The organism is Streptomyces sp. 8N114, assembly GCF_052245835.1.
Lineage (GTDB): Bacteria > Actinomycetota > Actinomycetes > Streptomycetales > Streptomycetaceae > Streptomyces.
Genome location: NZ_JBQQBT010000018.1, coordinates 1 through 115,343 on the forward strand (window position 1 = coordinate 1; position 115,343 = coordinate 115,343).

Here is a 115,343-nt window from a genome sequence, read left to right on the forward strand (position 1 = left end):
GTTGTATCTGGCTGGTGTGCAGTTGGCGCGGGGTTATCTGGGGCGGCATGGTCTGACGGCTGAGCGGTTCGTGGCTGATCCGTTCGGGCCGCCCGGGGCGCGGATGTATCGCAGTGGTGACCTGGTCACCTGGCGGGCGGACGGAGCGATCGACTACATCGGGCGCGCCGATTTCCAGGTCAAGGTGCGTGGTTTCCGTATCGAGCCCGGCGAGATCGAGGCCGCACTGCTGGCGCACCCCGACATCGCACAGGCCACCGTCGTCGCCCGCCAGGCCCGAGGTGAGGGAGGCGGGAAACAACTCGTCGCCTACCTCGTTCCCGGCGGCAACGGCAACGGCAACGGCAACGGCAACGGCAACGGCAGCACCGCCGCACCGTCGGCTCCCGCCCAGGTCTCCGTGGCCGAGGTGCGCGCCTTCCTCTCCGGACGGCTGCCGGAGTACATGGTGCCGGCGGCATTCGTCGTCATGGACGAGCTGCCCGTCAACGCCAGCGGCAAGGTCGACCGCAAGGCGCTGCCCGAGCCCGAGTTCGGGGGTGGCGAGTACCGGGCGCCGCGCAATGCCACGGAGGAGACCCTGGCCGGGATCTTCGCCGAGGTGCTGGGGCTGGAGCGGATCGGCATCGACGACAACTTCTTCGACGTGGGCGGCCACTCCCTGCGCGCCACGCGGCTGATCGGTCTCGTCCGTACCGCGTTCGGTGCGGAGATCCCCATCCGGCTCGTCTTCGAGTCGCCGACCGTGGCAGAACTGGCCGTCCATCTCTCGGGACTGGCCGTCCATCTCTCGAGCGGATCGCCGACGCGGGCGCCGCTGCGGCGCGCCATCGAGCGGCCCGAACGGGTGCCGCTCTCCTACGCACAGCGCCGCCTATGGTTCATCCACCGGTTCGAGGGCCCCTCGGCGACGTACAACATCCCGCTCGCCCTACGGCTGACCGGCCGGCTGGACATCGAGGCGCTGCGGGCCGCGTTCCGTGACGTCGTCCACCGGCACGAGACCTTGCGCACCCTGATCGAGGAGGACGCCGACGGGACGCCGTTCCAGCGTGTCGTCCCCGTCGATGAGCTGTCCTTGGACGTTCCGCTGACGGTCGTCACCCCGGATGAGGAGCCCGCAGCTGTCGAGGCGGCACTCACCCATCCGTTCGACCTCTCCTCGGAGCTGCCCGTGCGGGCCTCTGTCCTGCGACGTGCCGGCACGGACCAGTACGTCCTCGTGCTGTTGCTGCACCACTTCGCGGGCGACGGCGAGTCCACAGCACCGCTGGCCAGGGACCTCTCCACGGCCTATACGGCACGCCTCGCGGGACGCGCCCCCGACTGGCCCGAACTCCCCGTGCAGTACGTGGACTACACGCTGTGGCAGCAGGAGCTGCTGGGCGAGGAGGACGATCCCGAAAGCCTGCTCGCGCAGCAGCTGGCGTACTGGCGGGACGAGCTGGCCGACGTACCGCAGCCGATGCCGCTGCCCACCGACCGGCCCCGTCCGCCCGTCGCGAGCCGCCGCGGCGGCGCCCTGGACCTGCGGCTCGACGCACGGCTGCTGACAGCCGAGGAGCTGGCCCGGGAGCGCGGGGTGACCGTGCCCATGGTGTTGCAGTCGGCGCTCGCAGTGCTGCTCGGCCGAATGGGCAGTGGCGACGACATCACCCTCGGCTCGCCCATCGCGGGCCGCACGGACGAGGGCCTCGCCGACCTCATCGGCTTCTTCGTCAACACCTGGGTGCTGCGGGTCGACCTGTCCGGCAACCCTACGTTCGAGGACGTACTGGACCAGGTACGCGACCGCGCACTGGCCGCGTACGACCATCAGGACGCACCCTTCGAACGCCTGGTGGAGCTGCTCAACCCGGACCGCTCCACCGCCTACCACCCGCTCTTCCAGGTGATGTTCGCCTGGCAGAACTTCAACCGCAGTGACGTCCGACTGCCCGGCCTGGACGTGGCCTTCCAGCCGCACACCACCCGGACCGCGAAGTTCGACCTGTTCTTCAACCTCGCCGACCTGCCCGGTCCCGAGGGGCGGGAAGTGCACGGCATCGTCGAGTACGCCACCGACCTGTTCGACCACAGCACTGTCGAAACCCTCGTCGCGCGCTTCGTACAGGCGCTGGAGGCGTTGACCGCGGATCCGTTGTTGCGGGTGGGTGTGGTGGATGTGTTGTCGGTGGAGGAGCGTGCGTGGCTGGCTGAGCGTCATGCGCTGTCGGCTGGTGTGGGTGGGTCGGCTGACGGTGAGTGTGGTGTGTCGTTGGTGGGGTTGTTCGAGGAGTGGGTTGGGCGGTCGCCGGGTGCGGTGGCTGTGGTGTGTGGGGGTTCGCGGTTGTCGTTCGGGGAGGTGAATGCGCGGGCGAACCGTTTTGCGCGGGTGCTGGCCGGTCGTGGTGTGGGGGCTGGTGATGTGGTGGCGTTGGCAGTGTCGCGGACCGCTGATCTGCCGGTGGCGTTGTTGGGGGTGTTGAAGTCGGGGGCGGCGTATGTGCCGATCGATCCGGCGTATCCCAGCAGTCGGCTTGCGCAGATTCTCCGGGATGCGGCTCCGGCACTGATCGTCACCGACAGCGAGGCCGCCGGTGTGCTGCCGGAGTCGGGTGTGGAGCGGTTGTACGTGGACCGGGGTGCGGTGTTCGAGGAGGGGGATGGCTCCGATCTGAGTGATGCGGAGCGTAGGGGTCCGGTGTCGGCGGGGGGTCTGGCGTATGTGATGTTCACGTCGGGGTCGACGGGTGTGCCCAAGGGTGTGGGTATCTCGCAGGGGAATGTGGCGGTGTGTCTGCCGGGGTTGGTGGAGGCTGTGGGTGGGGGTGGGCGGTGGCGGATGCTGGCGGGTACGTCGGTGAATTTCGATGTGTCGGTGTTCGAGTTGTTCGCCACGTGGTCGACCGGGGGTTCGGTCGAGGTGGTGCGGGATGTGCTGGCGTTGGCCGAGCGGGAGCGCTGGGATGTGGACGTCATCAGCACGGTGCCCTCAGCCTTCGCCGAACTCCTCGACCAGGTCGCTGAGAAGACCCAGGTCAGGGCGGTGGTGTTCGCAGGCGAACCACTTCCCGCCGCTCTCGTCGAACGCACTCGTGCCGCTCTTCCCGGCGTTCGCATAGTCAACGCCTACGGGCAGAGCGAGTCGTACTACGCCAGTGCCTATGCCCTGTCTCCCGAACGGGAACTGCCGTCCTCCGGCAGCGCACCCATCGGGACACCGCTGGGTGGGGTGCGGATCTATGTTCTTGGTCCGGGGTTGGTGCCGGTTCCGCCGGGTGTGGCGGGGGAGTTGTATGTGGCGGGTGCGGGGATCGGCCGGGGCTACCATGGCCGGCCCGCGCTGACGGCTGAGCGGTTTGTCGCGGATCCGTTGGGTCCGGCTGGTGCGCGGATGTACCGCACGGGGGATCTGGCTCGCTGGAACCGTGAGGGTGAGCTGGAGTACGTGGGGCGGGCCGATACGCAGGTCAAGATCCGTGGTTTCCGTATCGAGCCTGCCGAGACCGAGGCGGCGCTGCTCGCCCACCCGGGTGTCGCGCAGGCAGCGGTCATCGCCCGGGACCTGCCCGGCAGCACCAACGGCGGCAAACAACTCGTCGCCTACGTGGTGCCTGTGACAGCCGAAGCTGCTGACCGGGACGACAGCAGCGCCGAGAACGGTGGTGGCAGCAGGGGCAGCGACACTCCGGCCGACATCGACATCAACGCAGGACTGTCCCCGTCCCAGCTGCGGTCGTTCCTCTCCACGCGCCTGCCCGAGTACATGGTGCCCGGAGCCCTCATGGTCCTGGACCGGCTGCCACTGACACCCAACGGAAAGCTGGACCGCAAGGCGCTGCCCGAGCCGGAGTTCTCGGCTGGCGAGTACCGGGCGCCGGGTGATCCGGTGGAGGCGGCTTTGGCGGGTGTGTTTGCCGAGGTGCTGGGGTTGGAGCGGGTCGGTGTCGACGACGATTTCTTCGCGGTCGGCGGCGACAGCATCCGCTCCATCCAGGTGGTCTCACGTGCCCGCACAGCCGGCGTGGAGGTCACCCCACGGCAGGTCTTCGAGGCCCGCACCGTCGCAGCACTCGCCGAGGTCGCCCAGGCCGCCGACGGCACCGGGAAACCGGTGCTCGCCGAGCTCGACGGAGGTGGCGTCGGCGGCGCGCCCCTGCTGCCCATCGCCGACTTCGTACGGGAGTCGTCCACCGGCTCCGCCTTCGACCACTTCGCACAGTGGATGGCGTTCACGCTGCCCGCCGGGATCGACCGCGAGGGCCTTGTGGCGACGGTGCGGGCTGTGGTCGACCATCACGATGTGCTGCGGTCCCGCCTGGTGAACGGCGTGGACGGCGCAGACGGCGTGGACGGTGTAGACGGCGCGGACGAGGGTCCTGTGCTGGAGGTGGCTCCGCCGGGCAGCGTGGATGTGGACGGGCTGCTCCGTCGGATCCCGTGTGCCGGCGGGCAGGACGCGGCGTCGTGGGCGCGGATGCTCTCGGCCGAACTGGACACGGCTCTGATGCGCCTCGACCCGGCTGCGGGTGTGATGCTCCGGCTGGTGTGGTTCGAGCCGGATGATGCGGCTGCGGCGGGGCGGTTGTTGGTGGTGGCTCATCACCTGGTGGTGGACGGTGTCTCGTGGCGGGTGCTGGGTCCGGATCTCGCCGCCGCCTGGGAGCGGGTACGCGAAGGCCGGAGCCCTGATCTCGCGCCCGTCACCACTTCGGCACGGCGCTGGGCTCACGCCCTGGTGGAGGAAGCGCACCGTCCCGATCGTGTTGCCGAACTGCCCTTCTGGCAGGAGGTGCTGGAGGGCCCCGATCCGCTGCTGGGTTCCCGTGAGCTGGACCGGGCCGTCGATGTGACCTCCACTGTGGCGACCGTGCGGGTGCGGGTGCCGGTGGAGGTGACGGCGTCGGTGCTGGGCGCTGTGCCTGCGGCGTTTCGTGGTGGTGTGAACGATGTGCTGCTGACGGGGTTGTCGTTGGCGGTGGCGCGGTGGCGGGAGCGGCGTGGTGTTGAGGCGTCGTCTTCGTTGTTGTTGCGGCTGGAGGGGCATGGCCGTGAGGAAGGGGTTGTGCCTGGGGCGGATCTGTCGCGGACGGTGGGCTGGTTCACCAGCATGTATCCGGTGCGGCTGGATCTTGCCGGGGTGGATGTCGGTGAGGCGTTCGCCGGGGGAGTGGCTGCTGGGCGTGCGGTGAAGGCGGTCAAGGAGCAGCTGCTGGCGGTCCCGGACAAGGGCATCGGCTTCGGATTGCTGCGCCACCTCAACGCTGAGACACGTACGCGACTGGCGGATCGCCACACTGGACAGATCGGCTTCAATTACCTGGGCCGTTTCTCCGGCACCGACATGCCCGAGCATCTGCGCGGCCTCGGCTTCGGCCCGGCCCCGGAGACCGGCGAGCTCGCCCCGTCTCCCGACACAGAACTGCCCGTCCTGTCCACTCTGGACGTGAGCGCCGTCGTCATGGACGGCGCCGAGGGCCCGCAGCTGGGTACGGCGTTCTCCTTCCCGTCCGGGCTGTTGGCTGCGGGTGAGGTGGAGGAGTTGGCGGGGTTGTGGGTGGAGGCGTTGACGGGTCTTGCCCGGCACGTCGCCGAGGTTCCGGGGGCGGGTGGTCTGACGCCTTCGGATGTGCCGTTGGTGGGTGTGTCGCAGGGTGAGATCGAGGCGTGGGAGTCCCGGTATCAGGGGCTGGTGGATGTCTGGCCGCAGTCGACGTTGCAGGCCGGGTTGTTGTTCCACAGCAAGCTGGTGGACTCCGGTAGCGGCGGCGGGGGTTTCGATGCGTATCAGATGCAGTTGGTCTTCCATCTGGCCGGTTGTGTGGATGCGGAGCGGATGCGGGTTGCGGGTCAGGCGCTGCTGGAGCGGTATGCGAATCTGCGCACGGCCTTTGTGGAGGACGCGCGGGGCAATCCCGTGCAGCTGGTCCTCGAGGGTGTTGAGCTGCCGTGGCAGTTCGTGGACCTCACGATGGTTCCGGACCAGGAACGTAGTGAGCAGTTCGAGCGGTTCCTGATAGCGGATCATGGTCGGCATTTTGATCCGGGGTGTCCGCCGATGGTGCGGATGTCGTTGGTGGCGTTGGAGGCGGAGCGTTTCGAGCTGGTGCTGACGGCGCATCATGCGCTGTTCGACGGCTGGTCGCTTCCGGTGCTGTTCAAGGACCTGCTGCGGCTGTACGCCGCGCACGGTGACTCGTCTGGTCTGCCGCGGGTGCGGGGTTATCGGGACTTTCTGGCCTGGCTGGAGCGGCAGGACCGGGAGGAGACCCTCCAGGCGTGGGCTGCCGAACTCGACGGCATCGAAGAACCCACCCTTCTCGCACCGGAGAACGCGGGGAGTGAGAGTGAGAGTGCGGGTGAGGCGGTGGGCATCGGGCAGGCCGATGTTCCGCTGTCGCCGCAGGAGGCGCGGGCGCTGACGCGTCGTGCTGCGGAGTTGGGTGTCACGGTCAACACGCTGGTGCAGGGCACCTGGGCGGTGCTGCTGGGTCAGCTGACGGGGCGGGAGGATGTGGTGTTCGGTGCCACGGTCTCCGGGCGTCCGCCCTCGCTGCCGGACGTGGACTCGATGGTGGGCCTGTTCATCAACACCCTGCCGGTCCGGGTGCGGTATGACGCGGGCGACACCCTCGCCGACGTACTCCAGCGCACCCAGGAACACCAAGCCGGACTCCTCGACCACCACTACTGTCCGCTGACCGACATCCAGCAGAGCACGGGACTGGGCAGCCTCTTCGACACGCTGATCGTCTTCGAGTCCTACCCCGTCGACCGGGTGGGGCTCGACGACGCCAACGCGGCGGCAGGGGTGCGCCTCACCGGACTGCGTCCGTTCTCGGGCACCCACTACCCGGTGATGCTGATGGCCGGCGCGGACCCGCATCCCACCCTCTCCCTCCAGTACCAGCGGCACCTCTTCGACCCGGACACGATCGAAACGGTGGCCGCCCGCTTCGGCCGCGTACTGACGCGGTTGGCGCAGGACCCGCACACCCGGGTCGGCGCCGTCGACATCCTGGAGCCGGGCGAGCGGGAGAAGGTCCTGCACGGCCTCAACGACACCGCGGAGCAGGTCCCGGACCGCACCGTCGCGGAGCTGTTCGAAGAGCAGGCGCGGCGCGTCCCGGACGCACCCGCCGTGGTCCGCGACGGCGTGACGTTGACGTACGGCGAGGTCAACGCACGGGCCAACCGGCTCGCGCGGCACCTGGTGCGGCAGGGAGTGGGGCCCGACTCGGTGGTGGCGGTCGTGCTGCCGCGGGTGCCGGACCTTCCGGTCGCGCTCCTGGGCGTCCTCAAGACGGGGGCTGCCTATGTGCCGATCGACCCGGCCTACCCCAGCAGCCGGCTCACGCACATCCTCCGCGACGCGGACCCGGCACTGATCCTCACGGACAGCGAGGCGGCCACTGTGCTGCCGGACACGCCGGAGGCGCCGGAGACCGGGACGGCGGTGCCCCGCCTGCTGCTTGACCGCAGCGCGGTCCTCGATGAGGGGAACGCCACCGGCCCGGCCGACGGCGACCTCACGGACAGCGACCGCATCCGCCCGCTGACGTCCGGCCATCCGGCGTACCTCGTCTACACGTCGGGCTCCACCGGACTCCCCAAGGGCGTGGGTATCACGCACCGGAACCTGGTCAACGGGCTTGCGGCGTTGGTGCGTTCGGTGGGGCTGCCCACCGGCTGGCGCATGCTGGCCAGTACGTCCATCGGGTTCGACGTGGCGGCCTTCGAGCTGTTCGCGCCGCTCACCACGGGTGGGAGCGTCGAACTGATCCGGGATGTACTGGCGTTGAGCGAGCGGGAGCACTGGGACGTGGACGTCATCAGCTCCGTACCGTCCGCGTTCGCCGAACTCCTCGACCAGATCGCCGGCCGGGTGTCGGTCAAGAGCCTGGTCTTCGCGGGCGAGGCGCTCACCACGCCGTTGGTGGAGCGGCTGCGGGAGGCATGGCCCGATGTGCGGATCGTCAACGGGTACGGCCCCAGCGAGACGTTCTACGTCACCACGCACGAGATGCCGGCGGGCACCCCGCTGGGCCCGGTCGTCCCGATCGGCAGGCCGATGCACAACCTCCGTGCCTATGTGCTGGGCCCCGGTCTCGCTCCGGTGCCGCAGGGGGTGGTCGGCGAGCTGTACATGGCGGGCACCGGGGTGGGCTGCGGCTACCGCAACCGTCCTGGTCCGACCGCCGAGCGCTTCCTCGCCGACCCGTTCGGCCCGCCAGGTACGCGTATGTACCGTACGGGCGACCTGGCCCGGTGGAACGCCGACGGTGAGCTGGAGTACATCGGGCGTGCCGACACCCAGGTCAAGATCCGCGGCTTCCGTATCGAACCGGGAGAGGTGGAAGCGGCCGTGGCGGCCCACGCGGGCGTCGCGCAGGCCGCCGTCGTCGCCCGTGACACGCCTGGCGGCGGCCCACAGCTCGTCGCCTATGTCGTACCGGCTGTTCCCGAGTTGTCCGTCGCCGAACTGCGGGGCTTCGTCGCGCAGCGGCTGCCCGAGTACATGGTGCCTGCCGCGTTCGTCGTGCTGGACAGCTTCCCGCTGTCCCCGAACGGCAAGCTGGACCGCAGGGCGCTGCCCGCCCCCGAGTTCGGCGGCGTCGGCTACCGTGCACCCCGCACCCCGCAGGAGGCGGCGCTGGCCGCGCTGTTCGGTGAGGTGCTGGGTGTGGAGAAGGTCGGCATCGACGACAGCTTCTTCGAACTGGGCGGACACTCCCTGCGCGCCACCCGGCTGCTCAGCCGGATCCGCACCGAGCTCGGCGTGAGTCTCCCGATCCGCTCGATCTTCAAGAACCCCACGGTCGCCCGGCTCGCCACCGTGTTCGCCACCGCGGAGACGGCGGAGACCGCGACGGCGCACACCGACCCGTTCGGGGTGGTGCTGACCCTCAGGGGCGAGGGCAGCGAGAAGCCCTTGTGGTGGATCCACCCGGGCGGCGGACTCGCCTGGTGCTACCTGGAGTTCACCGACCATCTGCCCCAGGACCGGCCGGTGCACGGGATCCAGGCCCGCGGCTTCGACGGCTCCGCGGTCCCGGCCTCGGCCGAGGAGATGGTCGGCGACTATGTCGAACAGATCCGCGCCGTCCAGCCGGAGGGGCCCTACCACCTGCTGGGCTGGTCGCTCGGCGGCACCCTCGCCCAGGCCATGGCCGCCGAACTGCGCAGGCAGGGGCACGAGGTGGGCCTGCTCGCCCTGCTGGACTGTGTGACGAGCGACTACTTCGCCCGCAACGGGGCGGCCGACGAGGCGTACATCCGGGACTTCCTCGCCGAGCGGGTCAGCCATGTCACCGGAGAGGACGACGACTCCTTCCTCGACGTGGCCGCCCGGCTGCTGGTCGACCATGTGGCGCTGATGGGGGAGTACGACTCGCCTCCCTTCGACGGCGACGCGCTGTTCTTCAACGCGACACACAACCCGGACGACTCGTACGCCCCCCAGTGGCGGCGGCTGATCAGCGGCACCGTCCACGAGTACGACATCGACTGCGCTCACCAGGACATGTACCACCCGGGCCCGGCGGCCGAGATCGGCCGGATCGTCAGCTCCGCGCTCGGCCGGGACAGCTCCGTCACCGACCGCTGACATCCGACCGCTGAAATCCGGCCACTGGGCCGGACCGGCGCCCGGCCGAACACTCGGCCGGGCGCTGCGGCCCCCTTCGTCAATCTGTCGAGCCCGCCCACCACGCGGCGGCGGCTGACGACACTCCAACCAGTACCGAACAACAAGTACCGAACAACCGGCACCGGGCAACCAGCGCGGGGCAGCCGGCACCGGGCAACACATACCGACCGGACAGTACCGACGAGCAGACCTGCCCACCACAAGCACCGAGGAGCAGCCGTGAGCACCAATCCGTTCGACAACGAGGAAGGCACCTTCTACGTCCTCGTCAACGACGAGGAACAGCACTCGCTGTGGCCCACGTTCGCGGAGGTGCCCGCCGGCTGGCGGGTGGTCTTCGGGGAGGACGAGCGCGCCAAGTGCCTGGAGTACATCGAGGAGCACTGGAGCGATCTGCGTCCCAAGAGCCTCCGGGAAGCGATGGCCCGCTGATGAGCCTCAAGATCGTCGCGGACCGGGGGGCCTGCATCGGGTCGGGCCTGTGCGCGCTCAACGCACCCGAGATCTTCGACCAGCACGACGAAGACGGCACCGTGCACGTCCTCGTCGAGCATCCGCCCGCCGACCAGCACGACCTCGTCGACCAGGCGATACAGAGCTGTCCCGCGCACGCGCTCGGCACCGCCGAGCAGCCCGTCACGTGAAGGAGCCCGCCATGACCGGCACATGCCCGGCGTCGATCTCGTACCCCATCACGGCGCCCCGACCCAACGCGGCCGATCCGCCCGAGATCCTGCGCGAGCTGCGGGACGAGGATCCGCTGCGGCCGATGACCTTCGCGGAGGGCCGCCAGGGCTGGCTCGCCACGGGCTACTCCGCCGTACGCACCGTCCTGGCCGATCCCCGGTTCAGCGCCAAACAGGAACTGATGGTCCTGCCGGTCGACGCGCCGGGCGCCACCAAGGGCGTGCCGGCGGAGCCCGGCGCCTTCATCCGGATGGACCCGCCCGAGCACACCCGCTACCGCAGCAAGCTCATCGCCGAGTTCACCGTCCGCCGGATGAACCAGCTGGAGCCGCGGATCGCCAAGGTCACCCACGAGGCGCTGGACGCGATGGAGGTGGCGGGCCCGCCCGTCGACCTCATCCAGGCGTTCGCACTGCCCATCCCCTCCCTGGTGATGTGCGACCTGTTCGGCATCCCCGCGGAGAACCGGGCCGACTTCGAGCGGGCGATGGCGATCACCGACAGCTTCGAGTCGACCCGCGAGGAGGTGCAGAACGCCTTCGCCACGATGCTCGGCTACTTCCCGCCGCTCATCGAGAGCAAGCGCAAGAACCCCACGGACGATCTCTTCAGCGGCATCGCCAACGACAGCGACTTCACCGTCGAGGAGCTGACCAACATCGGCCTGACGCTGTTCGCGGGCGGCTTCGAGAGCACGACCCACATGATCGGGCTGGGCGTGTACTCGCTGCTGACCAACCCCCCGCAGGCCGACGCGCTGCGCAAGGACCCGAAGCTGGTGGACGGCGCGGTGGAGGAGCTGCTGCGCTATCTGAGCATCGTGCACCGCGGGCCGATCCGGGTGGCCCTGGAGGACGTGGAGGTCGAGGGCCGGCTCATCGAGAAGGGCCAGCCGGTCATGATGTCCTTCCCCGCGGCCAACCGCGACCCCGACAAGTACGAGGACCCCGAGAGCCTCGATGTGACGCGGTCCGCGCGCGGTCACCTCGCCTTCGGGCACGGTGTGCACCAGTGCATCGGCCAGCAGCTCGCCCGGGTGGAGATGCGCATCGCGTTCGCCGCGCTCTTCGAGCGCTTCCCCACGCTGCGCCTCGACATCGCGCCCGAGGACGTGGCAATGAAGGACCAGCTGTTCTCCACCATCCACGGCCTCCAGAAGCTGCCCGTGGCCTGGTGAAGACGCTTCTCGCGAGAAGCGAGAGGGGGTGGCGGAGGCTCGGCCTCCGCCACCCCCTTCGGGTGTGCTCGACGGTTCACCGGCGGGTCACAGCCGGACCGGCAGACTCAGCAACTGGTAGGCGCCCGGCATCTGCTGCCTGCGCAGCGTCTCCCGCGGCACCGCCAGTGCCAGGCCCTGCTCCTTGACGATCAGCCGGTCGAAGACGACCTCGCCGGTCATCTTGGCCAGTGCCGCGCCCAGGCAGTAGTGCGGCCCGTGACCGAAGGCCACATGGCCGTCGCCAGGACCCGTCTCCCGCCTCAGATCGATCCGCTGCGGCTCCGGGAACCTGCGCGGGTCCCCGTTGGCAGCCGCCAGCGCCGCCATCACGGCCTCGCCCTGCCGAACCCGTACGCCGGCGATCTCCACGTCCTCGGTCGCGTACATCGGTGCGACCAGGTGCACGGAGCCGCCCACCCGCAGCATCTCCCGTACCGCGTTGGGCACCAGCTCCGGCTCGGCGCGCAGCAGCTCGAGCTGGTCGGGGTTGTCCAGGAAGGCGAGCACCGCGTTGGCGACGAAGTGCGCCGTGGGGTTGTGCCCGGCGTGGATGAGCAGCAGCACCATGTTCACCATCTCGGTGTCGGTGAGCCGTCCGCCGTCGTCGTCGCTGGTCCTGATCATCCGCGAGATCATGTCGTCGCCGGGCTCGGCCCTGCGCCGCGCGATGAGCGCCTTGGTGTACTCGACCATCTCCGGGACGCAGGTGACGAGCAGCGACGGGTCGCCGACATTGAAATCGTGGATCCACCGGTGGAACCGCGGCCAGTCGCTCTCCTCGACTCCTATCAGGTCGCAGACCACGTTCCCGGCCAGCGGGAAGGCCACGTCCTCGATCAGGTCGAACTGCTCCCGGCCTGCGACGTTCTCCAGGATCTTGTCCAGTATCCGGGCGACCCGCTCCCGGCGTTCGTTGACCCGGCGGACGGTGAAGGACGGGGTGACCAGGGTGCGCAGCCTGGCGTGGTTCTTGCCGTCCATGATGACCATGCCTTCGAAGTAGTCGCGGTACTCCTCGGGCAGACCGTAGGTCTCTATCATCTGGTCGGTGATGCTCGGGCCTTCCATACCGGGAACGCTGCGGCGGTCCCGCACCAGGCGCGGATCGTTGAGCACGGCCTTGACGTCCTCGTGCCGGGTGACGAGCCAGATGACCGCGTCCACGCCGGGGTAGACGATGGGGGAGACCGGCTCCTGTTCCCGCAACTCCCCGTACCGGCCGAAGGGGTCCTCCACCAGGGAGGGGTCCATGATGTCGAACTTCGTGGTGGACATGAGCGCCCTTTCCGTATCAGACGACTCTGCTTCAGGGCTGTGCACGGAGACGGAGGTCAGCGGACCGCGGCCTTGGTGTTGTAGAGACGCTTGGACCAGACGTAACCGACCAGCGCGATACCGGCGCACCAGGCGACGGACTGCCAGGCGCTGGAGCCGATCTCGCCGCCCAGCAGCAGCCCGCGCATGGTCTCGGTGACCGGGGTGAAGGGCTGGTACTCGGCGATCCAGCGCACCCCGGTCGGCATCGAGTCGGTGGGTACGAACGCGCTGGAGAGGAACGGCAGGAACTGCAACGGCATCGTCGCGGTGTTGGCGCCGGCCGGGTTCTTGGTGAGCAGCCCGAAGGCGACCACCAGCCAGGTGAGCGCGAACGTCAGCATGGCGAAGACCCCGACGGCCGCGACCCATTCGACGGCGGTGGCGTTCGGGTCGAAGCCCATCAGGAACGCGACGCCGGTGACCAGCACCACGCTGATCAGGGCACGGACGACGCTGCCGACAACCTGTCCGGTCAGCACCGAGGAGCGGGCGATCGCCATGGTGCGGAACCGGTCGACGATGCCTTCGGTCATGTCGAGGCAGATGGAGACCGCCGTGGAGCCCGAGCCGAAAGCACCGGTCATCAGGATGATGCCGGGCGCGACGTAGTCGATGTAGTCGCCGCTGCCGCCGGACATCACGCCCTCGCCGAGGGACTTGCCGAACAGCCCCACGAACATCAGCAGCATGACCACCGGCATACCGATGGAGGCGATCAGGAAGGACGGGTTGCGCATGGTGTGCCGCAGATCGCGGCGGAGCATGGTGCTGGAGTCTCGCAGGGTCATCGTCATGGCGCTCATCGCACGGTCTCCTTCTGCGGAGCGGGGCGGCTGGTCAGGGTGAGGAAGACGTCGTCGAGGTCGGGGGTGTGCACGGTCACGGCGGCCACCTCGACGGAGCGCACCTCCAGGTCGTCGAGCACGCTCTTGAGGGCGCGGACACTGCCGTCGGTGGGCACCTTGAGAGCCAGCGCCTCGTCGTCCCTGACGCCCTGCCCGAGCGCGGCGTACGCCTGGTCGAGCCAGTACCGGTCGGCGAACTGGAGCCGGATGTGCCCGCCGGCCACCAGCCGCTTCAGCTCGTCGGCTGTGCCTTCGGCGACGAGCTTCCCCTGGTCCAGCACGGCGATACGGTCGGCGAGTTCGTCGGCCTCCTCCAGGTACTGGGTCGTCAGGAAGAGGGTGACGCCCTCCTCGCTCACCAGCCGCTGGATGGTCTCCCACATCGTGCGGCGGCTGCGCGGATCCAGGCCCGTGGTGGGCTCGTCCAGGAAGAGGATGCGCGGCCGGCCGACCAGGCCCATCGCCAGGTCGAGACGGCGCCGCATACCGCCGGAGTAGAAGGCGGGCAGCTTTCCGGCCGCTTCCACCAGATCGAACTGCTCCAGCAGCTCCCGGGCGCGCTGCTTGCCCTGACGGCGGCTCAGGTGGTTCAGATCGCCCATCAGGCGCAGGTTCTCCTCGCCGGTGAGCATGTTGTCCACCGCGGAGAACTGGCCGGTCACCCCGATCGTGGCGCGCACCGCGTTCGGCTGGCGGGCCACGTCGTGCCCGGCGATGGTGAGGGTGCCACCGTCGAAGGGGACCAGCGTGGAGAGGATCTGCACGGTCGTGGTCTTGCCCGCTCCGTTGGAGCCCAGCAGGGAGAAGATCGAGCCGGCGGGAACGTGCAGATCGATACCGTCGAGAACGACCTTGGAGCCGAACGCTTTACGCAGTCCGGCCACGGAGATCGCGGCTTCGGATGGGGGCATGGTGGTCTCTCTCTCGTGTAGTGGCTTGGTGCGTTACCTGTCGGGGTGCGACTGGGCGCGGTGCCCGCGCGGGCGCGTCGGTGCCCCGGCACGGAGGCGGTGGCTCCGAAGCGGTGGCTCAGAAGTGCCGGTTGGGGAGGGCCTGTTCAGGGGCGGAGGCTCAGGAGCGGTGAATCACGATGTCGCCGGAGAGCGACCTGGCCTCCACCTTCACGGTCTCCTCGCCTTGCTCGGGTCCGTCCGTGGTGGCCAGCGCGTTGTGCACGCTGCCGGTCTGCGAGTGCAGGTCCAGCCAGGCCGGGACGGTGTCGCGGATGCCGATCTTCAGCTGCCCGGTGGAGGTCTCCGCGGCGACCGAGCCGCGCGCCACCTCGCCGAGCACGATGTTTCCGGTGACGGCCTTGGCCTGGACGTCGGCGTGGGCCACGGACAGCGCGATGTCGCCGCTGGCCGCGTTCAGCCGTAGCTCGCCGGTGACGTTGCCGACGCGCAGATCCCCCGAGGAGCTTTTGACGCAGCCGGAGCCGTCGATCTCGTGGATGTGCACGTCGCCCGAGCCGAGCTGGACGTCGATCCGGCCCGCCACCCGGTTGACGGTGACATCGCCGCTGGCCGTGTCCAGATCGAGCGGCCCGGTCACATCCAGGTCGATGTCGCCCGAGGCGCTGCGGCACCGGAGCTCGCCCAGCCGGCCCTTGCTGCGCAGATCCAGGGACGAGCTTCGGATCTCCAGGTCGGAGCCGTCGGGCAGTTCTACGACGATGTCGAGCATGCCGCTCTGGCTGCCGCGCTGCCTGGGTGCCTTGACCTTCAGCTTGCCGTTCGCGTATTCGACCCTGGTCTGCTCGACGGCCTGGACGTCGCTCTTCTTCTCCGGGTCGCTGGGCTGTACCTCCACGGAGGTGGCGCCGCGCCCCGTGGTCAGGAGACGGAGCGTGCCGGCGGGCAGGTTGATCGCGGCCGAGATCGGCTCGGGTGTCTCGTAGCTGGGCATGGGGGTTCCCGTTCGTCTCTGGTCGTGGGCGGTGCGCTGCGTGGCCGGGGCTAGCGCACCCAGCCGGTGAAGTGCTGGTTGACGCGTCGCCCCCGCGGCTGGGTGCGGGTGAGCTCGTCCTGCGCCACGGCCCCGGCCACCGCCCGCACCAGCCAGGCGTTGATGGAGAGGCCACCGTGCCCGGCGGCCTGGTCCACCCGGGACTTGAGGCTGTTGGGCAGTCGCAGGGTGATGCGGGACGTACCGCTGTCGTCGGCCTCCGGTGCCGGTGGCCACGAGGAAGCCACTGGCACCGGAGGCAGCTTGATGGCGCCGACGGCATCATGGATGGCGCCGTCAGTTGCCGGTGTGGCCGGGGCTTGCGCCACGAAGAACTCCGGATCGCGTCCGCGCAGTCGCACCCCGACGGATCCGGGGTGCAGCTCCCGGCTGATCTCCTCGGCGGCGGTGGTGAGCGCCTCCAGCAGGGCCAGCCGTGCCGCCGACTCCAGTGGCGCGACGAGCCGTTCGGCAAGGGCTGCCAGCTCCTCGGCGCCCGTCCCCGCCACGGCGGTGAGCTCGCGCCGGAGACTGTCGACGTACGGCGTGATGTTCATGACGCCACTATGGCGTCATCATGGTGTCACGTCAAGCTGAATGGTGTCACCCCAGGTCGGGCGTGGTGTCATGGTGACGTCACACGCGTTGCGCGAGTCGGCTGGTGCGGCTCGTGGCGCGCGCCGGTGCGCTCGAGGTGCGGCGAACGTACCGTTCCGCGCGCCGGCCCACCTCGCTCTTGTCCGCTCTCTTTCAGCCCGGTGCACAGCCCGGTGCACAGCCGGGTGCGCAGCCCTGCGCGGTCCCGTTCCGTTCCCGTACACGTTCCCCCGGCTTTCGCAGTCCTTCGGAACTTTCCGGGATCTTTTCGCGCGCCGGTTGCGGGTCGGGTCCGGTGAAAGAGTTCCAGGCGAAATCGATGTCCGTTCGCCGGTGCGTTTCGGCTCCCCACAGAAGCGAGGAACAATGGTCAAGAATGTGGTCATCGTCGGTGGCGGAACAGCGGGTTGGATGACGGCGTCCTATCTGCGTGCGGCTTTCGAGGACCGCATCTCCGTGACACTCGTCGAGTCCAAGAACGTCCCGACGATCGGCGTCGGCGAGGCGACGTTCAGCACTGTCCGCCACTTCTTCGCCTATCTCGGGCTGGACGAACGCGAGTGGATGCCCGAGTGCCAGGCCACCTACAAGCTGGCGATCCGGTTCGAGAACTGGCGCAATCCGGGCAGCCACTTCTACCACCCCTTCGAGCGGCCCCGCGTCGTCGAAGGCGTATCGCTGGCCGACTGGTGGCTCCACAAACGCCCCAGCGACCGCTTCGACCTGGACACCTCGGTGATCTCCGCGCTCTGCGACGCCAAGAGTTCGCCGCGCAGCCTGGGCGGTGCCCTCCTGGCGCGCGACGTACTGGAGGGCGGTGCGCAGGAGCCCACCGGCCGCTCCACCCTGACGGAGCAGAACACCCAGTTCCCGTACGCCTACCACTTCGACGCCGCGATGCTCGCCCAGTACCTCACCAAGTGGGCCACACAGCGGGGCGTTCAGCATGTCCTCGACGATGTGAAGGACATCCGCGTCGACGAGCGCGGCTGGATCACCAACGTACTCACCAAGGAGCACGGTGAGATCGCGGGCGACCTCTTCATCGACTGCACCGGCTTCCGCGGGATGCTGCTCAACAAGACCCTCGGCGTGCCGTTCCAGTCGTACCAGGACACCCTCCCCAACGACAGCGCTGTCGCGCTGCGCGTCCCCGCCGACATGGCGGCGCGCGGCATCAGCCCGTACACCACCGCCACCGCGCAGGAAGCCGGCTGGATCTGGACCATTCCGCTGTTCGGCCGCATCGGCACCGGCTATGTCTATGCCCGCGACTACTGCTCCCCTGAGGAGGCCGAGCGCACTCTGCGCGCCCACGTGGGCCCGGCGGCCGAGGGCCTGGAGGCCAACCACATACGGATGCGCATCGGCCGCAGCGAACGGTCGTGGGTGAACAACTGCGTCGCCATCGGTCTGTCCAGCGGTTTCGTGGAGCCGCTCGAATCGACCGGCATCTTCTTCATCCAGAACGCCGTCGAGCAGCTGACCAAGCACTTCCCCGGCGGCCGGAACGACGACGGGCTGCGCGCCTCCTACAACCGGCAGGTCGCCGGTGTGATGGACGGCGTACGGGAGTTCCTCGTCCTGCACTACTACGCGGCCAAGCGCGCCGACAACCAGTACTGGAAGGACACCAAGAACCGGCCGATGCCCGACAGCCTGGCCGAGCGCATCGAGCAGTGGAAGGTGAAGCTGCCCGACAGCAACACCGTCTTCCCCCGCTATCACGGGTTCGAGCCGTACTCCTACACGGCCATGCTGCTCGGCCTCGGCGGCATCGAGACCGCACCCTCCCCGTCGCTGGCGCTGCTGGACGACACCGCGGCGGACGCCGAGTTCGCCCTCGTCAAGGCACAGGCCGAGGCGGAGGTGCGCAGGCTGCCCAGCCAGTACGAGTACTTCGCGCACCTGAAGCGACTGAGCCCGCAGGAGCGGCTGGCACCGCTGGCGGCCTGAGCCGACGGCAGCTCCGGGCCGCGGGCCCCCGGCGCACAGCCCGGGGCCGGCGGCCCGGACCCCTCGGAGAAAACGCCCCTGAGTCCCCGCCACGGCCCCGCGTGGCCCGACCGAAGGTGAAGGGTTGACGATGTCGGAGCGCGTGCTCAACACCGCCGGGCCGGCGCTTCCCGCCGTCCCGTCGGCGGACCCGGCCGCATTCCGCTCGCTGATGGCCGCCCACCCCGCCGGGGTGGCCGTGGTGACGGCGACGGATCTGGACGGCAGCCCTTGGGGCATGACGTGTTCGTCCGTCTCCAGCGTCGCGCTCGATCCGCCGACGCTGCTGGTGTGTCTGCGCCGTGCCAGCCCCACGCTGGACGCGGTGCTGCGCTCGGGGACGTTCGCGGTGAACCTGCTGCACGACGGCGCACGTGCCGCCGCCGACCTGTTCGCCTCCGGCGACCCCGACCGGTTCGACCGCGTCGCATGGCGCTCCGCCGCCGGAAGTTCGGGGCCGCATCTGACCGACAGCGCCCACTCGGTGGCCGACTGCCGGGTCTCGGGCACCGTCGGCGTGGGCGATCACACCGTGATCTTCGGTGAGGTGCAGCACATCGAGGGACCGCACGAGGAAACGCCCAGGCCGCTCCTTTACGGGCTGCGGCAGTACTGGTCCCTGCATTCCGCGCATTCCGCTGTGGGCGGGGACGACGGTGCCGGCCGTGCGCGGCGCCGCTGAGCATCGGCCGGCACCCCACCCCCGACCGACGGGAAGATGCCTGTGACCGAGACCCAACTCGCCGTCCTGCTGGCCGATGTGGCCCTGGTCCTCGTCGTGGCCCGGATGCTGGGAGCGCTGGCCCGGCGGCTGGGCCAGCCCGCCGTCATCGGGGAGATCCTCGGGGGCATTCTGCTGGGACCCAGCCTGTTCGGCGGGGCACTGGCCACGACGCTCTTCCCCGCGGACGTCCGCCCCCACCTCACTACCCTGGCCGATCTGGGACTGGTGCTGTTCATGTTCCTCGTCGGCCTCGAGTTCGACTTCGGACGGCTGCGCGGCTCCGGACGGATCGCGGGCGCCACCGCGCTGGGTACCACCCTGCTGCCCTTCGCGCTGGGCCTCGCGCTCAGTGCTCATCTGCTGCGGACGCACCAGCCCGAACATGCCGGGAACCAGGTGGGCTTCGCGCTGTTCGTGGGCATTGCCGTCTCCGTCACCGCGTTCCCGGTCCTTGCCCGGATCATCAGCGACCGCGGTATGCAGGGTTCCCGCACCGCCGCTCTCGCCCTGTCGGCCGCCGCCGTCTGCGACCTGGCCGCCTGGAGCGCGCTCGCCGCCGTGCAGAGCCTGGCGGACGGCGGCCGGCACTGGCAGGTGGTTCTGGTGGTGCCGTACACCCTCGCGCTGATCGGGGTGGCCCGTCCGCTGTTGCGGAGGCTGCTCGCCCGCGCCCGGCCGGGCAGCCCGCTGCCGGGGAGCGTGCTGACGGCGGCGTTCGTCGGCGTGCTGGTCTCGGCCGCCTTCACCCAGCTGATCGGCCTGCACTTCGTGATCGGCGCCTTCCTGTTCGGCCTTGTCATGCCACGGCCCGAGCAACCGGCCACTCGCGCCGCCATGCTGGAGCGCACCCACGGAATGGCCGCGCTGCTGCTGCCGGTCTACTTCGTCGTCGCCGGGCTGAAGGTCGACCTCGCCCGGCTGGACACCTCGGATCTCGTGGACCTCGCCCTGGTCCTGCTCGTGGCGGTCACCGGGAAGTTCGCGGGCACCTGGCTCGCGGCCCGCTCCCAGGGGCTGCCGTCACGCGAGTCGGCGGTGCTGGCCACGCTGATGAACACCCGCGGCCTGACCGAACTCATCGCGCTCGGCGTCGGTTTGCAGGCCGGCCTGATCGACGAGCGGCTCTACGCGGTCTTCGTCGTCATGGCGGTCGTCACCACGGCGATGGCCGGCCCGCTGCTGCGCCGGCTGCTGGGCCCGGGCGACACCGGACCGTCGGCCGAGCCGCCCGCTGCGAGCGCGACGGCCACCGCCGCGACGGCCACCGCCGCGAACCGGCTCGGGACCGCGGACCGGCAGGCGGCCACCGGCACCGGAAAGTCACTCGGCCGTCCCTGAGCCGGAGCAGCCGCTACAGCACGCCGACGGTGCGGCGGGGTGGGGGCCGCGTCGTCGAGGAGGGGGCGCCGGACCGTGGTCCGGCGCCCCCTCCCGTTGCTCGTGCCGCGGGGCTCAGGCCGCGGCAGGCCCGGTCAGCCGGGCGCGCAGCTCCGCCTTGTCGACCTTGCCGACGGGGGTGCGGGGCAGCTCGTCGACGACGATCAGCTTGTCGGGGATCTTGTACGTGGCGAGCCCGCACTCCCGCAGATGCGCTTTGACGGCCGCCGGTGCGATCTCCTCGCGCACCATCACGAACGCGTGGCTGCGCTCACCCAGCCGCTGGTCGGGCACGCCGACCAGCGCGGCGTCCCGGATCGCCGGGTGGGCCAGCAGATACTCCTCGACCTCCTCGGCCGGGATCTTCTCGCCGCTGCGGTTGATGATGTCCTTGATCCGGCCGACCAGCACCAGATTGCCGTCCGGCCGAAGCCTGGCCAGGTCACCGGTGCGGAAGAAGCCGTCGGCGGTGAACGCCTCCGCGTTCTTCTCCTCCGCCCGGTAGTAGCCGCGGATCGTGTACGGGCCGCGGGTCTGCAGCTCTCCCTCCTCGCCCACCGGGAGCGTCCGCCCCTCGGCGTCGGCGATCCGCACCTCGTCCTGCGGACTCAGCGCGCGGCCCTCGGAGTTGACGACGGCCTCGTACGGGTCGTCCAGCCGGGTGTGGGTCAGCAGCCCCTCGCCGATGCCGTACCACTGGCTGAGCCGGCAATCCAGCAGCTTGATGGCCTGCTCGGCCTGGGTCGGGTCCACCTTGGAACTGCCCACCTGCAGCGTGACGCCGGACAGGTCGGCGCCGGACTTCTGTGCTGTGTCCATCCACAGCCGCAGCACCGGCGGCACCACGGTGCTCAGCGTGACGCCCTCCCGGTCGACCAGCTCGAACACCTCCGACGGGCGCACGCTCGTCGTCAGCACGGCCCGGCCGCCCACCAGCAACGTGCCCAGGACGCCGGGGCAGCCGAGCGCGGCGTTGTGCGCGGCCGGATTGACCGCGAGGTACACCGTGTGCCGGCCCGCCCGTACGGCTTCAGCAGTGGCCCGCATCTGGTACGCGTAGTCGTCGTGGGTGCGCGGGATCAGCTTCGGCAGGCCCGTGGTGCCGCCGGAGAGCAGGAACATCGCGGGCTCGGCGGGGTCCACGTGCGGGAAGTCGCGGTTGCCGGAGCCGATGGCCTCCAGCGCGGTGAACTCCGCGGCGTCCCCCGCGACGAACACCTCGCGCAGCGCGGCCTGTTCGGCGCTCACCTCCCGTGCGAGCTGCCGGTAGTCGAAGCCCGCCGACCGGTCCACGACCATATAGGCGACGGCCTGCGAGTGCCGCGCCAGATGGCTGATCTCGTTCCGGCGGTGGCCGGGCAGTGCCAGCACCGGGATCGCGCCGATCCGGAAGAGCGCGTACATCACCACGACGAATTCCGTGATGTTGGGCAGCTGGACGACGACGCGGTCCAGCGGGCCGATACCCCGGTCCAGGAACCCGCCCGCCAGCTCGTCGCCTCTGGCCGACAGCTGCGCGTACGTCAGGCGCTCCTGGCCGCACACCACCGCGACGCGGTCGCCGTGCTGTTCGCACGCCTCGTGCAGCAGGTCACCGAGCGGTCTGCCCTGCCAGTAGCCCTCGCGCCGATAACGCGCGGCGAGATCTTCCGGCCAGGGTATGCATCCTTCAAGCATGGTGGCCTTTCCCGTTGGCAGTTGTAAGAGATGTTGCGGCTCTCTGTGGGAGAGTTCTGAAATTGCAGCGTCGCGCGCCCAGGACCAGCGAAACGGCCGCTCGACAGATCGGGGAAAGACGCTGCCGGGCACGAGCTGTCCGCTCTCTTTCGCGCCCCACAAGGCCGGTCGAACCGACTCGTAACGTGGCGCGTATTGGGCCGCTTATCGGGCGACGGGGAAGGACAAGTGGAACGTTGAAAACTGTTCCGGAAGCATTCGAATCCATCGTTGTGCAGGCGGGTGACGCGCCGGCGGTCGTTTTCGGCGATCAGACGCTCGGTTACGGAGAACTCAACGCACGTGCCAACCGGCTCGCACGCGCACTGATCGGCAAAGGCGTCGGTCCGGACGCGCTGGTGGCCGTCGCCGTGCCGCGCTCGCCCGAACTCGTCGTCGTCCTGCTCGCCGTGCTCAAGGCCGGCGGCGCCTATCTGCCGCTCGACCCGGATTACCCGGCCGACCGGCTCACCCACATGCTTGCCGACGCCCGGCCGGTGCTCGCCGTCCGCACCGCGGACACCGCGCTGCCCGAGGGCACCGACGTGCCCGAAGTCGTCGTGGACGAGCCACGGTTCGCCGAGGCATGCGAGCTGCTGCCCGGCGGCGACGTGACCCAGGACGAGCGGCCGGCCCGGCTGCTCCCGCAGCACCTCATGTACGTCATCTACACCTCCGGCTCGACCGGCGTGCCCAAGGGCGTGGCCGTCTCGCACACCGGGGTCTCGGACATGATCACCACCCAGGCGTCGCTGTTCGGGGTGCGGCCCGGCGAGCGCGTCATCCAGTGGGCCTCGATGAGCTTCGACGCGGGCTTCTACGACGTGGCCCTCGCACTGCTGCACGGTGCCACGCTGGTGCTGGCACCCCGCGAGGAGCTGCTGCCGGGGGAGCCGCTGCGCGAGACGCTGCTCAAGCACGACATCACCCATGCCGTGCTGCCCCCGGTCGCGCTGAGCGTGACCGACGGGTCCGGACTGCTCCAGGGCGGCACCATCATGTCCACCGGCGACGCCTGCACCCCGGCACTGGTGCGCGAGTGGTCGCAGGGGCGGCGGATGTTCAACGGCTACGGGCCCACAGAGGTGACCGTCGGCGCCTCCATCGGCGGTCCGGTCACCGACGCGCTCGACGTCAGCATCGGCACCCCCTGGGTCGGCGGCCGGGTGTACGTACTGGACGACCGGCTGTGCCCCGCGGCGGAAGGCGAGGAGGGCGAGCTGTATCTGGCGGGCAGCGGACTGGCGCGCGGCTATCTGAACCGCCCCGGCGTCACGGCGAGCCGGTTCGTCGCAGACCCCTTCGGCCCGCCCGGCTCCCTGATGTACCGCTCCGGCGACCGCGGCCTGCGGCGTGCCGACGGCGAGCTGTACTTCGCCGGGCGCGCCGACGACCAGGTCAAGGTGCGGGGGTTCCGCGTCGAGCTGGGGGAGGTGGAGGCGCGTCTGGCCGGCCATCCGGCGGTGGACGTCGCGGTGGCCGTGGTGGCGGGCGGGCTCGCCGACGCGCGCATCGTCGGCTACGTCACGACCCGCGACGGAGCCGAGGTCACCGAGGCCGAACTGCGCGCCCACGTCGCCCGCTCGCTGCCCGGCCACATGGTGCCCGCACGGGTGACGGTATTGGCCGAGTTCCCGACCACCCCCAACGGCAAGGCCGACCGGGAGCGGCTGCGCGCAGAGGCGACGGCAGCACTACAGGCCGAACCTGCCGGGTCCGGTGCGTCCGCCGAGCGCGTACCGGCACCCTCGGAGGCCACCTCCTTCGAGGAGGCCCTGTGCGGCATGGTCACCGAGATCCTGGCCCGCCCGTCGGTGACCCCGCAGGACAACTTCTTCGAACTGGGCGGCCAGTCCGTCCTCGCCGTCCAGCTGGGCAGCCGGATCCGCAAGGAGCTGCGGGTCAACATCCCCATGCGTACCGTCCTGGAGGCCGCCACGCTGGGCCACCTGGCGCGCAGCCTGGAGGAGGCGAAGGCGGCCGCACGCTGACACAGCGCAGCGCGGCACGCCGCCGCACCGGAGAGGGGCCCGTGCACAGCACGGGCCCCTCTCCCTGCGCGTGGGTGCGCGCATCCCTCAGCGCCTCGCTCAGCGCGGCGTGAACCGCATCGGCAGACTGCTGTAGCCGAAGAGGAAGTTGGAGTAGATCCGCACCGGCTCACCCGCCGGCTCCAGGTCACGCACGTGCGTCACCAGCGCCTCCAGCAGGCCGCGCAGCTCCGCCCGGCCCAGATAGGCGCCCACGCAGTAGTGCGGCCCGTGGCCGAAGGAGATGTGCCGGTTCGGATGCCGGGCGGGGTCGAAGGTGTGAGGCGCCTCGAAGACGGTCTCGTCGTTGTTGGCCGAGGTGTTCCACAGCGACACGATGTCGCCCGCGCGTATCCGCTTGCCGCCGAGCTCCAGATCGCGGGTGGCGGTGCGTGCGAAGTGCATGGCGGGCGTCGCCCAGCGCAGCACCTCCTCGACGGCGCTCGCCACCTTCACCTCGCCCGACTGGAGGGCCCGCCACCGCGCCTCGTTCCTGGCGAACGCCAGCACCGCGGTGATGGCAGACATCCGCGACGACTCGTCACCGCCCAGGATCAGGCTGTAGCAGTTGAGGGCCACCTCCTCCAGCGTCAGAGGACGGCCCTCCACCTCCGCGCCGGCGATCATGCTGATCACGTCGTCGCCGGGCTGCTCCAGCCGTTCCTGCGCGAGCCCCATGAAGTACAGGACGATCTCGTTGCGGGCGCTGACCGAGTCCAGCTCCTCGCCCTCGGGCTCCTCGGAGGAGAGGGCCAGCTTGTTCCACTCCAGCAACTCCTTGCGGTCGCCTTCGGGGATGGAGAGCAGGTCGCAGATGGTGTGCATCGGGATCTGCTCGGCCAGCTCGGTCGCGAAGTCGAACGGCCCCAGCTCGGTGACCGACCGTACGAGATGCGAGGTGCGCTCGGCGACACTCGTGGCCACGTCCCGCAGCACCCGCGGCGAGAAGGCCCGCAGCATCACGTTGCGCAGCTCCCGGTGCCGGGGGCGGTCGGTGACGGCGAGCATCTTGCCGCCCGCGGAGTCCTCGCCGTTCAGCAGGACGTCCAGGACGGTGCCGCGCCCCGAGCACAGCGACTCCGCGTCGTTGTAGGCGGCCTGCACGTCCGCGTGTCCGGCGACCACCCAGAACCCGGGCTGTCCCGGCGCGGGGGATTCGTGCCAGTAGACCGGCTCCTGCTCGCGGACCGTCCGCCAGAACGCGTACGGGTCGTGCCGCACGAATGTCGCGGGGTCGGTGAGATCGAGGGAGTGGATCTTTTCGACGGGCGGGCTCATCCGGGTCTCCTAGCCAACTCGGGGAATAGCGCAGCGAACGCACACCTCCCGCCAGGGGAGAGAAAGAGCGTCACACCCGGAGGGGCCCCGGCCACATGTCTCTTGCCGAGCTCTTTCAGAAGAACGGCCTTGTTGAACGAGACGCGAAAGATTGGCAAGCCCCGCGCAATTGCCGTGGGACGGTGAGGCCGTTGGGAAACCCGTGGGCTCGGAAACAATGGGGATCAGACATGGGCGGAAGTCGCCAACCCGGCTGGATACGGCCGTTGAACAATGTAGGGAACCCGGCATCGCGCGTGGTGTGCCTGCCGCATTCCGGCGGATCGGCGGGGAGTTACAGCGCCTGGGTGTCGGCGATGCCCCCGGACGTACAACTGCTGGCCGTGCAGTATCCGGGACGGGGCGACCGGCTCTCCCAGCCGCCCGTCGGCAGCATCGCCGAGATGAGCGCGGCCGTCGCCGCCGAGCTGCTCAGGTTCGAGCCCGTGCCCTACGCCCTGTTCGGGCACAGTCTCGGTGCCCTCGTCGCGTACGAGACAGCGCTGACGATGCGCGACAGCGGCTTTCCGCCCGGCCACCTGTTCGTCTCCGGTTCCGCGGCGCCGGGGCAGGAGCGCAGCGGGCTGACCCATCTGGCCGGGGACGAGGAGCTGTGGGCCTCCGTGTGCGAACTGGGCGGTATCGACCCGGCGATCGCCGAGAACGCCGAGATGCGCAAGCTGCTGCTGCCCGCGCTGCGCTCCGACGTACGGGCCAGCGAGACCTACCGGCCCGCATCGTCCGCCGAGCCGCTGCCGTGCCCGCTGCGCTGCTACTACAGCCCCGAGGACCCCCTCACCCGGAGCGCCGACATGACCGCTTGGGCGGCCAGGACCACGGCACGGTTCACCACCCGTCAGCGCCCTGGCGGCCACTTCCATCTGTGGCTGGACACCGACGAACTGGTGGGCGACATCCTCGGCGTCATGCCGCGACGCGAGACGCTGACCGCATGAGCGTCGAGGGGCTCTCCGTCCTCGTCACCGGCGCCGGCACCGGCATCGGACGGAGTATCGCGCTGTGCGCGGCCCGCGAGGGTGCCTTCGTCACCGCTGTGGGACGGCGCGCCGAACCGCTGCGGGAGGTCGCCGACAAGTCTCCGGGGACGATCGAGGCGGTGCCAGCGGATGTGACGGCGGACGGTGCACCGGAGCGGATCGTCGCCGCCGCGCTGGAGCGCTTCGGACGCCTGGACGCCGTCGTCAACAACGCCGGGCTGGCCCGCTTCGGACGGCTCGCCGACACCGGCCTCGACGAACTGGACGCGATGCTTGCCGTCAACGTCCGCGCCCCGGCAGCGCTGATCCGCGCCGCGCTTCCGCATCTGGAGCCGGCGCATGGCTCCGTCGTCAACGTCAGCTCTGTCGCCGGGACGCTCGCCATGCCGGGCCGTGCCTACTACGGGGCCGGCAAGGCGGCCCTCAACAGTCTGACCCGCTCTCTGGCCCGTGAACTCGCGCCCGCGGTACGGGTCAACGCCGTCCTGCCGGGCCCCGTGGACACCCCCCTGTGGCACGGCGCCGGAATGACCGAGGACGAACAGGAGTCGCTGCGCGCCGGACTGCTGGCGGACACCCCCATGGGCCGGTTCGGCGAAGGCGACGAGATCGCCGGATGGGTGTGCCGCCTGATCGATCCCGAGCAGTCCGGGTGGGTGACCGGAGCCCTGATCCCGGTCGACGGCGGCCGCACCGCATAACCGCGACAACCACCCCTGGCCGAGGCGCGACAACCACCCCTGGCCGAGCCGCGACAGCCGCTACAGCCACGACAAGACTCCCGAACAGACCGCCTACCAGACACGCGAGGTGGCACGTGACCGTGCAAACAACGGGGACCGAACAGCTGAGCCGTGCACCCATGGCCACGACGATCCCGTCGTCGTGCCTCCAGGACATCTACCGAGCGGCCGAGGCGAAGGAGCACGCCGACAGCACCTCGGAGACCCCCGGCAACGGGGTCGTCAAACTGCACGTCGGTGACCCCTACTTCGACCCTCCGGAGGAGGTCGCCGAAGCGTTCACCGACGCCGTGCGGCGGGGGGAGACCAAGTACTCGGGCGTGGAGGGACTGCCCGCGCTGCGCGAGGCCCTGGTCGAGAAGCTGCACACCGACAACGGCCTGGACACCGAGGTCTCCCGGGTGCTCGTCTCGCCCGGCTCCTGCCAGGGCCTGGCCGCGCTGCTCCAGTCGCTGGCCGCGCCCGGTGCCGAGATACTGCTGCCCGAGCTGCACTGGCCGGTCCATCTCCAGCAGAGCCTGCTGGCCGGACTGCGCCCGGTCTTCTACCCGCTGGGCCCCGACTTCCTGCCCGACCCGGAGGCGCTGGCCGCCGCGGCGGGCCCGCGCACCCGGATCCTGCTGCTCAACTCGCCCGCCAACCCCACCGGCGCGGTGATGGACGCGGCTCTCACCCGGACCCTGCTCGACCTGGCACGCGCCAACGGCTGGCAGGTCATCAGCGACGAGGCCTACGAGCACTACGTCTTCGACGGCGAGCACCTGTCGGTCGCGTCGCTGGAGCGGAACGTCCCGGTTGCCGAGCGCATCGTGCACAGCACCTTCAGCTTCTCCAAGAGCGTCGCCATGACCGGCTACCGGCTCGGCTACGTCGCGGCTGCCACCGAGGAGGCCGCCGACGCGCTCAAGGTCGTCCAGGAGGCCAGCATCATCGGGACCTCCACCCCGGCCCAGTACGCGGGCATCGCCGCGATCCGGTCCCGGGCCGGCATCGCCGAGCTCAACCGCAAGCGGGTGCGCGCCAACCGGGACGCGGTGCTGCCCCAGCTCGTCGAGGAGGGGCTGCTGAGCCGGCTGCCGGCCGGGGGCTGGTACGCGCTGGCCGACATCGGCCGCACCGGCATGGACGCGGAGACCTTCGCCACCCGGCTGCTGGACGCGACGGGGGTGGCGGTGGTGGCGGGCAACGGATTCGCCTGGCACCCCAGGCTGGACGGTACGGGCAGCATCGAGTCGTCCCGCTACGCGCCGTGGGCGCGGCATCTGATCCGTATCGCGTTCTGTGTGGAGCCGGAGGCCCTCGACCGGGGCGTCCGGCTCTTTCTCGACTTCGTCCGCGACCACGCAGTGGAGTGACCCCATGACCACGCTGACCTACCGGGACTACCTGCGCATCGACAACCTGCTCTCGATCCAGGTTCCGCGCACTCCCGACACGGCGCGCACGGAAGTCGTTCTGGCCGAGCACTTCTTCATCGTCGCGCATCAGACCTGCGAGCTGTGGCTCAAGCAGATCATCGCCGATCTCGGCGCCGCCGCCGAGGCGCTGGCCCCCGAACCGGCGCCGGGCGAAGGGGGCTTGGAGACCGGGGACGCCGAACTGAGCGCCGAGTTCCTGGAGCGCGCCAGCGACCTGCTGTTCGTGCTGCACGCGCAGCTCGTCGCCCTGGAAAAGCTGCCGCTACGGCTGTTCGCGGAGTTCCGCCCCTACCTGGACACCGCGAGCGGCGCCGAGTCGGCGCAGTTCAAGGCCCTCAGCCGGCTGCTGGGGGACGACATCGACCCCGGGCGGCTGTACGAGGCGTTCCGTACGGCGGCCGAGAGCGCGGGCACCTCCATGGCCGAGGTGTGCCGCCTCGGGTCGCGCGCCGGTGTCTTCCACCGGATCGCGGAGCTGCTGCTGGACATCGGCAACGGCTACTGGCGATGGAAGGTCGCACATCTCGGTCTCATGTCGCGGTCGCTCGGCCAGCAGGCCGGTACCGGCGGTTCGAGTGGCGCCACTTATCTGGCCGGACGGCTCACCATGCCCTTCGGTGAGCTGCGTCGGCTCCGCGGCGAGGTGCACGACGAGTTCGCCGCCAACTTCCAGGCGCAGAACGCGGCTTGACACTGGCGCATACACAGGTCGGGCCGGGGCGCGAGCGCCCCGGCCCGACCGCTTTCTTTCAGCGCCCTGTCCCCTCCCCAGACCGGATTCCGGCTGCGGCACCAACGATGACCAGGCAAAACCGCTGTAGCGGTTTGGTAGTGGCACCATCATGGTGCCAACAAGGGCCATCCCGCGCTACATTGGCGTCATCGTCCCTGCCCGACCGAGCCGACAGGAGTGCCCTAACCGTGGCTACCCTCCTCTACAAACTGGGCCGACTGGCCTTCCGCCGACGGGGGTTGATGACGCTCCTGTGGGTGCTGATCCTCGGCGGCGTCGGATTCGCCGCCTCCAGCGCACCGACTCCACCCGTCGACACTTTCTCGATGCCGGGAACCGAGTCCCAGCGGGCCTTCGACGTGCTGGAGAAGAAGTTCCCCGACGCCCAGGCCGAGGGAGCCACCGCACGGGTCGTCCTGCGTGCTCCCGAAGGGAAGAAGATCACCCAAGGCGCACAGCGTGAGACGGTCGACGGACTCGTCAAGGACCTCTCCGACGCGCCGCAGGTCGTCGGCGTCTCCAACCCGTTCCAGGCGCACGCCGTCAGCAAGGACCGGACCACCGCGTACGCGGTCGCGACCTACAAGGTGCCCGGCACCAAGGTGTCCGACAAGGCGCACGAGGCGCTCACCGAAGCGACCGAACGTGCCCGCGACAGCGGTCTGACGGTCGAGACGGGCGGTGACGCGGTGGAGATCGAGTCCACCATGGGCGGCGCCGCCGAAGGCGTCGGCATCCTCGTCTCCGCGCTCGTCCTCTTCCTCACCTTCGGCTCGCTGATCGCCGCGGGTATGCCGCTGCTGACCGCCGTGATCGGCGTCGGGATCGGTATTTCCGGAATCACCGCGCTGGGCAGCACCCTCGGACTGTCCTCGACCACCACGACGCTGGCCATGATGATCGGCCTGGCCGTCGGAATCGACTACGCGCTCTTCATCGTCTCCCGCTACCGGGCGGAGGTCATGGAGGGCCGCGAGCGCCAGGACGCGGCAGGGCGCGCCGTCGGCACGGCGGGATCCGCCGTGGTCTTCGCCGGCCTCACCGTCATCGTCGCGCTCGCCGGGCTGTCGGTCGTCAACATCCCGCTGCTCACCAAGATGGGCCTCACGGCCGCGGGCACCGTCGCGATCGCCGTCCTCATCGCCGTCACGCTTGTGCCCGCCCTCCTCGGCTTCGCCCCCGTCAGGGTGCTGCGCCGAAGGGACCGCAAGCAGTTCTCCGGCAAGCCGCTCTCGGCCCGCCAGCAGCGCAAGGCGGCGAAGCTGGCCGCCAAGCAGAAGCCCAACGCCGGTGCCCGCTGGGCCGGTTACGTGCTGCGCCACCCCGTGGCCGTACTGCTTGTGGGCATCGTGGGGCTCGGCACGGTCGCCGTACCGGCGGCAAGCCTCCAGCTCGGCCTCCCCGGCGAGGGCACCATGGCGCCGGACACCACTCAGCGCAAGGCGTACGACATGCTCTCGGACTCCTTCGGGCCCGGTTTCAACGGGCCGCTGATGGTGACCGTCGAGCACGCCGACGCCAAGGCGGCTGCCGGAAAGGTACGCACTCAGTTCGCCGGCGAGAAGGGCGTCGAGTCCGTCAGCCCGGCCACCGCCAACAAGGGCGGCGACACCGCCATCCTCAACGTCATCCCATCCACCGGGCCCACCTCCGACAAGACCGAGGAACTGGTCAGAGCGCTGCGTGGCGACGCGGACAGGCTCCAGGCCGAAACCGACGCCGAGATCCTGGTGACCGGCCAGACAGCGCTGTTCATCGACTACTCCAAGACGCTCGACGACGCGCTGCTGCCCTACCTCGGACTCGTCGTCGGACTGGCGTTCCTGCTGCTGATGCTGGTCTTCCGCTCGGTGCTCGTTCCGCTCAAGGCGGCGCTCGGCTTCCTGCTGTCGGTGACGGCCGCGCTCGGTGCCGTCGTCGCGGTCTTCCAATGGGGCTGGCTCGCCGATCTGTTCGGCGTCGACCAGCCCGGACCGATCATGAGCAATATGCCGATCTTCATGATCGGCGTGGTCTTCGGTCTGGCCATGGACTACGAGGTGTTCCTCGTGACCCGGATGCGTGAGGCATACGTGCAGGGGGCGGCCACCGACGAGGCGGTCGTGACGGGCTTCCGGCACGGAGGCCGGGTCGTCGCCGCGGCGGCGCTGATCATGACCAGCGTCTTCTCCGGCTTCATCATGGAGCAGGACGACATGATCAAGCTGATCGGCTTCAGCCTGGCCGTCGCCGTTCTCTTCGACGCGTTCGTCGTCCGCATGGCGATCGTCCCGGCGCTCTTCGCCCTGCTGGGCAAGTCCGCCTGGTGGCTGCCCAAGTGGCTGGGTGTGCTGCTGCCCAACATGGACGTCGAGGGCGAGAAACTGCACGCCCCCGCTCCCGAGGCGACGGTCCCGCCCCGGCAACGGGAACGCGCATCGCAGCCCCGCTGACCCGGCACCGACAAGGCCCTCACGACCCGGAGGTCGTGAGGGCCTTGGTGCAGCGGCGTCCGGTGCGGGCCCTCATCCGGGGCGACCGGGCCGCTCGCTCACCCTGGGACGGCGGGCGGCCTCAGCGGGGGGCCGTGTTGTCGAGGGTGAGGGCGGTGCACCGTACGCCGCCGCCGCCTTTGCGGAGTTCGGTGGTGTCCAGCTCCACCACGGCCAGGCCGCGCTCGCGCAGGGTCGCCGCCAGCCGGGGGGCGCCCTGGGTCATCGTCACCGTCCTGCCGTCGCTGACGAGGTTGAGCGCGAACGCGCGGGCGTCGGCGGCGTCGACCTCGATGAGCTCCAGGCCCAGCTCGTGCAGTCGGCTCCGGCTCCCGGCCTCCAGTGCCTCGGGGTGGTAGGCGAGGGTGCGCTCGTCGATGACGGCGACGGCCAGGTCCAGGTCGTACCACTCCTCCCCGGCGGTCCGCAGGAGGACCGGCTCGTGGCCGAACAGTTCGGCGAGGAAGCCATGCATCCGCTCGTCCGTGCGCTGCCCGTACCCGGCCAGCAGAAAGCGGCCGCAAGCCAGCGCATCGCCCTGACCGCTGAACGCGTACGGCGCGTCGAAGACCTCGAACTCGTTCTCCTTGAGCCACGAGCGGAAGTACCGGATCTCCTCCAGCCGCGCGGCCGGCGGATCGCCCAGAACCGCGCGCCCGTCGCAGACGAACGCCCCGTTGGCCGTGTAGACCATGTCCGGGCACTCGGGGGCCGACTCCATGGCCCGTACGGTGCGTCCGGCCGCCCGGTGCGCCGCGGCTATCGCCTCGTGTTCGGCGACGGCGGCCTCGGTATCGGGCTGACAACTGCGGTCCATGTAGGGGTTGATCTCGTAGCTGATCCGGAAATGCACGGCGTCGGACATCAGCAGATCGCGGTTCATAGGGAGTCTCCAGAAGTCGAGAAGCGGACCGTGATGCGGGACAACGACAGCGGGAGACGTCAGCGAATGTGCGGCGAACTGAACTTGCGTGTCTTGCGTGTGCAGAAAGGCGTGCGGGAAACGAATTCCGGGCCGCCGAGAACCCCGCCGGTCAGTTGTGTACAAACTGCACGATGGCAGAGCACGGGCCCGGCGCTGAGCAGCCGCAAAAGAAAGCTGCCAGCTTTCGCGGCGGGCGGCGTGCGCATTCCTCGGTGTCGTATGGAGTCGTTGCGCCACAACGGCGGCACCATGGCGCACAGCGGCTTCGGGCGACAGTCGGCAGCCGACCGGCCCGGTGCGGAGGGTGGCCGGAACAGGGCCTTCCGTGGGGCGGGGACGACGAGCGCAACCGCGTTCCCGTACGGCGTTGACCAGCGGTTTTCCTTCCGGAGGGCAGGGCGCTGGCAGGCGGTGGACCGAGTGTCGGGATTCGGTTGTGCCATAATGCAGCCATGGAAATGCGGCCGTATGTAGACGAACTCTGCCACGAGTTCTTGGCTGCCGCCGCCGGTGGTGGGGAGGAGGCCCGGGCGCTCGCTGAGCGGCTCGTCGGGCCGCTCGAGTCGGCCACCCGGCTCACTCTGCTGAAGGCGCTCTCGGCGGCTGCCGACGAGATCACCCGTGACCTCGCGCCCGGCTCCGTCGACGTACGGCTGCGCGGGCTCGACCCCGACTTCGTCGTCACCCCGCCTCCCGCCGACGAGTCGTACGGCGACGAGGGCGACGGCGGCTACGAACTCGTGGCGGACAGCGCCCCGGTTCCGCGCCCCGCCGAGACCGCGGGCGGCGAAGCCGGCGGCGGCACCGCGCGCATCAACTTCCGCCCCCCGGAGCACCTCAAGGTCCTCATCGACGAGGCCGCAGGCAAGCAGGGGCTCTCGGTCAACGCCTGGCTCGTCCGTGCCTGCAACGCCGTGCTGGCGTCCGAGAGCCGTCGCACCGAAAGGCGCGCCCCCCGAGGGGAGCAGCGCTACTCCGGCTGGGTCCGCTGACCCGACAAGGACACTCACAGCGCCGCGCGTGCGGATGCGCTGTGCCCCCCTCAGGAGAGTAGGGCCATGCCCGCGTACGACACCCCTGAACCGATCTCCGTCACGCTCGAACTGCCCGTCGGTGATGTACGGATCATCGCGAGCGACCGTACCGACACCGTCGTCACGGTGGTGCCGAGCGACCCGGACAGGGACTCCGACGTGAAGGCGGCCGAGCGGGTGCGCGTCGACTACTCGGGTGGCAGACTGCTGATCAAGGGAGCCAAGCAGTACCGGCCGTTCGGCGACAGCGGGTCGAGCGATGTGCGCGTCGAACTCCCCGCCGGCTCGCAGTTGCGCGGCGCCGTGACCGCGGCCGCGCTGCGCTGCGAAGGGCGGCTCGGCACCTGCCGGTTCAAGTCGGGCCTTGGCGACATCGAGTTGGAGGAGACCGACGCGCTGGATCTGGACGCCCGCAGCGGCAATGTCACCGTGGGCCGGGTCAACGGGCACGCGGAGGTCGTCCTGGTCAGTGGCAGGACAAGGCTGGCCGAGGTCGACGGCTCATCGGTGATCAAGAACACCAACGGGGACATCCGGATCGGTCTCGCTCGCGGCGACGCCTGGCTGACCTCCGCCAACGGCGCCATCTCTGTCGACCGGGCGCTCGGCTCCGTGGCCGCCAAGGCCGCCAACGGCACCATCAGGGTGGGCGAGGTCGTGCGCGGCTCCATCAGCGTCGAGACCGGCGTCGGCGAGCTGGAGGTCGGCATCCGCGAGGGCACCGCCGCACGGCTCGACCTGCGTACCCGGCGTGGCTCCGTCCGCAACTCCCTCCCCTCGGCCGAGGGTCCGCAGTCCGCCGACGAGACCGCCGAGGTACGCGCACGTACCTCGATGGGGGACATCGTGATCCGCCGGGCCTGAGGCGGATCTGCCGGGCCTGAGAGCGATCTGCCGGGCCTGAGGGTGATCTGCCGGGCCTGAGGCTGGTGGGACAGGACTGCCGACTGTGGTCGAGCACTGGCGCCATCGAGCGCGCCGTCCTGACGCGGAGTCCCTTCCCGGCGCCACTTCATGACGTGCTGACCGCTTCCGGCTCGGCCTTCTTTCCTCTTGGCACCACCTTTGAGCAGGGCTTTTCGTGTCGCCTGACAGGTATGGCTTCACGTGGAGCCATAATTGTGCCATGATGGCGCCGTACCGATGAGCTGCGACCCTGCGGGTGATCGCCCCCCGTCGTTCACCCGTGGGGTCGCGCGCGGCTCGGCTGTGAGGCCGGCTGCGCGACGGCCCCGGGAACCTCCTTGCCGGACGGTGCCCGGGGCCGCTTTTCCGGCCTGCGGCGCCCGTCCTTCGCCACCGGGCGCCGTCCGCCGCCGCCCCGCGCCTGAGACGTCCCCTGGCTCCCGGCCGCACCGTTGACCCAAGGAGTTCGGTCATGAGTGACCCGGCGCTCACGCACGCGGATCAGCCGCCGACCGCGAGCGAAGGCGCCGGAACAGCAAGGGTGCCGCTCGGCGCCTGGCTCAGCCTGATCGCCGTGACACTCGGAATCACGGCGGTGCAGATCGACGGCACGGCCGTCGCCGCGGCGAACGCCGCGATCGCCACCGACCTGGCGGCCACCCCCCGGCAGATCTACTGGGTGACCACCGGATATCTGCTGGCGCTGTCGGCCCTGCTTGTTCCGGCCGGCACGGTGGCCGACAGGATCGGCCGCAAGAAGGCGTTCCTCATCGGGGCCTTCGGACTCTCTCTCGCCTCGCTGCTGTGCGGCATGTCCGGCTCGGTCGAGATGCTGATCGGTGCCCGTATCGCGCAGGCGGTCTTCGCCTCGCTGCTGGGTGCCGCCGGGCTGGCCGTACTCAAGGAGACCTTCCCACCGCGCCGACTCCCCGCCGCGCTCGGCATCTTCGGCGCCGTCACCGCCGTCGCCATGGCAGGCGGCCCGCTGATCGGCGGTGTGCTCGTGGAGTACGCGAGCTGGCCCTGGGTCTTCTATCTCAACCTGCCGCTCGGCATCCTCGGCGCGCTGCTCGGCGGCACAGCCGTCAAGCAGTCCGCGCGGCAGCGCTCCGGCCCCCTCGATCTCCCCGGCGCGCTCACGCTCACCGCGGCGATGGTCAGCACGGTCTGGGGCATCACCGGTGCGCAGGACGGAGGCTGGAGCTCCGGCAGGACGCTCGGATCCGTCTCGCTCGGCGTCGTGCTGCTCGCCGTCTTCGTCCTGATCGAGGCCAGGACCGAGCGCCCCATGGTCGCCCGGGGCCTGTCGAAGGACCGGTCCGTCCCGGTCGGTCTGCTGCTGACGATCGTGACGACGTTCGTCTTCTTCGCGATCATCTTCCATCTGATGTCCTACTTCCAAAGTGTCCAGGGGAAGAGCGCCGTCACCGCGGCGGTCGGGCTGCTGCCGCTGACCGCTGCCGTCGCCCTCGCCTCGCCGCTCGCCGGCTGGGTCATGGAACAGCTCGGCCTGAAGGGCACGTTGATCCTGGGCCCGGTGCTGTTCCTCGGTGCCCTGGTTCTCTTCCTGCGGATCGACGCGGACACCTGCGGGTGGCAGCTGGTCACGCCCCTGGTGCTCACCGGGCTCGGCGCGGGCTTCCTGCTGGTGGCCGCCACCCGGACGATCGTCGGCAACGCCCCGGTGGCGCGGGCCGGTGCCGTCTCCGGCATACAGCAGTCCATGCAGCAGCTGGGCGGCACGCTTGGCGTCGCACTCGTCGGCAGCCTGCTCGGCTCGTCGGTGAACGCGAACTTTCCCGCCGCGCTCCGCGACGAGCTCGACGGTCAGGGCCGCTCCGCCGCCGCGCTCGCAGGCAACGACAGCGTCCGCGAGTCCGTCGCCCTCGGCTTCCCGCCCTCGGCCAGGGACACCGTCGAGGAGCAACTCTCCACCACCGCACGGCAGAAGGGCGAGGCCATGAGCACCGACCGGCTCGACCACCTGGCCGACACGGTGACCCGGGTGGCGCACCACACCTTCATCGACGGCATGCACCTGGTGTTCACCGTCTCAGCAGTGACCGCGGTCCTCGCGGGCCTGCTCGCCCTGCTGGTCCGCGACACCGAGCCGCAGTGTGAGCAGCCGGCCGCGACGCCGGAAGCCGGCCTGGGCATCTGAACCTCCCCGCCGGTCAGTCGCGCAACGGCACCGTCATCCACGGGCTGCCCCGGTGGGTGGTCAGCAGCCGGTGGGAGTCGCGGACCTCGCGGTACCAGGGGCCGAAGCTGTCCTCGTCGAAGTGGAGGCAGCGGCCGAGGACGTAACCGAGGGAGAAGTCGGGCCAGGTGTCGTATTCCTCCGCCGCTGCGGTGCCGATGGCGTGGAGTGCCTGGCGGGCCTCGTCGGGGTGGGCGAAGCCGGCGTCGACGCCCCAGCAGGCCATGTTGGCGGCGCGGCCCAGGTCCCAGGCGAGGGTGCGGCGTACATGGGCGTCCGGGGCGAGCAGGCCGTCCTCGCGGAAGCGGGCCTCGTAGCGGGGGACGCGGGTGATGATCTGGCCCACGGCGGTGGCCGTGCCGCGAAGTTCGGGGTGGTGAGGGCCGAGGCTGTCCACGAGCCGGCGACCGACGGCGTCGTTCCATGTCTGCTCGGAGACGGGAGCGCCCTCCTGCCGTACGAGGAGGGCGGCCCGGGCTCCCATGGCCATGTCCCACAGCGGGGTGGAGATCTGGCCGTCGAGGAGCTCCTGCACCATCTCGTGCCACTGTTCGGCGCTGGTGACGCCCCACATCGACCTGAGCCGGGTACGCTCCCACTTGGGAGCGGGGTGGGGATCGGCGACGGTGTTCCAGCGGTCGCCGTTGGCGTACTTCAGATGCGCCCCGCAGGCGAGCCCCCGCAGCACCGCCGGGTCCGTCTCGCCGTTGCGGGCCGACCGCAGCCGGTTGCCCACCCAGGGGAAGATCGGCGACTTGCGGAGAAAAGCGAACACACCCAGCCCCCGTGCGGAACGGACCCTTGCTTCCACGAACAGGCGGGACCCTATCCGGGCGGCTCGTACGTGCGTTCAGCTCCCCGCGGGATGGTCCGCTCCGCGTGCTTCCTCCCGTTCGCGTGCTGCCGCCAGCGCCGTCACCCGGTGCCGTACGGCGTACCAGCCCGCCCACAGCGCGGCTGCGATCAGCGGCAGGCACGCCACCGTCCAGGTGCCGATGTCCCCGTCGGAGGCCATCAGCACCACGACGAGCAGCAGGAAGGCGAGCGTCAGATACGAGGTGAACGGCGAGCCCGGAAGGTGGAAGCCGTCGTCCGGGGTCCGGCCCTGCCGCACCCGGCGGCGCAGTGCGAGCTGGCACAGCACGATCATCGCCCAGGTGCCGATCATCGTGACGGCGGAAAAGTTCAGCACGATGGAGAAGGCACGCTCGGGGACGACGTAGTTGAGGGCGATGCCGAGCAGATAGCAGGACGCGGTGAGCAGAATGCCGCCGAAGGGAACGTGACGGCGGTTCATTTTCGTCGTGAAGTGTGGCGCCGATCCGGCAAGCCCCATGGAGCGCAGGGTGCGGCCTGTGGAGTACAGCCCTGAGTTGCAGCTGGAGAGCGCTGCGGTCAGCACCACGAAGTTCATGATCTGGTCGGCACCGGGGATGCCGATGCGGCTCATCAGCGTCACGAACGGCGACTCGTCGCCGCTGTAGGCGCTCCAGGGCAGCAACAGGACGAGCAGCAGCACGGAGCCCACATAGAAGACGACGATGCGCCAGGAGACCGAGTTGATGGCCTTGGGGATGACCGTGCGGGGGTTCTTCGTCTCGCCTGCCGTGATGCCGACCATCTCGATCGCCGCGTAGGAGAAAACCACGCCCTGTACGACCACCAGGGCCGCCACAAAGCCGTGCGGCAGCATCCCGCCGTGGTCGGTGATCAGTTGCGGCCCACCAGCCTGGCCCCGCACCGGGTGGCGGCTCGCCAGCAGCCAGCAGCCGACGGCGAGGAACGCGATGATCGCGGCGACCTTGATGAGCGCGAACCAGAACTCGAACTCGCCGAACCAGCGCACCGAAATCAGATTCGCACTCAGCACCACCAGCAGGGCGAGCAGGGCCAGCGTCCACTGCGGGACGGCGCGCAGGGCGCTCCAGTAGTGCAGATAGACGGCCACCGCGGTGATCTCCGCGATGCCGCTGCAGATCCAGTGCAGGAAGTACACCCAGCCCGCGACGAAGGCGGCCTTCTCGCCGCCCAGCAGCTCCCGCGAGTAGGAGACGAACGAGCCGGACGTCGGCCGGTGCATCACCAACTGGCCCATGGCGCGGGCGATGAAGAAGGCGAACAGGCCGGTGACCGCGAAGACCACGACCAGGGACGGCCCTGCGGAGTGCAGCCGCTCACCCGCGCCGAGGAACAGGCCGGTGCCGATCGCGCCGCCCACGGCGATCATCTGTACCTGTCTGTTGCGCAGACCCGACGCATAGCCGTCCTCGGGCACCAGCGGCCCCCCGGTACGTGCGGGGGTGGGTTCGGGGCGTACCGGGGACTCGGCGGTCGCCCCGTCCCCGCGGGTGTCCGCTCGGTCCCCGCGGGTGTCGGCTCCGTGCGCCATGGGTTCGTCTTCTCCGTGGATCGGGGCACACCGAAGCCCCGGTACGCCGAACGGCGCACTGGGGTGTGGGTGTGCTGGTGGACAGGTCAGGAGGAGTGTGTGTCCCCGGCGGTCAGCGCGCCGCTCTGTGCGGCGCCACTGTCCGCCAGTACCTCCTCGATCCGCTGCGCCGGCCGTACCAGCGAGAAGCGGATACGGCCGTCAGGGGCGCGCCGGAAACCGTGTACGGCGGGCCTGGGCAGGCTGTTGTACTGGAAGGGCGTGGAGAAGTAGTAGGCGCCCGTGTCCCACAGGGCCACCACATCGCCGGGCGCCAGTTCGGGCAGTGACCTCTCACGCGCCATCAGGTCCCCGGCGAAGCAGCAAGGGCCCGCCACGTCCTGCACCACTTCCGGTGCGCCCTTGGGCGCGCCATGGGCGTCGAAGGCGCCCACCCGCAGTGGCCATGATTCGGGCGCGAACGCCGTACGGGTCGCCACCTGAGCGCCCGCGTGGGTGACGGCGATCCGCCGGCCGCCGGCGGTCTTGGTGTACTCCACCAGGGCTGCGATGAAGCCCTGTTTGGCCAGCAGCGACCGGCCGAACTCGGTGACGACGGTGTACCGCCCGTCGAACAGCCCCGGCACGGTACGGCGCAGCAGCCGGGCGTACGTGTCGAAGGACGGCTCGGTCTCGTCACCGGCGAAGTTCACCGGAAGGCCGCCACCGATGTCGAGGGTGTCGATCTGCTGTCTGCCCGCCTCGCGGTTGATCCGCTCGGCCAGCTCGAAGACGACGCGTACCGACTCGGCCATCAGCTCCAGCGGTACGCCCTGCGAGCCGGTGTGGGTGTGCAGCCGGGTCAGCCAGGGGCGGGCCAGACAACTGTCGACGACCCACTGTTCGACGCCCTCGTCGCGCAGCGCCACCCCGAACTTCGAGGTGGCCGTCGCGGTGCTCATCGCGCCGATGGAGCCGGTGCCCACCTGGGGGTTGATCCGCAGGCCGACCGGTGCGCCGGGGCCCTGTCCGTCGGCGGCGCGCTCGGCGACCAGCGCGTCGATGCGGGCCAGCTCCTGCGCGTTGTCGGCGTTGACCGCGACGCCGGTCTCCAGCGCGTCGCGCAGCTCGCCCACGGTCTTGGCGGGGGAGTCGAAAACCGTCCGTGCGGCCGGGACGCCCGCCGCGCGGGCGAGCGCCAGCTCACCGGCGCTCGCCACCTCGCAGCCGATCCCCTCGGCGGCCAGCAGCTCCAGTACGGGCACCAGCGCGCCCGCCTTGACGGCGAAGGTGTGCAGCACGGGGGAGGGGCCGGCGAACGCGGCGTGCAGCTGCCGGGCGCTCTCCCGGATGTCCTGCACGTCCAGCAGGGCGACGACCGGAGCCTCCGGGCCGAGCAGCCCCTCGCGGACTGCTGCGACGATCGCGTCCTGTCTGCGTGCCACAGCGTCCGGCTGTCTGCGTGCCACAGCGTCCAGCTCCACGTGCGGCTCCCTTCTCGTGCGGCGGTCCAGCGGAACGGGACCTGTAGAACCCGTCCACTCTGCGCTGTGGGCGCGTGCCCTGTCTGCGGTGGAAGGGCCGAAGCTGCGGCCGATGGGATGGGGTCCGGCACAACAGGCCGGTGGTGTGCGGGGCGGCGTTGTCCTGTTGCACCACACCGCAGGCGGGACAGTGGTGCAACAGGACAACGCTTTTAGGCGGTCACCCGGACGACCGGCCGGGACGTGGTCCTGTCGGGTAGGCGCCCGCGGCCCGCAGCCCCAGCTCCGCCAGCAGGCGCACGTCCGGGTCGTCGAGGTCGAGCCCGAAATGGCTGCGCAGTCTGCGCAGCCGGTAGCGAAGGGTGTTGGGGTGGATGCCGAGCTGCCGTGCGGTGCCTGCCACGTCCCCGAACCTGCTGAGGTAGGCGGCCAGTGTCTGCGCCAGATCGGTGCGGTGCTGCTCATCGTGGGCCAGCAGCTCCCGCACCGGGCCGTTCACCTGTGGCGTCAGCCCGGCCACCGCCCGTACCGCACGCAGCGCGTCCAGTGCCGCTCGTACGTCCGTCTCGTCGGCGACCTCCGGCGGGCCCGGCACGCTGTCGTCCTGGCTGCCGCCGTACGGCGCAGCCGGCGACCGCTCCCGCAGTACCTGGAGGACGAGTTGGGCGGCGGAACGCGACTCGGGTGCCTGGGCCGGGCCGGGGCCTGGGGTGCCTATCGCAACGAGCGGGCGGGCGCCCGCGTCGCGCACCGCGGCGGCGAGCTGGGACGCCAGTCGGCGGGCGCGTCCGGCGGTCTCCGGGCGCTCTTCTTCCGGCAGGGGCAGCAGCACGTCCAGCCGGTCGTCGACGCGTAGGGCGTACCCGGCCGGCTGGTGGGCGGTCACCTGGAGCGCGGCCAGCCGCAGTGCCCTGTCGTGCGCCGCCGCAGCGGTATCCCCGCCGGTGGTGACGGACAGCACGACGCAGGGCGTTCCTGGGGTGAGTCCGAGCGTCGCGGCGGCGGCGCGCGTTTCCCCGGTGCCGTCCAGCAGCGCCTGCACCGCCCGTCTGCGGCGGGCCGTGCCGTTCTGGGTGCGCAGCCGGTGGTGCAGCAGATGCGGGGCCGCCGTACGGGCCGCCTCCCGCAGCGCCTGCCGGGCTTCCGTCCGCAGCGGGCTGCCGTCGGCGGCCGCCCAGATCGAGCCGAGCACCTCGTCGCCCGCGCGCACCGCGATCGCCAGCCGCTCGGAGAACCGTTCCTCGGCGGGACGGTGCACCACGTCGTCCGTCGACCACAGAGTGCGCAGAAACCCGCTGGCGGCCAGCTCGGCCAGCCGCCACCTGGGCACCTGCTGGCCGAGGATCGTCTGTCTGCGCAGCGGGTCGGCGCCGTGCTCGGTCGGCGAGAAGGCCAGCACCCGCGAGTCGGGGTCCTCGATCGTGATGGCCCCGCCGACCAGTTCGGAGAAGGCACGCGCCAGTGCGGACAGGTCGCCGAGCGGTACGTCGGTGGGCGACTCCCCGCCCAGTGGGCCGCCGCCGTGGGCGAGCCCCGTACGCAGCATGCCGATCAGCTCGGTCCACTCGATCCACGGCGCCCTGGTCAGCAGCGCCGTGGACGTCTCCTCGGCGACCTCCAGCAGCCGCCGGGCCGGCCCGCTCGCCCCGCGCCGCACGACGACGGCCACGGCGCCCGCCCGCGCCGCGGACCGCAGCACCAGCGGGGCGACGTCGGAGGAGTCGTCCACCCCGGCCGCGAGCAGCACCTGCCCGTGCGCTGTGAAGATCTCCCCGGCGTCGAACACTCCCACCCCGCGCACCGGGACGCCGGTGCCGCGAGGCGCTGTCACCAGCTCCAGCGCCTCGCCCGCACCGGTGGCCAGCAGGCTTGCCAGGGTGGGCGGCGCCGGGTGCGGCTCATGCGGCGTTGATACATGCGGGGCGTGCGAAGGAGTGGAGCCAGGCATGGCTCAAGTGTGGCCCAGCTGCCGCGTACGGTGCGGCGGCCCGCGGTGTCACAGCGGCTCGTCCCACTGGTCGAGGAGGCTGCCGACGTGCCCCCCGCCGCCGGTCGCCTCGTGGTACAGGGCCTGCTCGGTCCACATCACCTTGCCGTGCGGGGTGTAGCGGGTCCCCCAGCGTTCGGCGAGCTGTGCGACGAGGAACAGACCGCGCCCGCCCTCCTCGGTGGCGGCGGCTCGGCGCAGATGCGGCGAGGTACTGCTGCCGTCGGAGACCTCACAGGTGAGGCAGGACTGGTACAGCAGCCGGACCCGGATGGGCTCGCTGCCGTAGCGGATGGCGTTGGTGACCAGCTCGCTGAGGATGAGCTCGGTGGTGAAGGACATCTCCTCCAGCCCCCACTCCGCCATCTTCCGGGTGACCCGGGCGCGCAGCGGGGCCACGGCGCCGGAGTCGGCGGGCACGTCCCACTGGGCGATCCGCTCGGGATCGAGCACCCGGGCGCGGGCCACCAGCAGAGCGACGTCGTCGCTGGGCTCGGCGGGCACCAGTGTGTCGAGCACGGCCCGGCAGGTGTCCTCCGGGGATCGGCCGGGGTGCCCGGTCAGTGCCTCGTGGAGGAGGGCGAGACCGTCGTCGATGTCGCGTTCGCGGTCCTCCACGAGTCCGTCGGTGTACAGGACGAGCCGGCTGTCGCGGGGCAGCCGCAGCTCGGCCGTCTCGAACGGTGCGCCGCCCAGACCGAGCGGCAGCCCGACGGGCACGTCCGGGTACTCGACGGTGCCGTCCGGCCGCACCAGGGCAGGTCCCGGATGGCCCGCCCGGGCGATGGTGCAGCGGCCGGAGACGGAGTCGTAGATGGCGTACAGACAGGTCGCTCCGGTGACCGTCGCGCCGTTGCCCTCGGCCGTCTGGTCCTGGTCGATCCTGTCGACCAGTTCGTCCAGGTGCGCCAGCAGCTCCTCAGGGGCCAGGTCGAGGGAGGAGAAGTTGAGCACTGCCGTGCGCAGCCGGCCCATCGTCGCCGCAGCGTGCAGCCCGTGGCCCACCACGTCGCCCACCACCAGCGCCACCCGGGCGCCGGGCAGCGGGATGACGTCGAACCAGTCACCGCCCACCCCGCCCCTGGTGGGCCGGTAGCGGGACGCCACCTCCAGGGCCTCCTGCTCGGGCAGCCCACGGGGCAGCAGGCTGCGCTGCAGGGTGACCGCCATGGCGTTCTCACGGGTGTAGCGGCGGGCGTTGTCGATGCTGACCGCGGCGCGTGCCGTCAGCTCCTCGGCGAAAGCGAGGTCCTCCTCGCCGTAAGGCTCGCTCTGATCGGTGCGCCAGAATTCCACGGCGCCCAGCACCACACCGCGGGCCCGCAGCGGGGTGCTGATCAGTGAGCGGATGCCGTACTCCAGGGTCTGCCGGCCGTGTTCGGGGTTCTGCGCCAGCCAGCCGTGCGCCTCGCGCAGGTCGGCTTCCAGGACGGGCTGTCCGCTGTCCTCCACGGCCTCGCCGGGCACCGTCTCGACGGTCCGGACGACCTCGCCCACCGGGAGGAGGGGCGGGTCGTCGCGGACGCCGCTCATCGCCGTACGGCGCATGTCGGTGCGCGCGGCCGACGGTTCCTCCCCGCGCAGCACCGGGTCCAGCAGTTCCACGGTGGCGAATTCGGCGAACCGGGGCACTGCCACCTCGGTCAGCTCCTCGGCGGTACGGACCACATCCAGCGTGGTGCCGACCCGTACCCCGGCCTCGTACAGCAGCCGCAGCCGCTCCCGTGCCCCCTCCGCGCGGCCTTCCAGGGCGTGCAGTTCGGTGGTGTCCCGGAGGGTGGCCACCCGGCCCGGTGCCCCTTCCCCGCTGCGGGCGGAGCGGACGTTGACGGCCAGCAGCCTGCCCTTGGCCAGATGCACCTCGTCCGAAGCGGTGCGGCCCGACGCCAGCAGCTCCGCCATGCCCGGGCTCAGGCCCACCTGGTCGACGCGGCGCCCCTCCACGTCCTCGGGCAGCTCCAGCAGCCGCCGGGCCTCGCTGTTGACGAGCATCACACGTCCCCCGTCGTCGAGGATGAGCACGCCCTCCCGGACGGCGTGCAGCACCGCGTCGTGGTGCTCGTACATGCGGGTCATCTCTTCCGGACCCAGGCCGTGGGTCTGGCGCCGCAGTCTTCTGCTCACCAGCGCGGAGCTGCCCGAGGCGAGGGCGAGTGCGCCAGCGGCCGACATGAGCAGTACGGGCAGTTGCTTCTTCACCGCCTGGTTCGCCCGCGTCACCGTGACCCCCGTGGACACCAGCCCGGCGAGGGTGCCGTCCGGCCGGGTGACGGGGACGGCCGAGTTGACGGTCCGGCCAGGTGCCGCCTGGAGGGTCTCGGTGGTGGAGCGGCCCTCGCGGGCATCTCTGACGGCCCTCTTGAACGGCCCGATGACGTGTTTGCCGATCAGGCGGGGGTCAGGGGCCGTGACCCTGATTCCGTTCGGCTTCCAGACGACCACGTAGGAGACGCCGGTCGTCTTGCGCAACGCCTCCGCGCGCGGCTGGAGCTTCGCGGTCGGATCCCGGACGTCCAGGTTTTTCACCACATCCGGTGACTGCGCGAAGGTCATGGCCACGGCGCGGGCTTCCTTGTCTGCTTGCCGGGTGGCGTCCCACCGGGCGTGCAGTACGAAGGCCACCACCACGGCGATCATCAGCAGCACGATGACCGTGACCTGGAGGACGAAGACCTCGCCCGCGACGGTGCGGGGGCCGAACGGAAACCGGAAGCGGCGCGCGGGTTGTGGTGGCTGTCCGGCGTCGGTGGACGTGCCGGGGGGCGGGGTGCTCTCTGCTCCCGGGCCCTGGCGTTGTGTTCCTCGGCCCTGGCGTTCTGCTCCAGAGTCCTGGCGGGAGCGCGGGGAGGCGGGAGGCACTCGGCGGTGCCGTTCACGCCGAGCCGATCGGCGCCCGAAGAGTCCGCGCATGCCCCTTTTCTAGCAGTTCCGGGCATGGCGAGCCTCCGCCGACTCGAGCCTCCACCCACCAGGAGAAGGGGTCTTGTCAAGAATCCAGGATTCTGGTTACTGTTCCGTCGTGAACGGTTACGACGAGCGGTTCCTGACCCGCAACGGCCTGGCGGCCCGCCAGCTCGCGCTCCTCCTGCTGGAGTACGAACCGGAGACGCGGCTGCCCCGGGTGCGGGACTTCGCCGAGGAGCTGGGATGCGGCAACGGCACTGTGCAGGCCGCGCTGCGGCTGCTGGAGGAGGCCGGGGCGATCGAGACCGCGGCACGCGGCCATCTGGGCACCTTCCTCGTCCGCTCGGACCGCTCGGTCCTGTGGCGGCTCTCCGGTCTCGGCACGCTGCTCGCCGCGATGCCACTGCCCTACTCCCGCCGTTACGAGGGGCTGGCCACCGGTCTGCGCGCGGCGTTCGACGACGCGGGGACGCCGTTCGCCATCACCTTCATGCGCGGCGCGGGCAGCCGGGCCACGGCGCTGCTCGAGGGCAAGGCCGACCTCGTCGTGCTCTCCCGCTTCGCCGCCGACCGTCTGATCGAGGAGTATCCGGAGGACCTGTCGCTGGTGGTCGACCTCGGTCCCACCACCTATGTCGGGGCCCACGGGGTGCTGCTGCGTGAGGGGGGCTCGCTTGACGCGCCAGGGCTGCGCGTTGCGGTCGACCACGCCTCGGAGGACCAGCGGATGCTCGCGGAGCGGGCGTTCGCGGGGCGGGAGGACGTCGAGTGGATCGAGTGCTCGTACATGCAGCTGCCCGATCTGCTGGCGCAGAACAAGGCGGACGCCACCGTCTGGAATCTGGACGAGGTGCAGGGCCGCATCGACGCGGGCATCGACGTACTGCCGCTCGGCGACGAGATAACGCGTGATCTGTCCCTGCGGAACTCCAGCGCGGCGGTCATCGGCAGAGCCGAGAGCGTGGCCGCACTGCACGCCATACGGGACGCCATCGACCCCGACCGGGTGACGGAGCTTCAGTCCGCCGTCGTACGAGGAGACCGGATGCCCTCGTACTGACCGCCGACGGGCCCCGCCGTGCCCGGGGAGCCCGTGCGCGGCCCTCATCGGCCGGGCTCGGACCGCCGTGAGAATCCAGAATCCCGCTTTCTGTCGCCCGTCGAGGAGGACGCCGTGGACGATCAGCTCGCACTCCGCATCCAGCTCTTCCGCGAGGGCGGCCAAGTCCGGCCCGGGGTGGTCGACTTCGTGGCGGCCGAGCTGTCGGCGCTCTCCGACGAGGGTGCTCCGGTGACGGAGGAGACGGCAGGCATGCTGACGAGCCATCTGATCATGGCCCTCACCCGGCTGCTCGACGGCGAGTCCATCGAGAAGTTCGAGACCGACGAGCAGGTTGCCGCAGAGCTCGCCGCCCATCCGGCCGCCGTCGAGCGCGCCCGCCGTACCGCCGCCCGCGCCGAGACGGAGCTGGGCGCCACGCTGCCCGACTCCGAGATCAACTTCTTGGCCCTGCATCTGGCCGTCCTCGCCCAACGGGTCTCCGGCTGACCCGTCCTGACATCCCGACGCCATTCACCGCCGCCCCCCACCACGTCCCGCCCCCGACACCTCGGGCCAGGCACAACCACCGGGCCCCGCAGCACAGATGAGAGGCATCCAGCCATGACGAAGATCCTCACCGGCGGAGTCGGCAAGACCGAGGTCGCGAGCGCCGTTCAAGCGCTCGGTCTGGACGGGGTCGAAGTCGCTGTCTCCAGCGACATGGACGCCGCGATGAAGCTCCGCTCCGGACAGGCCGACTACTTCTTCGGCACCTGCCACACCGGCGCGGGGGCCTCCCTCGGCGTGCTCGTCGGCCTGATGGGGCAGCCCGCCTGCCACACCTTCGGCCGCTCGGTGCCCGCCGAGGACCAGGTCGCCGCGCTGCTGGCCGACGGCAAGAAGGTCTTCGGGTTCTCCATGGACCAGATCGACACCATCGCCCCCCTGCTCGCCCGCGCCGTCGCCGCGCGTGCCTGACCGGGTTCCGGCGCAGACACCCCGGGCGTGAAGGAGCGACCCCCGTGAGTACCGTGAGCACCGCCGGCAGTCAGCTGGCAGCAAACGCCGGACTGGACTTCTCGCTGCCGCAGCAGCTGACCGTGATCCTCCTGTGTGCGCTGACCGCGTTCATCTCGCACATGGCGCTGGCCGTCTTCAACGACGGAGTGCGCCCGTTCATGCTGGACTTCATCCACGGGCGGACCACCCGCTCGGCCACCACGGCGGTCTCCTTCGGGCTCTCCGCCGGTTTCATCTTCGGACTCGGCGCACCGATGGCGCTCTCCTCCGGCGTCCTCAACCCATGGCTGCTCTTCCTGCCCACCGACATCCTGGGCCTGCTGGCACCGAAGAAGTGGCTCGCACCGCTGCTGGGCGCCGGCTGGGGCGCGGTGGTCGTCTTCGGCCTCAACGGCGCCAACGAGGTGGCGCACGACCTGCCCGTCGACTTCCTGACGGCCATGCAGCAGATGTCGACGCCGATCCTCTTCCTGTTCACGCTCTTCCCGGTGCTGGCCATCACCAAGCAGTTCGGGCGCGCCTGGGGCGGGGTTGCGGGCGCCGTCGAACTCGCCCTCGTCGTCATGACGATGAAGCTGTGGCCCGACATGTTCGCGGGCGCCCTCGCCATGGCCGTCGGCGTGCTGCTGCTGATCGGCCTCGCCGTCCGCCGCGACCTGGTGCAGCGCAAGGCGGACCGCGAGGCCGCGGCCGCCTCGGGAGCCGCCGCGCCGGAAGGCCCGCCCGAGGACGACCCGATGGCCTCCCTCTTCAGCACCAGCGCCGCCCGGCTGCGCCGCTATCTGCCGCTGTTCATGGTGCTCGGCGCGGGGATCTGCATGCTCGCGCAGATGCACATATTCGGCGGCGGCGAGGCCACCAGCTTCCTGATAGCCAAGGGCAACATCTCCGAGGCGGCACAGGTCGACTTCTACCGCTTCTTCGGCTTCATCCCGCTGATCGCGACAACGGCGCTCGCCTCGGGTGCCTACGGCATCGTCGGCTTCACGATCGTCTACCCGATCGGCTATCTGATGCCGAACCCGGTCCTGGCGGCGATAGCCGGGGCGGTCGTCTTCGCCCTCGAAGTCCTGGCCCTGTCCGCCATCGGCAAGCTCCTCGGCAAGCTGCCCAGCGTCCGCGACTCCTCCGAGCACCTGCGCAACGCCATCACCGAGACCCTCCTCCTGGCCATCCTGTTCGGCTCGCTGATGGCGGCCAACGCGATGGGCGCCGGGCTCGGCATCCTCGTCGTGGGCGGGCTCTATCTGCTCAACGAGGTGATGGGCCGCCCTGTCGTCCGGATGGCGGCGGCGCCCGCGGCGGTGATTGTCGGCGGCGCCCTGCTCAACGTCCTCTACTGGCTCGACCTGTTCACCCCCGTCAAGGGCTGACCCCCAGCTCTTGAGCCACCCCCCGTCAGGGCTGAGGCCGCGCTGCCACCTGCCACCCAGGAAGGCCCACCATGAGTTGGAGCACCCCCCACGGCGCCACCCCCCACGGCGCCACCCCCCACGGCGCCGCCCCCTACGGCACCGCCCCCCACGGCGCCACCCCCTACGGTCCCGAGCCACTGCTGCACACCGTCGCGGGACCGCTGTCCGCGGCGGCCGTGAGCGGCCCGGCCCTCGCCCATGAGCATCTGGTCCTCGACCTGGACCTCAAGGCCGACGGCGCCGCCGTCCTGGACGCGCAGCGGCACGGACCTGCCGTCATCCGCGAACTGGCGGAGCTGCGCGAGGAGTTCGGCCTCTCCCTCGTCATCGAGCTGACCTGCCGGGGCATGGGCCGCGATCCCGGCACGCTCGCCAGGATCGCCGAGGAGAGCGGGGTGGCCGTCGTCGCCGCGACCGGGTGGTACTACGAGCCGTTCTACCCGGCGGCGGACCTGGCGGGGGCCTCGGTCGAACAGCTCGCCGCCGGTCTGGAGAGGGAGATCCGCGACGGCATCGCCGGCCCTGACGGCACGCCGACCGGGATCCGCCCGGGCGTACTCGGCGAGGTGGGCAGCCACGGCGAGGTGCCCAGCGGGCCGGAGACCCGAGTACTGCGGGCCGCAGCGCGCGCGGCAGTGGCCACCGGGCTGTCCGTGGCCACTCACGCCCAACTCGGCCACGGCGGACTCGCCCAGCTCGAGCTGCTGACCGACGCAGGTCTGGCCCCGCACCGGATCTGCGTCGGGCACCAGGACCTCCTCACCGCACCGGCCGTGCACCGGCGGCTCGCCGAGGCGGGCGCGTACGTGGCGTTCGACACCGTCGGCAAGGAGAGCTACCAGAGCGACGAGGTACGGCTGCGGCTGCTCCTCGCGTTGCTGGAGGCCGGGCATGCCGACCGGGTGCTGCTCAGCTGCGACATCTCCCGGCACGGCTACCTGCGGACTGAGGGCGGCCAGGGCTACGGCCACCTGTTCCGCTCCTTCCTCCCTGCCGCCCGCGCCGCTGGCGTGGACGAAGACCTGATCGACCTGATGACCCGGCGCAACCCGCTGCGCTTCCTGACCGGCGCCGGCCCGGAGGAGATCTGAGATGGCCAAGACGGCAGCCACCCCGCCGACGCCCTCCCGACCGGGCGGCTCCGGACCCAACAGCCCCAGCCCGGCCGGCGCCCGGCCGGTGCCCCCGCCGCTGCCCCGTACGTTCCCGTTGGCCACCGTCCCCGTGGAGGAGGCGGTCACCCGGCAGTTCCGGCTGCTGGAGGCCACCGCAGCGCACTTCGCCGGGGAGGAGCTGTTCGCCGCCGACGCCGGCGTGGTGCCGGGACTCGGGCGGCCTCGGACCACCGCACGGGTCGAGGCGGTGCTGGCCGAGTACTTCGGCGCCGAGGACGCGGCGCTCGTGCAAGGCGCGGGCACCGGCGCGATCCGTGCCGCGCTGAGCGCCGCCGTCGGGCCGGGCGAGCCGCTGCTCATCCACCGCGCACCCGTCTACCGCTCCACCGCGGTCACCCTGCGCGGGCTGGGCGTCGAGACGACAGAGGCCGACTTCAACGACCTTGACGCGCTGCGGACCACGCTCGCCTCCGGCCGCTTCCGCTGGGCGTACGTGCAGCACACCCGGCAGCGGCTCGCCGACTCCTACGACCCCGCCGAGGTGCTGGCCGTCTGTCGGCAGGCCGGGGTCCGCACGCTCACCGACGACAACTACGCCGTCTTCCGGGTGCCCGCCTCCGGGGTCGAACTGGGCGCGGACGCCTCCTGCTTCTCGCTGTTCAAGCTGCACGGCCCGGAAGGTGTCGGCGCCGTCGTCGGCGCTGCCGACCTGATCGCCCGGGTGCGCGCCGACAACTACTCGGGCGGCGGCCAGGTCCAGGGCCACCAGGCGCTCGAAGCGCTGCGTGCCCTCACCCATGTGCCGGTGATGTGGGCCGTCCAGTCCCGCGTCGGCACCGAGGTCGCCGAGCGCCTCGCCGCCGGGGAGGTGCCCGGAGTCGCCGATGTACGCCTCGCCAACGCGCAGGACAGATGCCTGCTCGTCCAGCTGGAGACACCAGTCGCCAAGCAACTCCCCGAGGTGGCAGCGCGGTTCGGTGCTGCACCGTTTCCGGTGGGCTCCAACTCCCGGTACGAGATCGCGCCGCTCTTCTACCGCATGTCCAGCTCGGCCCTGGACGATGCGCCGGAGCTCGCCGACTGGGTGGTCCGCGTCAACCCGATGCGGGCAGGCGCCGATCTCGTCCTCGACATCCTGCGCCGCTCCCTGGCCGCGCTGAGCGACGAACCGACCGCCGCCGAACAACCAGCCGCCGAACAACCATCTGCAGCACACCCCGCCGCGGAGCAACCCGCCCCACAGCAACCGGCCACCGAAGCACCACCGCACGAAGCGCCACCGCACAAAGCACCACCACACGAAGCACTGCCCCACAAAGCACCGCCGCACGAAGCACAGAAGCACCGCACAAAGGACTGAAGTGTTCCTCGACAGCCTCCTCGCCCGCAATCCGGGGCTCGCCGACACCGCGGCCGACCTCCATCGGCGCGGCGAGATCCCGCCCGACACCTACGTCATGGACTTGGACGCCGTCGCGGAGAACGCCGCCCTCCTCGCGGGCGAGGCCGAACGCCTCGGCCTGTCCCTGTGGTTCGTGGTCAAGCAGCTGGGCCGCAACCCGGAGCTGATCCGCGCCGTCTCCCGCGCCATTCCCTCCTTCGCAGCCATCGACCCCGCCGAGGCCCGCACGCTGCACGCGGCGGGAGCCCGTGCCGGAAACCTCGGCCACCTCGTGCAGATCCCGCACCGTGCGCTGCCGGAGGTGCTCGGCTGGCGTCCGGAGGCCGTCACGGTCTTCGACCGCGCCAACGCGCGCGCCGTCTCAGCGGCAGCCGAGCGCCTCGGACTCGTCCAGGACGTGCTGGTCAGGCTGGAGGGCGCGGACGGCTCGGTCTATCCGGGGCAGGAAGGCGGCGTCCCGCTGTACGCGCTCGACGCCTTCGCCGCGGAGGCCGAGCGGCTGCCGGGCATCAGGATCGCGGGCGTCACCGCGTTCCCCTGCGTCCTGTGCGATCCGAAGACCGGTGCCCCGGTCCCCACCCCCTCCTTCGACCTCGCCCTCAAGGCCCGCGAACTGCTCGCCGCACGCGGGCACCAGCACCTCAAGCTCAGCGCCCCCAGCGCCACCTCCATGGCCAGCCTGCCGCTGCTGGCCCGGCTCGGTGCCACCCATGGCGAACCAGGCCACGCCCTGACCGGCACCACTCCGCTGCACGCGCTCGACGCCGACCAGCCCGAGCGGCCCGCGTACGTGTATGTGACGGAGGTGGCGCACACGCTGGCCGACGGGCGTCCCGCGGTGTTCGGCGGCGGGTTCTACCCGCGTGCCCGCATCACCTCCGCGCTGCTGCCCCGTACCGGCCGACGCTTGTCCGTGCAGGGCGCGCCCGCTGAAAACATCGACTACTACCGGCTGCTGGCCGCGCCCGGGGACGGCGGGCGGGTGCAGGTCGGTGACACAGCGCTGCTGGCGTTCCGTACGCAGATCTTCGTGACCCGCTCCACGGTCGCGGTGGTGGCCGGCCTCTCGTCCGGAAAGCCACGGCTGACCGGGCTGTACGACGCACACGGGAGGGCGCTGTGACAGGGGACGCGTACGGCCGGGGCCGCACCGTCATCGTCGTCGTCGACGGGTTCGGCATCGGCGCCATGCCGGACGCCGGGGCGCTGCGCCCCGGCGACGCTGCCGCCGACACCTGCGGCCATGTGCTCGACCACGCCCGCGAGGCACTCGGACGGCCGCTGCGGCTGCCGGTGTTCGGGGCGCTGGGCCTCGGCCTGGTCCACCCGCATCCCGACCTCGCCCGCCGCACCCGGCTGCCGGTCGCGGCGGGGCGGGCCGCGCTCGGCTACCCCGGCGCCGACACGTTCGCCGGCCACCAGACGATGATGGGCGCGGACTTCAGCCGGGTGACGGTCGCCCGCCTCGGCGACCACCTGGAAGAAGTCGGCGCGGCACTGCGTGCGGCAGGCCACCGGGTGGAGCTTCTGGACGACAGACCGCTGCTGCTGGTCGACGGTGGTGTGCTGGTGCACGACAACCTCGAGGCGGACCCGGGCATCAACTGGAACGCCTCGGCCAGGCTGGACGACGTCGGATTCGACGGCATCCTCGCCGTCGCCCGTACGGTGCGTGCGGTGGCGCCCGTGGCCCGGGTCATCGCGGTCGGCGGCCACGCGGACGCCCCGCTGCGCCGGTTCGTCCGCGACGGCGACGGCGGAACGGTGGGCCTGGACACCCCGGCGAGCGGCTTCTACCGCAACGGCGGCCTCCAGGTGCAGCATCTGGGCGTGGAGCTGGATCACACCCGCCAGCTTCCCGAACTGGCGGCGCGGGCCGGAATCCCGGTGACGCTCGTCGGCAAGGCCGCGGACATCCTGGCGTGCGAGACGGCCGTCCGCCGCCCCGCGGTACCCACCGCCGACGTCCTCGCCCACACCGCGGAGGCGGTCCGCGCGCCCGGCGAGTCACTGGTCGTCGCCAACGTCCAGGAGAGCGACCTGGCGGGCCACCAGCGGGACGCGGAGCGGTACGCGCGCATCCTGGAGCAGGTCGACGCGGGCCTGGCCGCGCTGGTCGCGCTGCTGGACCGGCCCGGCGACCGCCTCGTCGTCACCGGCGACCACGGCAACGACCCGACGATCGGGCACGCCTACCACACCCGCGAGTACGTGCCGTTGCTCATCCACCGTCCCGACGCGTCCGGAGTGGAGCTGCTGCCGGACGCCGACAGCCTGGCCGACGTGGGGGCCACAGCGGCCGCGGCGCTGGGGCTCGATCCCGCGGGCCTCGCCAACGGGAGGCGGATAGCGGAGCGCGCCGCGGCCTGAGCGATCATGGTGCGGAGTCCGTGCAGTACCGCCGCCCAAGGAGCAGTACCGCCCCCCGCCCGCAAGCGCCCGCTGGAGATCCTCTGACGGGCCGTACGACGACGCCTGGGGCGCCCGGCGCGGTAAATCGCTGGCAAGAGGCGACCCGCTACGGCGACCCTGGGCGCGTGTCAGAACCACTCAAGTACCAGATACGCGCCGCGCATACGGCGTCCACCGTCACCGTCTACCAGGCGTACGCGCCCCGGCTCGGTCTGCCCGCGGCCCGCGACGGGCGGTTCCCGGCGGCGTGGAAGCGGGACCGGATGACCTGGATCAAGCCGTCCTTCCTGTGGATGATGTACCGCTGCGGCTGGGGCACCAAGCAGGACCAGGAGACCGTCCTCGCCGTCGAGATCACCCGCGAGGGCTTCGAGTGGGCGCTGCGTCATGCCTGCCTGTCGCACTACGTCGCCGACCGGCACGCCGACCATGCTGCGTGGAAGCGGCAGTTGCGGCAGTCGCCGGCCCGGGTCCAGTGGGATCCCGAACGCGATCTGCACCTGCGTCCGCTGCCGCACCGCTCCCTCCAGCTCGGTCTGGCGGGCGAGGCAGCACGCCGGTATGCCGACGAGTGGACGGTCTCCCTCACCGACGTCACCCCGCTCGCCCACCAGGTGCATGCCGCCGTACGGGACGGCGACCTGGACGCGGCCCGCGCCCTGCTGCCCGCCGAACCGCCCTACCCGGCAGGCCCCGACCTCATCGGCCATCTGGCGGCCTGAGCTCGTCCCTGGCCGTCGGGCCCCGAGCGGGGTCAGTCGATGAAGTAGTTCCAGAAGACGCCGACTTCGGTCTCCGAGGCCGCAAGGACGCCCACGTCCATGAGGTAGCCGTCCCGCTGCGCGTCGGGGTGCGCGAAGCAGGAGACGGCGAAGCTCCGGCGGCACCGCTCGCCGTCGGGAAACTCATTGCCGAGATCGCCGAGATCGTCGAGCAGTTCCTCGTTGGTGGCGAACTCCGCCGACGGGCCGAACCGGCCGAGCACGGTACGGGCCGCCGTACGCAGCTCGCCGAGCAGTCCCGGGCGGCCGTCCCCGGACGGAATCCGCGCGAGGTGGCCGTACTCGGCGCAGTGGTACGTCAACAGAGCGGCGGCCTCGTGCGGGGTGACCAGCTCCAGGTGGTGGTTGAGATGGTGCTCGTCCACTTGGTCGAGCGGGTAGTACGGGGTGTGACGGGTGCGCTGGGCGCTTCCCGTGTGCAGGTCGATGTTCCGCCAGCCGCGCGGATCGCGGGTCCTGAGCTGCAGCACCGCCGCGGCGTCCCGCAGCCAGTCCGTGTGCTCCCGCGGCCCCACAGCACCCAGCCACAACCGCAGCGTGCCCAGCGACTTCTCCCAGGCGACGGCATCCGGGGGCGAGGGCAAGACCATGACAGGGACTCTACGGCTTGACGAGCAGGGCTACCTTCCCAAGCGCAGCAGGGGGACGCGCCCCGTGAGGTGCGCCGGGCTGTGTTCATGTGCGGCTCCGCCGGGTGGGCGCGACCAGCCACAACACACCCGCAGTCCGCGCGCCTCGATCAGGGGCACCCCCTCACCGGAACAACGGCGACCTAACCCTGGCGCTGCCCCGTACGGCCGCCCGCCGGGAAGGAGCGGGGCCCGCGGCCCTGCGGGGCGAGGACCTCGACCATCTCCGCGAGGTCGTCACACGCGGCGGCGATCCTGCGATGGGTGTTGCGCTTCTCCGCGGTGACAGCCGCGAGCAGCAGCGTGGTCAGCGCCGCGGAGCCGTTGAGGGCCTGGAGGGTGACCATGTCCGTGATCAGATCCTGCCGGGCGAAGACCCCGGTCCGGTCGGTGGCGGCTCCGGTCGCGGCGACAGCGAGGATGGTCGTACTCACCGCGCAGCCTGCCAGTTGGAACCGCAGCGCCGCCCACACCAGCAGCGGGAAGACCAGGAACAGCAGGTCGACAGGGGCCCGGGTCACCACGATGGCCAGTACGGTGATCGCCGCGGCCAGGCCCACCGCCTCCGCCGCCTGCACCCAGCCGCGCGGCCGGCTCAGCCTGGGCAGCGACAGCAGCAGCGGCGTGACGACCAGTACGCCCACCGCGTCGCCGGCCCACCACGCCGACCAGACCGGCCAGAACTCGGACAGCGTGAGATGTTTGCCCGCGACCAGCATCAGACAGCCCACGGTCGCGCTCACCAGCATGCCGAGGAAAGCGCCGAGGAAGACCAGGCTCACCCCGTCCCGGAGCCGGTCGACCTGTTCGCGGAACCGTACGCGGCGCAGCAGAAGGCAGGCGATGAGGGGCGCGAGGGTGCTGCCGGCGACGGATCCCATCGCCGTCCAGCTCAGTGGCCCCATGTAGAGGAGTACCAGCAGCGCACCGAGTGCCACCCCCGGCCACACCCGCAGCCCGAAGTAGAGCAGGCCGGCGAGGGCGATACCGGTCGGCGGCCAGAACGGGGTGACGACCGCGCCCTCGACCGTCACCTTCCACAGCAGGCCGAGCCGCCCGCCCGCGTAGTAGCACAGGGCGAGGACGACGAGGCGCAGTACGTACGCAGCGAACAGGCTCCCTCTTGTGCCCGCGGGCAGTGGCCCGGCCGGGGGAGGGGAGGGTTGCGGTGTCCGGTCCGCCGTCGCATCGCTGGGTGCCACATCGTTCATCAGACAACGCCGGGCGCCGCGTCGGCCGTCTGACACGCCTCCGGCCCGTCATAGCTGAGCACCAGGACGGCCGCGTCGTCGGTGTGGCCGGTCTGTTCCGCCACCTCCATGACGCGGTCGGCGAGCACCTCGGGGTCCTCGCGGACACCGTCCCGCAGCACCTGCGCCACCTGGGCCAGGCCCTCCTCCAGCGGGAACCGGGGCCCCTCCACCACCCCGTCGGTCAGCAGCGCCAGCGCGCCGGGCAGGGTCAAGCGGTACTCGGTGACGGGGTAGGTCTGGCCCTCCATGACGGCCAGCGGCAGACCGATCTCGTCCGGGGGGTGGTCGATGACCCCGCCCACCCCGTCAGCCCGCGCCCACACGGCGCCGGTGTGCCCGGCACGCGCGGTGTGCACGCTCCAGTTGCGCGGGTCGAAGCGCAGGAAGACGCAGGTGGCGAAGAGCGGGTTGTCGGTCGCCGCGAGCAGTTCGTTGGCCGTGTGCAGGACTTCGCCCGGGTCCGTGGTGCCCATGGCGGCCACCGCGCGCAGCGCGATCCGTACCTGGCCCATATAGGCGGCGGCCTCCACGTCGTGCCCCTGCACATCGCCCACGGAGAAACCGAACGTCCCGTCGGAGAGCCGGAAGCCGTCGTACCAGTCGCCCCCGATGTCCAGGCCGTTGCGTGCCGGTGCGTAGCGGGCCGCGACGCGCAGCCCCGGCGCGGTCGGCAGGCTGGAGGGCAGCATTCCGCGCTGCAGGGCTTCGGCCAGTTCGACCCGGGCGCGCTGGACCTCGACCTCTTCCCGGACCCTGGCGGTGAGCCGCCCGAGCTGCGAGAGCAGATCGTCGGCGCTCGCCGGCCGCGCATGACGGTGCCGACCACCCATGCCACGAGCGTAGCCGCGCCCCGGTGCCACCGCCCGACGAGCGCGTACGCCCAGGGCCCCGAACGGGCGCGGCGCTGTGTTCCTGTGCCGTCGCTCTGAGGGTCGGCTCCCGCATGGTCGTACGCCAGTACGAATCGGGCTGACGAGGGACTATGCCCAACTCGCCCCGTACGTACGGTAGTCGTGCGCATACTTGCCGCATGCAGGGAGAGTGTGACGGGACGGATCACGTACCGGCCTACCGGACGATCAGGGTGGCACCGCTGGCGGAGCCGGTGGCCGCCATGGCGGACGAGGAGGCGTGGCGGGCACGGGAGCGCTACCCCGTGCTGATGGGTTTCCGGCCCGTCTTCGGCCTGGCCAGGGAACGGACGGAGAGCGAGGGCTGCGGCTGGCAACTGCTGCCGTACTTCGGCTCTCCCACCCCGCAGAGCGCCCGGGACGGACTGGGTTCGCATCTGCGGCGCCGCGCCCATGAGGCGAAGGAAGCGGGCGACGAGGAGACCCGCGCCGCCTGCCAGGCGGCTGCCGAGCGCCTCGACTGGGAGCCCCTGGACGAGCTGACCGTGCGGGGCGAGCGCTATCGCGTCGTACGCGCCGAGAACGTCATCCGCTCCGGACCCGAGGGCCCCGAACCGCCCCGCCCCTCCGACCCCGACCCGGCGGAACCGGGCGAGGCGAACCGGCTGCCCGACCGTACCGAGGGCTTCGTCCTGGACGCCGCGGTACCCACCGGCCCCTCCGAGGGCATCCTCAAGGCCGAGCTGCTCGCGCTCGCCCACCGCGAGGGCGACGACCAGCAGGTGCGCGAGGACGCCCGGCGGGCCGCCGTCAGCCACCCTGGCGGAGTCCTGCTGCCGCCCGCGTTCCTCTTCGCCGAGGAGGAGGGCGGCGCCTGGCGCTCGGAGACCGGCGACAGCGACACCCCGCAGGAGGCCCGCGACGCCCTCACCATGCTGCTGCGCGTTCTGGCACCCGCCATGCACGGGCTGGACGAGGCCACCCGCGCCGCCTACAAGGAGGCCGCCGACCGGCTCGACGCGGAGCGCGGCGTCGAGCTCCGCTTCGCGGGCCGCCATCTGCGGCTCGTCCGCGTCGAACGGTTCGTCCGGATCGGCCCCGACGGGCCGGAGGGCCCCCGCCCCAGCGACTACGACCCGGACGAACCGGTCATGGTGCAGGAGGAGCGGATGCGTGCGGAGGGCTGGGATCCGGATGCGGAGGACGAGCCGGAAGACGACGACCCCGAACTGGCGGCTCGCCTGGGCCTGCTGGATCAGCTCACGCAGGAGGAACTGGCCCGCCGCAAAGACCGCGACGCGGGCCGCCCGTAAAGAGACGCGCCCCGAAGGGGCGCGGGGCTGTGTTCATGTGCGGCTCCGCCGCGTGGGCGCGACCAGCCACGACGTACCGGTAGCCCGCCCGCTACGGGCAAAGGCACCCCCTCACCGGACCAGGGCAGGGGCGGCTTCCGGGGCGCCGGCCAGCCGCGAGCGGCGACGGCCGTACGCCGAGTACACCAGTGCTCCGATCACCAGGAACGCCGCGAACTGGATCCAAGCCAACCGCGGCAGCCCGCACATCAGATACAGGCAAAAGCCCACCCCCAGCAGCGGCGCCACCGGGTACAACGGCACCCGGAACCTGCGCTGGAGCCCGGGGTGGGAGCGGCGCAGGGCGAGGACACAGACGTTCACCACGGCCATGATCGCCAGCGTGCCGATCACCGTCATGTCCAGCACCACGTCCAGCGGCACCACGGCGGCCGGGACGGCGAAGACGACCGCGACGATCCAGGTGTTGGCGACCGGCGTCGAGGTCTTCGGCGAGACCCGCTCGAACACCCGTGGCACCAGCCCATCCCGGGACATCGCCAGCAGGATCCGTGTCTGCCCGTACATCACGGCCAGTACCACCGAGGCGATGGCCACCACGGCGCCCAGCGCGATGACGGTGGAGCCGAAGGCCGAGCCGGTGGCGTGGTCGACGATCAGCGAGAGCGCGGCGGGCTTGCCGCCGACCTGCTCCCATGGCATCGCGCCGATCGCCGCGACCGACACCAGGCAGTAGAGCAGCGCCACACAGCCGATGGTCACCATGATGGCCAGCGGGATGTTCCGGCGCGGGTTCCTGACCTCCTCACCGGCGGTGGAGATCGCGTCGAAGCCGATGAAGGAGAAGAAGGCCAGCGAGGCCCCGGCCCCGATGCCGCCGATGCCCTCGGGCGCGAAGGGCGTCAGGTTCCCCGCGTCGTAGGCCGTGAAGGCGATGGCGCAGAAGAGCACCAGGATGCCGACCTTGATCACTGCCATCGCGGCCGTGGCCCGCGCACTCTCCCGCACGCCGCGCACCAGCAGCACGGCGGCGAGCAGCATCACGACCACGGCGGGCACGTTGACCACGCCGCCGTGCCCGGGCGCTTCGGCGAGTGCGGCCGGGATGCGCAGGCCGACGGTGTTTTCCAGAAGTTCGTTGAGGTACTGCCCCCACCCGATGGCGACCGCGGAGACGGAGACCCCGTACTCCAGCAGCAGGCACCAGCCCACCAGGAACGCCGCGCGCTCCCCCAGCGAGGCGTAGGTGTAGGAGTAGGAGCTGCCCGAGACCGGGATGGCGCCGCCCAGCTCAGCGAAGGAGAAGGCGGTGAATACGCAGGTCGCGGCGGCCAGGATGAACGAGACCAGGACGGCGGGCCCGGCCTCGGCCACGGTGTCGGACAGGCCGACGAAGATGCCGGTGCCGACGATCGCGCCGATGCCGAAGCACACGAGCTGGAACGGGCCGAGGGTGCGCTTGAGGCCGTGTCCCTCCAGATCGGCGCCGGATTCGGCGACCAGCAGATCGGGGGACTTCAGGCGCAGGCCGGTGCGGGGCATGGGACTTCCAGGGCGGTGCTGGGTGTGCACGGGGTGGTGTGCACACGCGGACGTGCACAAGGGAAGGGCCCGGGCGGTGGCCCGGACCCTTCGAGGTTGGATTTCATCGTAACGGCCGTTTATGCATGATCCCGCTTGTCGCTGTATGACTATGCACACATGGCGCGGCCGTACGGCCCGGTGCCTCAGTCCAGGGAGCTCCCCAGCGTTGCCACCAGGACGGCCTTGATGGTGTGCAGCCGGTTCTCGGCCTGGTCGAAGACGACCGAGTGCTCCGACTCGAACACCTCGTCGGTGACCTCCAGCGAGGTCAGCCCGTGCTGCTCGTGGATTTCCCGGCCGACCGCCGTGCCCAGGTCGTGGAAGGCGGGCAGACAGTGCAGGAAACGCACCTGCGGATTCCCGGTTGCCCGCAGTACGTCCATGGTCACCGCGTACGGCCGCAGCAGCGCGATCCGCTCGGCCCACACCTCCTTGGGCTCACCCATCGAGACCCAGACGTCGGTGGCGAGGAAGTCCGCGCCGCGCACGCCCTCCGCCACGTCCTCGGTCAGCGTGATCCGCGCGCCGGTGCGCCCGGCCAGCTCTCGCGCCTGGGCGGTCACCGACTCCTCGGGCCACAGCGAGCGCGGCGCCACGATGCGTACGTCCATGCCCAGCAGTGCACCCGTGACCAGGTAGGAGTTGCCCATGTTGTTGCGCGCGTCGCCCAGATACGCGTACGCGAGCTCGGCCGGCGCCCGGCCGGGCGCTCCCGGTGCGTGCTCGGTCATCGTGAGTACGTCGGCGAGCATCTGGGTGGGGTGCCACTCGTCGGTGAGCCCGTTGTAGACGGGGACCCCGGAGTGTGCGGCCAGTTCCTCGACGATCTCCTGTCCGCTGCCGCGGTACTGGATACCGTCGAACATCCGGCCGAGCACTCGTGCGGTGTCCTTCACCGACTCCTTCTTGCCCACGTGTGAGCCGGAGGGGTCGAGGTAGGTGGTGTGCGCGCCCTGGTCGGCGGCGGCGACCTCGAACGCGCAGCGCGTGCGGGTGGAGGACTTCTCGAAGAGCAGCGCGATGTTGCGCCCGCGCAGCCGCGGGCGCTCGGTGCCCGACTGCTTCTCGGCCTTCAGCTCTGCCGCGAGGGCAACCAGACCGCCGAACTCCTCCGGCGTGAAGTCCAGCTCCTTAAGGAAGTGGCGGCCTGTGAGGTCTGCTGCCATGGGGGCTCCTAGCTCGCGCGCTTACGGGTGCGCCGCAATTATATACGGCCTCTCGAATTCCTATGCGACGGGATCGCGCTCCACCGGGCAGCTCATACAGCGCGGCCCGCCGCGCCCCCGCCCCAGTTCTCCGCCCGGGATCTCCACCACCTCGATGCCCTGCCGCCGCAGATGGGTGTTGGTCGTCACGTTCCTGTCGTACGCGAGGACGACGCCGGGCTCGACGGCCAGCACATTGCAGCCGTCGTCCCACTGCTCCCGCTCCGCGGAGCGCACATCCTGCGTCGGCGTCAGCACCCGGATCCGGTCCAGCCCGAGCGCGGCGGCGACGGCGCGGTGCATGTGCTCGGGCGGGTGGTCGGAGACCTTCAGCTCCGTGTCGCCCGCGCCCGGCTCGATCGTGTACGAGCGGAGCATGCCCAGCCCCTCGTACTGCGTGAAGGTCTCCCCGTCGACCATCGTCAAGACCGTGTCCAGGTGCATGAATGCACGGCGCTTGGGCATGTCCAGCGCCACGATCGAGCGGGCCGACCCCTGCGCGAACAGGCCGTGGGCCAGCGTCTCCACGGCCTGCGGTGTGGTCCGTTCGCTCATTCCGACCAGCACCGCGCCGTTGCCCAGGACCAGTACGTCGCCGCCCTCGATCGTGGCCGGATAGGCCGACTGTCCCCCCGCCCAGGTGTGGAAGCCGCCGCCTGCCCCGCCCGCCGCGTCCCCTTCGGCTCCGGCGAACAGCGGATGGTGCCGGTAGACGGCTTCGAAGTGGACGGTCTCGCGCTGCCGTGCGGGCCACCGCATCGCGTTGATGCACACCCCGTCGTAGACCCAGGCCGAGGTGTCGCGGGTGAAGATGTGGTTCGGCAGCGGGGCGAGCAGGAAGTCGTCCCGGTCCATCACATGGAAACGCACGGAGGCCGGCTCGGCGCAGCGGTCCAGGTACTCCCGCTTGGTCATGCCCCCGATCAGCGCCTCGGCCAGCTCCGCGGTCGGCAGCCGGTCGAAGGAGTCCCGCAGATGGTCGGTGGCCAGCAGGCCGTACTCCTTCTCGTCGAAGACCCGGTCCAGGACGAGGGCGCGGGCCGCGGGCACCTCCAGCACCTCCGTCAGCAGCCGGCCGAAAAGATGTACCTCGACGCCGAGTTCGCGCAGTGTGCCGGCGAACGCGTCGTGCTCCTCGAGGGCCCGGCGCACCCACAGCACATCGTCGAACAGGAGGTCGTCCTTATTGGTGGGGGTGAGCCTCTTCAGTTCGAGCCCCGGCCGGTGCACGATGACGCGGCGCAGCCGCCCGGTCTCGGAGTCGACATGGAATCCCATACGCTCATCCTGACGGAGCACCGGTCGCTCCGCGAGGATGCTGTTCTGTCCTGGGGAGGGGGTGCCCCCTCAGCCGTCCCGCCGCAGCACATTCCCCATCGCGGCGATGTCCTCGGGGCCGACCCGGCAGCAGCCGCCGACCAGTCGCGCGCCGCGCGTGACCCACCCCGGGGCCTGCTCTGCCGCGAACGAGGGCGCGCCGGTCCAGGCCGCGCGCCCGGCGTCCCAGCCCTCGCCGCTGTTCGGGTAGGCGACGAGCGGCAGCCCCGGACACACCTCCGATGCCACCTCCAGCGCCGCCTCCACCTCTTCCACCGCGCAGCAGTTGACGCCGACCGCGAGCACCTGCGGATTCCCCGCGGCGACGGCGAAGGCGTCCGCCAGCGGCTGCCCCGCCCTGGTTTCCCCGCCTGCCACCGTGTAGCTCAGCCACACCGGCACCCCGCAGCCTTCGACGGCCCGCAGCAGCGCCTCGGCCTCCACCACGTCCGGCACCGTCTCCAGCGCGAGCACGTCTGGTTCCGCCGGGACCAGCGCCTCGATCCGCGGCCGGTGGAAGGCGACGAGCTCGCCGACGTCCAGTCCGTACCGGCCCCGGTACTCGCTGCCGTCGGCGAGCACGGCGCCGTACGGGCCGACCGACGCCGCGACCCACACGGTCTCGTCCGTCGTGCCGCGCGCCGCGGTACGGGCCAGCTCCACGCTACGACGGAACAGCGCCGCCGCCTCCGCGTTCGTCAGCCCGCGCCGTCCGAAGCCTTCGAACGACGCCTGATAGCTGGCGGTGATCAGTACCCGGGCTCCGGCGCGTACGTACGCGGCGTGCGCGGCCTCGATCTCCTCCGGCGCCTCGGCCAGCAGTCGTGCCGACCACAGCTCGTCGGCGAGATCGTTGCCCTGCGCCTCCAGCTGGTTGGACAGCCCGCCGTCCAGCAGCACCGGACCGGGGGCACCTCCCGGCCGGAGGCTGGGGGAGAGCGCCCGGGCGAGCGGGGGTGCGGCGCCGGGGGTCATGACAGCTTGGCCTGCACCTGGTCCGCGATCAGCGCCAAGTGGTCCAGGTCTCCCAGATCGAGGATCTGGAGGTAGATACGGGAGCTGCCCAACTCGCCGTAGCGGCCGATCTTGTCGACGACCTCCTCGGGCGTGCCCGCCAGGCCGTTCTCCTTCAGCTCGGTCACCTCGCGCCCGATGGCAGCGGCGCGGCGGGCCACCTCGGCGTCGTCCTTGCCGACGCAGGCCACCAGCGCGTTCGAGTACACCAGCTCCGAGGCGTCACGGCCGCGCTCCTCGGCGGCGGCCCGCACCCGGTCGAACTGCCGCTCGCTGTCGGCCAGCGAGCCGAACGGCACGTTGAACTCGTCCGCGTACCGTGCCGCCAGCTGCGGCGTGCGCTTGGCGCCGAAGCCGCCGACGACGACGGGGATGTGCTCCTGGTGCGGCTTGGGCAGCGCGGGGCAGTCCTTGAGCTGGTAGTAGGTGCCCTCGTAGTCGAACTTCTCGCCGACCGGCGTCTCCCACAGCCCTGTGATGATCGCCAGCTGCTCCTCCAGCCGGCCGAACTTCTCCTTGGGGAAGGGGATGCCGTAGGCGGTGTGCTCCGCCTCGTACCAGCCGGAGCCCAGGCCGAAGTCGACCCGGCCGCCGGACATCGCGTCCACCTGCGCGACCTGGATCGCCAGCGTCCCCGGCAGCCTGAAGGTCCCCGCGGTCATCAGCGTGCCCAGCCGGATCCGGCTCGTCTCGCGGGCCAGCCCTGCCAGGGTGACCCACGCGTCGGTGGGGCCGGGCAGCCCGTCGGAGTCGCCCATGACCAGATAGTGGTCGGAGCGGTAGAAGGCGTCGAAGCCCAGATCCTCGGTGGCCTTCGCGACCTTCAGGAGTGTGTCGTAGTCCGCCCCCTGCTGGGGCTCGGTGAAGATTCGCAGTCGCATGCACCCCATCTTGCCGCGAACGTTCTGCGGCGCACGTTCGGGTTGCGGCGTCCTCCCTTCCTCCCGGCGGCGGGAGGGTGATGGAGCTTGCCCCCCATCACCCCGTTTGCGGCGTCGCACCCGTCGGCCCCCTGCTCAGTCGGCGCCGAGCAGGCGCAGCAGGCTGGCGTGGAGAGCCTTCCGCGCTTGCTGTCGGGAGAGGCGGCCGGACTCCGTCTCGCCGCTCGCGGCGTGGGCCAGCGCGATGGTGGCGGTGACCAGCCAGTCGGCGGGAAGCCGGTCGTCGAACTCGCCGCTCGCCTGGCCGCGCCGGACGACGCGGCCCAGCAGGTCGGCGACGGGAAGGTGGCGTTCCGCGTCCTCCTGGCTGCCGACGGGCAGTGCGCCGAGCAGCCGGAGGAGGGCCGGGTACTCCCGGGTGGCCTCCTCACTTGCGTCGAGCAGCCGCAGCAGCGCCTCCGCCGCCGGGCCGGAGTCCGGGTCCGCGGCGGCCATGGCGGTGACGGTCCGCTCGGTGAGCCGGTCGAGGACGGCGGTCAGCAGTTGCTCGCGGGAGGGGAAGTGGGCGTAGACGGTCTGCCGAGTCACACCTGCCGCGGTGGCGACGGCCCCGACGCCGGCGTCGGGGCGCTCGTTCAGCAGCTGGATCGCGGCGTCGAGGATCGACGCCCTGCTGCGGCGGGCGTCGGCGCGGCGGTTGCGGGCATGGTTCCGGGCCGGCGGGGGAGTCATCTCTTACACCTTGTCAAAGTTGACGTCGGCTCATATCTTACAACTCTTACAGCGTGTCCAAATTCGAGAACGAGCCGAGGTGCCATGAGACCGTTCGACAGCACCGATCCGCAGCGCTTCATCGCCGACTTCATCACGGGGTTCCACGACGAACTGGTGAACAGCGACGAGGACGCCGGGGCCATCGTCGACCGCTATCACACCCCGGACATCGTCCAGATCGCCGACGGCCACCGGATCGACCGCCAGAAGCTCGTCGCACACACCCGCCCCACCCGCAAGCGCCGCCCCGAGCTCCGGTTGACGGTTCAGGAGGCGCTCGGGGCCGACGACCGGCTCGCCGCCCGGTACACGATGCACGTACGGGACCCGAAGCGAGAACTGGTCATCGAAGTCTGCTTCTTCGGCCGCTTCGCCCCCGACGGGCGCATGCGGCAGGCCCGGATGCTGACTCGTACCGTCCCGTCAGGAACGGAAGCTGCCGCATGAGCTCCCAAGGCCCGCAGCTGTCCGGTCCTCGACGGTGGCCTGCGGATCACTCTCTCCGACGGCGAGGCGCGGGGGCGCATGCCGGCCGAAGGCCGGGCGACGGAGCAGGCTGCGAACGCGCCGCCGGGCCCGGCGCGTAGCGGCCCCCCGTTTCGTGTCTATGCCAGGCTGCCGCGCTCGCGCATGGAGAGCGTGCGCAGTATCGAGGCGATCCTGTCGCCGGACTCGTCCGCGGCGTCGATGGCTTCCATGCACTGCCAGTACAGCGTCTCGTCCTCGGCCGTGACAGCCACTCCCACCAGTGCGACCCCCGCCTCACCCAGGAGGGCTCCCAGGTCGTCCAGTGTGCGCCGGGGATCCTCGATCTCCGAGAGTTGCGCGGCGCGCACGGCGCCCGCACGCAGCGCGGAGTTCCTGGTCGTGTTGGCTCTGCCGCCCACCTCGCTCAGTCCCAGCGCCTCCGACCGCACGGCCGGAGGGCCGCTGACTGCCAGATGGCTGCCCACCGCCGCGGCGAGCGCCTGCGCCTGCCATGCCTCGGCGAGGATGTCGGAAACGTCCGCGCTGAGCGCGAGGGCCTGGCGCGTGGCGGCGATGAGCCGTACAGCATCCATCTGCCTACCCCTCACTGGTCGTTACCCAGCGTGACTGCAAATGGTCAGCTCCGCCAGGAGGTTTCGGAATTCCGTGGATAAAAGGCTCGTGTGAATAACTTCGTCACTCCATAGAGTGACCGGTTCCGGGCTTCGGGAAACGCGTTTCGTTCCTCTCGATCTTTGCTTCCAGCGCCGCGAGGGGGTCGACACCCACCACATGACAGAACTGGAGGAGGTAGGCGAGGACATCGGCGACCTCGTCCTCGACCCGCGCTGCCGCCTCCGGGTCCCTCATCACCCGGGCCGACTGCTCGGGCGTCAACCACTGGAAGATCTCCACCAGTTCGGCCGCCTCCACGCTCAGCGCCGCGGCGAGGTTCTTGGGGGTGTGGTACTGCCCCCAGTCCCGGGCCTCCGCGAACCGTGCGAGCCGGCGCTGGAGCCCGGCGACCGTCCGGGGGTCCTGGTCGAGAGTGTCGAAGGTGTCGTCGGTGCCGTCGTGCTTCTCGTTCACCTCCCAAGGTCTATCAGGGTCACTCCCTCCGTCTGCGCCGCCGCCCGCGCCAGCGCACCCCCGGCCGGTGCGGTGGCCAGCAGCCGTACGTGGCCCCGCCGCGCCATCCGGTCTGCCAGTGCCAGCAGTTGCGCCGTCTGCCGTCCGTCCAGCCCCCGGTCCATGCCGTCCGCCAGCACAGTCAGGGCCTGCTGCGCCGCCGGGACCTCGTGCACCGTGTCCACCGACAGCACTCCAGGGCCGGTCAGCAGCACCAGCGCCAGGGCTGTGAACCGCAACTCGCCCTCGCCCAGCCACTCCAGCGGCGTGACAGGCAGGGTGCCGCCCCGCTCCAGCACGCCTCGCACCAGATTGCTTCCGGCCATTCCGGCGCTCCCGGCAGTCTCGGCCCGCAGCTCCGTGACCGGTCCCGCGCAGCCCTCCCGTACCACGGCAAGCAGTGCGGCGTGCCGGGTGGCGCACTCCGCACGCGTCCGGCGCAGCACGTCGGCGAGGTTGGCGCAGTCGCCGCCCAGTCTCCCGTCCTGCGCCGCGACCGGCTCCCGCATCCGTGCGGGCACCGGGTCGCAGGCGAAGACCGACCGCAAGGCGACCACGACCTGTTCGACGGCCTCCAGCAGCGCGCGGTCCTCCGTCGTCGTCCCCGCCACCCGCAGGGGCAGCAGCGGGAGGGCCAGCCGGTCGTCGGGGAAGGGCATCCGCAGTGCCCGGTCGGCACCCGCCACGTGACGGGTGGCGGTCACCGAGCGCCGTGCGGGGTCACGCAGCGCCGTGGCCAGCAGGGTCTCCCCGGGGTCGCGGGACAACCGCTCGCCCACGACCCGCAGTTCGGGTTCGGCCTGGACGGCGACGTCGAAGCGCAGCGGCCCGGCCGGGCCCGTCACGGCGCAGCCCAGCCGGAACCCACGCCGCCCCTGCCGGTCCGGCCGGGCGCCCTGCGGGACGTACGGGGAGGGGTTCCCGGGCCGGGCGGTCCGCTCGCCGAACACCTCGCCGAGGGGATTGCCCTGCCCGAGCCTGGCCAGTGCCTCGTACGCCTCCATGACGGTCGACTTGCCGCTGCCGCTCGGCCCTGTGATCACCGTGACCGGGCCGAGCGGGACGGTCCGGGCGCGCAGTGAGCGGAAGGCGGACAGGTGCAGCGCACTGACGGCCGGTGCCCGGACCACCTGTCCTGGGCCCTCGCCGGTGGCCCTGGGGTCCTCCAAGGTGGCCGCTCCGCCCGCGGGCTGTGACGCTCCCATGGCGGCGACCGTACGCACGCCCCCGCGAGGCGAACCGTTCCCGCATGAGCCCGCTCCCCCGATCGGATGACGAGCGACGGCCGGGCAGTTGGGGCGGCGAGCGGTTGCCCCCCAGTTCCGGGTTGCACAACTCCGTGCCTCGCAACCCCCCGTGCCGCACAAGTGCTGTGTCTCCTCGCTGCACAATCCCCGTATTGCGTCATCGTGACGGCAGTCACGTATGGGTGATACTTTCGGCTGTGGCGGCCCGCGTGCCCGGCGGGCGGTTCGCGGATGTGCGGTTCGCTTTTCGCCGACGGAGCGACGGAGGCTGCGGGATGAGCCCGTTCACCGGATCAGCGCAGCGCACCGAGGAGTGGCGGCATCTGCGGGTCGGCGAGGAGGACGGGGTCACCACCGTCACGCTCGCGCGGCCCGAGAAGTTGAACGCGCTGACCTTCGAGGCGTACGCCGACCTGCGAGACCTGCTCGCCGAGCTGTCGCACCGCGGCCGTACCCGTGCGCTGGTGCTGGCGGGGGAGGGGCGCGGTTTCTGTTCGGGCGGCGACGTGGACGAGATCATCGGCGCCACCCTCGGGATGGACACCGCCCGGCTGCTGGACTTCAACCGGATGACCGGGCAGGTCGTACGCGCCCTTCGCGAGGCGCCCTTCCCCGTGGTGGCCGCCGTGCACGGAGCGGCGGCGGGTGCCGGCGCGGTACTGGCGCTGGCCGCGGACTTCCGGGTGGCCGACCCGACCGCACGGTTCGCCTTCCTGTTCACCAAGGTGGGCCTGTCCGGCGGTGACATGGGCGCCGCCTATCTGCTGCCCCGCGTCGTCGGCCTCGGCCACGCCACCCGCATCCTGATGCTGGGCGAGCCCGTCCGCGCGCCGGAGGCCGAGCGGATCGGGCTGCTCAGCCAGTTGGTGGAGGAGGGCGGGACCGCCCAGGCCGCTTACGCCCTCGCCCGGCGGCTCGCCGACGGCCCCGCGCTCGCCCATGCGCAGACCAAGGCGCTGCTCACCGCCGAGCTGGACCTCCCGCTGTCAGGCGCCGTCGAACTGGACGCCGCCACCCAGGCGTTGCTGATGCACGGCGAGGACTACAAGGAGTTCCACGCCGCCTTCACCGAGAAGCGGCCGCCCGCCTGGCGGGGCCGGTGAGGCAGCCGTGAGCACGGCACGGCCGAAAGCAGCACCGGGCGCCCGTCCGCTGCGCGTGGCCGTCGTCGGCGGCGGTCCCGGCGGGCTGTACGCGGCAGTGCTGCTCAAGCGGCTGGACCCGATGCGGGACGTCACCGTCTACGAACGCAACGCCCCCGGCGACACGTTCGGCTTCGGTGTCGTGCTCTCCGACGAGACCGTCGGCGGCATCGAGAACGCGGACCCCGAGGTCTTCGCCACCCTGGGCGCGCACATGGTGCGCTGGGACGCGATCGAGGTCGTCCACCGTGGCCGCACCCTCACCTCCTCAGGCCACGGCTTCGCAGCCCTCGGCCGCCGCACGCTGCTGTCGGTGCTGCACGCGCGGTGCCGCGAGCTCGGCGTAGTGCTGCGCTTCCGTACGGAGGCGCCCCCGGCGGCCGAACTGGCGCGGGACAACGACCTGGTGATCGCGGCGGACGGGGTGCACAGCGCCACCCGCGCCGCGCACGCCGAGGTCTTCCGGCCCACTCTCACCACCCATCGCTGCCGCTACATCTGGCTGGCCGCCGACTTCGCGCTGGACGCCTTCCGTTTCGAGATCGCCGAGACCGAGCACGGCCTCCTCCAACTGCACGCCTATCCCTATGCGCAGGACAGCTCGACGACCGTGATCGAGGCCCGCGAAGAGGTGTGGCGGGCCTCCGGGCTGGACCGGCTGGACGAGGGGGAGCTGGCCGCGCGGTGCGCCGAGCTGTTCCCCCGGACGCTGCGCGGGCGGACCCTGCGCGGCAACCGCTCGCAGTGGACGGCGTTCCGCACCGTCGTCAACGAGCGCTGGTCGAGGGAGAACATCGTGCTGCTGGGGGACGCCGCGCACACCGCGCACTTCTCCGTCGGCTCGGGCACCAAGCTTGCGGTCGAGGACGCCCTGGCGCTCGCCGCCTGCCTGCGCGAGCAGCCCGATCTGCCCGCCGCGCTGGCCGCGTACGAGGCCGAGCGCAAGCCCGTCGTACGGTCCACGCAGCGCGCCGCGCACGCCAGCCTGACCTGGTTCGAGGAGCTGGCCGGCTACACCGGGCAGCCGCCGTACCGGTTCGCCTTCAATCTGCTCACCCGCAGCCGCCGCGTCACCCACGCCAATCTGCGGCTGCGCGACGCCGAGTTCGTCGCGGCCACCGAGAAGGAGGCGGGGGTTCCGCCGGACACGCCGCCCATGTTCACGCCCTTCCGGCTGCGGGGGCTCTCACTGCGCAACCGGGTCGTCGTCTCCCCGATGGACATGTACAAGTCCGAACAGGGCGTGCCGGGCGACTTCCACCTCGTCCACCTGGGCGCGCGGGCGCTGGGCGGGGCCGGACTGACCATGACCGAGATGGTGTGTGTCTCCGAGCGGGGCCGCATCACACCGGGGTGCGCGGGGCTGTGGAACGACGAGCAGGAAGCGGCGTGGCGGCGCGTCACCTCCTTCGTGCACCAGCAGTCGCCGACTGCCGCGATCGGGCTCCAGCTGGGGCACTCCGGACGCAAGGGCTCCACCAGGCTCATGTGGGAGGGCATCGACGAGCCGCTGCCCGAGGGCAACTGGCCGCTGGTGGCCGCCTCCCCGCTGCCGTACCGCCCCGGCGTCAGCCGGCCGCCGCAGGAGCTGACGCCGGGCGGAATGGCCGCCATACGTGACGAGTTCGCCTCCGCGGCCCGCCGGGGAGCCCGTGCGGGCTTCGATCTGCTGGAGCTGCACTGCGCGCACGGCTATCTGCTCTCCGGCTTCCTCTCGCCGCTGACCAACCGGCGCACCGACGGGTACGGCGGCTCGCTGTCCGCGCGGCTGCGCTATCCGCTGGAGGTGTTCGACGCGGTGCGCGAGGCGTGGCCCGCCGAACGCCCCGTGACCGTACGGATATCCGCCACCGACTGGGCCCCGGGCGGCACCACGGGGGATGACGCGGTGCGGATCGCCGCGGCCTTCGCCGAGCACGGTGCGGACGCGATCGACGTCTCCACCGGTCAGGTCGTCGCCCACGAGCGCCCCGACTTCGGCCGCTCGTACCAGACCCCGTACGCCGACCGGATCCGCAACCTGCTGGGCGTCCCCGTCATCGCGGTCGGCGCCGTCTCCTCGTGGGACGACGTCAACTCGCTCGTGCTGGCAGGGCGCGCGGATCTGTGCGCGCTGGCCCGGCCGCATCTGTACGACCCGCACTGGACGCTGCACGCGGCGGCCGAGCAGGGGTACGAAGGGCCGGGCGCGCCATGGCCCGAGCCGTACCGGGCGGGAAGCCGCAGACCCCCCACCGGCCGCACGGATGCGCCCAAGCCCCGGCTGGCGCTCTGACCACCCAGCACATACCGCGCGGTATGTAGTGATCCCCCAGGCCCTGAGGCCCGGCACGGGTCTAGGCTGAGCGGTCTCGTTCGCAATCCCCGGCCTCCGGGTGGAAGGCGCCCCGGGAGGCGAACGGCGAGCCAGCGCGGACACCCGCCGAGAGCCGGAAAGGGGAGCAATGTGCCCGCTCTGAACCAGGCCGAACTGGTGCTGGTGCACAGTCCGCTGACCGGAGACCTCCTCTGGCAGCCGGTCGCCGACGCGCTGCGCGCACGAGGCCGGACGGTCAGTGTTCCCTCCCTCACCGGCCTCTTCGACGGCGAAGGGCCCTACTACCCGAAGCTGCTGGACGCCGTCACCGGCCGGCTGTCCGCGGACTCCGGCAGAACCTCCACCCTCCCGGTCGTCCTGGTGGGGCACAGCGGTGTCGGCCCGATGCTGCCCGCGCTGCGCGCCCGCCTCACCCAGGGGCACCGTCCGCTGCGTACCGTCATCGGCACGGTCTACGCGGACGCCCAGTGGCCGCACCCTGGGCAGAGCTGGCTGGAGGCGGCCCCGTCTCCGCTGGCAGAGCAGCTGCGCGAGCTGGTCGAGAACGGTTCGCTGCCGCCCTGGGACGCTTGGTTCCCGGAGCAGGTGCTGATCGAGGAGGTGCCCGATCCGGCGCTGCGTGAGCGGTTCCGGGCAGGCATCCCGCGGCTGCCCCTCGCCTACTTCGAGGAGCCTGCCCCGGACGCCGCCCCCGACCCGGACCACGCCCGGACGGCATATCTGCGGCTGAGCCCCGGCTACGAGGAGACCGCGATACGTGCCGAGGCCATCGGCCACCGTGTGCTGCGGCGAACCTCGCACCACCTCAGCCCGCTCACCGACCCGGAGTCCACCGCCGATGCGCTGGAGAAGCTTGCCCTGCGCTTCTCCGAACCCTCCGACTGACGGTCCCGGGCCGCCGCCGTACGGTGGAGATATGTACGCACGGAGGCGGCGGCGCTATTTCACGCTGATGGCCATCTGCCTGGTGCTGTTCGTCAGCGCCTGGGCCTTCGTGCGGCTCTGGTCGGTGCCCGCCGCCATCGCAATGTGTGTCGTCGCCATGGCCCTCCCACCCCTAGCCGTGATCGTCGGCAACCGCCGCGAACCGGACGACCACTGGTGGGACGAGCCGCCCGCCGACCAACCCCCACGGTGAGCAGCGGCCGCGCCCCGTCAGGGGCGCGGGGCTCTGTTCATGTGCGGCTCCGCCGCGTGGGCGCGACCAGCCACAACGGACCCGCAGTCCGCATGCAAAGGGCAGGGGCGCCCCCCGACCGGAACAACGGAGAGGCGAGGCCCTCAACTCAGCGGCCCAGCACCTCGCGCACATACCCGTACCCCGCATCCCGCAACATCTCGTGCAGGGCGAAGAACACCTTCGCCGAACGCTCGCCCGGCCATCGCTCGGGCAGCAGCGCCGACGGCAGCCCCGGGTCCGCGTAGGGCAGCCGGCGCCAGGCATCCAGCGCGAGCAGATAGTCCCGGTACGCCGCCTGTACGGGCACCCGGCTCCGCCGCGTCCAGCGGCGCAGCACCGGCTCGTGCTCGGCGAGGAAGGCACGGTGGCCCTCCGCGACCGACTCCAGGTCCCACCAGCGCGCCACGGCCTCGGCGGTGGGTGTGAAACCGGTGTGGCTGCCCCGGAACAGATCGACGTACGGCGCCAGTTCCAGCCGGTCGAGCGTGTGCCGCGTCTCCTCCTCCAGGTGCGAGGGTGCGATCCACACCCCCGGTGCGGCGTTGCCGAATCCGAGCCGGGCCAGCCGGGAGCGCAGCACATGCCGCCGGTCGCGTTCGCTCTCCGGTACGGAGAAGACGGCGAGCAGCCAGTTGCCGTCCGGCTCGGGGCGGCTGTAGATGCGACGGTCGCCGTCGGCGAGGAGCTGCGCGGCGGCGGGCGAGGGCCGGTATGCGGCCGCCTTGCTGCCGGGTTTGTCGGCCGTCAGCAGCCCACGCCGTTTGAGCCGGGAGACGGCCGAGCGGACCGACGGCGCGTCCACGCCCATGGTGCCGAGCAGCCGGATGAGCACGGCGACGGGCACAGTGCCTTCTACGGTGCCTGTGCTTTCCAGGTCGCGCCCGTAGGCGCCGTAGAAGGTGAGGATGAGAGAGCTGGGCGAGGGCTTGCGGAGCTGTCCGGCTCCGTCGGGCTGTGCGGCTCCGGGGGCCGGTGCGGCCTCGCCGAGCTGCGGAAACACGTTCTGAACCACGCCGTAACTCTAGGACTGCTGCTCGCTCGGCCCGCCGCCAGGCTGCGGCTCGGGCTCCGGCTCCCGCAGCCGGAAGCGCTGGAGCTTGCCGGTGGGGGTGCGCGGCAACGCCGTCGCGAAGACGAACCGGCGCGGGCACTTGTAGGCGGCCAGCTCCTCCCTGGTGAACTGCTGTAGCCGCTCCGCCGCGCCGCTGCCGGGTGTCACGCCGGGGTTGAGTACCACGTGCGCGACCACCAACTGGCCCCGGTGCTCGTCGGGACGGCCCACCACGGCCGCCTCACATACGTCCGGGTGACGCAGCAGCACCTCTTCCACCTCCGGGCCCGAGATGTTGTACCCGGCCGAGATGATCATGTCGTCGGCGCGTGCGACATAGCGGAAGTAGCCCTCGGCGTCCCGTACATACGTGTCACCGGTGATGTTCCACCCCTCGCGTACGTAGCTGCGCTGCCGCTCGTCCGCCAGGTAGCGGCAGCCGACCGGACCGCGTACGGCCAGCAGGCCCGGGCTGCCGTCCGGCACCGGCACCAGCGCCCCCTTCTCGTCCTCCGTGACGATCCGCGCCTGGTAACCGGGGACCGGCACCCCCGTACGGCCGGGCCGGATCGCGTCGTCGGCGGCGGAGATGAAGATGTGCAGCAGCTCGGTGGCGCCGATCCCGTCGATGATCCGCAGCCCTGTCCGCGTGTGCCAGGACTCCCAGGTGGCGGCGGGCAGATGCTCGCCCGCCGAGACACAGCGGCGCAGCGACGAGAGATCGTAGGCGCCCCCGCCTGGCCGCGGCTTCTCCAGCAGCGCCAGCATCGCCCGGTAGGCGGTCGGTGCCGTGAACAGCACCGAGACCCGGTGCGCCGCGATCGCGTCCAACGTCCCGGCCGCGCCGCTCCATTGCTCCAGAAGCGCCGAGGCACCCACCCGCAGCGGGAAGACCACCAGCCCGCCCAGCCCGAAGGTGAAGCCCAGCGGCGGTGTCCCCGCGAACACGTCGTCACCGCGCGGACGCAGCACCCGCGCCGCGAAGGTGTCGGCGATGGCCAGCACGTCCCGGTGGAAGTGCACACAGCCCTTGGGCCTACCGGTGGTGCCGGAGGTGAAGGCGATCAGCGCCACGTCGTCGGCCGCCGTGGCGACCGCCTCGAACCGGTTCGGCTTGGTGGCCGCCACCCGTAGGACGTCGTCTGCACCCCCGCTCCCGAACAGCCCGGTACGCAGCCCCGGCACCTGAGCCCTGGCCAGTTCCTCGGCCGCCCGCGCGTCGCACAGCGCGTGGGAGACCCGGGCCAGCCGGCAGATCGTGGCCAGCTCGCCCGCCCGGTGCGCCGCGAGCACCGTCACTGCCACGGCCCCCGCCTTCATCACCGCCAGCCAGCAGGCGGCCAGCTGAGGACTGGTCGGCCCGCGCAGCAGCACCCGGTTGCCCGGCACCACTCCCATCTCGCTGGTCAGTACGTGCGCCAGCCGGTCGACGGTGCTGCGCAGTTCGCCGTACGACCAGGTGCGCAGCGGCGCTGCCTCGCGCGGCTCACCCTCCGGCGCGGGCAGCCCGCCGGAGTGGAGGGCGGGCCGGTCGGCGCCCAGCCGCTCGATCGTGCGGTCCAGCAGCTCGGCACCGCAGTTGAGGCGGGCGGGGTAGGCCAGGGCCGGATCGTCCAGCAGCAGGACCGGCCACTGGTCCGGCGGCGGCAGATGGTCCCGTACGAAGGTGTCGACGTGCGCGGACGGAGTCGGAATCATGACCGGTCTACCCCCTCGCGGGCGGCCTTCCGAACGCCGGACGGCAGGCGGCGGGCTGCCGGTGCTGCCGCGCGGCGAGTGGCGTCGAGCGTAACGCGTTGGTGACGGCAGTCAACAGTCCGCGATAGACAGGAGTCGGCGGTCCGCGCGTGCGGGCCGCACCGGGCCACGGCCGAGGGGAGCCCCCATGACCACCACCCCGCCATCGACGTCCTCGTTCGCGCTCACGCCTGAACAGCGCGCCTGGTGTGCGCGGTTGCGCTCGCTGGGTGCCGAACGGCTCGCCCCGCTGGCCGCCGAGGGCGAGGCCGGACGGGTCGACAGAGCGCTGCTCCGCGAGCTCGGCGAGCTCGGACTGCTGGCTCGCGTGGTGCCCGGGGCGCCGCCGTGGCGCCGCGTCGCCGCGCTCGATCTGTGCCTGCTGCGCGAGTCGTTGGCGTACTCCTGCCCGGAGGCCGAGACAGCCCTCGCCCTCCAGGGACTCGGTGCCGGGCCCGTCGCGGACGCCGGGACGGCCGAGCAACAGGCCCGCTGGCTACCGGCCGTCGCCGCAGGACAAGCCGTGGCGGCGTTCGCGCTGAGCGAGCCGGACGCAGGCAGCGACGCCGCGGCGCTGAAGCTTCAGGCCGAACCGGAGGCCGGCGGTACGGGCGGCCCGGACGATACGGACGGTTGGCGGCTGACCGGCACCAAGACGTGGATCTCCAACGCGCCCTGGGCCGACTTCTACACCGTCTTCGCCCGAACCGGCGAGGCCCCCGGCCCCCGGGGAGTGACGGCGTTCCTCGTCCCGGCCGACCGGCCCGGACTGAGCGGCGAGCCGCTCGACATGCTCGCACCGCACGCCCTCGGCACCCTCACCTTCGACGCCGTACGCGTCACCCGGGCCGATCTCCTCGGCGAGCCGGGCGGCGGCTTCGGGGTGGCCATGCGCACCCTCAACCTCTTCCGGCCCAGCGTCGGCGCGTTCGCCGTCGGCATGGCGCAGGCCGCGCTGGATGCCTCGCTCACGCACGCCGAGCGGCGCTCCGCGTTCGGCGGCGTCCTTCGCGATCTGCAGTCCGTAGCACACCAATTGGCGGAGATGGCGACCCGTACGGAGGCTGCACGGCTGTTGGTGTACGCGGCGGCGTGCGCGTACGACAGCAGCGGTGGTGACGGTGGTGACGGCGGTGCGGATCTGGTGCGGCGCGCCGCCATGGCCAAGCTGCTGGCGACCGAGACCGCGCAGTACGTGGTGGACGCCGCCGTCCAGATCCATGGAGCCGCAGCCCTCCAGCGCGGTCACCTCCTCGAACGCCTCTACCGCGAGGTGCGGGCACCCCGCATCTACGAGGGCGCCAGCGAGGTGCAGCGCTCCCTCATCGCCAAGGAGCTGTACCGGGAGTTGGACCGGGCCGCGACGGAGACGGGGGAGACTGGAGGGCCGCACGCATGAGCACGAACCCCGAACCCACCGCGGGAGGCGCCCTGCACCGGGTCAACCCCGCACACCTCTCCCCGCCGCGCGGCTTCTCGCACGCGGTGACGGCCACCGGCTCGCGGCTGGTCTTCCTCGCGGGCCAGACGGCACTGGACGGCGACGGCCGGATCGCCGCCTACACCCTCCCCGGCCAGTTCCGGACAGCCCTCACCAATCTGCTGGCCGCCCTTGCCGAGTGCGGTGGCACTCCGGCGGACCTCGCGCGGGTCACGGTCTACACGACCGACGTACCCGCCTACCGGACCCACGCTGCCCAACTCGGCCGTATCTGGAAAGAGTTGGCAGGACGCGATTATCCGGCGATGGCAGTCGTGGGAGCGGTACGGCTGTGGGACGAAGAAGCCTTGATCGAGCTGGACGGCATCGCGGTCCTGCCGTAGCCGGGCTGCGCCCGAAGGGGCGCGGGCCTGTGCCCATGTGCGGCTCCGCCGACGTGGGCGCGACCAGCAACGGCTCACCCGCAGCCGACGGCCCTTTGGAAGGGGCACCCCCTCATCCGGCGCGCCGCCTCCGGCGATGCTCCACAACGCGGATACGCGTGGCGCAGGTCCGCGAACAGCAGCGGCGCGCCGCACCGGGTCCGCCGCCGAGGAAGAGTCGCCGACAGCCGGGGGCGGCACACTCGCCCCAGGCGACACCGCGAAGAATGGCGTTACACATACCGGCGGGGAGGGAGCCGCGTCGATGGGGACGTACCTGGCTGCGGCTTTCCTCGCACGGTTCGCGGACGAGGGCGTCGGTATCGCGCTCGCCCTCCTCGCGCTGGAGCGGACGGACAGTCCGGCGCTCGGCGCGTTCGTGCTCACCGCCTGGCTGGCGCCGCACGCGGTGGCGGCCCCGCTGGTCGGCGCGCTGGCCGAACGAGCCCGCGCCCGGCGCCTCTTCCACGGCTGCGCGCTGGCCCTCTTCGGCGCGGCGATCGCCCTGCTCGGGCTGACGCTGGGGCGGGTACCGGTGCCGCTCACCGTCGGCGCCGCACTGGTCGGCGGTAGCGTCGGACCCGTCGTCACCGGCGGCCTCTCCAGCCTGCCGGCCGCCCTCACCCCCGCCGGCCTCCCGCGCACCCGCGCCTACGCCCTGGACGCCACCACCTACAACGCCGCCGCCGTCACGGCCCCGGCCGCCGTCAGCGCCACGGCCTCCGCCGCCTCGCCGACCCTGGCGACGGTGCTGCTGGCGGCCTCGGCGGGCGGCGCGGCGCTCCTGGCCACGACACTGCGGCTTCCGGTTGTGCGGCTTTCCGTGCGGCTTCCTGCCGCCGACCGGAGCACCCCGCGGACACGAGGGCTCGGCCTCGCTGAACTCACCACGGGCGTCCGCGCCCTGTGGCACACCCCGCAGCTGCGGGCCATCACCCTCTCGACCTGTGTGGCCTTCCTCGGTGTCGGCGGGCTCCCCGTCATCGCGGTGCTGCTCGCGGGGGAGCGGGGTGACCCGGGCGGGGGCGGGGTGTTGCTGACGGCGTTCGCGGTGGGCGGGCTCGCGGGCGCGCTCGGCCTGTCGCGGTGGCGCCGCGCGCCTGAACCGGAGCGGCTGGCCCTGCTCAGCCTGCTGGTAACCGCCGCCGCGCTGGCGGGCGCAGCCCTGGCCCCGTCCCTCCCGTGGACCGTCGCACTGTTCGCCCTCGCGGGGCTGGGCGACGGCCCGCTGCTGACCGCCACCCTCCGCCTCCGCGCCGACCACGCTCCCGAGGGCGCCCGCACCCAGGTCTTCACCCTGGGTGCCGGGCTCAAGCTGACCGCGGCAGCGGCCGGTACCGCCCTCGTCGGTACCCTCGCCGAGCTCCCGCCCCCGGCCCTCGTCCTCCTCGTCGCCGCCCTCCACCTGGCCGCCGCGGCGCTCCTGCGGGTTCTCGGTCACCGGGCCACGAGTCAGGACCGACCGGGCGTTGACGCCTGACCCTCCCGGGTGGTGATGTTGGTCCTGGCCAGGCGGCGAGCGGAGGAGGCAGGGTGCGGGTTGTCGTCATCGGGGCCGGGATCGTCGGCGCGGCCGCCGCGTACGAACTGGTGCGTACAGGTGCCGAGGCCGTACTGGTGGACGCCGCCCATGAGGGTCGTTCCACCGCCGCGGGCGCCGGCATCATCTGCCCCTGGTCCGGCCGGGCCGAGGAACCCCTCGCCGTCGCCGGCGCCGGGGCATACCCGGAACTGCTGGCAGCCCTCGCCGAGGACGGCCGGCAGGAGGTCGGCTACCGCAAGGTCGGCGCCCTCCTGCTGCTCCCGCCGGACGAGGCGAGTGCCGAGCGGATACGGGAGCGGGTTGCGAAGCGCGTGGCGGCCGATCCGCACGCGGGCGAGGTCAGCACCGTCGACGCCGCCGAGGCCCGGCGGCTGTTCCCCGCCCTCGGCCGTGCGGACGGCGGCAGCGGCGGCTTCCAGGGCACGGCTCTGCATCTGACCGGGGCCGCCCGGCTGGACGGCCGCAGAATGCGCGAGGCCCTCGTCGCGGCGGCCGAGCGGCGCGGGCTGCGGACGGTCGGCGGTACGGCGGCCATCGAGACCCGCGACGGCCGGGTGTGCGGAGTGCGGGTGGCCGGTGAGCTGATCGAGGCCGACGCGGTGGTGGCCGCTGCGGGCGCCTGGGCGCCGGAGCTGCTGGGGCCTGCCGGAGTGCGCCTCGACGTCGTACCGCAGCGCGGGCAGATCGTGCATCTGCGACTGCCCGGCTCCGACACCAAGCACTGGCCGGTCGTCCTCCCGGGCACCGGGCATTACCTGCTCACCTTCGACGACTCCCGCGTCGTCGTCGGCGCCACCCGCGAGGAGGGCAGCGGCTTCGACCACCGTGTCACGGCGGGCGGTCTCGCCGAAGTCCTGGGCCAGGCCCTGGCGGTGGCGCCGGGCCTCGCCGCCGCCACCCACCTGGAGACCCGGGTCGGTTTCCGCCCGGTGAGCCCGGACGGGCTGCCGCTGCTGGGCACGGTTCCCACCCTGGAAGGGCTGGTCGTCGCGAACGGGCTCGGCGCAGGGGGCCTGACCGCCGGTCCGTACGCGGGTGCCGTCGCCGCCCGCCTCGCCCTCGGCCGCGAGCCGGTACCGGCCCCGGGCGGCCCGGACCTGGCACCGTACGATCCGCAGCGCTTCCACTCGATCTGACGCGCGGTCACTCCCTTGGGCGCTGCCCGTCGCACGTCTGGGCGCCGCCTTGTCGCGCGCCGGTACCGGGCGGGGGAGGGTGAGAGCGCCCGGCACCACGACCCGCGAGGGGCCGGGACCCCGACCCGCGAGGAGACCGCAGATGCGCATGCTGCTGAAGGCCAGAGTGGACACGGACAAGGGCAACGAGCTGATCGAGAGCGGCAAGATGGGCGACGTGCTCAGCTCCATCGTGCAGCGACTTCAGCCCGAGGCCGCGTACTTCACCCCGGACAGGGGCCACCGGAGCTGTCTGATGATCTTCGACATGGAGGACCCGTCGCAGATGGTGCCCCTCACCGAGCCGTTCTTCGAGCAGATGGGCGCCGAGGTGACCGTCCAACCCGTGATGAACCTGGACGACGTCCAGCGCGGCATGGCCGGCCTCAAGGGCTGACGACCCTCCGCGTCCGCAGGGGTCCCGATGTGCGCCCCCGTACTGCCGCACCCCCTCCTGGCCCGCGTCCGTGCGGCTCAGGAGGGGTGACGGGCTTTGCGTAACGGGCTTTTCGTGAAAGACGCTCAGATGTCCCGGAACGTCTCGATCTGGGCGCCGACTTCGTTGAGGCGTTCGGCCAGGTCCTCGTAGCCGCGGTTGATGACGTACACATTCCGCAGCACGGAGGTGCCCTCGGCCGCCAGCATGGCCAGCAGCACCACGACGGCCGGGCGCAGCGCCGGGGGGCACATCATTTCGGCGGCCCGCCAGCGCGTGGGGCCCTCGACCAGTACCCGGTGCGGGTCGAGCAGCTGGAGCCTGCCGCCGAGCCGGTTGAGGTCGGTGAGGTAGATGGCGCGGTTGTCGTAGACCCAGTCGTGGATGAGGGTCTTGCCCTGCGCGGAGGCGGCGATCGCGGCGAAGAACGGGACGTTGTCGATGTTCAGCCCGGGGAACGGCATCGGGTGGATCTTGTCGATGGGCGCCTCCAGCTTGGAGGGCCGCACCGTCAGGTCCGTCAGCCGGGTGCGTCCGTTGTCGGCCGCGTACTCCGCGCTGCGGTCGAAGTCGAGGCCCATCTCCTCCAGGACCGCCAGCTCGATCTCCATGAACTCGGCCGGCACCCGGCGCACCGTCAGCTCCGACTCGGTGACGACGGCGGCGGCGACCAGGCTCATCGCCTCGACCGGGTCCTCGGAGGGCGAGTAGTCCACATCCGTGTCGATGACGGGCACGCCGTGCACCGTCAGCGTCGTCGAGCCGATGCCCTCGACCCGTACGCCCAACTGCTCCAGGAAGAAGCACAGGTCCTGGACCATGTAGTTGGACGAGGCGTTGCGGATGACCGTGACGCCGTCGTGCCGGGCCGCGGCCAGCAGCGCGTTCTCGGTGACGGTGTCCCCACGCTCGGTCAGTACGATCGGCCGTTTGGGGGCGATGTCCGCCTCGACCTCGGCGTGGTAGATGCCCTCGGTCGCGGTGACCGCCAGGCCGAAGTGGCGCAGCGCGCTCATGTGCGGCTCGACCGTGCGGGTGCCCAGGTCGCAGCCCCCGGCGTACGGAATGCGGAAGCGGTCCATCCGGTGGAGCAGCGGGCCGAGGAACATGATGATGCTCCGCGTGCGGCGCGCTGCCTCCTGGTCGATGGAGTCCAGGTCCAGTTCGGCGGGCGGCACGATCTCCAGGTCGGCACCGCCGTTGATCCACCGGGTGCGTACGCCGATGGAGGAGAGCACCTCCAGGATGCGGTAGACCTCCTCGATGCGGGCGACCCGACGCAGCACCGTACGGCCGGAGTTGAGCAGTGAGGCGCACAGCAGGGCCACGCAGGCGTTCTTGCTCGTCTTGACGTCGATGCTGCCGGAGAGCCGCCGACCGCCCACCACCCGCAGATGCATCGGGCCCGAGTACCCCAGGGAGACGATCTCACTGTCCAATGCCTCGGAGATGCGGGCAATCATCTCAAGACTGATGTTCTGGTTCCCGCGCTCGATCCGGTTGACGGCGCTCTGGCTGGTGCCGAGTGCTTCCGCGAGTTGTGACTGCGTCCAGCCCCGGTGCTGACGGGCATCGCGGATCAACTGGCCGATTCGTGCGAGGTAGTCGTCGGTCATGGAGGAAACCGTATCTCAGATCTGAGATAGCCACGCGTTCGGGGGTCGAGGGGCGCGTGTGGCGTCCGGGCAACCGCCCGAATGCCACAGTCAGCTTGCAATCGGGCGGCCCGGCGGTCATCCCGTGCGCGTGTCGGCGCGCCGCGCGACGGGCACCCGGGGGCAGCGCATGACCGTCGGGCGGTCGTGTACTAGAGTTATCTCGACATCGAGATAACTGGCGACGGCATACGTCGCGGTCGCTGTCGCAGAGCGGGAACGGGTTGGCGTCGGCAGGGATTGGTAAGGCTTACCTAACTTTGTGTTCCGCTCACCATAGCGCACCGGCGGCCGATGCACTCAAGGCACTGAAGGAGACTGTCGTGTCGGCGAACAGCTTCGACGCCCGCAGCACGCTGCAGGTGGGCGACGAGTCGTACGAAATCTTCAAGCTGGACAAAGTAGAGGGTTCCGCCCGGCTGCCGTACAGCCTGAAGGTCCTGCTGGAGAACCTGCTCCGTACCGAAGACGGCGCGAACATCACCGCCGACCACATCCGCGCGATCGGCAACTGGGATCCCGCGGCGCAGCCCAGCCAGGAGATCCAGTTCACCCCGGCCCGGGTGATCATGCAGGACTTCACGGGCGTGCCCTGCGTCGTGGACCTGGCGACCATGCGCGAGGCGGTCAAGGAGCTGGGCGGCGACGCCGACCGCATCAACCCGCTGGCCCCGGCCGAGCTGGTCATCGACCACTCCGTCATCGCCGACACCTTCGGCACCTCCGACGCGTTCAAGAAGAACGTCGAGCTGGAGTACGGCCGCAACCGCGAGCGCTACCAGTTCCTGCGCTGGGGCCAGACCGCCTTCGACGAGTTCAAGGTCGTCCCGCCCGGTACCGGCATCGTCCACCAGGTCAACATCGAGCACCTGGCCCGTACCGTCATGGTCCGGAACGGCCAGGCATACCCCGACACCCTGGTCGGCACCGACTCGCACACCACCATGGTCAACGGCCTCGGCGTCCTGGGCTGGGGCGTCGGCGGCATCGAGGCGGAGGCCGCGATGCTGGGCCAGCCCGTCTCGATGCTCATCCCGCGGGTCGTCGGCTTCAAGCTCACCGGCGAGCTGCCGACCGGCACCACCGCCACCGACCTGGTGCTCACCATCACCGAGATGCTGCGCAAGCACGGCGTCGTCGGCAAGTTCGTGGAGTTCTACGGCCAGGGTGTGGCCTCCGTGCCGCTCGCCAACCGCGCCACGATCGGCAACATGTCGCCGGAGTTCGGTTCCACCGCGGCGATCTTCCCGATCGACGAGGAGACCATCAACTACCTCAAGCTGACCGGCCGCAGCGCCGAGCAGCTCGCGCTCGTCGAGTCGTACGCCAAGGAACAGGGCCTGTGGCACGACCCGGCGCAGGAGCCGGAGTACAGCGAGTACCTGGAGCTGGACCTGTCCACGGTCGTCCCCTCCATCGCCGGCCCGAAGCGCCCGCAGGACCGCATCGCGCTCTCCGACGCCAAGCAGCAGTTCCTCGCCGACCTGCCCAACTACATCTCCGAGCACGACACCACGAAGGCGTCCCCCGTCGACGAGGCCAGCGACGAGTCGTTCCCGGCCAGCGACGCCCCGGCGTACGGCAGCGAGGAGAACGGCGCGGGCCGGCCGAGCCACGCCGACATCCTCTCCGCCGCAGGTGAGGGCCCGAGCAACCGGGTCCAGGTCACCGGCCCGGACGGTGCCACGTATGAGCTGGACCACGGCGCCGTCGCCGTCGCGGCCATCACCTCCTGCACCAACACCTCCAACCCGTACGTCATGGTCGGCGCAGCCCTGGTGGCCAAGAAGGCGGTGGAGAAGGGCCTCACCCGCAAGCCCTGGGTCAAGACCACGCTGGCTCCCGGCTCCCAGGTCGTCATGGACTACTACGACCGGGCAGGGCTCACCCCCTACCTGGACAAGCTGGGCTTCAACCTCGTCGGCTACGGCTGCACCACCTGCATCGGCAACTCCGGCCCGCTGCCGGACGAGGTCTCCAAGGCCGTCAACGACAACGACCTGGCCGTCGTCTCCGTCCTGTCCGGCAACCGCAACTTCGAGGGCCGGATCAACCCGGACGTCAAGATGAACTACCTGGCGTCCCCGCCGCTGGTGGTCGCCTACGCCATCGCCGGCTCGATGAAGGTGGACATCACCACCGAGGCGCTCGGCACCGACCAGGACGGCAACCCGGTCTACCTGTCCGACCTGTGGCCCTCCGAGCAGGAGGTCGAGGAGGTCGTCGCCTCCGCCATCGGTCAGGAGATGTTCAACTCGTCCTACGAGGACGTCTTCGCCGGTGACGCCCAGTGGCAGGCCCTCCCGGTCCCCACCGGCAACACCTTCGAGTGGGACCCGCAGTCCACCTATGTGCGCAAGCCCCCGTACTTCGAGGGCATGGGCATGGACCCGGCCCCGGTCGAGGACATCTCCGGTGCCCGCGTACTGGCCAAGCTGGGCGACTCGGTCACCACCGACCACATCTCCCCGGCCGGTGCCATCAAGGCCGACACCCCGGCGGGCAAGTACCTGACCGAGCACGGTGTCGAGCGCCGCGACTTCAACAGCTACGGCTCGCGCCGCGGCAACCACGAGGTCATGATCCGCGGCACCTTCGCCAACATCCGGCTGCGCAACCAGATCGCGCCGGGCACCGAGGGCGGCTTCACCCGGGACTTCACCCAGGAAGCCGGTCCGGTCTCCTTCATCTACGACGCCTCGCAGAACTACCAGGCGCAGGGCACCCCGCTGGTCATCCTCGCGGGCAAGGAGTACGGCTCCGGCTCCTCCCGCGACTGGGCGGCCAAGGGCACCGCACTGCTGGGTGTGCGCGCCGTCATCGCCGAGTCGTACGAGCGCATCCACCGCTCGAACCTCATCGGCATGGGCGTCCTCCCGCTGCAGTTCCCCTCCGGCGGCTCCGCCCTCGACCTGGGCCTGACCGGCGAGGAGACCTTCTCCATCACCGGCATCACCGCGCTCAACGGTGGTGAGATCCCGGCCACGGTGAAGGTCACCACGGACACTGGCGTGGAGTTCGACGCCACCGTCCGTATCGACACCCCCGGCGAGGCCGACTACTACCGCAACGGCGGCATCCTCCAGTACGTCCTGCGCTCGCTCATCCGCGACTGACACCAGCCGCTCGGGCCGTACGACGACGGGCCGCACCCCGGCAGGGGTGCGGCCCGTTCGCGTTTCTGCGCCTGCGGTTCGTCCGGCGGATCTTGCCGCGCCCCGCCTTTGGGCCGATAAGGGGGTTTTCCTGTCCGACGTCCGCGGGCTGCGGCCTTCGATGTGGCTTGTCGCGCAGTTCCCCGCGCCCTCTGACGGGCGCGTCCCCCTACGAAGCGTTGCGCGAGGTCACGGCCGGTCCTCCTCGAACTGCGGGTTGGCCGCGGGGCCTTCGGTGCTGAGCAGGACGACGGTGGACTCGGCGGTCAGGCTCAGTGCGGCGCGCCGTTCCTCGGCGCCCGGCCCGGTGAGGGCGGCCCGGACGCCGGCGAGCGAGGCGGCGCCGCAGGGCCCCGCGGGGACACCGAGGGCCGCCAGATCGCGCGCGGCGGCGCGGGCCTCGTCGTCGGTGACGGCCACGGCGGCGTCCAGCCCCGCACGCAGGTGGGGCCAGGCGAGGTGCGAGGGGGTCCCGCAGTTGAGCCCGGCCATGGCCGTCTCGCCGGTGACGACGCTGACGGCCTCCTGGCGGTGGAGGCTCTCCAGGACGCAGGGTGCCGCCCGGGACTCCACGGACAGCAGCGCGGTCGCGGTCGCGTCGGAGGGACGGCTGCGGTAGTGGGTGACGGCGGCCTGGGCCAGCGAGCCCACCCCGACCGGCACGGCCACGAGGCCGGGCGGTCCGGCACCGGCGTCGGCGAGTTGGGCGCCGATCTCGCCGAAGAGCGTCGAGTATCCCTCCACGATCCAGCCGGGAATCCGCTCGTAACCAGGCCAGGCGGTGTCCTGGACCAGGACCGCGTCGGGTGCGGCGGCGGCCTCGGCGGCGGCGCTCACGGCGTCGTCGTACGGCCCTTCGACGTGGGTGACGCGGGCACTCTCCCCGGAGAGGGCCGCCACCGCCGCCGGGTGCACGCCCTGGGGTACGAAGACGTGTGCCTGCTGACCGAACCGGCGGGCCATCCGGGCCAGTGCCCGGCCGTGGTTGCCGTCGGTCGCGGTGACCAGGGTCAGCGCGCCCGGCTCCCGGCCCTCGGGGCGTTCCGCGAGGATCCGGTGCACCGCCCAGGAGGTGCCCAGCGCTTTGAAGGCCGGCAGACCCAGGCGGGCGGACTCATCCTTGACCAGGACCCGCCCTACGCCCAACTCGTCGGCGACCCGAGGGAGTTCGGCGAGCGGGGTGGGGGCGTAGCCGGGCAGCGCGGCGTGGAAGGCCCGGACCTCGGCGGGGGCCGGGGTGCTGCGCCAGTTGCGGGCGGCGGGGTTCGCGTACCAGGCGGGCGAGGGGGAGGTGGGTGTCTCGTTCATGGGACCAGCTTGATCGCGAAGCCGCTCATCGGTCCAGCAAACGTTTTCGAACTATACTCGTCGGAAAAACTGACCGATCGCCTGGAGACCCGACGATGTTCGACCTCCACCGACTGCGGCTGCTGCGCGAGCTCAAGCACCGCGGCACGCTCGCCGCTGTGGCGGCCGCCCTCTCCTACAGCCCCTCGTCGGTCTCCCAGCAACTCTCCCAGCTGGAGCGGGAGGTGGGTGTGCAGCTGCTGGAGCCGGTGGGTCGGCGAGTACGGCTCACCGCGCAGGCGGAGATCCTTGTCGACCACGTCGAGGCCGTGCTCGAGCGGCTGGAGCGGGCCGAGGCGGAGCTCGCCGGGTCGCTCGCCGAGGTCTCCGGGACGCTGCGGATCGCCTCCTTCCAGACGGCCGCTCTCGCGCTGCTCCCGACAGCGCTCTCCCTCGTCCGGGAAGCCCATCCGAACCTGCGGGTGCACCTCACCCAGGCGGAGCCGGAGGAGGCCCTCCCGGCGCTGCTCACCCACGACTTCGACATGGTCCTGTCCGAGGAGTACCCGGGCAGTCCCATCCCGCGCCCGGCGGAACTGGAACAGGAGGACCTGTGCGTCGACCCGGTGCGGCTGGCCCACCCCGCGCTCGACGCTTCGCACACCCCGCGGGAGGCGCTGCGTTCGCTCGCCGGGAGCCCCTGGGTGATGGAGCCCGAGGGCACCCCCGCACGGCACCGTGCCATCACCCTGTGCCGCGACGCCGGATTCGAGCCCGATGTGCGCTTCGAGTCCAGCGATCTGCTGCTGCACCTGCGGCTCGCGGAGCGAGGTCACGCGGCCGCGATGCTGCCGGACCTGCTGTGGCACGGCACCGGGCCGACGCTTCCGCTGCACCCGTTGCCGGAAGGCCGGCACTGCCGCAAACTGATCACCGCCGTGCGCCGCGGCGGCAGCCACCACCCCGCCGTTCGGGCCTTCCGGAAGGCACTGCACGAGGCCGTTGCGGAGTGCACCCCGGCCAGGGGCTGAGCGGAGCCCTCAGACCCTGCGAGGAGACTGAACGCGTACGTACACCCCGGACTGTCAAGGGAGTTGGAGATATCGGAAGAAGGGGAAATCGGCACAGGTCTCAACTCGGGAAAGATGGCGGGCCGGAGCGTTCTCGATCTTGCCCAGGTGGCGAAGAGTGGACTATACCTGTCCGCACCTTGAACGGTACCCGCGCGCGGGCGCCGTATCACTGGCGCACCATCCGCAAGATCCGCACCACTCAGCTTGAACTGACCCGCGGTGTCGGGCCCTTCGCCGGTGGCGAGTTGACGGGAGACCGGTACACCGCCTGAGTCCTGGAGAAGGCGAGGACTTGAGCATGGGATCCAACAGCGTCAACCGTCGCGATGTCGTGAAGGCCACCGCGGCCGGACTGCTCGCCGTGCCGGCCCTCGGCTCGCTGACGTCCTGCGCCACGGGCGGCGGCGACGACAACAAGGCCGAAAAGGGCAAGAAATCGGCCAAGAATCCGCTCTCCGTCAAAGAGGACGCCGCTCTTTCGACGTATATCTTCAACGGCGGATACGACGACAAGTACGCGCGCTTCGTCAGCGACATGTACGAGAAGAAGTACCCCAAGGCGAAGGTCGACCAGAAGAAGACCGAGAAGATCGCCACCCAGACGCAGCCGCGGCTGGTGAAGGGCGACCCGCCGGACGTCATCAACAACTCCGGCGCTGACGACATGAATATCGCCAAGCTCGTCAAGAACAAGCAGGTCAGCGATGTGACGGAGCTGCTGGACGCGCCGAGCTGGGACGACCCTGACGTCAAGGTGCGCGACACCCTCGTGCCCGGCGTGGTGGAGATGGGCCAGTTCGGCAGCGACGCCTGCTACCAGCTCAACATCGCTCAGACGGTCTACGGCATCTGGTACTCGGAGAAGATGCTCCGCGACACGCTGGAGGTCGAATACCCCAAGACCTGGGACGAGATGCTCGACGTCTGCAAGAAGGCGAAGAAGAAGGGCATCCACGGCTGGACGTACGCGGGCGGCCACCCGCGCTACATGTTCTTCAGCATGTACGCGATGTTCGGCCAGGTGGGCGGCCGTAAGCAGCTGGAGGCGATGGACTATCTGGAGCCGAACGCCTGGAAGAGCGATGCGGTCAAGGCCGTCTTCGAGGCGTACGAGGAACTGCTGGCCAAGAAGTATGTACTGCTCGGATTCGACGGCGAGAAGGCGCACATCGAATCCCAGACCGCCTGGACCAAGGGCAAGGCCGTCTTCATTCCGAACGGCTCCTGGGTGGAGAACGAGGCGAAGGACACCACGCCGAAGAACTTCGAAATGACCGTCGGCGCCACACCCTCGCTGGACAAGGGCGACGCCATGCCGTTCGGCACCCTCTACGCGCCGCCCGGCGAGCCCTTCGTCATCCCGGAGAAGGCCACCAACCGGCAGGGCGGCCTGGAGTGGATGCGGATGATGTACAGCAAGAAGGCCGCGCAGAACTTCTTCCGTGAGGTCTCCTCCATGCCCGCGGTCAAGGGCGCCATCGACGGAATGGACCTGCCGCCGGGCGTCGACAGTTCGCAGCAGGCCATCAAGGCGGCGGGCAAGAATGTGGTGACTGCGCAGTTCAGGGTGTGGTATCAGGAGCTGTTCGACGACGACTTCAACAGCGTCGCGGGCAAGTTCATGATGGGCGAGATGTCGGTCAAGCAGGCCATGGACACCATGCAGAAGGCGGCCGACCGGGTGGCCAAGGACCCGGACGTCGAAAAGATCAAGAAAGCCTGACCTTCAGCGGCAGTGGCAGCCCCGGGCCGGGAGACCGCCCGGCCCGGGGCGGGGGAGAGCGGAGCGGCGTGACGACTGAGATACGGCCGGCCAAAAGCGGGCCCACGACACCGAAGACGGTCCCGTGGCGCAAATTGCCGCTGGGCGACAAACTGGCCTTCATCATGGCAGTTCTGCTGCCGCCCCGATTCACCCCGGAGCGCGTCCGCTACGACCGCAGATACCGCACGCTGGACAAATACCGGTTCATCGTCGGGTTTCTCGCGCTGCCGCTGGCCTTCTACGCGGTCTTCGTCATCTCCCCGTTCTTCCAGGCGATCTACTACTCCTTCACCGACTGGGCCGGCGGCGCCTCGGCGAACTTCGTCGGCGGCGACAACTACGTGAAGATGTGGAACGACCAGAAGTTCTGGGACTCCCTCGAAAGCAGTCTGCTGCTGATGGTGATCGTGCCACTGATCACCCTCGCGCTCGGTATCTTCTTCGCCTACATGATTACCGCGGGCGGGCGGCACCGCAGGGGAGAGGCCATCTCGGGGGTCTTCGGGTCCTCGTTCTACAAGGTCGTCTACTTCTTCCCGCAGGTGCTCTCCATCGCGCTGATCGCGGTCGTCTGGCAGCAGGTCTACAGCTCGCGCAGCGGCCTGCTGAACGGGGCGCTGGGAGCCGTGGGGCTGGACGGTCTGGAACAGCGCTGGCTGGGCGGCGACTACAAGCTGGCGTTGTTCTCCACCATGGTGGTGATCGCCTGGAGCTTCGTCGGCTTCTACGTGGTGCTCTTCTCGGCCGCGATGGGTGCCATCCCCAAGGACATCTACGAGGCGGCGCTGCTGGACGGCGCGGGGCGGATCTCCACGTTCTTCCGGGTCACGCTGCCGCTGATCTGGGACACCGTACGCACCGGCTGGATCTATATGGGCATCCAGGCCCTGGACGCCTTCGCCGTCGTGCTGATCATGGTGCCCAAGCACGCGTTGAAGGTCACCCCCGTCTACCTCTACGAGCGCTTCCGGGAAGGCCAGTTCGGCTACGCCACGGCCATCGGCGTGGTGCTCCTCGCGCTGAGCATGCTCTTCACGCTGATCGTGATGAGGATCGGGCGCCGTGACCAGGTCGAGTACTGAGAAGCGGGAAGCGAAGCGATGAGTGCCGAACCGATGCCCACCGACGCAGTCACCGACCAGTCGGCCCACGCCGCCGCGTCCGCGTCCTCGTACGAGCCGGCCGCCGGGCGGCGGTCCGCCACCGGAAAGGTAAAGGGGCCAGGGCGCAGCGAGAGCGGCGCGCTGAACGTCTTCTCGCATGTCTTCCTGATCGCCTGGGTCGTCATGGCGGCGGGCCCGCTGGTCTGGGTGGCGCTGACGGCCTTCCGGCCCACGGCGGACTTCCTCAACGACCCGATGGGCCTGCCGAGCTCGATCCACTGGCAGAACTTCGCCAACGCCTGGACAGAAGCGAAGATCGGCCAGTACGCGTTCAACTCCGTGATCATCCTCGCAGGCTCGCTGACCGGCACCATGCTGCTGGGTTCGATGGCCGCCTACGTCATCGCCCGGTTCACCTTCCCCGGCAACAGATTCATCTTCCTGCTGTTCGCGGGGGGCATGATGTTCCCGGTGATCCTGGCGCTGATCCCGTTGTTCACGATCATGGACAACATGTCCCTGCTGGACACCCGCCCGGGACTGATCATCGCCTACATCGCCTACTCGCTGCCGTTCACCACCTTTTTCCTCACCTCGTTCTTCCGGACCCTGCCCAGCGGGGTCCAGGAGGCGGCGATGATCGACGGCGCCTCGCACACCCGGACGTTCTTCCAGGTCATGCTGCCGATGGCCAAGCCGGGGCTGGTGAGTATCGGGATCTTCAACTTCCTCGGTCAGTGGAACCAGTACCTGCTGCCGTTGCTGCTGAACAACGAGGACGAGAACAACTACGTGCTGCCCCAGGGGCTCGCGGCGTTGACGGTCTCCCAGGGGTACGCGGGAGACTGGGGCGCCCTGTTCGCGGGGCTGACCATCGCCATGGTCCCGGTGCTGGTGGTCTACGCCGTCTTCCAGCGCCAGGTGCAGGCCGGACTGACCGCCGGCGCGCTCAAGTAGGCAGCCCGAACCAGCCGTGCCGGGCAGTGATTTCAGGTTGGCCACGAAAGTGGCCTAGACCTGTGCGGCGGAATATGCCGTGAGTAGTCTCTGCGCCGTAGCGGCACGGGGATCACCTCGCCAGACAGTCGGGGCTCTCCTCGCCCGACGTTGCCTGGGGGATCCGGGTCGCGCCCGGAGTGACGTACCACCTGCGAGCAAGTCGACACCGATGTCGAAGGGTTGAGCAACATGAACAAGAGAGCAGCGGCGGCCGGTGCCGCAGTGCTCGCCATGGCACTGAGCGTCACCGCCTGTGGCGGTGACAGCGGGGGCTCCGGGGACAAGAACACCATCAAACTGGTGGCCGCCGACTACGGCGACAAGAAGTCCAACGCGTCCAAGATCTACTGGGACGCGGTCGCCAAGGACTTCGAGAAGCAGCACAAGGACATCAAGGTCGACGTCCAGGTCATCAACTGGAACGACATCGACAAGCAGGTCAAGACGATGATCCAGAGCGGAAACGTTCCGGACCTGCTCCAGACCGGCGGCTACGCCGACAAGGTCGCTGACGACCTGCTCTACAAGGCCGACGACGTTCTCTCGCCCAAGACGCAGAAGAACCTCATCCCGTCGTTCGCCAAGGCCGGCGAGGTGGACGGCACCCAGTACGGCATCCCGTGGGTCTCCTCCTCCCGGGTGCTCTTCTACAACAAGAAGGTCTTCAAGAAGGCTGGCATCAAGAACCCGCCGAAGACCTGGGACGAGCTGGCCGACGCCGCGAAGAAGATCAAGAGCTCGAAGGCCGCCGACACCCCCTACGCGCTGCCCCTCGGCCCCGAAGAGGCGCAGGGCGAGATGATGATGTGGGAGCTGGGCAACGGCGGTGGTTACACCGACAACAGCGGCAAGTACACCATCGACAGCAAGAAGAACGTCGAGACCTTCAAGTGGCTCCAGGACAACCTGGTCAAGCCGGGTCTGACCTACTCCAACCCGGGCACCACCGACCGTAAGACCGCCTTCGCGGACTTCGCCGCAGGCAAGGCCGGCATGCTCAACGGTCACCCGAGCCTCGTCCAGATGGCCAAGGAGGGCAAGGTCGACTACGGCGTCGTGCCCATTCCCGGTAAGGAAGCGCCGCTGAAGTCCACGCTCGGCGTCGCCGACTGGATGATGGCCTTCAAGGACGGCGGCAAGCAGAAGCAGATCAAGACCTTCCTCGACTTCGTGTACTCGAAGAAGATGCTGAAGTTCGACGAGATGTACAACTTCCCGCCGGTCACCCAGGACGCGCTCAAGACGATGCAGTCCAACGGCAAGCACGACGACCTGAAGCCCTTCTTCGACGAGCTGGCGAACGCGAAGTTCTACCCGCTGGGCGACCCGGCCTGGGACGTCGTCTCCGCCGAGATCAAGAAGTCCGGTGGCAAGGCAGCCAAGGAAGACCCGAAGAAGGTCCTCGGCGACCTGCAGAAGAAGGCGGAAGAGGCCGCCGCCAACAAGTAGGACAGCCGGTCCCATCCCAGGGCTGGCCCGTCGCATTCTGCGTACCCCGCAACGGGGGCTGCGCTTGCCCACCCTGCGCCCCTGGCGCAGACTGCCCAAGCTTCGCGGGGTAGCACGTCAGGGGCGCGGGGAACTGCGCAGTCCGCGACGGGCAGCAGGGGCACCCCCCTCACCGGTCCCCGCCAGCACAACCTCCGTATTGCAAGGAGACCCCGTGTCATTGAAGGCCCCGCCGGTCCGCCGCTCCCGCGGTGGGCTGGCCAGGCTCGGCCCGCTTCCCTGGATCGCTCCAGTCGTCCTGCTCATTCTCGCTGTCGTCGTCTGGCCCGTCATCGAGCTGATCAGGACCTCGTTCCTGAACATCAGCATCGCGGGGATCGTGCGGGGCTCGGCCGGCACCGACAAGTACAAGAAGCTTTTCGACGAGACCGACTTCGGGCACGTCATCCTCTGGACCGCGCTGTGGACCGTCGTGGTCGTCGGCGTCACGATGATCGTCTCGCTGGGCCTGGCCCAGCTGTTCAACCAGCGCTTCCCGGGCCGCAGCATCACCCGCTGGGCGCTCATCGCGCCCTGGGCCGCCTCGGTCCTGATGACGGCCATCGGCTTCAAGTGGATGCTCAACCAGACGGCCGGTGTCCTCAACACCGTGCTGATCGACCTCGGCATCATCGACAAGTCCAAGGACTGGCTCGGCTCGGCGGGCACCGCCTGGCCGTGGATGATGTTCGTGGCGGTGTTCGTCTCGCTGCCGTTCACCACTTACACGCTGCTGGCCGGGCTCCAGACGATCCCGGGGGACGTGTACGAGGCCGCGCGTATCGACGGCGCGGGCGCCTGGCAGACGTACCGGAGCATCACGCTGCCGCTGCTGCGGCCTGCCTTCCTCGTCGGTGTGGTCATCAACCTCATCAACGTCTTCAACTCGTTCCCGATCATCTGGGCGATGACGCAGGGCGGGCCGGGCAGCGACACCGCGACGACCACGGTGTTCATGTACAAGCTCAAGGAGACGGACATCGGCGAGTCCGCGGCGATGTCGGTGGTCAACTTCCTGATGGTCGTCGTGCTCGTGCTGATCTTCCTGAAGGTCAGCCGGTGGAACGAGGAGGACTGATGGCGACCGCAACACAGACTGCCGGATCCGGCTCCGAACCCGGACCCGGACCCGTCAAGGAGGGGTCCGCAGGCCCCGCCAAGCGCGCCGTACGGCCGCCGAAGCGCACCTTCCGGCCGCGCACGCTGGTGATCACCGCCGTCGCCTGGCTGCTCGCGGCGCTCTTCCTCGCGCCGTATCTGGAGATGATCGTCACGGCGCTGCGGCCCGCCGACGAGCTGCGCGACCGCACCTATCTGCCGGGCAAGCTGAACTGGTCGAACTTCATCGACGTCTGGAAGGAGTCCTCGCTCGGGGACAACCTCCAGGTGACGCTGCTGATTTCGGGCGGCGCGACGGTGCTGGTGCTGCTCGTCTCGCTCCCGGCCGCGTACTACACGGCGCGGATGCGGTTCAAGGGACGCAAGTGGTTCCTGCTGCTGGTGCTGGTCACCCAGATGTTCCAGCCGACGGCCCTGCTGGTCGGTCTCTACCGGGAGTTCCACCAGTTGGAGATGCTCAACTCGGTCTGGACGCTGATCCTCACCAACGCCGCGTTCAACCTCGCCTTCGCCGTATGGATCCTGACCGCCTACATCGGGTCGATCCCGGCCGAGCTGGAGGAGGCGGCGATGGTGGACGGCACCAGCCGTTTCGGGGCGATGATCAAGGTGACGCTGCCGTTGGCGCTGCCCGGCGTCGTCACCGCGGTGATCTTCACCTTCATCTCTGCCTGGAACGAGTTCGTGATGGGGCTGACGCTCTCGACCGAGCCGGACAAGCAGCCGCTGACGGTCGGGATCAACAACTTCATCGGCGCCTACACGGTGCAGTGGAACTACCTCTTCGCCGCGTCGGTCGTGGCCATCGTGCCGGTGATCGTTCTGTTCGCCTTCATCGAGCGGCACGTGGTCTCCGGCCTGACGGCAGGCTCCGTCAAGTGATGTGAACGGTTCGGCGTTCCGGGTCCCCGGCCGCGGCCGGGGACCCAGCGCATTCGCCCTGCTCCCCTCCGTATGTCCAGGTGGATCGAGGTTACAGACCCCGTCGTTCACGGTGGGGTGCGGCCGGTAATGGCTGGCACTTTTGACTGTTAACACAATCCATAGTTAGTGTGTTAACTGTGTCCCAGACGGTCAGGCGGGCGTACAGGTACCGGTGCTACCCGAGCGCCGAGCAGGCGGAGCTGCTGCAACGCACGTTCGGCTGCATCCGGGTCGTCTGGAACAAGGCGCTCGCGGAGAGGGTGCGCCGGTACAAGGGCGAGGGCGTCTCGACGTCGTACGTCGAGACGGCGAAGTGGCTGACCGCGTGGAAGCGGGACGAGGAGCTGTCCTTCCTGCGTGAGGTGTCCAACGTGCCGCTCCAGCAGGCACTGCGTGCCCAGCAGGCCGCATTCGCGGCGTTCTTCGACAAGCGGGCCGGGTACCCGCGCTTCAAGAGCAAGAAGAAGTCCCGGAAGTCGGCGACGTTCCAGAACAATGCCTTCTCCTTCCGTGACGGCCGTCTCACTCTGGCGAAGATGACCGAGCCACTGGACATCGTGTGGCACCGGCCGCTCCCGGACGGCACGGAGCCGTCCACGGTCACGGTGTCGCAGGATGCGGCCGGACGCTGGTTCGTGTCGATGCTGGTCGAGGAGACCGTCACCCCGCTGCCGGCCACAGATGCGGCTGTGGGCATCGACGCGGGCCTGATGCACCTGGTCACTCTCTCCACCGGGGAGAAGATCACCAACCCGCGCTATGAGCGGGTCGATCGGCGCAAGCTGGCCAAGGCCCAGAAGGTGTTGGCGCGCAAAGCGAAGGGCTCCGCGAACCGGGCCAGGGCCCGGCAGCGGGTGGCTCGTATTTACGCCCGGATCGCCGACCGGCGCCGGGATCTGCTGCACAAACTCACCACACGGCTGGTACGCGAAAACCAAGCACTGGCCATCGAGGACCTGATGGTCCGCAATCTGCTGAAGAACCGCTCCCTGGCCCGAGCCATCTCGGATGCGGCCTGGAGCGACTTCCGCACCCTGCTGGAGTACAAGACTCAGTGGTATGGGCGCGACCTGCTGCTGGTGGATCGCTGGTTCCCCAGCTCGAAGCTGTGCTCGGCCACGGACTGCTCCTATATGAGCGAGAAACTGCCGCTGAATGTCCGTGCGTGGACCTGCCCGAGCTGCGGCTCGGTCCATGACCGCGACGTGAACGCGGCACGCAACATCCTCGCCGCCGGGCTGGCGGAGAGGTGAAACGCCTGCGGAGGACCGGTAAGACCGACCCGGAGAACTCCGGGGAGGCACAGTCCGAGGAACCAGGAAAATCATCCCCGCGAGGGGATGAAGTCCCGGCCATTACGCCGCGCCGGGGAGAAGCCACGAGCCACAAATGAGCACCAGTCGGTCCCAGCCGAGCTCAAAGGGCTTGACGGGAAGATCCGCCGGGGCTCTGCTTAGGGTTCAGATGTTGGAGACAAACGGGGAGTGAACAGTGGTGGAGACTCCGGGCTCGCAGTCCTCGCTGCACCGGGCAAACCTGGAGCGCGTCGTGCGGGCCGTCCGCATGGCCGGTTCGCTCACCCAGGCGGAGATCGCCCGCACCACCGGGTTGTCGGCCGCGACAGTCTCCAACATCGTCCGTGAGCTCAAGGACGCCGGGACGGTCGAGGTCACCCCCACCTCCTCCGGCGGTCGCCGGGCCCGTGCGGTCTCGCTGAGCGCCGATGCCGGGATCGTCGTCGGCGTCGATTTCGGCCACTCCCACCTGCGCGTCGCCGTCGGCAACCTGGCGCACACGGTGTTGGCCGAGGACGCCGAACCCATCGACGTGGACGCCTCGGCGGAGCAGGGCTTCGACCGCGCCGAGCAGCTGGTGCGGCGGCTGGTCGGGGAGAGCGGCATCAGCCCGGCGAAGGTCATCGGCATCGGCCTGGGCGTACCGGGCCCCATCGACATGGAGACGGGCGTGCTCGGCTCCACCGCAATCCTGCCGGGCTGGGTCGGCACCAACCCGCGCGACGAGCTGACCACCAGGATGGGCGTCCCGGTCTACGTGGACAACGACGCCAACCTCGGGGCACTCGGCGAACAGGTCTGGGGGGCCGGCCACGGCGCCCGCGATCTCGCCTACATCAAGGTCGCCAGCGGTGTCGGCGCCGGTCTGGTGATCAACGGCCAGATCTACCGCGGCCCGGGCGGCACCGCCGGCGAGATCGGCCACATCACGCTGGACGAGTCGGGACCGGTCTGCCGCTGCGGCAACCGCGGCTGCCTGGAGACCTTCACCGCGGCCCGCTATGTGCTCCCGCTGCTGCACTCCAGCCACGGCACGGACCTGACCATGGCCCGGGTGGTGCGGCTGGCGGCCGAGGGTGACCCCGGCTGCCGGCGGGTCATCGCCGACATCGGTCGGCATATCGGCAGCGGCGTCGCCAGCCTGTGCAACCTCCTCAACCCCTCGCGGGTCGTACTCGGCGGGGACCTCGCCGAGGCCGGAGACCTGGTGCTGGGTCCCGTACGGGACTCGGTGGCGCGCTACGCCATCCCCAGTGCGGCCCGCCGGCTGAAGGTCCTGCCCGGCGAACTCGACAGCCGCGCCGAGGTGTTGGGTGCCCTGGCCCTGGTCCTCAACGAGATGGGTGACACCACGCTGGTGGACGCGGCTGCGGCTGTCGCCTGAGGTTGCCGCGCCTGAGGTTGCCGCTCGAGATGGCGGCGGCAACCGCCGTTGCGGGCCCGGGCAGCTGCCCGGGTGCGGGTCCTTTGTGGCTTGTCGCGCAGTTCCCCGCGCCCCTTACGGGGCGCGTCTCCCGTGCTGGGCTTGCCCAGCCCTCATGCCGGGCGCGCAAGATCCGCTGGTCACGCCCATGGGTTTCCGTCTTCAACGGATGGCATCGTTGTCATCTCGTTAAGGATTTGCTTATTGACCGCTGAGTCAGCTGCGAGTTGACTTCCCGCTACCTCGGCCGCAATGCCGCGGCCCCGTCAGGGAGGTCTCTCAATGCACGCAGCGCTGCGCGGCATCGTCCTCGGCACCGTCACTCTTTCCCTCGCGCTCACCACGGCCGCCTGTGGCAGTGCCGACCAGGCGGACGGCAAGGACAGCGGCAAGTCCAAGAAAGGACCGCTGACCATCGGGCTGCTGCTGCCCGAGAACCAGACAGCGCGCTACGAGCGCTTCGACAAGCCGCTGATGGTCAAGAAGATCAAGGAGCTGGCGGGCAAGGACACCAAGGTCCTGTACGCCAACGCCAAGCAGGACGCCAACGTCCAGCAGCAGCAGGTCGACACGATGATCGCCAAGAAGGTCGACGCGCTGATCCTTGACGCGGTGGACGCCAAGTCCGTCTCCAGCTCGGTCAAGAAGGCCGACGACAGCGACATCCCCGTCGTCGCCTACGACCGCCTCGCCGAGGGCCCGATCAAGGCGTACACCTCGGTCGACAACCCGCGGGTCGGCAGGCTCCAGGCCAAGTCCCTCCTCGACGAGATGGGCGACAAGGCCGATAAGGGCAAGATCGTCATGATGAACGGCTCCGTCACCGACCCCAACGCCAAGATGTACAAGGACGGCGCCCACTCCGTCCTCGACGGCAAGGTGAAGATCGGCAAGGAGTACGACACCAAGGAGTGGAAGCCGGAGAACGCCAACGAGAACATGAAGGGCGCCATCTCCTCCCTCGGCAAGAAGAACATCGTCGGGGTCTACTCCGCCAACGACGGCATGGCGGGCGGCATCATCACCGCGCTCAAGCGCGCGGGCTTCGACAAGGATGAGCTGCCCCCGGTCACCGGCCAGGACGCCGAGCTCAACGCCGTGCAGCGGATTCTGGCGGGCGAGCAGTTCATGAGCGTCTACAAGCCGTACGTCCCCGAGACCTCGGCCGCCGCCGAGTTCGCCGTCGCGCTGGCCCGCGGGGAGTCCGTGGACAAGGTCGCTTCCTCGAAGACCGACAGCGAGTCCGCCAAGGACGTCCCCACGAAGATCGTCACGCCGCTGCCTCTGGTCAAGGACGACATCAAGAAGTACGTCGGCAAGTCCGGCTTTTTCACGTCCAAGGAGATCTGCACCGCCAAGTTCAAGAAGGCATGCGCCGAGGCGGGCATCAAGTAATCCCGTCGAGCGGCCGGCACACCCCACCGTTCGAACGGCGGGCGGTGTGACGGCCCAGGGGCATAAGGAGTGATTCACGTGTCCGCTACGCCCGTGCTGGCGTTGCGCGGAATCTCCAAGCGGTTCGGGGCCGTCCAGGCGCTCACGGACGTCCAGCTGGAGATCCACCCCGGCGAGGTCGTCGCCCTCGTCGGCGACAACGGTGCAGGAAAGTCCACCCTGGTCAAGGCCATCGCGGGCGTCGGCCCGGCCGACGAGGGCACCATCGAATGGGACGGGCGGCCCGTCCGTATCGACCGGCCGCACGACGCCCAGCAGCTGGGCATCGCGACGGTCTACCAGGACCTCGCGCTGTGCGACAACCTCGACGTCGTCGGCAACCTCTTCCTCGGCAACGAGATCAAGACACGCGCCGTGCTGAACGAGGTGGAGATGGAGCGCCGCGCCCGCGAGCTGCTGTCCACCCTCTCCATCCGCATCCCCAGCGTCCGGGTACCCGTCGCCTCGCTCTCCGGCGGGCAGCGGCAGACCGTGGCGATCGCCCGCTCGCTGCTCGGCGAGCCCCGCGTCGTCATCCTGGACGAGCCCACCGCAGCGCTCGGCGTCGAGCAGACCGCGCAGGTCCTCGACCTGGTCGAGCGGCTCCGGGAGCGGGACCTGGGTGTGCTGCTGATCAGTCACAACATGGCCGACGTACGAGCCGTCAGCGACCGGGTCGCCGTGCTGCGCCTCGGCCGCAACAACGGGACCTTCACGGTGAGCGAGACCAGCCAGGAGGAGATCGTCTCCGCGATCACCGGGGCGAGTGACAACGTCGTCACCCGCCGCAATGCCCGTACCGCAGAGAACGCGCGCACCACGGAGGTGCACAAGTGACCACCGGCACCCCCACGGACGGCACGCCGGCCGACGACACGCCCACCGACGGCACCGCAGCCGACGGCACGCCAGTGAAGGTCACCAAGGCCCCGAGCGAGGCGGCGGAGAACGGGACGGCGGCCCCGGACGCTCCCGTCGCCACCGTCGACCCCCGGCTGCTGGTGCGCCAGCAGGGCTTCGCCGGCTATCTGGAGGACCTGCTGCGTCGGCTCCGCACCGGCGAGCTGGGCTCCGTCCCGGTCATCGTCGGCCTGCTGGTCATCGGCGCGGTCTTCCAGTTCCAGGACTCCGCGTTCCTGAGCTCGAACAACCTCAGCGACCTGTTCGTGCAGAGCGCGGGCACCGGGCTGATCGCGGTCGGCATCGTCTTCGTCCTGATTCTCGGCGAGATCGACCTGTCGGTCGGCTCGGTCAGCGGGATGTCGGCCGCCGTGCTGGCCGTCCTCAACATCAATCAGGGCATGAACGAGGTGCTGGCGGTCCTGCTGGCCATCCTCACCGGTATGGCGGCCGGCGCCGTGCACGGCTTCTTCTTCGCCAGGATCGGCGTCCCGGCCTTCGTGGTCACCCTGGCGGGCCTGCTGGGCTGGAACGGCCTGATGCTCCAGATCCTCGGCCCCAGCGGCACCATCAACCTCGACGACGACGGGCTGGTGGCGCATCTCACCAACTACTACTTCTCCGACAAGGCGGCGGCCATGGGCCTGGCCACCGTCTGCGTCCTGGCCTTCCTCGGCTTCTCCCTGCTGGACCAGCGCCGGCGCAAGGCGGCGGACGTCCCCAGCCGCCCGCTCAGCGAGATCCTGCTGCGCACGGCGGTGCTGGCAATCCCCGCGTACGTCGCAGCGGCCGTCTTCAACTCCTACAAGGGGCTGCCGCTGGCGGTGGTGATCTTCCTGGGCGTGGTCGTCCTCGGCGACTTCGTGCTGCGCCGCACCAGCTACGGCCGTCAGGTCTTCGCCGTCGGCGGGAGCAGCGAGGCCGCCGCACGTGCCGGCATCAACGTGCCCATGGTGCGGATCACCGTCTACGCCATCGCCGGGACGATGGCGGCCGTCGGCGGACTGTTCTTCGCGTCACAGATCAACGCGGCCAACCAGTCCTCCGGCGCGGGCAGCCTGCTGATGAACTGCATCGCGGCGGCCGTCATCGGCGGCACCAGCCTCTTCGGTGGCCGCGGAAAGACCTGGTCGGCGCTGCTGGGCGCACTGGTCATCCAGTCGATCAACTCCGGCATGGCCCTGCTGGGCACCGGTTCGGCCCTCCGCGACATGATCACCGGTGCGGTGCTGCTGGCGGCGGTCGTGATCGACTCGGTCTCCCGCCGGACCCAGAAAACCGCTGGTCGGGCCTAGCGCGCTCAGTCCGCAGGCCGCGCAGGTGCGGATGGATCGGTCCAGGCGCCGGAGCGAAGGGCTCCGGTGCCTGGACCGACGCCTGCAAGGGGTGACGGACCGTTCGTGGGCGATCCGCCCAGTCGGCGTCCTAGCGCCCGTGGTGCTTCTGTTCCCTCGCGAGTTCGGCCTTCTCGGACTTCTCCTTCGGCTCGTGCAGGCGCTCGTACGCCTCCTTCGCCGCCGAGTCGGGCTTCTCCTTGTGCGGCTTCTTCGATCCCTCCTTCTTGGGCTCCTCACCGCTGATCGAGGACGGGGCGGCGGCCACGGCCTGTGTGGCGCCCAGAGTCATGGTGAGAGGGGCGACCACCAGGGCTGCGGCAGCGAGGGTGCGCTTGAGTCGGTTCGGCATGGAGCCTCCTACGGATCGGGGGATGACGGCGTAATCGCCATCACCGCTGTCCGTTATAAGCGCATTTAGGGTGCGATCCGCGAGTTACGCCGCCAAACGGGTGTCCGGCCCCTGCGCGGACCGCCCGTGCCCTCCGTATGCACCCTTGAGTGCGGGCTGGCATTCGTGTGACTGAGATGGCACCGTCCGGTGAATCCGGGTGGAGGCGGAACATTAGACTTTGTGGGCACCTCCCGGCCGAAGGTTGGGGGAAGATCGGCACGGTCCGACAACGACGGCTCGACAGCGTTCGATCACGCTTGACGCAAGGAGGTACGGGTGGCGTTGCTGACCCGCATCAGGGGACCACGCGATCTGGACCGGCTCACCCCGGAGCAGCTGGAGAGGCTGGCCGAGGAGATCCGCACCTTCCTGGTCGAAGCGGTCTCCAAGACAGGTGGACATCTGGGCCCGAACCTCGGTGTGGTCGAGCTGACCATCGCCCTGCACCGGGTCTTCGACTCCCCCACGGACAAGGTGCTCTTCGACACGGGGCATCAGTCGTATGTGCACAAGCTGCTGACCGGGCGGCAGGATTTCTCCAAGCTGCGGGCCAAGGGTGGTCTGTCGGGCTACCCGTCGCGTGCGGAGTCGGCGCATGACGTGATCGAGAATTCGCATGCCTCGACGGTTCTGGGCTGGGCGGACGGTCTGGCCAAGGCGAACGAGGTGCGTGAGCGGGACGCTCACGTGGTGGCGGTGATCGGAGACGGGGCGCTGACGGGCGGGATGGCCTGGGAGGCGCTGAACAACATCGCTGCGGCCAAGGACCGTCCGCTGGTGATCGTGGTCAATGACAACGAGCGGTCGTATTCGCCGACCATCGGCGGTCTGGCCAACCATCTGGCGACGTTGCGTACGACGGATGGATATGAGCGTTTTCTGGCCCGGGGCAAGGATGTGCTCAACCGGACGCCGGTGGTGGGCAAGCCGTTGTACGAGACGCTGCATGGTGCGAAGAAGGGGTTGAAGGATTTCATCGCGCCGCAGGGGATGTTCGAGGATCTGGGGCTGAAGTATGTCGGGCCGATCGACGGGCACGACATCGCGGCTGTGGAGTCGGCGTTGCAGCGGGCCAAGCGGTTCGGTGGTCCGGTGCTGGTGCACTGTCTGACCGAGAAGGGCCGCGGCTATCAGCCCGCGCGCCAGGACGAGGCCGACCAGTTCCACGCCGTCGGCGTCATCCATCCCGACACCGGCCTCCCCGTCAAGTCCTCCGGCGCCGACTGGACTTCCGTCTTCGGCGACGAGATGGTCAAGCTCGGCCGCGAACGGAAGGACATCGTCGCCATCACGGCGGCCATGATGCGCCCCGTCGGACTGCACGCCTTCGCTCAGGAGTTCCCCGAGCGGGTCTACGACGTGGGCATCGCCGAGCAGCACGGCGCGGTCTCCGCCGCCGGACTCGCCACCGGCGGTCTGCACCCGGTCTTCGCGGTCTACGCCACCTTCCTCAACCGTGCCTTCGACCAACTGCTGATGGACGTGGCACTGCACAAGTGCGGCGTCACCTTCGTGCTGGACCGGGCCGGCATCACCGGCACGGACGGCGCCTCGCACAACGGCATGTGGGACATGTCCATCCTGCAGTGCGTCCCCGGACTCCGGCTGGCCGCGCCCCGCGACGCCGACCAGGTACGCGCCCAGCTGCGCGAGGCCGTCGAGGTGGACGACGCGCCGACCGTGGTGCGTTACTCCAAGGGCGCCGTCGGTCCGGCGGTCCCCGCGGTGCGCCGGGTGGGCGGCATGGACGTGCTGCGGGAGCCCGCCGACGGGGCGGCCGGCGATGTGCTGGTGGTCTCGGTCGGAGCGCTCGCTCCGATGTGCCTGGAGATCGCCGGGCTGCTCGACAAGCAGGGGATCACCGCCACGGTGGTGGACCCGCGGTGGGTCAAGCCGGTCGACGAGTCGCTGCCGCCGCTGGCGGAGCAGCACCGCGTCGTGGTCACCGTCGAGGACAACAGCCGTGCCGGCGGCGTCGGCTCGGCCGTGGCGCAGGCGTTGCGGGACGCCGGTGTCGACGTTCCGCTACGGGACTTCGGCATCCCCGAGCGGTTCCTGGACCACGGATCCCGGAAGGAGATCCTGACGGAGATCGGGCTCACCGCGCCCGATATCGCCCGCCAGGTGACGGGGCTCGTTGCCAAGTTGGACGGGCGCTTCGACGCGGAGCAGGCCGAAGTGGCCCGCGACTAGCCGCCTTGCGGGGCGCCCTCTCTGTCCCTGTGCTGGGAAGGGGGTGCCCCTGCCCGACGTCCGCAGGCTGCGGATTACGTCGTGGCTGTGGGGGCACCTCCCGGCCGGAGTCCCCCAGCCTCCGGCCGGGAGGTGCCCCCAGGGGGAGCAGTTCCCCGCGCCCCTGACGGGGCGCGTCTCCCCTGCTGCGCTTGGGTTGCGCAGGGTGGGCAAGAGCGGCCCCCATGCCGGGTGCCGCTAAATTGGGGGGATGCCGTTGTCCCCTGCCGCGGAGCACCTCACCACCGCCGCGCGCGAAAGGGCCGTGGCGAACTGGACGCGGCTCGTCACCGTCCTCGTCGCCCTCACGGTCCTCACCCGCCTCCCGTCCTTCGCGCGTACCCCCTGGAACCCCGACGAGGGGTATCTGGCCACGCAGGCCCGCCAACTGGCCGACGGGGGCGTGCTCTACGACACCGTGGTGGACCGGAAGCCCCCCTTCGTGCCCCTGCTCTACCGGGGTGCCTTCGCGCTGTTCGGTGACGACTCGCTGTGGCCGGTGCGGGTGGCGGCCATCGTCGCCGTACTGGTGGGTGCGGTGCTGGCCGCCTCCGTCGCGGGGCGCCGCTGGGGTGAACGGGCGGCGTGGACGGCGGGGATCTGCTACGTCTTTCTGACGGTCGGGCTCAAGCCGGAGGACACCCAGGCGGCGACGTTCGAGGTCTTCATGCTGCCCTGGACCGTCGCGGCGGTCTGGTTCGCTCAGCGGGCCCGCTGGCTCGGCGCCGGGCTGGCGGTAGCCGGAGCGGTGCTCTCGAAACAGACCGGTGGTGCCGTGCTGCTGCCGGTTCTCGCCCTGCTGTGGCAGGCCCGCGCGGGCTGGGGAGCCGTCTTCCGGGTCGGTGCCGGAGCAGCACTCCCGGTGGTGAGCGCTGCTCTCGCCTTCGATCCGGGCCGCTTCCTGTACTGGATCGCCACCGGCTCCGGGTCGTATCTCTCCGCCGACGGAGCCGGATTCAAGCCGCTGCTGCGTGCGCTGGCCGGCGTCGGGCTGCTGACGCTCGCCGCCCTCCCGCTCATCGTCGCCCTCGTCCGCGTCGCCCGCTCCCGTACCGCCGTGCGGTCCGCCGACCGCGCCCCGCTCGACGGCACCGCGGACGTATGGATCTGGCTCGCCGCCTCACTCGGCGCCGCCACCGTCGGGTTCCAGTTCTTCGGTCACTACTTCCTCCAACTCGTCCCGCCCCTCGCGTTGCTGGGTGCCGCGGCGCTGCAGGAGCTGACCGCGCGGGCCGCCACCGTGGCGCTCGCCGCCACCGCGTTCCTGGCGTGTGTGTTCGTCGGCTGGGGCTTCACCGACAGCCGTACGGAGGTCGACCACGCGCGCCGGCTGGCCGACACCGTGCGCTCCTACACCGACCGCAAGGACCGGGTGCTGCTGTGGGGCATGCACCCGGAGGGGTACTGGCTGGCCAAACGCTCTCCCGCCTCCCGCTATCTGACCGCCGGGTTCCTCACCAACTTCAGCGGCGGCCGGGGTGAGACGCGGGTGGGCGAGCGGTACGCGATGGAGGGTGCCTGGCCGCACTTCGAGCGCGAACTGCGGCGGCGCCCGCCCGAGCTGATCGTCGACGACTCGCGCGGCAAGCGGTACGGCGTCCAGCAGATCCCCACGCTGCGCCGGCATCTCGCCCGCCACTACGAGAAGGTCGCCACCATCGACGGGTCCTCGTTCTATCTGCGCACCCGCCCGGAGATCCGCTCCTCCCGGGCGGGCGGGGTGCCCCAGCCCCGCTGACCGGCCCGGCCTTTGCGATCTCTTTCCCATTGTTGTTGCAGGTCGCTGCTGTTTGTCCAGTTGCTGCTCTCCCGTTGATCGTCTGCCGTTTCCCTGCGGAAGTTAGGTTCGCCGCCCCGCGTGCGTCAGGCCGTCGCGCGTGGAGCAAGTCGCACGACGCAGGGAACGGGAGGACAGCTTGTCGTTCGAGCAGGAGTGGGCCGGGCTCAAGGCCGCGTACGCGCCCGAGACGACGGCGCACATGCGGCTCGCCGGGACCGGCACACACGGGGGCGGCACCGTTGGCGGCGGTGCCGGAGGCGGAGCGAACGGGCAGAAGCGGCTCCATGTGACGGATCACGTGCTGCGGGGCCGCGCCGGCCACGCCGAGACCGTGCGGAGCCAGTTCCTCAAGGCGGACGACGAGGTCACGCGCGAGACGGGACAGATCACCGGCACCCTCAAGGGTTTCCGTACCGACGCAGCGATCGCCACCTTCCAGGAGCGCTGGCGCGACCAGATGTCCTACGTCAAGCAGCAGTTCACCGGAACGGCATCCGCACTGCGCTCCGCCGCGGGCGCGTTCACCACCGAGGACCACCGCCGCAAGCGGGACATCGACGCCGTGGCGGGCACCAAGGACGGCCACGGCACGGGCACGCGGCACGGCAGCCACGCCACGAGCGGAGGCAGCCGCTGATGAGTGACCAGCTCAGCTACACCGACGTACGGCACGCCGACCTCACCCCGCTGGACGAGGCCGTCGGCAAGTGGAAGAACGCGCCCGGCAAGTTCCGGCAGATCGAGACGAACTTCAACACCGACGTCGTCAAGGGCCTGGCCAACTCCGACTTCGAGGGCGAGACGGCCGAAGCGGCGTGGCGCAAGTTCCGCGGGGTCAAGGCTCAACTGCTCGCCGCGCAGGAGGAGTCCCGGCGGGTGCACACGGTGCTGTCCGAGGCGCTGGGCAAGTTCCGCCACGCCCAGAATGCTCTGAAGACCATCGAGGACGAGCTGAAGGACTTCCTCCACCTCAGCATCGACAAGCACGGCACCCTCAAGCTGGAATTCTCGGACGAGGAGAAAGCCGACCCCGAAACCGAGCAGCGCATCCGCAGGAAGAATGCCCCCTACATCAGGGAATACGAGGGGCGCATCGAGCGGGCCCTCAAAACCGCCGACCAGGCCGACCGGGACCTCGCCCGGGCGCTGACCACCGACGTCAACGGCACCGAACGCGGCTTCAACGACCACGCGTACAACAGCCTCAAGGACGCCCGCGAGCACGCAGCGCAGGACCTCAAGGAGGCCCTGCACCTGGCGAAGACCGAGAACGGCAGGATGAGCGCCCGCCAGTTCGAGCGGCTCACCGCGCTGATCACCCGGCACAGCCAGGACCCGCAATTCGCCGAAGGGTTCACCACGAAGCTCGGCGCCGAGCGCACGCTGAAGCTCTGGTACAACGCCACTCACCCACGCAACCTCGACCACCCCGACACAAAGATCGACGGGTGGGGGACGAAGTCGGCCAAGACGCTCCAGGAATCGCTGAGCAACACCCTCGCCCTGGCCTCGCACTCCAACACACCGGAAATGCGCCAGTGGCAGAACGACATGATCGCCCTGGGCGACAAACGTCTGGAAAGCAGCGGCGGTACGACCCACCCGTACGGCTTCCAGCTCATGAGCAATCTGATGCACTCGGGTAAGTACGACAGCGGCTTTCTGAACCGTTACGGTGACCGGCTCGTCGCCTGGGACAAGAAGCTCAACACCCACGACAATTACGCCTATTGGTCCAACACCGGCGACACCGACACCCTCACCGCGCGCGGCGTACCCGGTGACACCGGGCACGACGCGATGGTCGGCTTCCTGGACGCCCTGGGCCACAATCCGGGCGCCGCCACCGAGTTCTTCGGCCGGCCCGCCGATGTCAACGGCGTCGTGGACCGGGACTCCGAGCTCAACGACAAGCTCAAGTACCTGACCCAGGACCGCAACTGGATCTTCGACGGCAACACCCAGGCGGGCCCGCGCCAGATGCCGGGACACGAGGCGCTCGGTCACGCGCTCACCGCGGCCACCACCGGCTACGCCTGGGACGATCCCGCGCTGACCGGGAAGAATCCCGAACTCTTCGAGCACGGCGGCGACCGGCGTACCGCCGCCACCGCCGGCGTCATGGAGCAGGTCGTGAACGTCTACGGCGGCGCCGACGGCCCCAAGCTGCTGCGCGACCAGCCCGCCATCGCCGCGAGCTTGGGCGCGATGGGCGGCGCCTACGTGGACGACATCAACCGCTCCGTCTCCGGCGTGGGCGACTCGTTGCAGAGCAACGGAGCCTTTCCGCCCGCCTATCGGGGCGCGGCCGAGCTCAGTCGCGACCAGGCCGTGGACTTCCTCAGTGTCCTGGGCCAGAACGAGACCTCGCACGGCATCATGAACCAGGCCGAACACCTCTACACCCTCGACCGGTTGGCCCAGAACCCGCCCTCCGAGAGCGACGAGGCCTGGGCCACGGGGCGACGGGTGCTGCTGACGGAGGCCGAGGCTCGGGGGACGCTGGACCATTCGCGGGTCCAGCAGATCGAGGCGCAGTACACGGCCGACAGCGCCGCCGCCAAGCAGGCTTACCGCGAATCCGGCTACTGGACCCGCGTCGGTATGAGCTCCGGGGCACCCGCCCTGACCAACGGGCTGCTCAGCCTGGCGGGTAAGAGCGGACCCTGGGGCGTGGTGATTCCCATCGTCGCGGGCGGCGGCCTGGAATTCTCGAAGCTCTTCCACAACGACGTGGTCTTCGGCGGGCCCAATCTTCCTGATCCGCCGGAGAACAAGGACCAGTTCTTCGCCCGCGGCGAGCGGGATCTCGGGGGCACGGCGGAGAAATACCTGGAGAAGTACGGGAACGGTCCAGATGTGACCGGAGACCTCGCCGACGACATCAAGTCCAAGTACCTGGCCATCGGCCCGCAGGGCAACGCCTTTGAAGGCCGCGAGCCCGCTACGAAGTGAAAGAGCCGCTGCCCTTTCCCTTCCCGAAACCGGGCGCGAAGCCCAAAAGAAACGGCGAAAAGGGAGCTCCCCCGGCCCGGAGGCCGGGGGAGGGCAGCGGCTACCGCATCATTCCGGGACGCTGGCCAGGCCGGGCTCCAGGAAGCGGCGGCCGGCGACGCGCTCGCTGACGCCCTCACGGTCGAGGTAGGGCGTCACACCACCGAGGTGGAACGGCCACCCGGCACCGGTGATCAGGCACAGGTCGATGTCCTGGGCCTCGGCCACCACACCCTCGTCCAGCATCAGCCGGACCTCCTCGGCGATGGCGTTCAGCGCCCGCTCCCGCACCTGCTCCTCCGTCAGCACAGTGGTGCCGACCTGGAACAGCGAGGCGACCTCCGGGTCCAGCTCCTGGGTGCCCGGAACGTACAGGTTCCGCTTCCCGGCCTCCACGACCCGGCCCAGGTTCTCCGAGACGGCGAACCGGTCGGGGAAGGCGTCGTGCAGCGTGCCCGCGACGTGGTGCGCAACAGCCGGGCCCACCAGCTCCAGCAGCTGGATCGGCGACATGGGCAGCCCCAGCGGCGCCAGCGCCCGGTCGGCGACCTCGACCGGCGTGCCCTCGTCGATGGAGCGCAGCACCTCGCCGAGGAACCGGGTCAGCACCCGGTTGACGACGAACGCGGGCGCGTCCTTGACGAGTACGGCCGTCTTCTTCAGCTTCTTCGCGACACCGAACGCGGTGGCCAGCGCGGCGTCGTCGGTCTTCTCGCCCCGCACGATCTCCAGCAGCGGGAGGATGGCCACCGGGTTGAAGAAGTGGAAGCCCACGACCCGCTCGGGGTGCTTGAGCTGGGAGGCCATTTCGCTGACGGACAGTGAGGAGGTGTTGGTCGCCAGGATGGCGTGCTCCGGCACGGCAGCCTCGACCTCGGCGAACACCTTCTGCTTGACGCCCATCTCCTCGAAGACGGCCTCGATGACGAAGTCGGCGTCGGCGAACGCGGCGGCCTTGTCCAAGGAGCCGGTCACCAGGGCCTTCAGCCGGTTGGCCTTGTCCTGGCTGACGCGGCCCTTGAGCAGCAGCTTGTCGATCTCCTCGTGGCAGTAGGCCACACCCTTGTCGACCCGCTCCTGGTCGATGTCGGTCAGTACGACCGACACCTCCAGGCGGCGGGCGAACAGCAGGCCGAGCTGCGACGCCATCAGACCGGCGCCCACGACGCCGACCTTGGTGACCGGACGCGCCAGGTCCTTGGACGGGGCGCCCGCCGGGCGCTTGGCACGCTTCTGCACCAGGTTGAAGGCGTAAATGCCGCTGCGCAGTTCGCCACCCATGATCAGGTCGGCGAGCGCCTGGGTCTCGGCCTCGAAGCCCTTGCGCAGGTCGCCGTTCTTGGCGGCGGCGATGATGTCCAGGGCCCTGTAGGCGGCCGGGGCCGCGCCGTGCACCTTGCTGTCGGCGATCTGCTTGCCGCGCTCGACGGCCGCGTCCCACGCCTCCCCGCGGTCCACTTCGGGGCGTACGACCTCGATCTCGCCCTTGAGGACGCCCGCGGTCCAGCGCAGCGACTCCTCCAGGAAGTCGGCGCCCTCGAACAGGGCGTCGGCGATGCCCAGTTCGTAGACCTGCTTGCCCTTGAGCTGACGGTTCTGGTTGAGCGAGTTCTCGATGATGACGCTGACCGCGCGCTCGGCACCGATCAGGTTCGGCAGCAGCGCGCAGCCGCCCCAGCCGGGGAGCAGGCCCAGGAAGACCTCGGGCAGCGAGAAGGCGGGCAGCGCGGCGGAGACGGTGCGGTAGGTGCAGTGCAGCCCCACCTCGACGCCGCCGCCCATCGCCGCGCCGTTGTAGTACGCGAACGTCGGTACGGCCAGGTTGGCGAGGCGGACGAAGACGTCGTGGCCGCCCTTGCCGATGGCGACCGCGTCCTCGTGCCGCTTCAGCAGCTCGACGCCCTTGAGGTCGGCGCCGACGGCGAAGATGAAGGGCTTGCCGGTGAGGCCGACGCCCTTGATCTCGCCGTCCGCGGCCTCCTTCTCCACCTGGTCGATGGCGGCGTTGAGATGAGCCAGCGACTGCGGCCCGAAGGTGGTGGGCTTGGTGTGGTCCAGCCCGTTGTCCAGCGTGATGAGGGCGAACCTGCCTGCCCCGTACGGCAGATCGAGGTGGCGTACGTGCGCCTGGGTGACGACCTCGTCCGGGAACAGCTCGGCCGCGCCCTTCAGCAGCTCAGCGGTGCTCATTCTTACTTGCCCTCCCAGTGGGGGTTCTCCCAGATGACGGTCCCGCCCATGCCGAAGCCGACGCACATGGTGGTCAGGCCGTAGCGGACGTGCGGCTGCTCCTCGAACTGGCGGGCGAGCTGGGTCATCAGCCGTACGCCGGAGGAGGCCAGCGGGTGCCCGTAGGCGATGGCGCCGCCGTACTGGTTGACGCGCGGGTCGTCGTCGGCGATGCCGTAGTGGTCCAGCAGCGCGAGCACCTGGACGGCGAACGCCTCGTTGATCTCGAACAGGCCAATGTCGTCGATCGACAGCCCGGCCTTGGCCAGCGCCTTCTCGGTGGCCGGAACCGGGCCGATGCCCATCACCTCCGGCTCGACACCGGCGAACGCGTAGGAGACCAGCCGCATCTTCACCGGCAGTCCGAGCTCCTGGGCCACGTCCTCGGCGGCGATGAGGGAGGCGGTCGCACCGTCGTTCAGGCCCGCGGCGTTACCCGGGGTGACCCGGCCGTGCGCGCGGAAGGGGGTCTTGAGCCCGGCGAGGTTCTCCAGCGTCGTCCCCGGCCGCATCGGCTCGTCGGCGGTGGCCAGGCCCCAGCCGGTCTCCCCGCCCTCGGGCGAAGTACGGCGGATCGAGATCGGCACCAGGTCCGGCTGGATCTTGTCGTTGGCGTACGCCTTGGCCGCCTTCTCCTGGCTGCGCACCGCGAAGGCGTCGGCCCGCTCCTTGGTCAGGTGCGGGAAGCGGTCGTGCAGGTTCTCGGCGGTCATCCCCATGAACATCGCCGACTCGTCGACCAGCTTCTCCGAGACGAAGCGCGGGTTGGGGTCCACGCCCTCGCCCATCGGGTGCCGGCCCATGTGCTCGACACCGCCGGCGACGACGATGTCGTAGGCGCCGAAGGCGATCGAGCCGGAGGTCGTCGTCACGGCCGTCATCGCGCCCGCGCACATCCGGTCGATCGAGTAGCCCGGGACGGTCTGCGGCAGCCCCGCGAGAATTCCGGCGGTGCGGCCCAGGGTCAGCCCCTGATCACCGATCTGGGTGGTCGCGGCGACAGCGACCTCGTCGATGCGCTCCGGAGGCAGGCCGGGGTTGCGGCGCAGCAGCTCACGGATGCACTTGACGACCAGGTCGTCGGCGCGGGTCTCGTGATAGATGCCCTTGGGGCCCGCCTTGCCGAACGGTGTGCGAACGCCGTCGACGAAGACGACGTCCCTTGCGGTACGAGGCACGTTGGCTCTCCTCCAGGTGCGGCCAGGGGTCGGTCACCCCCCATGCTACTTGCCGGTAACCACCTGGCAAGGGGCGACCTGGCCGAGGGGCACACGTCACATCCGGGTATGCGCGTACGTCACACGGAGACGGTCAGTGCGGCGCGCAGCAGCTCTGCCGTCTGCGCGATCTGCCACTCGCGGGCACCCAGCGTGCGCAGCGCGCCGGAGACCGACTCCACGGACACCTCGGCCGGCGGCTCCCAGCACAGCCGCCGCACCGTGTCCGGGGTCAGCAGGTTCTCCTGCGGCAGGTTCAGCTCCTCCGCGTGCTGGGTGACGGCCGCCCGGGCCGCCGTCAGCCGCGCTGCCGCCGCCGGGTCCTTGTCGGCCCAGGAGCGGGGCGGCGGCGGACCGTTGGTGGCCTGCGACTGCTGCGGCAGCTCCTCCTCCGGCAGCGCACGGGCCCGCTCGACGGCCGCCATCCACTGGTCGAGCTGCTTGCGGCCCACCCGCTGGCCGAAGCCGGGCAGCGCCGCCAGCGTCCTGGCGTTCGAGGGCATGGCCAGCGCCGCCTCCACGATCGCCGCGTCGGACAGCACCTTGCCCGGTGAGACGTCCCGCTTGCGCGCCACCGCGTCCCGCGCCTGCCACAGCTCCCGTACGACGGCCATCTGCCAGCGCCGGCGCACCTTGTGCATGCCGGAGGTGCGCCGCCAGGGGTCCTTGCGCGGCGGCGGGGCCGGAGCGGCGACGATGAACGCGAACTCCTCCTGGGCCCACTCCAGCTTCCCCTGCCGCGACAGCTCCTGCTCCAGCGCGTCCCGCAGGTCCACCAGCAGCTCCACGTCGAGCGCCGCGTACCGCAGCCAGGGGTCGGGCAGCGGACGGGTGGACCAGTCGACGGCGGAGTGCCCCTTCTCCAGGGCGTATCCGAGCACGTTCTCCACCATCGCGCCCAGGCCCACCCGCGCGAACCCGGCGAGCCGCCCGGCCAGCTCGGTGTCGAAGAGCCGGGTGGGCCGCATACCTATTTCCCGCAGACACGGCAGATCCTGACTGGCGGCGTGCAGTACCCACTCGGTGCCCGCCAGCGCCGCGTCGAGGCCCGAAAGATCGGGGCAGGCGACCGGGTCGATCAGCGCGGTGCCCGCGCCCTGGCGGCGCAGTTGAACCAGATAGGCCCGCTGTCCGTATCTGTACCCCGACGCGCGCTCGGCGTCGACGGCCACCGGGCCGCTGCCCGATGCGAAGGCGTCGGTCACCTCGGCCAGCTCCTCGGCCGTCACGGTGACGGGCGGGATCCCCTCGCGTGGTTCCAGGAGGGGGACCGGCGCCGGGGCGGAGTCCTGGAGGTGGGCCTGAGCTGCGGATGCTGATGCGGTCTCTTGGGCGTCGGTCACCAGTCAAGGGTATCCGCGCGCACCCGATGGCGAGCGCCCGCCGACGGAACGTTACGTCGACGGGCGCCCGGAAAGCGGAAGCGTGGGGGGAGGACGGAGGAGTACCGGAGAGTAGGGGCGGGGGTCAGTGGATGATGCCCGTCCGCAGAGCGACGGCGACCATGCCGGCGCGGTCGCCGGTGCCCAGCTTGCGGGCGATCCGGGCGAGGTGGCTCTTGACGGTGAGCGCCGAGAGGCCCATGGAAACGCCGATGGCCTTGTTGGACTGGCCCTCGGCGACCAGGCGCAGCACCTCGACCTCGCGGCCGGACAGCTCCCGGTAGCCGCCCGGGTGGCCGGGACCACCGGGGCCGCCGCCCGGCCTGCGGTGCATCCGCGCCGCAGCGGCGGCGCCGATGGGTGCGGCACCGTGCCGGGTGGGCAGCGGACCGCCCAGGTTGGTGCGGGTGCCGGTGACGACATAGCCCTTGACGCCGCCGGCCAGCGCGTTGCGTACGGCGCCGATATCGTCGGCGGCGGAGAGCGCCAGGCCGTTGGGCCAGCCCGCCGCTCTGGTCTCGGACAGCAGGCTGAGCCCGGAGCCGTCGGGCAGGTGGACGTCGGCCACGCAGATGTCGCGTGGGTTGCCGATTCGGGGGCGGGCCTCCGCGATGGACGACGCCTCGATCACGTCCCGCACGCCGAGAGCCCACAGGTGGCGGGTCACGGTGGAACGGACTCGGGGGTCGGCCACGACGACCATGGCCGTCGGCTTGTTCGGGCGGTAGGCGACCAGGCTTGTGGGGTGCTCAAGGAGAACAGACACCGGGCCTCCTGAGGGAGTGGCTGTGGGGGACGGAACCGAACGAGTCGGGTATTCCGCGTGAAGGGTCACAGACTCCTTCGGCACCTTCTCCACGCCTCTTTAGAGAAAGATCACGAATTAGTGACCCGAATTTCCACAATCCGGTTTCCTCGGTTCATTTTCCGCAGCCGGAAAGATTCCTTTGTCTACACAGAGACCGTTGTCTTCATGGACCGGGTGCGCGACCGGAATTGTGCGGCGTCTTTGTAGACAAAACGCCGCACCCGGCGGGAGCGGCTCCCGCCGGGTGCGGCGATGAAGGGGTTGAGGTGAGGGGAGCGTCGGGCTAGTGCGGGCCCCTGCGCTGCGGGAGCTGAACGACCGAGGAGCCCTCGCCCGTCTCGGGGGGCAACCCGGCGCACTGGCAGAGGAGTTCGCACCAGGCGGTCAGATGCGCGGCGGCGTCCGGGGTGGTGCCCTCAGGAGTCCAGCTCGCCCGGATCTCCAGCACCTCCTCCGCCGCGCGCTCCGCGAGCCCGCCGAAGAAGGC

At 70.6% G+C, this 115,343-nt stretch carries 88 protein-coding genes and 1 pseudogene (1 of these 89 running past the window's edge); 53 read left to right on the forward strand and 36 right to left on the reverse strand.

Annotated features, from left to right (window positions below; translation table 11 throughout):
* From ACTWQF_RS27680 to ACTWQF_RS27695, 4 genes are all read left to right on the forward strand, one after another.
* A partial coding sequence (locus ACTWQF_RS27680; protein ID WP_443282424.1) for an amino acid adenylation domain-containing protein occupies positions 1-9,589 on the forward strand: 9,589 nt, incomplete at its 5' end.
* A gap of 261 nt (positions 9,590-9,850) precedes the next feature.
* Complete coding sequence (locus ACTWQF_RS27685) at positions 9,851-10,063, forward strand: MbtH family protein (protein ID WP_443282425.1); 213 nt, start codon at positions 9,851-9,853, stop codon at positions 10,061-10,063.
* A complete protein-coding gene (locus ACTWQF_RS27690; RefSeq protein ID WP_443282426.1) occupies positions 10,063-10,275 on the forward strand; it encodes a ferredoxin in 213 nt (70 codons plus the stop codon). Before ACTWQF_RS27685 ends, ACTWQF_RS27690 begins: the two co-directional genes overlap by 1 nt.
* A gap of 11 nt (positions 10,276-10,286) precedes the next feature.
* Positions 10,287-11,495: a cytochrome P450 gene (locus ACTWQF_RS27695; RefSeq protein WP_443282427.1), complete on the forward strand. Its 1,209-nt coding sequence runs from the start codon at positions 10,287-10,289 to the stop codon at positions 11,493-11,495.
* 87 nt (positions 11,496-11,582) lie between these two features.
* On the opposite strand, the gene ACTWQF_RS27700 is transcribed toward ACTWQF_RS27695, so the two are convergent.
* The 5 genes from ACTWQF_RS27700 to ACTWQF_RS27720 form a co-directional block, all read right to left on the reverse strand.
* On the reverse strand, positions 11,583-12,812 hold the full coding sequence (locus ACTWQF_RS27700) for a cytochrome P450 family protein (RefSeq protein WP_443282428.1): 1,230 nt from the start codon (positions 12,810-12,812) through the stop codon (positions 11,583-11,585).
* A gap of 56 nt (positions 12,813-12,868) precedes the next feature.
* Positions 12,869-13,657, reverse strand: a complete 789-nt coding sequence (locus ACTWQF_RS27705; protein ID WP_443282429.1) for an ABC transporter permease — start codon at positions 13,655-13,657, stop codon at positions 12,869-12,871.
* Positions 13,654-14,610: an ATP-binding cassette domain-containing protein gene (locus ACTWQF_RS27710; protein ID WP_443282430.1), complete on the reverse strand. Its 957-nt coding sequence runs from the start codon at positions 14,608-14,610 to the stop codon at positions 13,654-13,656. Before ACTWQF_RS27710 ends, ACTWQF_RS27705 begins: the two co-directional genes overlap by 4 nt.
* 160 nt (positions 14,611-14,770) lie before the next feature.
* Complete coding sequence (locus ACTWQF_RS27715) at positions 14,771-15,604, reverse strand: DUF4097 family beta strand repeat-containing protein (protein WP_443282431.1); 834 nt, start codon at positions 15,602-15,604, stop codon at positions 14,771-14,773.
* A gap of 50 nt (positions 15,605-15,654) precedes the next feature.
* Complete coding sequence (locus tag ACTWQF_RS27720) at positions 15,655-16,200, reverse strand: hypothetical protein (protein ID WP_443282432.1); 546 nt, start codon at positions 16,198-16,200, stop codon at positions 15,655-15,657.
* Between the two features lie 406 nt (positions 16,201-16,606).
* Between ACTWQF_RS27720 and ACTWQF_RS27725 the strand changes: the two genes are divergently transcribed.
* From ACTWQF_RS27725 to ACTWQF_RS27735, 3 genes are all read left to right on the forward strand, one after another.
* On the forward strand, positions 16,607-18,196 hold the full coding sequence (locus ACTWQF_RS27725) for a tryptophan halogenase family protein (protein ID WP_443282433.1): 1,590 nt from the start codon (positions 16,607-16,609) through the stop codon (positions 18,194-18,196).
* A gap of 130 nt (positions 18,197-18,326) precedes the next feature.
* Positions 18,327-18,917 carry a flavin reductase family protein gene (locus ACTWQF_RS27730; RefSeq protein WP_443282434.1) on the forward strand — a complete coding sequence of 197 codons (591 nt, stop codon included), beginning with the start codon at positions 18,327-18,329 and terminating at the stop codon, positions 18,915-18,917.
* A gap of 36 nt (positions 18,918-18,953) precedes the next feature.
* On the forward strand, positions 18,954-20,297 hold the full coding sequence (locus tag ACTWQF_RS27735) for a cation:proton antiporter domain-containing protein (protein ID WP_443282435.1): 1,344 nt from the start codon (positions 18,954-18,956) through the stop codon (positions 20,295-20,297).
* Between the two features lie 114 nt (positions 20,298-20,411).
* Here ACTWQF_RS27735 and ACTWQF_RS27740 read toward each other — a convergent pair whose 3' ends face one another.
* Positions 20,412-22,013 carry a (2,3-dihydroxybenzoyl)adenylate synthase gene (locus ACTWQF_RS27740; protein WP_443282436.1) on the reverse strand — a complete coding sequence of 534 codons (1,602 nt, stop codon included), beginning with the start codon at positions 22,011-22,013 and terminating at the stop codon, positions 20,412-20,414.
* Positions 22,014-22,249: 236 nt separating this feature from the next.
* Between ACTWQF_RS27740 and ACTWQF_RS27745 the strand changes: the two genes are divergently transcribed.
* Positions 22,250-24,043, forward strand: coding sequence for a non-ribosomal peptide synthetase (locus ACTWQF_RS27745; protein WP_443282437.1), 1,794 nt, complete (start codon positions 22,250-22,252; stop codon positions 24,041-24,043).
* Positions 24,044-24,142: 99 nt separating this feature from the next.
* On the opposite strand, the gene ACTWQF_RS27750 is transcribed toward ACTWQF_RS27745, so the two are convergent.
* Complete coding sequence (locus tag ACTWQF_RS27750) at positions 24,143-25,360, reverse strand: cytochrome P450 (RefSeq protein WP_443282438.1); 1,218 nt, start codon at positions 25,358-25,360, stop codon at positions 24,143-24,145.
* 230 nt (positions 25,361-25,590) lie between these two features.
* Between ACTWQF_RS27750 and ACTWQF_RS27755 the strand changes: the two genes are divergently transcribed.
* The 5 genes from ACTWQF_RS27755 (at position 25,591) to ACTWQF_RS27775 (ending at position 31,723) form a co-directional block, all read left to right on the forward strand.
* Positions 25,591-26,355 (forward strand): thioesterase II family protein, encoded by a 765-nt coding sequence (locus ACTWQF_RS27755; protein WP_443282439.1) that lies wholly within the window; start codon positions 25,591-25,593, stop codon positions 26,353-26,355.
* Entirely contained in the window at positions 26,352-27,098 is a 747-nt protein-coding gene (locus ACTWQF_RS27760; RefSeq protein ID WP_443282440.1) for an SDR family NAD(P)-dependent oxidoreductase, read from the forward strand. The genes ACTWQF_RS27755 and ACTWQF_RS27760 overlap by 4 nt, the downstream gene beginning before the upstream one ends.
* A gap of 161 nt (positions 27,099-27,259) precedes the next feature.
* Positions 27,260-28,495, forward strand: a complete 1,236-nt coding sequence (locus ACTWQF_RS27765) for a pyridoxal phosphate-dependent aminotransferase (protein ID WP_443282441.1) — start codon at positions 27,260-27,262, stop codon at positions 28,493-28,495.
* A 4-nt stretch (positions 28,496-28,499) separates the two neighbouring features.
* Positions 28,500-29,249, forward strand: coding sequence for a tryptophan 2,3-dioxygenase family protein (locus ACTWQF_RS27770; RefSeq protein WP_443282442.1), 750 nt, complete (start codon positions 28,500-28,502; stop codon positions 29,247-29,249).
* A 230-nt stretch (positions 29,250-29,479) separates the two neighbouring features.
* Positions 29,480-31,723, forward strand: coding sequence for an MMPL family transporter (locus tag ACTWQF_RS27775; protein WP_443282443.1), 2,244 nt, complete (start codon positions 29,480-29,482; stop codon positions 31,721-31,723).
* 121 nt (positions 31,724-31,844) lie between these two features.
* Here ACTWQF_RS27775 and ACTWQF_RS27780 read toward each other — a convergent pair whose 3' ends face one another.
* Complete coding sequence (locus ACTWQF_RS27780) at positions 31,845-32,645, reverse strand: dimethylarginine dimethylaminohydrolase family protein (RefSeq protein WP_443282444.1); 801 nt, start codon at positions 32,643-32,645, stop codon at positions 31,845-31,847.
* Between the two features lie 494 nt (positions 32,646-33,139).
* Between ACTWQF_RS27780 and ACTWQF_RS27785 the strand changes: the two genes are divergently transcribed.
* The 3 genes from ACTWQF_RS27785 (at position 33,140) to ACTWQF_RS27795 (ending at position 36,788) form a co-directional block, all read left to right on the forward strand.
* Entirely contained in the window at positions 33,140-33,679 is a 540-nt protein-coding gene (locus ACTWQF_RS27785) for a hypothetical protein (RefSeq protein WP_443282445.1), read from the forward strand.
* Positions 33,680-33,745: 66 nt separating this feature from the next.
* Entirely contained in the window at positions 33,746-34,585 is an 840-nt protein-coding gene (locus tag ACTWQF_RS27790; protein ID WP_443282446.1) for a DUF4097 family beta strand repeat-containing protein, read from the forward strand.
* A 514-nt stretch (positions 34,586-35,099) separates the two neighbouring features.
* Positions 35,100-36,788 (forward strand): MFS transporter, encoded by a 1,689-nt coding sequence (locus ACTWQF_RS27795; protein ID WP_443282447.1) that lies wholly within the window; start codon positions 35,100-35,102, stop codon positions 36,786-36,788.
* Positions 36,789-36,801: 13 nt separating this feature from the next.
* On the opposite strand, the gene ACTWQF_RS27800 is transcribed toward ACTWQF_RS27795, so the two are convergent.
* From ACTWQF_RS27800 to ACTWQF_RS27820, 5 genes are all read right to left on the reverse strand, one after another.
* Complete coding sequence (locus tag ACTWQF_RS27800) at positions 36,802-37,602, reverse strand: DUF1266 domain-containing protein (RefSeq protein WP_443282448.1); 801 nt, start codon at positions 37,600-37,602, stop codon at positions 36,802-36,804.
* A 75-nt stretch (positions 37,603-37,677) separates the two neighbouring features.
* A complete protein-coding gene (locus tag ACTWQF_RS27805; protein WP_443282449.1) occupies positions 37,678-39,216 on the reverse strand; it encodes an amino acid permease in 1,539 nt (512 codons plus the stop codon).
* A gap of 86 nt (positions 39,217-39,302) precedes the next feature.
* Positions 39,303-40,679, reverse strand: coding sequence for a diaminopimelate decarboxylase (locus tag ACTWQF_RS27810; protein WP_443282450.1), 1,377 nt, complete (start codon positions 40,677-40,679; stop codon positions 39,303-39,305).
* Between the two features lie 220 nt (positions 40,680-40,899).
* Positions 40,900-42,627 (reverse strand): PucR family transcriptional regulator, encoded by a 1,728-nt coding sequence (locus ACTWQF_RS27815; RefSeq protein ID WP_443282451.1) that lies wholly within the window; start codon positions 42,625-42,627, stop codon positions 40,900-40,902.
* Positions 42,628-42,675: 48 nt separating this feature from the next.
* Positions 42,676-45,576, reverse strand: coding sequence for a SpoIIE family protein phosphatase (locus tag ACTWQF_RS27820; protein ID WP_443282452.1), 2,901 nt, complete (start codon positions 45,574-45,576; stop codon positions 42,676-42,678).
* A gap of 109 nt (positions 45,577-45,685) precedes the next feature.
* On the opposite strand from ACTWQF_RS27820, the gene yhfZ reads away from it, so the two are divergent.
* The 9 genes from yhfZ (at position 45,686) to ACTWQF_RS27865 (ending at position 54,698) form a co-directional block, all read left to right on the forward strand.
* Complete coding sequence (gene yhfZ, locus ACTWQF_RS27825; protein WP_443282453.1) at positions 45,686-46,630, forward strand: GntR family transcriptional regulator YhfZ; 945 nt, start codon at positions 45,686-45,688, stop codon at positions 46,628-46,630.
* 114 nt (positions 46,631-46,744) lie between these two features.
* Entirely contained in the window at positions 46,745-47,119 is a 375-nt protein-coding gene (locus tag ACTWQF_RS27830) for a PRD domain-containing protein (protein ID WP_443282454.1), read from the forward strand.
* A gap of 114 nt (positions 47,120-47,233) precedes the next feature.
* Positions 47,234-47,590 carry a DUF2620 domain-containing protein gene (locus ACTWQF_RS27835; protein ID WP_443282455.1) on the forward strand — a complete coding sequence of 119 codons (357 nt, stop codon included), beginning with the start codon at positions 47,234-47,236 and terminating at the stop codon, positions 47,588-47,590.
* 53 nt (positions 47,591-47,643) lie between these two features.
* Positions 47,644-49,005: a YhfT family protein gene (locus tag ACTWQF_RS27840; protein WP_443282525.1), complete on the forward strand. Its 1,362-nt coding sequence runs from the start codon at positions 47,644-47,646 to the stop codon at positions 49,003-49,005.
* 71 nt (positions 49,006-49,076) lie between these two features.
* Complete coding sequence (locus ACTWQF_RS27845) at positions 49,077-50,138, forward strand: phosphotriesterase family protein (RefSeq protein ID WP_443282456.1); 1,062 nt, start codon at positions 49,077-49,079, stop codon at positions 50,136-50,138.
* Positions 50,139-50,226: 88 nt separating this feature from the next.
* Positions 50,227-51,522, forward strand: a complete 1,296-nt coding sequence (locus tag ACTWQF_RS27850; RefSeq protein WP_443282526.1) for an aminotransferase class V-fold PLP-dependent enzyme — start codon at positions 50,227-50,229, stop codon at positions 51,520-51,522.
* A gap of 1 nt (position 51,523) precedes the next feature.
* Positions 51,524-52,687, forward strand: a complete 1,164-nt coding sequence (locus tag ACTWQF_RS27855) for an alanine racemase (RefSeq protein WP_443282457.1) — start codon at positions 51,524-51,526, stop codon at positions 52,685-52,687.
* A complete protein-coding gene (locus ACTWQF_RS27860) occupies positions 52,684-53,934 on the forward strand; it encodes a phosphopentomutase (protein ID WP_443282458.1) in 1,251 nt (416 codons plus the stop codon). Before ACTWQF_RS27855 ends, ACTWQF_RS27860 begins: the two co-directional genes overlap by 4 nt.
* Before the next feature lie 167 nt (positions 53,935-54,101).
* Positions 54,102-54,698, forward strand: coding sequence for a DUF4291 domain-containing protein (locus ACTWQF_RS27865; RefSeq protein ID WP_443282459.1), 597 nt, complete (start codon positions 54,102-54,104; stop codon positions 54,696-54,698).
* A 32-nt stretch (positions 54,699-54,730) separates the two neighbouring features.
* On the opposite strand, the gene ACTWQF_RS27870 is transcribed toward ACTWQF_RS27865, so the two are convergent.
* From ACTWQF_RS27870 to ACTWQF_RS27880, 3 genes are all read right to left on the reverse strand, one after another.
* On the reverse strand, positions 54,731-55,348 hold the full coding sequence (locus ACTWQF_RS27870) for a hypothetical protein (RefSeq protein ID WP_443282460.1): 618 nt from the start codon (positions 55,346-55,348) through the stop codon (positions 54,731-54,733).
* A gap of 182 nt (positions 55,349-55,530) precedes the next feature.
* Positions 55,531-56,598, reverse strand: a complete 1,068-nt coding sequence (locus tag ACTWQF_RS27875) for an MASE1 domain-containing protein (protein WP_443282461.1) — start codon at positions 56,596-56,598, stop codon at positions 55,531-55,533.
* Complete coding sequence (locus tag ACTWQF_RS27880) at positions 56,598-57,470, reverse strand: PP2C family protein-serine/threonine phosphatase (RefSeq protein ID WP_443282462.1); 873 nt, start codon at positions 57,468-57,470, stop codon at positions 56,598-56,600. The genes ACTWQF_RS27875 and ACTWQF_RS27880 overlap by 1 nt, the downstream gene beginning before the upstream one ends.
* Before the next feature lie 200 nt (positions 57,471-57,670).
* On the opposite strand from ACTWQF_RS27880, the gene ACTWQF_RS27885 reads away from it, so the two are divergent.
* Positions 57,671-58,804, forward strand: a complete 1,134-nt coding sequence (locus ACTWQF_RS27885) for a DUF5954 family protein (protein WP_443282463.1) — start codon at positions 57,671-57,673, stop codon at positions 58,802-58,804.
* A gap of 111 nt (positions 58,805-58,915) precedes the next feature.
* Here ACTWQF_RS27885 and ACTWQF_RS27890 read toward each other — a convergent pair whose 3' ends face one another.
* The 6 genes from ACTWQF_RS27890 to ACTWQF_RS27915 all read right to left on the reverse strand — a co-directional run bounded on the left by ACTWQF_RS27890 (position 58,916) and on the right by ACTWQF_RS27915 (position 65,537).
* Positions 58,916-60,346: an amino acid permease gene (locus ACTWQF_RS27890; protein WP_443282464.1), complete on the reverse strand. Its 1,431-nt coding sequence runs from the start codon at positions 60,344-60,346 to the stop codon at positions 58,916-58,918.
* A gap of 185 nt (positions 60,347-60,531) precedes the next feature.
* Entirely contained in the window at positions 60,532-61,554 is a 1,023-nt protein-coding gene (argF, locus tag ACTWQF_RS27895; RefSeq protein WP_443282465.1) for an ornithine carbamoyltransferase, read from the reverse strand.
* 60 nt (positions 61,555-61,614) lie between these two features.
* On the reverse strand, positions 61,615-62,871 hold the full coding sequence (locus ACTWQF_RS27900; RefSeq protein ID WP_443282466.1) for an arginine deiminase: 1,257 nt from the start codon (positions 62,869-62,871) through the stop codon (positions 61,615-61,617).
* A 69-nt stretch (positions 62,872-62,940) separates the two neighbouring features.
* A complete protein-coding gene (mmuM, locus tag ACTWQF_RS27905) occupies positions 62,941-63,885 on the reverse strand; it encodes a homocysteine S-methyltransferase (RefSeq protein WP_443282467.1) in 945 nt (314 codons plus the stop codon).
* Positions 63,882-64,805 (reverse strand): LLM class F420-dependent oxidoreductase, encoded by a 924-nt coding sequence (locus tag ACTWQF_RS27910; RefSeq protein ID WP_443282468.1) that lies wholly within the window; start codon positions 64,803-64,805, stop codon positions 63,882-63,884. The genes mmuM and ACTWQF_RS27910 overlap by 4 nt, the downstream gene beginning before the upstream one ends.
* A gap of 135 nt (positions 64,806-64,940) precedes the next feature.
* Positions 64,941-65,537, reverse strand: coding sequence for a TetR/AcrR family transcriptional regulator (locus ACTWQF_RS27915; RefSeq protein WP_443282469.1), 597 nt, complete (start codon positions 65,535-65,537; stop codon positions 64,941-64,943).
* A gap of 84 nt (positions 65,538-65,621) precedes the next feature.
* On the opposite strand from ACTWQF_RS27915, the gene ACTWQF_RS27920 reads away from it, so the two are divergent.
* Positions 65,622-66,026 (forward strand): nuclear transport factor 2 family protein, encoded by a 405-nt coding sequence (locus tag ACTWQF_RS27920; protein WP_443282470.1) that lies wholly within the window; start codon positions 65,622-65,624, stop codon positions 66,024-66,026.
* A gap of 158 nt (positions 66,027-66,184) precedes the next feature.
* On the opposite strand, the gene ACTWQF_RS27925 is transcribed toward ACTWQF_RS27920, so the two are convergent.
* The 3 genes from ACTWQF_RS27925 to ACTWQF_RS27935 all read right to left on the reverse strand — a co-directional run bounded on the left by ACTWQF_RS27925 (position 66,185) and on the right by ACTWQF_RS27935 (position 68,380).
* Positions 66,185-66,640 carry a DUF6099 family protein gene (locus ACTWQF_RS27925; protein ID WP_443282471.1) on the reverse strand — a complete coding sequence of 152 codons (456 nt, stop codon included), beginning with the start codon at positions 66,638-66,640 and terminating at the stop codon, positions 66,185-66,187.
* A 103-nt stretch (positions 66,641-66,743) separates the two neighbouring features.
* On the reverse strand, positions 66,744-67,136 hold the full coding sequence (locus tag ACTWQF_RS27930; protein WP_443282472.1) for a nucleotide pyrophosphohydrolase: 393 nt from the start codon (positions 67,134-67,136) through the stop codon (positions 66,744-66,746).
* Positions 67,133-68,380, reverse strand: a complete 1,248-nt coding sequence (locus tag ACTWQF_RS27935) for an AAA family ATPase (RefSeq protein WP_443282473.1) — start codon at positions 68,378-68,380, stop codon at positions 67,133-67,135. Before ACTWQF_RS27935 ends, ACTWQF_RS27930 begins: the two co-directional genes overlap by 4 nt.
* Before the next feature lie 317 nt (positions 68,381-68,697).
* On the opposite strand from ACTWQF_RS27935, the gene ACTWQF_RS27940 reads away from it, so the two are divergent.
* From ACTWQF_RS27940 to ACTWQF_RS27955, 4 genes are all read left to right on the forward strand, one after another.
* On the forward strand, positions 68,698-69,525 hold the full coding sequence (locus ACTWQF_RS27940; protein WP_443282474.1) for an enoyl-CoA hydratase family protein: 828 nt from the start codon (positions 68,698-68,700) through the stop codon (positions 69,523-69,525).
* Positions 69,526-69,532: 7 nt separating this feature from the next.
* On the forward strand, positions 69,533-71,839 hold the full coding sequence (locus tag ACTWQF_RS27945) for a bifunctional salicylyl-CoA 5-hydroxylase/oxidoreductase (RefSeq protein WP_443282475.1): 2,307 nt from the start codon (positions 69,533-69,535) through the stop codon (positions 71,837-71,839).
* Between the two features lie 171 nt (positions 71,840-72,010).
* The gene (locus tag ACTWQF_RS27950; RefSeq protein ID WP_443282476.1) at positions 72,011-72,766 is read left to right on the forward strand and encodes a hypothetical protein; all 756 of its coding nucleotides are present in this window, start codon (positions 72,011-72,013) and stop codon (positions 72,764-72,766) included.
* 31 nt (positions 72,767-72,797) lie between these two features.
* Complete coding sequence (locus ACTWQF_RS27955; protein ID WP_443282477.1) at positions 72,798-73,019, forward strand: DUF3099 domain-containing protein; 222 nt, start codon at positions 72,798-72,800, stop codon at positions 73,017-73,019.
* 148 nt (positions 73,020-73,167) lie between these two features.
* On the opposite strand, the gene ACTWQF_RS27960 is transcribed toward ACTWQF_RS27955, so the two are convergent.
* Both ACTWQF_RS27960 and ACTWQF_RS27965 read right to left on the reverse strand, forming a co-directional pair.
* Complete coding sequence (locus ACTWQF_RS27960) at positions 73,168-73,968, reverse strand: PaaX family transcriptional regulator (RefSeq protein ID WP_443282527.1); 801 nt, start codon at positions 73,966-73,968, stop codon at positions 73,168-73,170.
* 114 nt (positions 73,969-74,082) lie between these two features.
* On the reverse strand, positions 74,083-75,810 hold the full coding sequence (locus tag ACTWQF_RS27965) for an AMP-binding protein (protein WP_443282478.1): 1,728 nt from the start codon (positions 75,808-75,810) through the stop codon (positions 74,083-74,085).
* A gap of 187 nt (positions 75,811-75,997) precedes the next feature.
* Between ACTWQF_RS27965 and ACTWQF_RS27970 the strand changes: the two genes are divergently transcribed.
* Both ACTWQF_RS27970 and ACTWQF_RS27975 read left to right on the forward strand, forming a co-directional pair.
* Positions 75,998-77,248 (forward strand): acyl-CoA dehydrogenase family protein, encoded by a 1,251-nt coding sequence (locus ACTWQF_RS27970; protein ID WP_443282479.1) that lies wholly within the window; start codon positions 75,998-76,000, stop codon positions 77,246-77,248.
* Positions 77,245-77,673, forward strand: coding sequence for a RidA family protein (locus ACTWQF_RS27975; protein ID WP_443282480.1), 429 nt, complete (start codon positions 77,245-77,247; stop codon positions 77,671-77,673). The genes ACTWQF_RS27970 and ACTWQF_RS27975 overlap by 4 nt, the downstream gene beginning before the upstream one ends.
* Positions 77,674-77,785: 112 nt before the next feature.
* On the opposite strand, the gene ACTWQF_RS27980 is transcribed toward ACTWQF_RS27975, so the two are convergent.
* On the reverse strand, positions 77,786-77,953 hold the full coding sequence (locus ACTWQF_RS27980) for a CGNR zinc finger domain-containing protein (RefSeq protein WP_443282481.1): 168 nt from the start codon (positions 77,951-77,953) through the stop codon (positions 77,786-77,788).
* Between the two features lie 24 nt (positions 77,954-77,977).
* Here ACTWQF_RS27980 and ACTWQF_RS27985 point away from each other — a divergent pair, with 24 nt between their 5' ends.
* The 3 genes from ACTWQF_RS27985 to ACTWQF_RS27995 all read left to right on the forward strand — a co-directional run bounded on the left by ACTWQF_RS27985 (position 77,978) and on the right by ACTWQF_RS27995 (position 80,827).
* A complete protein-coding gene (locus tag ACTWQF_RS27985; protein WP_443282482.1) occupies positions 77,978-79,192 on the forward strand; it encodes an MFS transporter in 1,215 nt (404 codons plus the stop codon).
* A gap of 53 nt (positions 79,193-79,245) precedes the next feature.
* Positions 79,246-80,391: an NAD(P)/FAD-dependent oxidoreductase gene (locus ACTWQF_RS27990; RefSeq protein WP_443282483.1), complete on the forward strand. Its 1,146-nt coding sequence runs from the start codon at positions 79,246-79,248 to the stop codon at positions 80,389-80,391.
* A gap of 142 nt (positions 80,392-80,533) precedes the next feature.
* Positions 80,534-80,827, forward strand: coding sequence for a hypothetical protein (locus ACTWQF_RS27995; RefSeq protein ID WP_443282484.1), 294 nt, complete (start codon positions 80,534-80,536; stop codon positions 80,825-80,827).
* 125 nt (positions 80,828-80,952) lie between these two features.
* Here the strand turns inward: ACTWQF_RS27995 and ACTWQF_RS28000 are convergent, their stop codons facing one another.
* Positions 80,953-82,482 (reverse strand): helix-turn-helix domain-containing protein, encoded by a 1,530-nt coding sequence (locus ACTWQF_RS28000; RefSeq protein ID WP_443282485.1) that lies wholly within the window; start codon positions 82,480-82,482, stop codon positions 80,953-80,955.
* A 362-nt stretch (positions 82,483-82,844) separates the two neighbouring features.
* Here ACTWQF_RS28000 and ACTWQF_RS28005 point away from each other — a divergent pair, with 362 nt between their 5' ends.
* Positions 82,845-85,637, forward strand: coding sequence for an aconitate hydratase (locus tag ACTWQF_RS28005; RefSeq protein ID WP_443282486.1), 2,793 nt, complete (start codon positions 82,845-82,847; stop codon positions 85,635-85,637).
* 228 nt (positions 85,638-85,865) lie between these two features.
* Here the strand turns inward: ACTWQF_RS28005 and ACTWQF_RS28010 are convergent, their stop codons facing one another.
* The gene (locus tag ACTWQF_RS28010; RefSeq protein ID WP_443282487.1) at positions 85,866-86,984 is read right to left on the reverse strand and encodes a diaminopropionate ammonia-lyase; all 1,119 of its coding nucleotides are present in this window, start codon (positions 86,982-86,984) and stop codon (positions 85,866-85,868) included.
* A gap of 95 nt (positions 86,985-87,079) precedes the next feature.
* Here ACTWQF_RS28010 and ACTWQF_RS28015 point away from each other — a divergent pair, with 95 nt between their 5' ends.
* The 12 genes and pseudogenes from ACTWQF_RS28015 (at position 87,080) to ACTWQF_RS28070 (ending at position 101,781) form a co-directional block, all read left to right on the forward strand.
* Positions 87,080-87,994: a LysR family transcriptional regulator gene (locus ACTWQF_RS28015; RefSeq protein ID WP_443282488.1), complete on the forward strand. Its 915-nt coding sequence runs from the start codon at positions 87,080-87,082 to the stop codon at positions 87,992-87,994.
* 340 nt (positions 87,995-88,334) lie between these two features.
* Entirely contained in the window at positions 88,335-89,759 is a 1,425-nt protein-coding gene (gene ngcE, locus ACTWQF_RS28020; protein WP_443282489.1) for an N-acetylglucosamine/diacetylchitobiose ABC transporter substrate-binding protein, read from the forward strand.
* 68 nt (positions 89,760-89,827) lie between these two features.
* Complete coding sequence (locus ACTWQF_RS28025) at positions 89,828-90,883, forward strand: carbohydrate ABC transporter permease (RefSeq protein ID WP_443282490.1); 1,056 nt, start codon at positions 89,828-89,830, stop codon at positions 90,881-90,883.
* A gap of 33 nt (positions 90,884-90,916) precedes the next feature.
* Positions 90,917-91,861, forward strand: coding sequence for a carbohydrate ABC transporter permease (locus ACTWQF_RS28030; RefSeq protein ID WP_443282491.1), 945 nt, complete (start codon positions 90,917-90,919; stop codon positions 91,859-91,861).
* A gap of 231 nt (positions 91,862-92,092) precedes the next feature.
* On the forward strand, positions 92,093-93,352 hold the full coding sequence (locus ACTWQF_RS28035; RefSeq protein WP_443282492.1) for an extracellular solute-binding protein: 1,260 nt from the start codon (positions 92,093-92,095) through the stop codon (positions 93,350-93,352).
* 220 nt (positions 93,353-93,572) lie between these two features.
* Positions 93,573-94,469: a carbohydrate ABC transporter permease gene (locus ACTWQF_RS28040; protein WP_443282528.1), complete on the forward strand. Its 897-nt coding sequence runs from the start codon at positions 93,573-93,575 to the stop codon at positions 94,467-94,469.
* Positions 94,469-95,392 (forward strand): carbohydrate ABC transporter permease, encoded by a 924-nt coding sequence (locus tag ACTWQF_RS28045; RefSeq protein WP_443282493.1) that lies wholly within the window; start codon positions 94,469-94,471, stop codon positions 95,390-95,392. Before ACTWQF_RS28040 ends, ACTWQF_RS28045 begins: the two co-directional genes overlap by 1 nt.
* Positions 95,393-95,571: 179 nt before the next feature.
* Positions 95,572-96,891, forward strand: a pseudogene (locus ACTWQF_RS28050) (RNA-guided endonuclease InsQ/TnpB family protein).
* 37 nt (positions 96,892-96,928) lie between these two features.
* On the forward strand, positions 96,929-98,113 hold the full coding sequence (locus ACTWQF_RS28055; RefSeq protein ID WP_443282529.1) for an ROK family transcriptional regulator: 1,185 nt from the start codon (positions 96,929-96,931) through the stop codon (positions 98,111-98,113).
* Between the two features lie 321 nt (positions 98,114-98,434).
* Positions 98,435-99,547, forward strand: a complete 1,113-nt coding sequence (locus tag ACTWQF_RS28060) for a substrate-binding domain-containing protein (RefSeq protein ID WP_443282494.1) — start codon at positions 98,435-98,437, stop codon at positions 99,545-99,547.
* Positions 99,548-99,616: 69 nt separating this feature from the next.
* Positions 99,617-100,423 carry an ATP-binding cassette domain-containing protein gene (locus ACTWQF_RS28065; protein ID WP_443282495.1) on the forward strand — a complete coding sequence of 269 codons (807 nt, stop codon included), beginning with the start codon at positions 99,617-99,619 and terminating at the stop codon, positions 100,421-100,423.
* Positions 100,420-101,781, forward strand: a complete 1,362-nt coding sequence (locus ACTWQF_RS28070) for an ABC transporter permease subunit (RefSeq protein ID WP_443282496.1) — start codon at positions 100,420-100,422, stop codon at positions 101,779-101,781. Before ACTWQF_RS28065 ends, ACTWQF_RS28070 begins: the two co-directional genes overlap by 4 nt.
* 130 nt (positions 101,782-101,911) lie before the next feature.
* Here the strand turns inward: ACTWQF_RS28070 and ACTWQF_RS28075 are convergent, their stop codons facing one another.
* The gene (locus tag ACTWQF_RS28075) at positions 101,912-102,172 is read right to left on the reverse strand and encodes a hypothetical protein (protein WP_443282497.1); all 261 of its coding nucleotides are present in this window, start codon (positions 102,170-102,172) and stop codon (positions 101,912-101,914) included.
* Between the two features lie 318 nt (positions 102,173-102,490).
* Here ACTWQF_RS28075 and dxs point away from each other — a divergent pair, with 318 nt between their 5' ends.
* The 4 genes from dxs (at position 102,491) to ACTWQF_RS28095 (ending at position 109,181) form a co-directional block, all read left to right on the forward strand.
* A complete protein-coding gene (gene dxs, locus ACTWQF_RS28080) occupies positions 102,491-104,407 on the forward strand; it encodes a 1-deoxy-D-xylulose-5-phosphate synthase (protein WP_443282498.1) in 1,917 nt (638 codons plus the stop codon).
* Between the two features lie 250 nt (positions 104,408-104,657).
* Complete coding sequence (locus ACTWQF_RS28085) at positions 104,658-106,184, forward strand: ArnT family glycosyltransferase (protein WP_443282499.1); 1,527 nt, start codon at positions 104,658-104,660, stop codon at positions 106,182-106,184.
* 178 nt (positions 106,185-106,362) lie between these two features.
* Positions 106,363-106,863 carry a hypothetical protein gene (locus ACTWQF_RS28090; protein ID WP_443282500.1) on the forward strand — a complete coding sequence of 167 codons (501 nt, stop codon included), beginning with the start codon at positions 106,363-106,365 and terminating at the stop codon, positions 106,861-106,863.
* A complete protein-coding gene (locus tag ACTWQF_RS28095) occupies positions 106,863-109,181 on the forward strand; it encodes a hypothetical protein (protein ID WP_443282501.1) in 2,319 nt (772 codons plus the stop codon). Before ACTWQF_RS28090 ends, ACTWQF_RS28095 begins: the two co-directional genes overlap by 1 nt.
* A 108-nt stretch (positions 109,182-109,289) precedes the next feature.
* Here ACTWQF_RS28095 and ACTWQF_RS28100 read toward each other — a convergent pair whose 3' ends face one another.
* The 5 genes from ACTWQF_RS28100 to ACTWQF_RS28120 form a co-directional block, all read right to left on the reverse strand.
* Positions 109,290-111,410, reverse strand: a complete 2,121-nt coding sequence (locus ACTWQF_RS28100; RefSeq protein WP_443282502.1) for a 3-hydroxyacyl-CoA dehydrogenase NAD-binding domain-containing protein — start codon at positions 111,408-111,410, stop codon at positions 109,290-109,292.
* Positions 111,411-111,412: 2 nt separating this feature from the next.
* Positions 111,413-112,627 (reverse strand): thiolase family protein, encoded by a 1,215-nt coding sequence (locus tag ACTWQF_RS28105; RefSeq protein WP_443282503.1) that lies wholly within the window; start codon positions 112,625-112,627, stop codon positions 111,413-111,415.
* Between the two features lie 119 nt (positions 112,628-112,746).
* Positions 112,747-114,009, reverse strand: coding sequence for a ribonuclease D (locus ACTWQF_RS28110; RefSeq protein ID WP_443282504.1), 1,263 nt, complete (start codon positions 114,007-114,009; stop codon positions 112,747-112,749).
* Between the two features lie 124 nt (positions 114,010-114,133).
* Positions 114,134-114,814, reverse strand: a complete 681-nt coding sequence (locus ACTWQF_RS28115) for a response regulator transcription factor (protein WP_099884917.1) — start codon at positions 114,812-114,814, stop codon at positions 114,134-114,136.
* 325 nt (positions 114,815-115,139) lie between these two features.
* Positions 115,140-115,343: the end of a DUF3000 domain-containing protein gene (locus tag ACTWQF_RS28120; protein WP_443282505.1), read on the reverse strand. Its footprint extends 468 nt past the window's final position; the window shows 204 of its 672 coding nt (coding positions 469-672); its start codon lies beyond the right edge, outside the window; it ends in the stop codon at positions 115,140-115,142.

Excerpts from the sequence above, each read along its gene's own strand:
- ACTWQF_RS27885 (WP_443282463.1), top strand. The coding sequence starts at position 57,671 with ATGCAGGGAGAGTGTGACGGGACGGATCACGTACCGGCCTACCGGACG.
- mmuM (WP_443282467.1), bottom strand. The coding sequence starts at position 63,885 with ATGACCCCCGGCGCCGCACCCCCGCTCGCCCGGGCGCTCTCCCCCAGC.
- ACTWQF_RS27765 (WP_443282441.1), top strand. The coding sequence starts at position 27,260 with ATGGCCACGACGATCCCGTCGTCGTGCCTCCAGGACATCTACCGAGCG.
- ACTWQF_RS28010 (WP_443282487.1), bottom strand. The coding sequence starts at position 86,984 with ATGAACGAGACACCCACCTCCCCCTCGCCCGCCTGGTACGCGAACCCC.
- ACTWQF_RS27740 (WP_443282436.1), bottom strand. The coding sequence starts at position 22,013 with ATGCTTGAAGGATGCATACCCTGGCCGGAAGATCTCGCCGCGCGTTAT.
- ACTWQF_RS27790 (WP_443282446.1), top strand. The coding sequence starts at position 33,746 with ATGCCCGCGTACGACACCCCTGAACCGATCTCCGTCACGCTCGAACTG.
- ACTWQF_RS27920 (WP_443282470.1), top strand. The coding sequence starts at position 65,622 with ATGAGACCGTTCGACAGCACCGATCCGCAGCGCTTCATCGCCGACTTC.
- ACTWQF_RS27925 (WP_443282471.1), bottom strand. The coding sequence starts at position 66,640 with ATGGATGCTGTACGGCTCATCGCCGCCACGCGCCAGGCCCTCGCGCTC.
- ACTWQF_RS27785 (WP_443282445.1), top strand. The coding sequence starts at position 33,140 with ATGGAAATGCGGCCGTATGTAGACGAACTCTGCCACGAGTTCTTGGCT.
- ACTWQF_RS28095 (WP_443282501.1), top strand. The coding sequence starts at position 106,863 with ATGAGTGACCAGCTCAGCTACACCGACGTACGGCACGCCGACCTCACC.
- ACTWQF_RS27955 (WP_443282477.1), top strand. The coding sequence starts at position 72,798 with ATGTACGCACGGAGGCGGCGGCGCTATTTCACGCTGATGGCCATCTGC.
- ACTWQF_RS28085 (WP_443282499.1), top strand. The coding sequence starts at position 104,658 with ATGCCGTTGTCCCCTGCCGCGGAGCACCTCACCACCGCCGCGCGCGAA.
- ACTWQF_RS27980 (WP_443282481.1), bottom strand. The coding sequence starts at position 77,953 with ATGTGTAACGCCATTCTTCGCGGTGTCGCCTGGGGCGAGTGTGCCGCC.
- ACTWQF_RS28030 (WP_443282491.1), top strand. The coding sequence starts at position 90,917 with ATGCCCACCGACGCAGTCACCGACCAGTCGGCCCACGCCGCCGCGTCC.
- ACTWQF_RS27910 (WP_443282468.1), bottom strand. The coding sequence starts at position 64,805 with ATGCGACTGCGAATCTTCACCGAGCCCCAGCAGGGGGCGGACTACGAC.
- ACTWQF_RS27995 (WP_443282484.1), top strand. The coding sequence starts at position 80,534 with ATGCGCATGCTGCTGAAGGCCAGAGTGGACACGGACAAGGGCAACGAG.
- ACTWQF_RS27795 (WP_443282447.1), top strand. The coding sequence starts at position 35,100 with ATGAGTGACCCGGCGCTCACGCACGCGGATCAGCCGCCGACCGCGAGC.
- ACTWQF_RS27835 (WP_443282455.1), top strand. The coding sequence starts at position 47,234 with ATGACGAAGATCCTCACCGGCGGAGTCGGCAAGACCGAGGTCGCGAGC.
- ACTWQF_RS27705 (WP_443282429.1), bottom strand. The coding sequence starts at position 13,657 with ATGAGCGCCATGACGATGACCCTGCGAGACTCCAGCACCATGCTCCGC.
- ACTWQF_RS27805 (WP_443282449.1), bottom strand. The coding sequence starts at position 39,216 with ATGGCGCACGGAGCCGACACCCGCGGGGACCGAGCGGACACCCGCGGG.
- ACTWQF_RS27720 (WP_443282432.1), bottom strand. The coding sequence starts at position 16,200 with ATGAACATCACGCCGTACGTCGACAGTCTCCGGCGCGAGCTCACCGCC.
- ACTWQF_RS27875 (WP_443282461.1), bottom strand. The coding sequence starts at position 56,598 with ATGAACGATGTGGCACCCAGCGATGCGACGGCGGACCGGACACCGCAA.
- ACTWQF_RS27870 (WP_443282460.1), bottom strand. The coding sequence starts at position 55,348 with ATGGTCTTGCCCTCGCCCCCGGATGCCGTCGCCTGGGAGAAGTCGCTG.
- ACTWQF_RS27710 (WP_443282430.1), bottom strand. The coding sequence starts at position 14,610 with ATGCCCCCATCCGAAGCCGCGATCTCCGTGGCCGGACTGCGTAAAGCG.
- ACTWQF_RS27915 (WP_443282469.1), bottom strand. The coding sequence starts at position 65,537 with ATGACTCCCCCGCCGGCCCGGAACCATGCCCGCAACCGCCGCGCCGAC.
- ACTWQF_RS28100 (WP_443282502.1), bottom strand. The coding sequence starts at position 111,410 with ATGAGCACCGCTGAGCTGCTGAAGGGCGCGGCCGAGCTGTTCCCGGAC.
- ACTWQF_RS27695 (WP_443282427.1), top strand. The coding sequence starts at position 10,287 with ATGACCGGCACATGCCCGGCGTCGATCTCGTACCCCATCACGGCGCCC.
- ACTWQF_RS27780 (WP_443282444.1), bottom strand. The coding sequence starts at position 32,645 with ATGAACCGCGATCTGCTGATGTCCGACGCCGTGCATTTCCGGATCAGC.
- ACTWQF_RS27935 (WP_443282473.1), bottom strand. The coding sequence starts at position 68,380 with ATGGGAGCGTCACAGCCCGCGGGCGGAGCGGCCACCTTGGAGGACCCC.
- ACTWQF_RS27735 (WP_443282435.1), top strand. The coding sequence starts at position 18,954 with ATGCCTGTGACCGAGACCCAACTCGCCGTCCTGCTGGCCGATGTGGCC.
- ACTWQF_RS27755 (WP_443282439.1), top strand. The coding sequence starts at position 25,591 with ATGGGCGGAAGTCGCCAACCCGGCTGGATACGGCCGTTGAACAATGTA.
- ACTWQF_RS27940 (WP_443282474.1), top strand. The coding sequence starts at position 68,698 with ATGAGCCCGTTCACCGGATCAGCGCAGCGCACCGAGGAGTGGCGGCAT.
- ACTWQF_RS27975 (WP_443282480.1), top strand. The coding sequence starts at position 77,245 with ATGAGCACGAACCCCGAACCCACCGCGGGAGGCGCCCTGCACCGGGTC.
- ACTWQF_RS27725 (WP_443282433.1), top strand. The coding sequence starts at position 16,607 with ATGGTCAAGAATGTGGTCATCGTCGGTGGCGGAACAGCGGGTTGGATG.
- ACTWQF_RS28045 (WP_443282493.1), top strand. The coding sequence starts at position 94,469 with ATGGCGACCGCAACACAGACTGCCGGATCCGGCTCCGAACCCGGACCC.
- ACTWQF_RS27965 (WP_443282478.1), bottom strand. The coding sequence starts at position 75,810 with ATGATTCCGACTCCGTCCGCGCACGTCGACACCTTCGTACGGGACCAT.
- ACTWQF_RS27820 (WP_443282452.1), bottom strand. The coding sequence starts at position 45,576 with ATGCGCGGACTCTTCGGGCGCCGATCGGCTCGGCGTGAACGGCACCGC.
- ACTWQF_RS27730 (WP_443282434.1), top strand. The coding sequence starts at position 18,327 with ATGTCGGAGCGCGTGCTCAACACCGCCGGGCCGGCGCTTCCCGCCGTC.
- ACTWQF_RS28035 (WP_443282492.1), top strand. The coding sequence starts at position 92,093 with ATGAACAAGAGAGCAGCGGCGGCCGGTGCCGCAGTGCTCGCCATGGCA.
- ACTWQF_RS27900 (WP_443282466.1), bottom strand. The coding sequence starts at position 62,871 with ATGGGATTCCATGTCGACTCCGAGACCGGGCGGCTGCGCCGCGTCATC.
- ACTWQF_RS27690 (WP_443282426.1), top strand. The coding sequence starts at position 10,063 with ATGAGCCTCAAGATCGTCGCGGACCGGGGGGCCTGCATCGGGTCGGGC.
- ngcE (WP_443282489.1), top strand. The coding sequence starts at position 88,335 with ATGGGATCCAACAGCGTCAACCGTCGCGATGTCGTGAAGGCCACCGCG.
- argF (WP_443282465.1), bottom strand. The coding sequence starts at position 61,554 with ATGGCAGCAGACCTCACAGGCCGCCACTTCCTTAAGGAGCTGGACTTC.
- ACTWQF_RS27715 (WP_443282431.1), bottom strand. The coding sequence starts at position 15,604 with ATGCCCAGCTACGAGACACCCGAGCCGATCTCGGCCGCGATCAACCTG.
- ACTWQF_RS27970 (WP_443282479.1), top strand. The coding sequence starts at position 75,998 with ATGACCACCACCCCGCCATCGACGTCCTCGTTCGCGCTCACGCCTGAA.
- ACTWQF_RS27750 (WP_443282438.1), bottom strand. The coding sequence starts at position 25,360 with ATGAGCCCGCCCGTCGAAAAGATCCACTCCCTCGATCTCACCGACCCC.
- ACTWQF_RS27815 (WP_443282451.1), bottom strand. The coding sequence starts at position 42,627 with ATGCCTGGCTCCACTCCTTCGCACGCCCCGCATGTATCAACGCCGCAT.
- ACTWQF_RS27845 (WP_443282456.1), top strand. The coding sequence starts at position 49,077 with ATGAGTTGGAGCACCCCCCACGGCGCCACCCCCCACGGCGCCACCCCC.
- ACTWQF_RS27770 (WP_443282442.1), top strand. The coding sequence starts at position 28,500 with ATGACCACGCTGACCTACCGGGACTACCTGCGCATCGACAACCTGCTC.
- ACTWQF_RS28075 (WP_443282497.1), bottom strand. The coding sequence starts at position 102,172 with ATGCCGAACCGACTCAAGCGCACCCTCGCTGCCGCAGCCCTGGTGGTC.
- ACTWQF_RS28060 (WP_443282494.1), top strand. The coding sequence starts at position 98,435 with ATGCACGCAGCGCTGCGCGGCATCGTCCTCGGCACCGTCACTCTTTCC.
- ACTWQF_RS27700 (WP_443282428.1), bottom strand. The coding sequence starts at position 12,812 with ATGTCCACCACGAAGTTCGACATCATGGACCCCTCCCTGGTGGAGGAC.
- ACTWQF_RS27985 (WP_443282482.1), top strand. The coding sequence starts at position 77,978 with ATGGGGACGTACCTGGCTGCGGCTTTCCTCGCACGGTTCGCGGACGAG.
- ACTWQF_RS27890 (WP_443282464.1), bottom strand. The coding sequence starts at position 60,346 with ATGCCCCGCACCGGCCTGCGCCTGAAGTCCCCCGATCTGCTGGTCGCC.
- ACTWQF_RS28000 (WP_443282485.1), bottom strand. The coding sequence starts at position 82,482 with ATGACCGACGACTACCTCGCACGAATCGGCCAGTTGATCCGCGATGCC.
- ACTWQF_RS27880 (WP_443282462.1), bottom strand. The coding sequence starts at position 57,470 with ATGGGTGGTCGGCACCGTCATGCGCGGCCGGCGAGCGCCGACGATCTG.
- ACTWQF_RS27760 (WP_443282440.1), top strand. The coding sequence starts at position 26,352 with ATGAGCGTCGAGGGGCTCTCCGTCCTCGTCACCGGCGCCGGCACCGGC.
- ACTWQF_RS28015 (WP_443282488.1), top strand. The coding sequence starts at position 87,080 with ATGTTCGACCTCCACCGACTGCGGCTGCTGCGCGAGCTCAAGCACCGC.